The organism is Paenibacillus sp. R-74696 (assembly GCF_055814915.1).
Window position 1 is genome coordinate 288,357 of the sequence record NZ_JBPULM010000017.1, and the last position, 115,343, is coordinate 403,699.

At 47.4% G+C, this 115,343-nt stretch carries 97 protein-coding genes and 1 pseudogene (1 of these 98 only partly in view); 29 read left to right on the plus strand and 69 right to left on the minus strand.

Features of this window, described 5'->3' with window-relative positions:
- The first annotated feature begins 249 nt into the window (after positions 1–249).
- Positions 250–825, plus strand: a complete 576-nt coding sequence (locus tag ACSR9A_RS03790; protein WP_473755713.1) for a cyclophilin-like fold protein — start codon at positions 250–252, stop codon at positions 823–825.
- A gap of 16 nt (positions 826–841) precedes the next feature.
- The gene (locus tag ACSR9A_RS03795; RefSeq protein WP_473755715.1) at positions 842–1,312 is read left to right on the plus strand and encodes a cyclophilin-like fold protein; all 471 of its coding nucleotides are present in this window, start codon (positions 842–844) and stop codon (positions 1,310–1,312) included.
- Positions 1,313–2,045: 733 nt separating this feature from the next.
- Here ACSR9A_RS03795 and ACSR9A_RS03800 read toward each other — a convergent pair.
- Positions 2,046–2,591 (minus strand): TetR/AcrR family transcriptional regulator, encoded by a 546-nt coding sequence (locus ACSR9A_RS03800; RefSeq protein WP_473755717.1) that lies wholly within the window; start codon positions 2,589–2,591, stop codon positions 2,046–2,048.
- A gap of 513 nt (positions 2,592–3,104) precedes the next feature.
- Between ACSR9A_RS03800 and ACSR9A_RS03805 the strand changes: the two genes are divergently transcribed.
- The 11 genes and pseudogenes from ACSR9A_RS03805 to ACSR9A_RS03855 all read left to right on the plus strand — a co-directional run.
- Entirely contained in the window at positions 3,105–4,022 is a 918-nt protein-coding gene (locus ACSR9A_RS03805; RefSeq protein ID WP_473755719.1) for a helix-turn-helix domain-containing protein, read from the plus strand.
- Positions 4,023–4,117: 95 nt separating this feature from the next.
- Complete coding sequence (locus tag ACSR9A_RS03810) at positions 4,118–4,663, plus strand: NAD(P)H-dependent oxidoreductase (protein ID WP_473755721.1); 546 nt, start codon at positions 4,118–4,120, stop codon at positions 4,661–4,663.
- Between the two features lie 243 nt (positions 4,664–4,906).
- Positions 4,907–5,941 carry a zinc-binding dehydrogenase gene (locus ACSR9A_RS03815; protein WP_473755723.1) on the plus strand — a complete coding sequence of 345 codons (1,035 nt, stop codon included), beginning with the start codon at positions 4,907–4,909 and terminating at the stop codon, positions 5,939–5,941.
- Positions 5,942–6,211: 270 nt separating this feature from the next.
- Positions 6,212–6,421 (plus strand): helix-turn-helix domain-containing protein, encoded by a 210-nt coding sequence (locus ACSR9A_RS03820; RefSeq protein ID WP_473755725.1) that lies wholly within the window; start codon positions 6,212–6,214, stop codon positions 6,419–6,421.
- Between the two features lie 182 nt (positions 6,422–6,603).
- A complete protein-coding gene (locus ACSR9A_RS03825; protein WP_473755727.1) occupies positions 6,604–7,134 on the plus strand; it encodes an NAD(P)H-dependent oxidoreductase in 531 nt (176 codons plus the stop codon).
- 16 nt (positions 7,135–7,150) lie between these two features.
- A complete protein-coding gene (locus tag ACSR9A_RS03830) occupies positions 7,151–8,113 on the plus strand; it encodes an aldo/keto reductase (protein ID WP_473755729.1) in 963 nt (320 codons plus the stop codon).
- A 144-nt stretch (positions 8,114–8,257) separates the two neighbouring features.
- Entirely contained in the window at positions 8,258–8,440 is a 183-nt protein-coding gene (gene dmpI, locus ACSR9A_RS03835) for a 4-oxalocrotonate tautomerase DmpI (RefSeq protein WP_473755731.1), read from the plus strand.
- An 85-nt stretch (positions 8,441–8,525) separates the two neighbouring features.
- Positions 8,526–8,849 carry a cyclophilin-like fold protein gene (locus ACSR9A_RS03840; RefSeq protein ID WP_473755732.1) on the plus strand — a complete coding sequence of 108 codons (324 nt, stop codon included), beginning with the start codon at positions 8,526–8,528 and terminating at the stop codon, positions 8,847–8,849.
- 381 nt (positions 8,850–9,230) lie between these two features.
- The gene (locus ACSR9A_RS03845) at positions 9,231–10,082 is read left to right on the plus strand and encodes an aldo/keto reductase (protein WP_473755734.1); all 852 of its coding nucleotides are present in this window, start codon (positions 9,231–9,233) and stop codon (positions 10,080–10,082) included.
- Positions 10,083–10,177: 95 nt separating this feature from the next.
- Positions 10,178–10,573 carry an FAD-dependent oxidoreductase gene (locus tag ACSR9A_RS03850; RefSeq protein WP_473755736.1) on the plus strand — a complete coding sequence of 132 codons (396 nt, stop codon included), beginning with the start codon at positions 10,178–10,180 and terminating at the stop codon, positions 10,571–10,573.
- A gap of 774 nt (positions 10,574–11,347) precedes the next feature.
- Positions 11,348–11,455: pseudogene (locus tag ACSR9A_RS03855) on the plus strand (alkaline phosphatase); the annotation flags it as partial.
- 124 nt (positions 11,456–11,579) lie between these two features.
- On the opposite strand, the gene ACSR9A_RS03860 reads toward ACSR9A_RS03855, so the two are convergent.
- The 8 genes from ACSR9A_RS03860 to ACSR9A_RS03895 all read right to left on the minus strand — a co-directional run bounded on the left by ACSR9A_RS03860 (position 11,580) and on the right by ACSR9A_RS03895 (position 25,853).
- Positions 11,580–12,431, minus strand: a complete 852-nt coding sequence (locus ACSR9A_RS03860; RefSeq protein ID WP_473755738.1) for a CPBP family glutamic-type intramembrane protease — start codon at positions 12,429–12,431, stop codon at positions 11,580–11,582.
- 377 nt (positions 12,432–12,808) lie between these two features.
- Positions 12,809–13,525: a WGR domain-containing protein gene (locus ACSR9A_RS03865; protein ID WP_473755740.1), complete on the minus strand. Its 717-nt coding sequence runs from the start codon at positions 13,523–13,525 to the stop codon at positions 12,809–12,811.
- A 518-nt stretch (positions 13,526–14,043) separates the two neighbouring features.
- Positions 14,044–14,589 carry a hypothetical protein gene (locus ACSR9A_RS03870; protein ID WP_473755742.1) on the minus strand — a complete coding sequence of 182 codons (546 nt, stop codon included), beginning with the start codon at positions 14,587–14,589 and terminating at the stop codon, positions 14,044–14,046.
- Positions 14,590–15,206: 617 nt separating this feature from the next.
- Complete coding sequence (locus ACSR9A_RS03875) at positions 15,207–16,340, minus strand: serine hydrolase domain-containing protein (RefSeq protein ID WP_473755744.1); 1,134 nt, start codon at positions 16,338–16,340, stop codon at positions 15,207–15,209.
- A gap of 425 nt (positions 16,341–16,765) precedes the next feature.
- Positions 16,766–16,960, minus strand: a complete 195-nt coding sequence (locus ACSR9A_RS03880) for an MbtH family protein (protein ID WP_473755746.1) — start codon at positions 16,958–16,960, stop codon at positions 16,766–16,768.
- A 26-nt stretch (positions 16,961–16,986) separates the two neighbouring features.
- Complete coding sequence (locus tag ACSR9A_RS03885; protein WP_473755748.1) at positions 16,987–22,554, minus strand: amino acid adenylation domain-containing protein; 5,568 nt, start codon at positions 22,552–22,554, stop codon at positions 16,987–16,989.
- Positions 22,547–23,956 (minus strand): glycosyltransferase, encoded by a 1,410-nt coding sequence (locus ACSR9A_RS03890; protein ID WP_473755750.1) that lies wholly within the window; start codon positions 23,954–23,956, stop codon positions 22,547–22,549. The genes ACSR9A_RS03885 and ACSR9A_RS03890 overlap by 8 nt, the downstream gene beginning before the upstream one ends.
- 28 nt (positions 23,957–23,984) lie before the next feature.
- On the minus strand, positions 23,985–25,853 hold the full coding sequence (locus ACSR9A_RS03895; protein WP_473755752.1) for a non-ribosomal peptide synthetase: 1,869 nt from the start codon (positions 25,851–25,853) through the stop codon (positions 23,985–23,987).
- Between the two features lie 639 nt (positions 25,854–26,492).
- Between ACSR9A_RS03895 and ACSR9A_RS03900 the strand changes: the two genes are divergently transcribed.
- Positions 26,493–27,098 carry a TetR/AcrR family transcriptional regulator gene (locus tag ACSR9A_RS03900; protein WP_473755754.1) on the plus strand — a complete coding sequence of 202 codons (606 nt, stop codon included), beginning with the start codon at positions 26,493–26,495 and terminating at the stop codon, positions 27,096–27,098.
- Between the two features lie 120 nt (positions 27,099–27,218).
- Here the strand turns inward: ACSR9A_RS03900 and ACSR9A_RS03905 are convergent, their stop codons facing one another.
- The 5 genes from ACSR9A_RS03905 to ACSR9A_RS03925 all read right to left on the minus strand — a co-directional run bounded on the left by ACSR9A_RS03905 (position 27,219) and on the right by ACSR9A_RS03925 (position 32,642).
- Positions 27,219–28,535 carry a cytochrome P450 family protein gene (locus ACSR9A_RS03905; protein WP_473755756.1) on the minus strand — a complete coding sequence of 439 codons (1,317 nt, stop codon included), beginning with the start codon at positions 28,533–28,535 and terminating at the stop codon, positions 27,219–27,221.
- 104 nt (positions 28,536–28,639) lie between these two features.
- Positions 28,640–30,226, minus strand: a complete 1,587-nt coding sequence (locus ACSR9A_RS03910) for a methyl-accepting chemotaxis protein (protein ID WP_473755758.1) — start codon at positions 30,224–30,226, stop codon at positions 28,640–28,642.
- Positions 30,162–30,695: a hypothetical protein gene (locus tag ACSR9A_RS03915; RefSeq protein ID WP_473755760.1), complete on the minus strand. Its 534-nt coding sequence runs from the start codon at positions 30,693–30,695 to the stop codon at positions 30,162–30,164. Before ACSR9A_RS03915 ends, ACSR9A_RS03910 begins: the two co-directional genes overlap by 65 nt.
- A gap of 205 nt (positions 30,696–30,900) precedes the next feature.
- Complete coding sequence (locus ACSR9A_RS03920) at positions 30,901–31,974, minus strand: HAMP domain-containing sensor histidine kinase (RefSeq protein WP_473755761.1); 1,074 nt, start codon at positions 31,972–31,974, stop codon at positions 30,901–30,903.
- The gene (locus tag ACSR9A_RS03925; protein ID WP_473755763.1) at positions 31,971–32,642 is read right to left on the minus strand and encodes a response regulator transcription factor; all 672 of its coding nucleotides are present in this window, start codon (positions 32,640–32,642) and stop codon (positions 31,971–31,973) included. The genes ACSR9A_RS03920 and ACSR9A_RS03925 overlap by 4 nt, the downstream gene beginning before the upstream one ends.
- Positions 32,643–32,838: 196 nt before the next feature.
- Here ACSR9A_RS03925 and ACSR9A_RS03930 point away from each other — a divergent pair, with 196 nt between their 5' ends.
- Positions 32,839–33,858: a zinc-dependent alcohol dehydrogenase gene (locus ACSR9A_RS03930; RefSeq protein ID WP_473755765.1), complete on the plus strand. Its 1,020-nt coding sequence runs from the start codon at positions 32,839–32,841 to the stop codon at positions 33,856–33,858.
- Between the two features lie 160 nt (positions 33,859–34,018).
- Here ACSR9A_RS03930 and ACSR9A_RS03935 read toward each other — a convergent pair whose 3' ends face one another.
- From ACSR9A_RS03935 to ACSR9A_RS03970, 8 genes are all read right to left on the minus strand, one after another.
- Positions 34,019–34,693, minus strand: coding sequence for a response regulator transcription factor (locus ACSR9A_RS03935; protein WP_473755766.1), 675 nt, complete (start codon positions 34,691–34,693; stop codon positions 34,019–34,021).
- A gap of 104 nt (positions 34,694–34,797) precedes the next feature.
- Positions 34,798–35,766: an alpha/beta hydrolase gene (locus ACSR9A_RS03940; protein WP_473755767.1), complete on the minus strand. Its 969-nt coding sequence runs from the start codon at positions 35,764–35,766 to the stop codon at positions 34,798–34,800.
- Positions 35,767–35,940: 174 nt separating this feature from the next.
- Positions 35,941–36,927 (minus strand): patatin-like phospholipase family protein, encoded by a 987-nt coding sequence (locus ACSR9A_RS03945; protein ID WP_473755768.1) that lies wholly within the window; start codon positions 36,925–36,927, stop codon positions 35,941–35,943.
- A gap of 77 nt (positions 36,928–37,004) precedes the next feature.
- The gene (locus tag ACSR9A_RS03950; RefSeq protein WP_473755769.1) at positions 37,005–37,985 is read right to left on the minus strand and encodes an ABC transporter substrate-binding protein; all 981 of its coding nucleotides are present in this window, start codon (positions 37,983–37,985) and stop codon (positions 37,005–37,007) included.
- Positions 37,986–38,039: 54 nt separating this feature from the next.
- Positions 38,040–39,785: an ABC transporter ATP-binding protein gene (locus ACSR9A_RS03955; protein ID WP_473755771.1), complete on the minus strand. Its 1,746-nt coding sequence runs from the start codon at positions 39,783–39,785 to the stop codon at positions 38,040–38,042.
- On the minus strand, positions 39,782–41,593 hold the full coding sequence (locus ACSR9A_RS03960) for an ABC transporter ATP-binding protein (RefSeq protein WP_473755772.1): 1,812 nt from the start codon (positions 41,591–41,593) through the stop codon (positions 39,782–39,784). Before ACSR9A_RS03960 ends, ACSR9A_RS03955 begins: the two co-directional genes overlap by 4 nt.
- 132 nt (positions 41,594–41,725) lie before the next feature.
- Positions 41,726–42,745 (minus strand): helix-turn-helix domain-containing protein, encoded by a 1,020-nt coding sequence (locus ACSR9A_RS03965; protein ID WP_473755774.1) that lies wholly within the window; start codon positions 42,743–42,745, stop codon positions 41,726–41,728.
- Positions 42,746–42,789: 44 nt separating this feature from the next.
- A complete protein-coding gene (locus tag ACSR9A_RS03970) occupies positions 42,790–43,350 on the minus strand; it encodes an NADPH-dependent FMN reductase (protein WP_473755775.1) in 561 nt (186 codons plus the stop codon).
- Positions 43,351–43,547: 197 nt separating this feature from the next.
- Between ACSR9A_RS03970 and ACSR9A_RS03975 the strand changes: the two genes are divergently transcribed.
- The 3 genes from ACSR9A_RS03975 (at position 43,548) to ACSR9A_RS03985 (ending at position 47,385) form a co-directional block, all read left to right on the plus strand.
- Complete coding sequence (locus ACSR9A_RS03975; protein WP_473755776.1) at positions 43,548–44,987, plus strand: spore germination protein; 1,440 nt, start codon at positions 43,548–43,550, stop codon at positions 44,985–44,987.
- A 137-nt stretch (positions 44,988–45,124) separates the two neighbouring features.
- The gene (locus ACSR9A_RS03980) at positions 45,125–46,294 is read left to right on the plus strand and encodes a Ger(x)C family spore germination protein (RefSeq protein WP_473755777.1); all 1,170 of its coding nucleotides are present in this window, start codon (positions 45,125–45,127) and stop codon (positions 46,292–46,294) included.
- Positions 46,291–47,385: a GerAB/ArcD/ProY family transporter gene (locus tag ACSR9A_RS03985; protein WP_473755778.1), complete on the plus strand. Its 1,095-nt coding sequence runs from the start codon at positions 46,291–46,293 to the stop codon at positions 47,383–47,385. Before ACSR9A_RS03980 ends, ACSR9A_RS03985 begins: the two co-directional genes overlap by 4 nt.
- Positions 47,386–47,418: 33 nt before the next feature.
- Here the strand turns inward: ACSR9A_RS03985 and ACSR9A_RS03990 are convergent, their stop codons facing one another.
- From ACSR9A_RS03990 to ACSR9A_RS04085, 20 genes are all read right to left on the minus strand, one after another.
- Entirely contained in the window at positions 47,419–48,432 is a 1,014-nt protein-coding gene (locus ACSR9A_RS03990; protein WP_473755780.1) for a LacI family DNA-binding transcriptional regulator, read from the minus strand.
- Positions 48,433–48,586: 154 nt separating this feature from the next.
- On the minus strand, positions 48,587–49,417 hold the full coding sequence (gene iolB / locus ACSR9A_RS03995) for a 5-deoxy-glucuronate isomerase (protein ID WP_473755782.1): 831 nt from the start codon (positions 49,415–49,417) through the stop codon (positions 48,587–48,589).
- A gap of 32 nt (positions 49,418–49,449) precedes the next feature.
- The gene (gene iolG / locus ACSR9A_RS04000; RefSeq protein WP_341277718.1) at positions 49,450–50,475 is read right to left on the minus strand and encodes an inositol 2-dehydrogenase; all 1,026 of its coding nucleotides are present in this window, start codon (positions 50,473–50,475) and stop codon (positions 49,450–49,452) included.
- Between the two features lie 54 nt (positions 50,476–50,529).
- Positions 50,530–51,981: a CoA-acylating methylmalonate-semialdehyde dehydrogenase gene (locus tag ACSR9A_RS04005; RefSeq protein WP_473755783.1), complete on the minus strand. Its 1,452-nt coding sequence runs from the start codon at positions 51,979–51,981 to the stop codon at positions 50,530–50,532.
- A gap of 27 nt (positions 51,982–52,008) precedes the next feature.
- A complete protein-coding gene (gene iolC, locus ACSR9A_RS04010) occupies positions 52,009–53,016 on the minus strand; it encodes a 5-dehydro-2-deoxygluconokinase (protein ID WP_473755784.1) in 1,008 nt (335 codons plus the stop codon).
- Between the two features lie 42 nt (positions 53,017–53,058).
- On the minus strand, positions 53,059–53,961 hold the full coding sequence (gene iolE, locus ACSR9A_RS04015; protein ID WP_473755785.1) for a myo-inosose-2 dehydratase: 903 nt from the start codon (positions 53,959–53,961) through the stop codon (positions 53,059–53,061).
- Between the two features lie 41 nt (positions 53,962–54,002).
- Positions 54,003–55,868, minus strand: a complete 1,866-nt coding sequence (iolD, locus tag ACSR9A_RS04020; RefSeq protein WP_473755786.1) for a 3D-(3,5/4)-trihydroxycyclohexane-1,2-dione acylhydrolase (decyclizing) — start codon at positions 55,866–55,868, stop codon at positions 54,003–54,005.
- A 309-nt stretch (positions 55,869–56,177) separates the two neighbouring features.
- The gene (locus ACSR9A_RS04025; protein WP_473755787.1) at positions 56,178–58,496 is read right to left on the minus strand and encodes a glycoside hydrolase family 88/105 protein; all 2,319 of its coding nucleotides are present in this window, start codon (positions 58,494–58,496) and stop codon (positions 56,178–56,180) included.
- A 232-nt stretch (positions 58,497–58,728) separates the two neighbouring features.
- Complete coding sequence (locus tag ACSR9A_RS04030; protein WP_473755789.1) at positions 58,729–61,302, minus strand: beta-mannosidase; 2,574 nt, start codon at positions 61,300–61,302, stop codon at positions 58,729–58,731.
- Between the two features lie 128 nt (positions 61,303–61,430).
- Positions 61,431–62,747: an ABC transporter substrate-binding protein gene (locus ACSR9A_RS04035; protein ID WP_473755790.1), complete on the minus strand. Its 1,317-nt coding sequence runs from the start codon at positions 62,745–62,747 to the stop codon at positions 61,431–61,433.
- 133 nt (positions 62,748–62,880) lie between these two features.
- Entirely contained in the window at positions 62,881–64,086 is a 1,206-nt protein-coding gene (locus ACSR9A_RS04040) for a glycoside hydrolase family 130 protein (protein ID WP_473755791.1), read from the minus strand.
- 41 nt (positions 64,087–64,127) lie between these two features.
- On the minus strand, positions 64,128–65,372 hold the full coding sequence (locus ACSR9A_RS04045; protein ID WP_473755793.1) for an AGE family epimerase/isomerase: 1,245 nt from the start codon (positions 65,370–65,372) through the stop codon (positions 64,128–64,130).
- Positions 65,373–65,387: 15 nt separating this feature from the next.
- Positions 65,388–66,314, minus strand: coding sequence for a glycoside hydrolase family 113 (locus tag ACSR9A_RS04050; protein WP_473755872.1), 927 nt, complete (start codon positions 66,312–66,314; stop codon positions 65,388–65,390).
- Between the two features lie 78 nt (positions 66,315–66,392).
- Positions 66,393–67,229, minus strand: coding sequence for a carbohydrate ABC transporter permease (locus ACSR9A_RS04055; protein WP_341277728.1), 837 nt, complete (start codon positions 67,227–67,229; stop codon positions 66,393–66,395).
- A gap of 3 nt (positions 67,230–67,232) precedes the next feature.
- Positions 67,233–68,111: a carbohydrate ABC transporter permease gene (locus ACSR9A_RS04060; RefSeq protein ID WP_473755794.1), complete on the minus strand. Its 879-nt coding sequence runs from the start codon at positions 68,109–68,111 to the stop codon at positions 67,233–67,235.
- A gap of 134 nt (positions 68,112–68,245) precedes the next feature.
- Positions 68,246–69,754 (minus strand): response regulator transcription factor, encoded by a 1,509-nt coding sequence (locus tag ACSR9A_RS04065; RefSeq protein WP_473755795.1) that lies wholly within the window; start codon positions 69,752–69,754, stop codon positions 68,246–68,248.
- Positions 69,755–69,797: 43 nt separating this feature from the next.
- On the minus strand, positions 69,798–71,660 hold the full coding sequence (locus ACSR9A_RS04070) for a sensor histidine kinase (RefSeq protein ID WP_473755797.1): 1,863 nt from the start codon (positions 71,658–71,660) through the stop codon (positions 69,798–69,800).
- A 12-nt stretch (positions 71,661–71,672) separates the two neighbouring features.
- Positions 71,673–72,740, minus strand: a complete 1,068-nt coding sequence (locus ACSR9A_RS04075; protein WP_473755798.1) for a LacI family DNA-binding transcriptional regulator — start codon at positions 72,738–72,740, stop codon at positions 71,673–71,675.
- A gap of 284 nt (positions 72,741–73,024) precedes the next feature.
- Positions 73,025–73,735, minus strand: a complete 711-nt coding sequence (locus tag ACSR9A_RS04080) for a Crp/Fnr family transcriptional regulator (protein WP_473755799.1) — start codon at positions 73,733–73,735, stop codon at positions 73,025–73,027.
- A 218-nt stretch (positions 73,736–73,953) separates the two neighbouring features.
- Positions 73,954–74,946 (minus strand): Gfo/Idh/MocA family protein, encoded by a 993-nt coding sequence (locus tag ACSR9A_RS04085; protein ID WP_473755800.1) that lies wholly within the window; start codon positions 74,944–74,946, stop codon positions 73,954–73,956.
- Between the two features lie 182 nt (positions 74,947–75,128).
- Here ACSR9A_RS04085 and ACSR9A_RS04090 point away from each other — a divergent pair, with 182 nt between their 5' ends.
- The 4 genes from ACSR9A_RS04090 to ACSR9A_RS04105 all read left to right on the plus strand — a co-directional run bounded on the left by ACSR9A_RS04090 (position 75,129) and on the right by ACSR9A_RS04105 (position 77,705).
- Positions 75,129–75,515 carry a DoxX family protein gene (locus ACSR9A_RS04090; protein WP_473755801.1) on the plus strand — a complete coding sequence of 129 codons (387 nt, stop codon included), beginning with the start codon at positions 75,129–75,131 and terminating at the stop codon, positions 75,513–75,515.
- Positions 75,516–75,763: 248 nt separating this feature from the next.
- Positions 75,764–76,288 (plus strand): CDP-diacylglycerol--serine O-phosphatidyltransferase, encoded by a 525-nt coding sequence (pssA, locus tag ACSR9A_RS04095; RefSeq protein WP_473755803.1) that lies wholly within the window; start codon positions 75,764–75,766, stop codon positions 76,286–76,288.
- A gap of 7 nt (positions 76,289–76,295) precedes the next feature.
- Entirely contained in the window at positions 76,296–76,787 is a 492-nt protein-coding gene (locus ACSR9A_RS04100) for a DedA family protein (protein WP_473755804.1), read from the plus strand.
- A gap of 153 nt (positions 76,788–76,940) precedes the next feature.
- Positions 76,941–77,705, plus strand: a complete 765-nt coding sequence (locus ACSR9A_RS04105; RefSeq protein WP_473755805.1) for a MerR family transcriptional regulator — start codon at positions 76,941–76,943, stop codon at positions 77,703–77,705.
- An 86-nt stretch (positions 77,706–77,791) separates the two neighbouring features.
- On the opposite strand, the gene thrS is transcribed toward ACSR9A_RS04105, so the two are convergent.
- The 4 genes from thrS to ACSR9A_RS04125 form a co-directional block, all read right to left on the minus strand.
- Entirely contained in the window at positions 77,792–79,750 is a 1,959-nt protein-coding gene (gene thrS, locus ACSR9A_RS04110) for a threonine--tRNA ligase (RefSeq protein WP_473755806.1), read from the minus strand.
- A 202-nt stretch (positions 79,751–79,952) separates the two neighbouring features.
- A complete protein-coding gene (locus ACSR9A_RS04115) occupies positions 79,953–80,162 on the minus strand; it encodes a hypothetical protein (protein ID WP_341277740.1) in 210 nt (69 codons plus the stop codon).
- A 63-nt stretch (positions 80,163–80,225) separates the two neighbouring features.
- A complete protein-coding gene (locus ACSR9A_RS04120; RefSeq protein ID WP_473755807.1) occupies positions 80,226–81,434 on the minus strand; it encodes an MFS transporter in 1,209 nt (402 codons plus the stop codon).
- A gap of 150 nt (positions 81,435–81,584) precedes the next feature.
- Positions 81,585–81,932, minus strand: a complete 348-nt coding sequence (locus ACSR9A_RS04125) for a hypothetical protein (RefSeq protein ID WP_473755808.1) — start codon at positions 81,930–81,932, stop codon at positions 81,585–81,587.
- Between the two features lie 196 nt (positions 81,933–82,128).
- Between ACSR9A_RS04125 and ACSR9A_RS04130 the strand changes: the two genes are divergently transcribed.
- The gene (locus ACSR9A_RS04130; protein ID WP_473755809.1) at positions 82,129–84,357 is read left to right on the plus strand and encodes a heavy metal translocating P-type ATPase; all 2,229 of its coding nucleotides are present in this window, start codon (positions 82,129–82,131) and stop codon (positions 84,355–84,357) included.
- 78 nt (positions 84,358–84,435) lie between these two features.
- Here ACSR9A_RS04130 and ACSR9A_RS04135 read toward each other — a convergent pair whose 3' ends face one another.
- Positions 84,436–85,794: an aminotransferase-like domain-containing protein gene (locus ACSR9A_RS04135; protein WP_473755810.1), complete on the minus strand. Its 1,359-nt coding sequence runs from the start codon at positions 85,792–85,794 to the stop codon at positions 84,436–84,438.
- Between the two features lie 184 nt (positions 85,795–85,978).
- Here ACSR9A_RS04135 and ACSR9A_RS04140 point away from each other — a divergent pair, with 184 nt between their 5' ends.
- Positions 85,979–86,932 (plus strand): DMT family transporter, encoded by a 954-nt coding sequence (locus tag ACSR9A_RS04140; protein ID WP_473755811.1) that lies wholly within the window; start codon positions 85,979–85,981, stop codon positions 86,930–86,932.
- 610 nt (positions 86,933–87,542) lie between these two features.
- Here the strand turns inward: ACSR9A_RS04140 and ACSR9A_RS04145 are convergent.
- Positions 87,543–88,241 carry a hypothetical protein gene (locus ACSR9A_RS04145; protein WP_473755812.1) on the minus strand — a complete coding sequence of 233 codons (699 nt, stop codon included), beginning with the start codon at positions 88,239–88,241 and terminating at the stop codon, positions 87,543–87,545.
- A gap of 319 nt (positions 88,242–88,560) precedes the next feature.
- Here ACSR9A_RS04145 and ACSR9A_RS04150 point away from each other — a divergent pair, with 319 nt between their 5' ends.
- Positions 88,561–88,758, plus strand: coding sequence for a tyrosine-type recombinase/integrase (locus tag ACSR9A_RS04150; RefSeq protein ID WP_473755813.1), 198 nt, complete (start codon positions 88,561–88,563; stop codon positions 88,756–88,758).
- 42 nt (positions 88,759–88,800) lie between these two features.
- Here the strand turns inward: ACSR9A_RS04150 and ACSR9A_RS04155 are convergent, their stop codons facing one another.
- The 7 genes from ACSR9A_RS04155 to ACSR9A_RS04185 form a co-directional block, all read right to left on the minus strand.
- Entirely contained in the window at positions 88,801–89,934 is a 1,134-nt protein-coding gene (locus ACSR9A_RS04155; protein ID WP_473755873.1) for a rhamnogalacturonan acetylesterase, read from the minus strand.
- Positions 89,935–90,156: 222 nt separating this feature from the next.
- Complete coding sequence (locus ACSR9A_RS04160) at positions 90,157–90,423, minus strand: metal-sensitive transcriptional regulator (protein WP_473755814.1); 267 nt, start codon at positions 90,421–90,423, stop codon at positions 90,157–90,159.
- Positions 90,424–90,491: 68 nt separating this feature from the next.
- Positions 90,492–90,965, minus strand: coding sequence for a DsrE/DsrF/DrsH-like family protein (locus ACSR9A_RS04165; RefSeq protein WP_473755816.1), 474 nt, complete (start codon positions 90,963–90,965; stop codon positions 90,492–90,494).
- Positions 90,966–91,061: 96 nt separating this feature from the next.
- Positions 91,062–92,180 (minus strand): MBL fold metallo-hydrolase, encoded by a 1,119-nt coding sequence (locus ACSR9A_RS04170; protein WP_473755874.1) that lies wholly within the window; start codon positions 92,178–92,180, stop codon positions 91,062–91,064.
- Positions 92,181–92,236: 56 nt separating this feature from the next.
- A complete protein-coding gene (locus ACSR9A_RS04175) occupies positions 92,237–92,812 on the minus strand; it encodes a sulfurtransferase TusA family protein (RefSeq protein ID WP_473755817.1) in 576 nt (191 codons plus the stop codon).
- Positions 92,813–93,007: 195 nt separating this feature from the next.
- Positions 93,008–93,256: a hypothetical protein gene (locus ACSR9A_RS04180; protein WP_473755818.1), complete on the minus strand. Its 249-nt coding sequence runs from the start codon at positions 93,254–93,256 to the stop codon at positions 93,008–93,010.
- Positions 93,257–93,346: 90 nt separating this feature from the next.
- Positions 93,347–94,321: a ring-cleaving dioxygenase gene (locus ACSR9A_RS04185; protein WP_473755875.1), complete on the minus strand. Its 975-nt coding sequence runs from the start codon at positions 94,319–94,321 to the stop codon at positions 93,347–93,349.
- A gap of 559 nt (positions 94,322–94,880) precedes the next feature.
- Between ACSR9A_RS04185 and ACSR9A_RS04190 the strand changes: the two genes are divergently transcribed.
- Positions 94,881–96,860, plus strand: coding sequence for a methyl-accepting chemotaxis protein (locus ACSR9A_RS04190; RefSeq protein WP_473755819.1), 1,980 nt, complete (start codon positions 94,881–94,883; stop codon positions 96,858–96,860).
- A 113-nt stretch (positions 96,861–96,973) separates the two neighbouring features.
- Here ACSR9A_RS04190 and ACSR9A_RS04195 read toward each other — a convergent pair whose 3' ends face one another.
- The 12 genes from ACSR9A_RS04195 to lacZ all read right to left on the minus strand — a co-directional run bounded on the left by ACSR9A_RS04195 (position 96,974) and on the right by lacZ (position 111,970).
- Positions 96,974–98,656, minus strand: a complete 1,683-nt coding sequence (locus ACSR9A_RS04195) for a thiamine pyrophosphate-binding protein (RefSeq protein WP_473755820.1) — start codon at positions 98,654–98,656, stop codon at positions 96,974–96,976.
- Positions 98,656–100,422: a sensor histidine kinase gene (locus ACSR9A_RS04200; protein WP_473755822.1), complete on the minus strand. Its 1,767-nt coding sequence runs from the start codon at positions 100,420–100,422 to the stop codon at positions 98,656–98,658. Before ACSR9A_RS04200 ends, ACSR9A_RS04195 begins: the two co-directional genes overlap by 1 nt.
- Before the next feature lie 60 nt (positions 100,423–100,482).
- Complete coding sequence (locus tag ACSR9A_RS04205; protein WP_341277751.1) at positions 100,483–101,373, minus strand: GGDEF domain-containing response regulator; 891 nt, start codon at positions 101,371–101,373, stop codon at positions 100,483–100,485.
- A 29-nt stretch (positions 101,374–101,402) separates the two neighbouring features.
- The gene (locus ACSR9A_RS04210) at positions 101,403–102,029 is read right to left on the minus strand and encodes an HD-GYP domain-containing protein (RefSeq protein WP_473755824.1); all 627 of its coding nucleotides are present in this window, start codon (positions 102,027–102,029) and stop codon (positions 101,403–101,405) included.
- Between the two features lie 729 nt (positions 102,030–102,758).
- Complete coding sequence (locus ACSR9A_RS04215; RefSeq protein ID WP_341277753.1) at positions 102,759–103,052, minus strand: DUF3817 domain-containing protein; 294 nt, start codon at positions 103,050–103,052, stop codon at positions 102,759–102,761.
- 96 nt (positions 103,053–103,148) lie between these two features.
- Complete coding sequence (locus tag ACSR9A_RS04220; RefSeq protein ID WP_473755825.1) at positions 103,149–103,826, minus strand: DUF4166 domain-containing protein; 678 nt, start codon at positions 103,824–103,826, stop codon at positions 103,149–103,151.
- 22 nt (positions 103,827–103,848) lie between these two features.
- The gene (locus ACSR9A_RS04225; RefSeq protein ID WP_473755827.1) at positions 103,849–104,724 is read right to left on the minus strand and encodes a DoxX-like family protein; all 876 of its coding nucleotides are present in this window, start codon (positions 104,722–104,724) and stop codon (positions 103,849–103,851) included.
- 46 nt (positions 104,725–104,770) lie between these two features.
- The gene (locus ACSR9A_RS04230; protein WP_473755828.1) at positions 104,771–105,223 is read right to left on the minus strand and encodes a thiol-disulfide oxidoreductase DCC family protein; all 453 of its coding nucleotides are present in this window, start codon (positions 105,221–105,223) and stop codon (positions 104,771–104,773) included.
- A 123-nt stretch (positions 105,224–105,346) separates the two neighbouring features.
- Positions 105,347–105,991 (minus strand): response regulator, encoded by a 645-nt coding sequence (locus tag ACSR9A_RS04235; RefSeq protein WP_473755829.1) that lies wholly within the window; start codon positions 105,989–105,991, stop codon positions 105,347–105,349.
- A complete protein-coding gene (locus ACSR9A_RS04240) occupies positions 105,988–107,322 on the minus strand; it encodes a sensor histidine kinase (protein ID WP_473755830.1) in 1,335 nt (444 codons plus the stop codon). Before ACSR9A_RS04240 ends, ACSR9A_RS04235 begins: the two co-directional genes overlap by 4 nt.
- 70 nt (positions 107,323–107,392) lie before the next feature.
- On the minus strand, positions 107,393–108,601 hold the full coding sequence (locus tag ACSR9A_RS04245; RefSeq protein ID WP_473755832.1) for an MFS transporter: 1,209 nt from the start codon (positions 108,599–108,601) through the stop codon (positions 107,393–107,395).
- 240 nt (positions 108,602–108,841) lie between these two features.
- On the minus strand, positions 108,842–111,970 hold the full coding sequence (gene lacZ / locus ACSR9A_RS04250; protein WP_473755833.1) for a beta-galactosidase, LacZ type: 3,129 nt from the start codon (positions 111,968–111,970) through the stop codon (positions 108,842–108,844).
- Positions 111,971–112,108: 138 nt separating this feature from the next.
- Here lacZ and ACSR9A_RS04255 point away from each other — a divergent pair, with 138 nt between their 5' ends.
- Together ACSR9A_RS04255 and ACSR9A_RS04260 are read left to right on the plus strand one after the other, a co-directional pair.
- Positions 112,109–112,936, plus strand: coding sequence for an AraC family transcriptional regulator (locus tag ACSR9A_RS04255; protein WP_473755835.1), 828 nt, complete (start codon positions 112,109–112,111; stop codon positions 112,934–112,936).
- Between the two features lie 32 nt (positions 112,937–112,968).
- A complete protein-coding gene (locus ACSR9A_RS04260) occupies positions 112,969–113,388 on the plus strand; it encodes a ribosomal maturation YjgA family protein (RefSeq protein WP_473755836.1) in 420 nt (139 codons plus the stop codon).
- A 112-nt stretch (positions 113,389–113,500) separates the two neighbouring features.
- Here the strand turns inward: ACSR9A_RS04260 and ACSR9A_RS04265 are convergent, their stop codons facing one another.
- Positions 113,501–114,133: an ATP-dependent DNA ligase gene (locus ACSR9A_RS04265; protein ID WP_473755837.1), complete on the minus strand. Its 633-nt coding sequence runs from the start codon at positions 114,131–114,133 to the stop codon at positions 113,501–113,503.
- 207 nt (positions 114,134–114,340) lie between these two features.
- On the opposite strand from ACSR9A_RS04265, the gene ACSR9A_RS04270 reads away from it, so the two are divergent.
- Positions 114,341–114,547: an alpha/beta-type small acid-soluble spore protein gene (locus tag ACSR9A_RS04270; protein WP_473755838.1), complete on the plus strand. Its 207-nt coding sequence runs from the start codon at positions 114,341–114,343 to the stop codon at positions 114,545–114,547.
- Between the two features lie 86 nt (positions 114,548–114,633).
- Here the strand turns inward: ACSR9A_RS04270 and ACSR9A_RS04275 are convergent, their stop codons facing one another.
- A protein-coding gene (locus ACSR9A_RS04275) for a phosphotransferase family protein (RefSeq protein WP_473755839.1) crosses the window boundary here: on the minus strand, positions 114,634–115,343 show its 3' portion. Its footprint extends 247 nt past the window's final position; only the last 710 of its 957 coding nucleotides appear in the window; its start codon lies off the right edge, out of view; the stop codon is at positions 114,634–114,636.

Sequence of the window (115,343 nt, forward strand, 5' to 3'; positions counted from 1 at the left end):
ATGTTTCTATATAAAATAATAAACATTAGTTGGTTATACAATTAGTGTTTTGAATCGTGTTTTTTGAATTATCATTTCTGAGACTACTATGCTGTGATAAAAGAAGTAATGCATTTAAGGAGGAAATGTATCATGAAGACATGGACGAATCAAGAACTTGACAAGATTACTGAAACGAATGACTTTCACATCTCACCGTTCCGTTAAGACGGAATAACCCTCGGCACCCGGACTTGGATATGACTTGGTTTGCTCTCAACAATTTTAAACCGAGATAATTTCCTTCGCAGTGACATGGTAAACGTTTCTTATGATGCTCTAACTGCCAAAGTGAATGGTAGTGATGGCACTTTATTAGCCCAATTAGTAGTAGAAGGTGCGGTTGATTTTGAAGTTGCTAGAACATTTCAAAACTCACTTGGAACGAATAGCGGACAGACAAATAATGAGTTGACTGATGTGAGGATTAAATTAACATTCGACAATGAAGAATTCATTGTGAAAATGTATGACAATCCGACAAGTCGGGACTTTTTAACAAGACTTCCGTTAAAGCTCAATTTTAAGGAGTTTGGTGGATTCGAAAAACTTAGCATTTTGGAAGAAGCTTTATCCACTGAAAATGCACCGCCAGGAGAAGAACCGAAAGTTGGGGGTTTGGGGTACTATGCGCCTTGGAATGATGTGAATATGTATTATACAGACTGGAGTTACTCAAGTGATCTGGTGAAGTTAGGGAAGATCGAATCCGATCTCGAAGAGTTTGCCAATAAGCTTCAAACTATGCAGAATGATTTCACGGTTACCATTCAAAAGGTGAATTAGGAGGATTAACAACAAGATGAGAAAAATGTTATCACTACTTTTCGTATTATTGATGGCTTTCTCCCTTTCTGCTTGTGGCTATAAAGAGGAGTCAAGCTCTGAAAGAAATAATAATGAAGTGTCCGGAAATACGGCTACTAATCAAGATAGTACGCTTAATGAAACAACCAGTGAATCGAATACTAACCAAGATTTTTTATCAAGGCTCCCGCTGACGCTCAAATTTGAGGAGTATGGCGGTTTTGAGAAATTGAGCATTTTGGAACAAGGACTGAGTATAGAAGATGCGCCAGCAGGAAGTATTCCGGAGCCAGGTGATATCGGTTATTACGCTCCGTGGAAAGATGTGAACATGTATTATACAGATTGGAGTTATTCGAGTGGACTAGTTAAATTAGGAAAGATCGAATCTAACCTGGAAGAGTTTACTAATAAACTTCAAACTATGAAGGATGATTTTATGGTTACCATTAAAAAGATGAACTGAATTAATTATATTAGTTGCGAAGTATGTAGTAATATGGAGAGTACCCATTTGTCAGGTGCAAAGGGGTACTCTTTTCATTTTATATTGAGGCTCATTACACTAACGATACATATGAAATTATACTTAATATGCTTGTCAAAATTAATTGTGATTCCTAGAGGCACTGCAGATTTTTCTCCTGCGATGCATACGAAGGGAGAAGTGACAGCAGTTATATCAAATTGGAGCAAGCCTATAGAGGAGAAATGATTGAAAACATAAATGTTTTTGATTTTATCCTATCTGCAAACGATATGATAAAGATAGCTTTGCTGGATAAAGGCAAAACCCCGTTTTCATGTTACTGACCATTAGAATTAATATAGGGTGTTCAAGAGGTCCTTATTTTGAAAGAAGCAGAATATGATTTCCTTAGAGATATACTAAGATATGTTACCAGTAAAATTGACAATGAAGACATCATTAATAAGCTTCGATTCCTATAACCTCAGAACCAAATGCAGGTGGCACATATTACTCTGACTTCGTGCATACACTTGCAGTATTTTATGGAGATGGCATCGTATATGTGGGCAGAGCGGAATGGTTAGAACCTGGAGTTGATGAGAAATATAATGAAAATATTGAATAGGTATGGTTAAAATATTTCTATTAAACAGGGATCAGGCTGTCCAAAAAGCCTAGACAGCCTGAAGTTGTAATTCAGTAGCTTTTTTTTCATTTGATTTACCTTTTATACCACCCTCTCAAGTAATACTCCAACTTGGTTCGCCATGACTTGAGGTGGATACGGCATTCCGTTCGTTATCCACCATTCCACTATTCCTACGAAAGCTGTTCCCATAAAGGAGCCCATAATCACTTTATCCAATTCCTGGTTTCTTTCTTCGTTCATATTTACTTCACCTTTATATTCTTCAATAAGAAACTCAAGGAACCGGGCACGAAAAAGAGGAGTTCCTTTACTTGCTAACATTGTTGAAAAGAATAAATAATTACGCTCAAAGTATTCGAAATAGACCAGATTCGCTTCATTCCACTCCATTTCACATGCATATTGGTTGATGTCCTTCATGTTGGTAATATGTTCTTCAATCAGTTTATCCAGCAGATCATATTTATCAGTGTAATGTAGGTAGATGGTTGCCCGGTGAACATCTGCCCTGTTGGAAATATCCTGGATAGTAATAGAATCAAAATTCTTTTCTGACATCAATTCAATGAGGGCCTTTTTTATTGCGTGCTGTGATTTGAGTATTCTTCTATCTATTTTAGGCACGTTTATTTCACCAAGCTCTCTTAGTTAATAGTCAATTCAAAGGATTATGTAAAATAATCGACAGATAGAGATTATTTTACGATTGTAAACCACTCGATTCTATATATTATTATACACATGTCGTCTAAACGATCAATATCGCGCAGTAGCAGAGGAGAGATTCAAAAGAACAGGGAGTATGTATACATGAAACCAGCGAAGGGTTATGATCTCTCTGTGTATACCACTTTGATGGTTATGCCAATGCCTCAGAGGTCAGTCCTTATGCAAAGACTGCCATACACTGGATGGTGGGTACTCGGGAAGTGGTACAAATTGTTACCCTCAGGCTCTGTAACCCTTGCCCAGGCTGAAACCACGAAAAAACACCGGGCATTGATTACACAGGTGTCATTGATAGTAAATAAGTCAAAATTAATCAAAGTGCTTGCGGGTTGGATCAAAAGAAGCACTTGGGTAATCGGGAATATATTATAGCAATTGAATTAGTAGAGTAAAGAGGCGATATTGCTTATGTTGAAAAATATCGAAAAACCAATAAAAGCTCCTCAAGATCTGGTTAATTTACCAGAAAAATCTGGAAACTTACAACTGGATGGGTTATCCGCAATCATGTTCTGTCTGCATACCCAAGGGCGACAAGGAACGTATTTTCTGAAGGATCATCTTCTGCTGTTTGTGAAATCGGGTATGTATAAGGTCCGTTTCAGAGATCAGGAGTATACCGTGCGGAGCAACGAAATGGTGTTTCTTCACAAATCGATTGCAATTGAGTATGAGAAATCTGGGGATTCCGGTAGCGAATATACGCTTGATTACATGATGTTTTTTATCAAAGAAAAATTGTTAGAGGAATTTGTTCAATTCGCAGGGATGAAATCGATTTATCCCGTGAACGATGTTGTTCCGGTATCAATTCTTCCGGTCAACGAGCTTACCAGAACTTATTTTGAATCGTTGCAGCCTTATTTCGTCACAACCGGCGAGATCAGCGAGGGATTAGTTAAGGTGAAATTAATGGAATTGCTGTTTCACCTAACGAGTTCGAATGAGCGTTTTTTGTACCAGCTAATGCAAACTGGCGTCCGCGATAACCATGGCATTGAAAAAATTATGGAGGATAATTTCGCTAATCCCGTGTCGCTCCAGGATCTGGCTTATTTGTCCGGCCGAAGTTTGTCGACGTTCAAGAGAGAGTTTCAGGCTATATATCATACTTCCCCGTTGAAATGGATCCGCAACCGGAGGCTGGATCGAGCAGAGAATCTGCTCTTGGATACGCAGCTTACCGTCACAGATATTTGTTACTCCGTCGGATTTGAGAACATGGCTCACTTCTCTAAAGTATTTAAAGAACGTTATGGGCTTGCGCCATCGGTGTTCAGAAATCGAGTGAAACGGGGAAATGACCTAAATAAACAAATGAAATGAGCTTGTCAGCAAAGAAATGAATATTAAAACTTGATAATCTTATATCAAGCAATAAAACAATAACACATTTAAATAGAAACAAGGAGAGATCTCAAATGAAAACACTGGTACTTGTATTCCATCCTAATCTTTCTGAGTCCCGTCTTAACAGTCGCTGGGCGGATGAAATGGAGAAGCAGGCAGGCGTTAAGGTTCATCGTGTTTATGAAGCATATCCTACCGAGGAAATTGATGTTGCTGCCGAGCAAAAACTAATGGAGCAACATGATCGTATCATTCTGCAATTCCCATTTTATTGGTATAGCTCACCATCCTTACTGAAGAAATGGGAAGATACGGTTCTTACCTACGGTTGGGCATACGGAAGCACAGGCAACAAGTTACATGGCAAGGAATTTCTGCTGGCTGTTAGTGTAGGGGCTTCTGAGGAATCCTATGCACTTGATGGTGCCTTCGGTTACACCCTTACAGAATTACTGCGGCCATTCCAGGCAACGAGCAACATGATCGGCACCAACTATTTAGTGCCGTTTACAATTAGCGGGGTTATGCAATTATCCGATGAACAAATTGAGCAAGCGGCTAAAGACTACTTGGCTTACGCGCTCAACCCTGAAATAGCTACTCTGACTGCTCGTTAATCGGCCAGAGTAGAGGTTAGTTGGCTTTACATCAGAAAGCAGAATAAGGCGGCAGTCATTTCAATTGAAGCAACAAAATTAAGAATTTTCTATCCCTGAGCTTACCGCTTCGGCTTCTAATGTCCCAGAGTCCATATGTATCGTTTTGATCATGGAAAATGGGATCGGAAATATTGGATTTCAGAAAGAGTTTTTATGCAGATTGTTAAGCGAACAAAATTTAACATTAAGGTGGAGAATAAGATGAAAGCCAATATCATGTATGCTGCAGGTGACGTTCGCGTCGAGGAAGTTCCTATTCCGCAACTGCAAAAATCGACGGATGCCCTTTTGAAAGTGGTGGTAGCCTGTATCTGTGGAAGTGACCTGCATCCGTATCACAGTATGCATCCCCATGCGCACGGCGAGGGGGATGCGATGGGCCATGAAGTCATTGGCCGGATTGAGGCGATGGGATCGGAGATCTCTGGATTTAAGAAAGGTGACCTAGTCATTGTACCTTTTGCAGTTGGAGACAACACCTGCCCCTTCTGTAAAGAAGGATTAATGACTTCTTGTGTGCACGGAAGCTTTATGAACGGCTGTCAGGCGGAATATGTCCGTGTGCCTCAAGCCCAGGGAAGCATGTTCAAATTGCCAGACGAAGTTGATGAAAATTCTCCGCTGCTCCCGTCTTTGCTGACCTTGTCTGACGTTTACGGCACAGGCTACCATGCAGCGAAGATGGGTGGCGTAGATGAGAACACAACGGTAGCGGTTATTGGAGATGGAGCTGTTGGTCTGTTGGCCGTTCTGTCCGCAAAGAAGCTTGGAGCCAAGACCATCATTTTAATGGGCCGCCATCAAGAACGGACGAATCTGGGAATTGCTTTTGGAGCCACCCACGTAATTCCTGAGCGGGGAGAAGAAGGCGTTGAGAAGGTTCGAAAGTTGACGAATGGCGAAGGAGTCCATGTCGTGCTTGAATGTGTAGGCTTGATGCCGGCTTACGAGATGAGTATTGGAGCAGTGCGGTCGGGCGGTGTAATTAGCCGCGTTGGGGTTCCTCAATATGATGAAGCACCGGTAGGCTTCACAAGCTTATTCGGACGCAACATCACCCTTACGGGAGGACCTGCTCCGACACGTGCCTACATGGACATCTTGCTGCCGGACATCTTGAACGGAACTGATGAACCTGGCCGTGTTTTCGATGTAACCGTTGATCTGGACCGCGTACCGGAAGGTTACCGTGCAATGGACAAGCGTGAAGCACTTAAAGTTTTGGTCAGACCTTAATAATGTTTTTAATCCGGCATTTAGGGTAGAGCATATTCCTAAAGTGTCGGGGGACAAGAACATAGTCCCATTAGAGTCGCTATTTTAGCGGCTTTTTTATTTTATCGGTACAAGTTCTTGTCCCGAGTATGTCATTATAAATAATACCGAGCATTTGCTGTGACTATGGGTTATAAGATGCAACTTACTGAAGCTTTGGTAATCCAGGGTTACCTATTACTTTGCATTAAATTATGCTACCTTAATTTCTGAGAAATAGTGATACCCCTGGTGTTAAGCCCAGAGGGCAACCGGAGGTTTGATAAAGCCGAGAACCTTTTATTAGAAACGACGATTTCCGTCCCTGATATTTGTTACTTCGTGGGGTTCGAGAACATCGCTCATTTCTCCAAAGTGATCAAGCTTCGGTTTGGACAGTCTTCGTCGGAATATAGACAACAGTGTGAAGAACAGGGTAAGTACAAACTAAAAAAAACCTAAAAAACACGCTTCGGTCGTATAACGTTTCGCGGTTGTTTCCGTAAAACGTTATATATCAAAATATTTGGGCTAAATGAACAAATGAAATGGGCCTGTCAGCAAAGAAACAATGGGTCTTTCTTGATATTCTTAATTCATGCAGTACAGCTTGACCCACTAAAAGAAATAAGGAGAGATATTATATGAAAACTCTGGTGCTTGTATTCCACCCTAATCTGTCTGCTTCCCGTCTCAACCGCCACTGGGCTGAAGAAATGGAGAAACAGCCTGATGTAACGGTTCACCGCGTTTATGAAGCTTACCCTAATGAGGAAATCGATGTTGATGCCGAGCAGAAGCTGATGGAGCAGCATGATCGGGTCATTCTGCAATTCCCTATTTATTGGTACAGCTCACCATCATTGCTGAAAAAATGGCAGGATACTGTACTCACTTACGGATGGGCATATGGAAGCACAGGTAACAAACTGCATGGCAAAGAACTCCTGCTTGCCGTTAGCGTAGGTGCTTCAGAAGACTCCTATACGGCTGAAGGTGCGTTCAGCTTCACTCTTACAGAACTGCTTCGGCCGTTCCATGCAACAAGCAACATGATTGGTACACGTTATTTGACACCTTACGCAGCCTTTGGAGTCATGCAGTTAACCGATGAACAAATTGAACAAACTGTGAAAGACTATTTGGCTCATGCACTGAAACCAGCCGCAGAATAGAAAGGCGTGAACGATAATGAAATTGGTGAAAATGAAAAATGAGATGATTCCTTCAATCGCTCTTGGTACTTGGTCTTGGGGTACCGGTTCAGCCGGCGGAGATGCCATTTTCGGAAATCATCTTTCAGCAGCGGATCTGAAACCGGTATTTGAAGCCGCGATGGATGCCGGATTCAATCTATGGGATACAGCAGCTGTATATGGAATGGGCGCCTCAGAAACTATTTTGGGAAGCTTCACTAAAGGCCGCAATGATATACTGATCTCAGCGAAATTCACACCTCAAATGGCTGGTAATAATGACAACACGGTTGAGGAACTTTTGGACGGAAGCTTAAAACGGCTTGGTGTTGAGCATTCAGACATTTATTGGATCCACAATCCGGCAGATGTGAAAAGATGGACGTCAAAACTGATCCCTCTGATGAAAAGCGGAAAAGTAAAATATGCCGGTGTCTCTAATCATAATCTGGAAGAAATCAAATTGGCAGCCAGTATCCTAGCGGAAGAAGGACTGGAAATTTCAGCAGTACAAAACCATTACAGTCTGCTGTACCGTTCATCAGAAGAAGCAGGAATTATAGATTATTGCAAAGAGCAAAATATTGTGTTCTTTTCATATATGGTATTGGAACAAGGGGCATTGACTGACAAATACAGTGCGCAACATCCTTTACCAAGCGGTACCCGTAGAGGCGAAGCATTTGATTCTGACACGCTCACCAAGCTAGAAGGCTTAATTCTAGCTATGAGAAAAATCGGAAGTAAACACAATGCATCCACTGCACAAATTGCAACAGCTTGGGCCATGGCGAAAGGAACCGTGCCGATTATCGGCGTTACGAAAACTTCCCATATTGAGGATGCTACAAAAGCAGCAGAAATCAGTCTGACCGAGCAAGAAATCCGCGATCTTGAAGCGGCAGCAAAAAAGACCGGCGTTGAGGTCAAAGGCGCGTGGGAAAAACCGATGCATTAGCACAAAAAAATCGTGTTGCTGTTAACATTTACAAACTTTTACTTATGCATCGAACTTAAAGTTGCGACACTTGCCGTACGTTGACCACACTATTTTCTGTAGAGGCCATTTATAACTCGTTATTCACCTAAAGGAGGAATTTTCATGCCAGTCATTACAATTGAAGCAGGCAAATTAAATAAAGAGCAAAAAAAGTTACTGGTGACCGAGCTTACATCATCAGCTTCAACCATCATGAATGTACCTGAGTCAGCTTTTATCGTTTTGGTAAAGGAAAATGATCCAGAAAATATTGGTTTTGGTGGACAGCTTTTAGCTGACCGTTAATTTTCTGGGTAATTATTGAGGAATCGCACTTGCTTGGTTAAATAATTGTCAAGCGACCGTTACAGACGGTAAAGAAGCGATAATAATGCCAATTAATGGCTATCTTATCGCTTTTATGTTTGTATTTTTCCTGGTGGCGGGTACATACGGACAAATGGCAATTGGATCAGATAATACAAGTAGAGCGGATACCCTTAACGAGCTAGGGTTATTTCGTGGGACTAGCACTGGCTATGACTTGGGTAATTACGGTACTCCTTGGAAAGATGTGAATATGTATTATACAGACTTGAGTTACTCAAGTGGTCTGGTGAAATTAGGGAAGATCGAATCCGATATCGGAGAGTTTTCCAAAAAACTTCAAACTATGCAGGATGATTTTATGGTTACTATCCAAAAAATGAACTGAATTAATTTTCTATTAGGTTGGAAGTATGTCGGAATAAGAAGAGTACCATGTGTTCTTCGATAAGTGTATCCAATAAGTCGTATTTATCCTTGTAATGAAGATAAATTGTCTTTCGATTTGGGTCACGCTTTAATCACTAACTTTTGATATTTAATCCACAATATTATGATTTCTGTTACTTAATACACAAAAGGTGTGTATCTGGTTATTGCGAACATTTCCATTTAATATAATAATACACATGTAGATATTAATCTATGGATGTGGATAAAATGTAGGGTACACATCTGTTATTTTGACATACGCCAGCATACTACTATGAGAATACCTAAGCTTGTATCCACAGAAAATGTTATTTACTTAAAATAGGAGGAATCATATATGAAAAAAGTAGAGTTAAATAATGGTGTAGAAATGCCTATTCTCGGTTTTGGGGTTTATCAAATCGAAGATCCTAACCAATGTGAACAGGCTGTCTATGAAGCCCTTATGGCAGGCTACCGCTTGATAGATACGGCAGCAGCTTATATGAATGAAGAAGCAGTAGGGAAAGCAATCAAACGAAGTGGCGTTTCCAGAGAAGAAATTTTTATTACCACAAAACTCTGGATTCAGGATGCGGGTTATGAGAATGCTAAGAAAGCTTTTGCAAAAGCACTGGATAGACTTCAAGTGGACTATATTGATTTGTATTTAATCCATCAACCTTATGGGGATGTATACGGTTCTTGGCGTGCTATGGAAGAATTGTATCGTGAAGGGAAGATTAAGGCAATTGGGGTGAGCAATTTCTATCCGGACCGCCTGGTGGATCTAATAGATCATAACGAAATCGTTCCAGCAGTAAACCAAATAGAAACCCATCCTTTCTGTCAACAACTAGAGAGTCATGAGCTCATGAAAGAAAACAACGTTCAGATCATGTCTTGGGGTCCATTTGCTGAAGGAAAAAACAATATGTTCCAAAATGAAGTATTGGTATCCATAGCTGAGAAGTATAATAAATCCGTTGCCCAGGTGATTCTACGTTGGTTGACACAACGGGATGTCGTTGTGATTCCAAAGTCGATTAATAAAGAGAGAATCATTGAAAACTTTAATATTTTTGACTTCGAATTGATTCAAGAAGATATGGATAAAATTTCCACTTTAGATACGAAGGACAGTGTGTTCTTTTCTCACAGAGACCCTAGCTTTGTAAGATGGATTGGTAATGTTAAATTTGATATTTAGTATTCCAAGTAACAAAAAAACAAGTTCTGATTAGGAACTTTGGTTTTTTGTTATTTTACCCAGAATAGAGCAACATAGAAAATAAGGAGAACATTATGCCAGAAGACAATAACGGCTCTGCAATTATAATCGGTGCGTCACTTTCAGGACTAATGACAGGAATTGCTCTTTCAAGAGCAGGAATAAAAGTTACAATTTTAGAGAGGGCTAGTGCCAAGACACGAAGTGGGGCAGTTCTCCAAGTGGATAGTGGTGAAATTGATCGAACAAAAACGGCGAAATTCTTAAGGGAAATTGCTTCTGGTGGAATGAGGTCAATTGAGGCATGGTCATCAATTCAGCATAGATTACGTGCAGAAGCTAAAGCCGATCCTAAAATCACGTTACATTACGATACTCGAGTTCAAACGGTTAATCAAGATAATTACTCTGCATGGGCTGTTACGGATAAGAGGGAGACAATATATGGAGATATACTGGGTTGGTGCTGATGGCTATAGAAGTATCGTACGGCGCCATGTAGCCCCTCATAAACCTGATGCAAATTTTGCTGGATATTTGATATGGGTCGCTATTGTAAATGAGAAAGATATACCTGAGGAGTATCGTCCCAGCCACTATGCCCCAAAGTTTAACATGCCAAGAAGAACCAGGAGCGCCGCCATCGCCGGCGTGCCGATTGCACCGAAGCGGCTCCCGGAAGAGGATCCAGCCACACGAGCCGCAGCTTCGCCGCCACTAAAACTAAATTAAAATCTAGTGGTGACAAGGGATATAATCAATATATATATACATATGTATAAAATACGGGTTTTGTGTAATAGTATTAGAAAAACCGCATACTGACGTGGGTTTATCGATCCATGTTACCTTATCTCTATATAGGTGAATATCAAATCAGCAATGATACAATGTTCTTCTCCCTGGACGGAATTTTTCGCCCTCCTCAAAGCCGTTATTTCCACTAACTGTTACGAAATCAAAGTACTTAATGAGGTTATAAATGCATGTGCTCATTCATTTAGGAATATCTCTAATCGGACATGTAATGTGAATTTTCAATAAAACAACGGATTTTTCACATCAATTACGAACTATATAAGTGTAAAAAAACATTCGTATTTAAAAATAACTTATACTCCTTCTGATGTCTCATTGTGATTTGAAAATTGTATAGTACATCGCTTTTGTGTTGATTTTACCTTACGAATACAATTGGCTTGGTTTTTATTAACAAATGGATGATAACCTTCAACAAAGGTAATTTGGAGCAGGCCAAAGAAATCGGTAAATCGACCGGGCTGGTTGCCACCTCGGAAATTACTCATGCTACACCTGCTGCATCCGGAAAGTCATCGATTCTCCGGTTTAATCGATAACACGGATAATGCAAAGATCATTTTTGATATTTTAAAGAAACGTAAATAATTCAATTTCTAGAGTTCGACCCTTCTCTTCTATCACTAGTAGAGAAGGTTTTTCCGTTCACAGAGAGAATCATATGCGCTGCATATGGTCAGATTTTCTGAAAAAGATCCAGGCGGCAATCAGCATCACAAAAGCTACCAATATACCCGACTCACCCGTCCATAGGAAGGCATTTTCTCCTTTTGTTGACTCGTCAAATGCATCTTGAATGATGGCATTCCAGGAAGCGTGAAGCAGAATTGCGGGCCAAATGCTGCCTGTGCTCAATCGCAGGTGACTAATTATGAAGTTAAAAGAACTGATGGTAATCAGGAACAGTACAATGGACAAGGCGAGTGACGGTCCCGAATAATAGTTCCCTAGCAGAATAGCAGGAATATGCCAAGCTCCCCAGATCAAACCGCTTGTTAAAATGGGTTTAGGCACTCTCGCTTTGATGAGTCTGGTGAGCATGTATCCTCTCCATCCCAACTCTTCTCCCGCGCTGCTGATCATGCCGATGGCTGTGCCTACGAACATTTGGTAGATAATAGATAGTACAAGGCTGATAATGAAGACATCGCCTGACTTCACATAGTCCACCAACCCCGTAACCCAGGCGAATCCGTAAGCACACAAACCAATGACAACTGGTAATAGCAACACAAATGGGATGGCCTTTAAGGTTCGTTTTCCTCCGATCCGCAGTGAAATATCCGAAAAACCTTCATGCAGTACTATACGGGCAAATATGGAGGATAGGCCAGGTGCCCACATGAGGAGCAGACCAAACACTGGTGATACGTTTAACGCCAGAACATAGCTGATAACCGTTAATGGAATCAGCATAGCGAAAAAAACGAATAATCCTTTCCTTGATGATTGAATCGCGCTTCCGTCTTCGGAGTTCTTTTTTCTGTCTTTTATCATAAATGTACTCAATTCATTCCACTCCTTTAAGTATATATGTATACCGATTAGGAGTATAACAGTGTGGGAGAATTCGCGAAACAAACCTGAGCCTAGCAACTAATCGAGACTTTAGTCTAGTTAGAATAAGACTGGGGACGGATATATGGATCACTAGAGTATATGACGCCTGTTCAGTATCGCCAAGCATCCCTTAAAAAAGTTGTCTGATTTAATGTTGACAATCCACTTGAAATCGGTAATTTCGTTTATGTCCTTTTCCTTTTTCTGTTCGATCTGTTGAAATCATTCAGCCACATAAAAAAACAAGCTGACATTGATAATTTCCACGACAGCTTGTTTTCCTATTATAATCTTATTTAATTATACTTCTTCATCTTCATATGTTGTCAAAATGAACATAGATCTTCAATCATTTTACTGCTTATTTCTGAATCCGTTCCCCAGTTCGAAATTTTTGCCGTTTGTTGAATTCTTTTCAAGGAATCAATGGCGCAACGTTTTAGCCCAGGATCAATGACCCCAGTTATTTTTATCTGACCAAAAGCGACAGCATAAGTGACCATATCACTTTGGAGCATGTTCATCTCGTCAGTCTCTAATACTCTTTTCACTTCATCTTCCAACAAGCTGTTCACGGGAACATATTTCATTCCCCATACCTTTTCAATAATAAATTTAGGGAACTCAGCAAAATTCAGTTGACTTTTCTTTCGTAGACTTTCAGTTAATTCCGCCAATGTATCCGAGCCTTCATCACTGCCGAAAGGCGCCTCTTCCTCGCCGCAGTCATAATAAAAATCGTCTTTAAAATGTTTAACAAAATTAGGATGGGATGTCTTAATATGAAGACCTATTTCCTCATCATCAAAGTATAAATGGTTGATAAAATCAAAATTATTATCAGCCTTATAACCTTTCTTTAACTTTTGTTTTATAAGTTTTTCAGCTTGTTTGATACATTCTTCTTCAGAGTCAAATTCTTTGATTTCATATTTTCCAACTACGCCTGTCTTTCCATAATTCACAACAAAGTCACAGTCACTATAATCTATCCACCAAAATTTACTGGATTTTTCATCATGAAAGGTGAACGATTGTTTCACTCAAACTCCCCCTAAACAATATGTTTCAGATCTCAAAACAGCTTTGCCTAACCGTATCACGGTAAGAATATGTTATTTTTTGCAGAGCTTTGTTGAATGTAGAGTCATCCAGTGAATTGCTTCTTAAGTATGCTCTAGTAAGCATAGGAAACTTCACGTAACAGATCGCAAATGCCTATGCGATACTAAATATGGCAGCTGAAACACTAGCTTATCGGTATCCACATAACTCCTCCATTCCCGTGATCAAAGCCTCATCTAGTACTCTATTAGCGGACATTTAAACTCAACGATTTTGCTAAACGTATAAAACCGTTAAAATGTTGGGAAATTCCCATATTTCCATCTAATTTCACCATTCTTCAATTTTTTCAGCACATCTTCTTCATATTTTTCATAGTTGAAGGACTCATCCATACTTAATATTTTTTCATAATGCTAAACCTCCTTCCATTACGCTCAAAATATAAAAAGATTTATTCCTTAGACCTGGAAAAAACTCTCTTAGATTCTTGTTCTTAACTTTCATGGCTAATAGTCAGTATGTTATTGTTCGCATCCAAATAGACAGCAATCAACTGATCCGTATATTCTGGGTCAAAAGTAAAATCAATGATGAAAATTTGTTTTTTCTGCTCTTTTTCAAAGTTACTTCCCAACCAACCTTCGCCCAGGCTGCTTCCCAAGCTTTTTAGCATAAGTAGGTCAAGCATCTCCAGTTCACTTAATGTTTCAAGCTGCTCCATCCCAAACATTAGTTTTAAGCTTTCATCATCCATTTCTAAAAGATGAAAAGCAAAGAAATCATGAAGCAGCTTATAACTAGGGTCCTTTGTATTTTGAATAATATCTCTTAAATGCGCCCGAGCCTTGTTTACCAACTCATCCATGTGATCAAGTGCATAGGAAACTCTAGCGATAGCGCTCTCATCTTGTGTAATTTTATCCGACACATTAAAATAAACCGGGATCTTGTTATCAGGTATTAGGTTATCTATCCAAATAGCTTCGCCGGGTGTGTACTCTAGACTAGGAAATTTCGTGCTTGGTAATTGTTTTATCATTTAGTTGGCTCCTTTAATCTTTATGTTCTCACCAGCAAAACGTGGATTAATAACATCAATGGGGAATTTACCCAAAGAACAACTGTCATTTGTAATTCGGTATGCTCATAAATAGCGATTAGGTTGCAATCAAAAAAAGCCTTGTTTATCAAGACCTTTAATGCAACCTATTTTAGTTCACTGTACACGTTGCCATAAAATTTTTATGTTCCCTTTCCTTTATTATTCACACAATCAAAAACCCGTTGATCTTGAATTAAAGTTCCACGGGTTTGAAATTCGATTTTTTTACATATTGATCGATCGACTTTTGTAGCTGGATATTCTCTTCATCTCGGTTGCTCATAACGAACATCGCAATTTTCTGAGGTGTAAAAGAAATCATGGATTGAATTGCTTCTTTGTTAAGTTCGTCCTGGTACGGACAATTGCAGTGCATTCCCGAATTTTAACTATTTCATCCCAACAAGTGACACTATCTAGGAAATGCATTGTCTATGCTCCAATAGTATAGTCTTTAGCAGTCCTTCTTCTACTCTTTGGAAAGCAACGGAACCAAGCTCTTGTCCCGCGATACGAATCAAACGATATGCCGCGCTAAGACTTCAGCTTCCACATTACAAGCAGGAATACACGACATTTCGCAAGCGTCGCTGAACGTAAGGCTCCTGATTGTTCAGAAGGTGCTGCGCATACATAACGGTAAGCTTGGAATCCGGGTCAATGATAGCCATGCACCCGGCGGCGCCGCTCCATCCGAATTCGCCGAGCGGGCTCAGCGAGCCGCTTAATGACTTGGAGACATGAGTACGAACACCAAGGCCATACCCATAACCACTCATGTGATCCCATGAATAATCGCCGCGGGTCTGCTCGTTCAGATGGTCCGTTCGCATCAGTTCCACCGAGGCTTTTGACAGAATCCGTACGCCTTCCGGACTGGTGCCGTACCCAGTCAGTGCATTCAGGAACAGTGAATAATCACTAACTGTGGACAACAATCCGGCGCCGCCACTCTCCAATTCGCTCCCGACCCGGTACCCGTTTCCATCCAGACGTACGGCTTTTTCAAGCTCGTCATTGTACGTATACTGCGGAATCAGTCGGCTCTGCTGTTCATCGTTCAAATCGAACGCTGTATCGTTCATACCAAGTGGTCCGGTGATTTCTTCTCGCAAATACGTACCAAAGCGTCTTCCGCTGACAACCTCCACCAATGCCCCGAGTAAATCGTGACACATGCTGTAGTTCCAATGTGTACCTGGCTCAAACAGAAGGGGTTCCTTGGCAAGCGCTTTCGCGAAAGCACGTGTTGGTAATGTTCCGTTGGTACTATGCACAGCCTCCTTAAAAGATGGAGAGCCAATATCATAGGAGAACCCCGCAGTCATCGTAAACAAGTCGCGTACCGTAATGAGACTGGTTGCTTTTTCAAGCCTAATTTCCCCGTTCGGCAAAGTTTTCCTCACCGTCATCTCGGCATACTCCGGCAGATAGTCGGAAACCGGATCACTTAGCAGCATATCGCCTTTCTCCACCAGTTGAAGCGCTGCGACGCAGGTCATTATCTTCGTCAAGGAGTAGAGATTGAAGATCGCTTTATCACTGATAGGCGTCTGTTCCTCAAGGTTAGCATAGCCGCTACGGTAACGGAAAACGATATCGTTTTGACTCATCACCAGTACATCTGCCCACGGAACTCGCCAGGAAGTGATACGGTCAACAAATGAAACAAGCGGTTGAAAATCCATTTTTCCCCTTCTTTCTATGTAGAATCGTTTATCATTGCGTAATGTGGTTCATGGTGTCTCTCATCATCCACATACTATTAATATACGACCATTTGCATGTAATGACCACCATCAATCGTACATTCCATAGGCAACCCAAATCCATAGTCGACAATTGCATTAAAAAGGGTTAACCATTCGAAATGGTTAACCCTAATCCTTTGCCCATCCAGATCACATAGAACATCCGAGCATGCTCATTAACAGGCTGGCTGCACAATGCATAATGCTCCTTGTTTACGAACAATTCCTGGAAAACTAGTATAATTTGGTTTACTTCATTTTACTTTTTTTCTACTACTTTAATAGTAGGCGTGCGATACGCTCAAGCTCGTCTTGGACTGAACGTAGACCCATGCGCAATGCACGGATCCCTGGAACAGAGTTCATGCTTGACGAAGGCTTAGCGGCGTCAAGTCGCTCCACACTTCCTTCACATATGCCAGGCAATCTTCCTTCGTGCCATTCTTGCCGGCATCGCTCCAGCCGGCTGGATTGTGCAGGTGCAATGGCCATAGCGCATATTGCTCCTCGGCATTGACGACTACTTTGTAGCTAACCTCTAGCATTTCGTTCTCCATCAAGAATACCCTCTCCTATTCTTCAATTAGATTCCGACGCCCATCTGGCGGTCTGCAAGCTGCTGCAGCTGATCCTTATCTCGAATAATAACGGCATCCGGCACGGCATCTGGTAAGATTGTCTCCATGTGGCGCAGTTGCCGATAACGCATGCCGAGCAACCCCCAAACGAACAAGATGACGCCAATTGAAGTGACCAGCAACCCTATGCCCATCCCACCTCCTGTTCCGAACAGTCCTGCCTCCTCCGTACCAGCTGGCAGCGCCGATGCAAGCGGAGCGAAAACAGATGCAACAAGTGGTCCTGCAAGCAAAAAGCTAAGGGGACGCATGCTGAAAGCCATGACTTGGTTTGTTGCCAATACGCGGCCTTGCAGCTCAAGGCCTACCTTCGTCTGTATCAGGGACAGCCAGTGCGTATTGATGAGCGCCAGCGCCAAGCCAAAGCCGAATAAGCCGATGGCTGCCGTTACAAGTGAAGGATAGATGCCGACAACCGCTATTGATAAACCAGTCAGCATAACGAAACCGACCATTCCGTCCGCTCGGCGGTCGAAGCCGCCCCATATCGTCATAAGTATCGAGCCGATAAGCAGTCCTGCACCCTCAAACGCAATAACGATGCCTACCTTGTCAGCGGTCATGAACTGAAGCAGAAACGGCGTCGTCAGTACGTTATATAAGCTCATGAAGAAATTGACAACGACGAAAAACACGACCATTGCGACCATGCTCTTCCTTTGAATAATGTACTTCCAGCCTCCGACGATTTCCCTGCTCATCGGTTCCTCGCGTTTTTTAAACATCAGGTTCGGGAATCGAATCAGCGAAAGGATGACGATAGACAAGCTTAGCAGCACTAAATCGATGACGACAATGGTTTTCAGGCCAATCAATACGACCAAAGCCCCACCCAGCGCTGGCGCCATAATTCCATTCAAGGACATGACGAGCTGTCCTAATCCGTTTGCATGTCCTAAGTATCTTTTCGGCACGAGTTGAGCTGTTGCCGCCTGATAGGCCGGCATTGTGAAAGCGCCCGCAATCGATCCAATGCCGGCAGCCACGTAGATAGCCCATAGCGACAATGCATCCAAATAGAGCATAGTCGAGAGGAAGATTACGGAGCATAACGCTAACGTTTGTCCTGCCAGCATGACCTTTCGCCTATCATAGCGGTCCACAACTGCACCGGCCACGGGAAGCAGCAGAAGCGTAGGTAGAATAGCGTAAAGCGAAATCGTCGCATAATCTGAAATCGACCCGGTTTGCTGAAAAACCCAGATGCCCAGCGCAAATCCGGTCAGTGACGTTCCGATTGTGGCAATAATCAGGCACAGCGTTACCCAGAGAAAAGATTTAACGCTTGGCTGAACGTCCTTCCTCCCCTGCTCTTGTATAGGTACATACTGAGGAGCGGACGAGGTCTGAGAAACCACGTTCTCTGTTGTCCGGTTTGCCCCGAAGTCGCGTTCTTCCTCCCACTTGCGAATCTGCTGCGACATGATTTTCGCGGTATGGTCTGATTGATGCTTGTGAAAATAATGCCCGGCATGCGCAACAACGTGCAATCGCACATCCTCGCTGAAATCCTGCCACTCCATATAACGTTCCTCGTAAAACTCGGTCATTCGATCGGCGCCACCCACAATGCAAGCAACTGGCGCCCTCAGCTTCGGCTTATTCGGCAGTGCGAAGAGCGCCGTGTAATAATCCTCTGCCTCACGTGCATCATGCCGCAAGTTGCGTAGAACGAACGTCTGTTCCTCGGGAGAAATTTCGTCATCGAAGCCGCCAAAGGCGCGAAGCATGTCGCGTGCAAACTTATCGGACGTCCACTTCTCCCGCGGGAACAAGCGATGCCACCATTCCGTCAGCTTAAATGGCAGTCTGGCACCCGGAAAGGTTCCCGCCATAAAAATCCCGCTAACCTCTACATTGGCTTGCTGCAGTAAAAGTGCAGTTCGGAGCACCATTGCCCCACCTAAGCAATGGCCGTAGAGATAGACTTCACCCTTGACCTTGCTTTTGATTTCTTGGGCAATCTGAGCGGCAGTTTCCGCATGCGAGGCCAGCAACTGGCCAGGTCTACTGTAATCATGCCCGGGCAGTTCTACCGCGAACAAGGCATAGTTTGGTGGCAAAATCTTGGCTATCGGCTGGAACGTAATCGCGCTACCGCCGCCATACGGCACGCAAACTAGCGTAATCGCTTTGCCCCCGATGTTGGATGCCTTTTTGAATTCGATTAGAAGATCATCGCTCCGCGTAGCGCCGGAAGCGAGATGCTCGGCCAGTTCACGCACCGTCGGATGCTGGAAGAGATCCATTACGCTGAAGGAATTGCCCATTTTGCGTACAACCTTAATCGCCTTGAATGAGTCACCACCAAGGTCGAAGAATTCATCGTTGATGCCGATCTGATCGAGCCCCAATACTTCCTGCCAGACAGCGGCGATTTCATGCTCTTCTTTGGTCTCCGGTGCAGCAAAGTCGTTGTCGCCCGCACGATTTGCAACGCTAGGCGCAGGCAGCATTGCACGATCCAGCTTACCGTTCGCATTAAGCGGCAGCCGCTCGATCTCGACAAAGGCCGAAGGCAGCATATAGTCGGGCAAAATGCTTTTTATGTGTTTTCGAATCGTGCTTACATCGAGCTGAGACCCACGCATAGCCGGCTCCTGAGAGTCTGGTAACAAGTGCTGCTCCGGTACAAGATAAGCAACCAGCCGCTTGTCTCCTGGTTCATCTTCGCGAATGGTCACGACCGCGTCGCGCACACCTTCCATTTGCAGAAGAACATGCTCGATCTCGCCTGTCTCGATCCGGTAGCCACGGATCTTGAACTGTTGGTCCATTCGTCCAATAAACTGAATAGTGCCGTTAGGCAAATGGCGAACGAGGTCGCCCGTGCGATACATTCGTTCGCCCGGTCGGTCTGTGAACGGATTCGAAATGAATCGCTCGGCCGTCAGATCCGGCCTGCCGTAGTAGCCGCGCGTAACGGCGCTCCCCCCAATGTACAACTCGCCGATGACGCCAGCAGGAACCGGCTGCAAGTTAGCGTTAAGCACATAGACCGGTGCATTCGGTATCGGACGTCCAAGCGGAAGCACCGCAAGATGATCCTGCTCGCTTCCACCTACTGGCACCTCATAGGTGAGCACGGAAACGGTTGTCTCCGTAGGGCCATAATGATTTTGGATCCTACAGCCCGGACGAAGGCTCCGAATGTCTGCAATGGTCCCCCAATGCGAGGCTTCTCCAGCAAGAATCAAGCATTCGCGTGGTATGATGACACTGGGATTTGATACGCCGAGCAGTACCTCCATATGGCTTGGAACGATCTTCATGACGTCGATCGGATTCTCCACGCAATAAGCGGCGAAAGCATCGGGATCAGCGGCCCGCTCATACGGAATAACATGCAGGGTGCCTCCTGATCCGAACGCCCCCCAAATCATCGGTGTGCCGAGATCCGCAGCAAGCGTACTGACGATGGCGAAATGGAGGCCTTCCCGCAGCTCCAAACGCTGCATGATTCCTTCCAAATAGTTGGCATAACTTCGGTGCTCCACCGCCACGCCCTTCGGTTTCCCCGTCGATCCGGAGGTGAACAGCACATACATAAGATCGCCAAGCTTTGAGACTACTTCGGGATTGCCTGCCTCTTCCTGCGCTATTTTATCCCAATCCCGGTCGAGTGAAACCATGCGTATGGGCGCAGATGCTGCCTCCTCGTTTTGTGGCAGTAGATCAGCGAAGGCTTCCTCGGTCACGATGACGGATACCTCAGCCTCCTGCGCAATCATTCGCAAGCGCTCTACCGGCAGTTTAGGATCAAGCGGCACATAGGCGCCGCCTGCCTTCAAGATGCCGACCAAGCCGACGATGATATCGACGGTGCGCTCCATGTAAAGACCGACTGTTGTATTAGGTCCGACCTGCATACCGCGCAAATAGTGAGCCAATCGGTTAGCCCGTTCATTCAGCTCTCGATAGGTAAGCGTACGCCCCTCTGAGCATACAGCGGCAGCCATCGGTGTGAGGGCCGATTGGCGCTCCACGAGAAGATGCGGCAATTGGAGCTCTGCCCCGACCGACTCGGTGGCATTCCAGTCGACCAGCACCTTCCGCAGCTGTTCGCCCGAGAGAGCCGCAACCGCATATAGCGGCAGCGCGGAATTGTCTATTACGCGTTCCAAAATCATACAATAATGCTCCGCCATTTGCTGGATTGTCGACTCGCGGAATAGATCTGGGCGATAGGTCAAAGTCACTTCCATACCTAACTTTTGATTCTCGAATACCGTCATCGTCAGATCCAGCATCCCGCCTCGCGTACGATCACCCACAAACGGTACAATCTCAAGGTCAGGCAGTTCTCTCAGCACCTGCCCATGCCGTTCGAACAGGAACATGGTATCAAAGAATAACGCATGGCCGATAACTCGATCTGGATTCATCTCTTCGACGATTCTGTCAAACGGCAAATCCTGATGATCATTTGCCTCCAGCACCGTCTCGCGGACTGCCGAGATAAAGTCGCTGAAGCTGCTGATCATGTCAATCGGGGAGCGAAGCGCGACCGTATTCGCGAAGAAGCCAGCAAGCTTCTCGATTTCCTGTTTGCCTCGATTCGCCATTGGCGTCCCGACAACGATCTCTTGCTTGCCGTTGTAGCTTGCGAGTAGTACCTTGTATGCAGCTAGCAGCAGGACAAACGATGTGCAGCCGAGCTGCTTGCTCGCTTCGCGGATACGCTGCGAGAATGCTGAATCGAGCGTTAGGCTGAAGAAACCGACTTTGCGCTCAACTTGAATCGAGGGGCGCGGGTAATCCGTCGGCAGATCCAGCGTTGCCGGTGCTGGCATCAGTTTATTTTTCCAGTAGCGCAACTGGTCCTCGTATTCCGATCCCGTCATCCACTGCCTCTGCCAAACGGCAAAATCCGGATATTGTATCGGCAGCTCCGGAAGCGATAGAGGCTCATTCAGTGCAAAGGAACGATAGATCGAGGAGAGCTCTTCGTCGAATACGTCGGCCGACCAGCCATCATAGATTAAGTGATGCGTCATCCAGACGAGAACATGCTTTTCGGGATCCAACCGGAAGAGCATTGCCTTTACAAGCGGCCCGTTCAGGAAATCATAAGGTGCCGTAGCTTCCTTCTCCATAATCTCATAGACCTTGTTTTCATCGGCCAAGTCGATAATGGGGAGGTCGATCGTCAGCTCGGGGCGAATGATCTGAACGTAATCGTCGCTTTCATAAGCAACAACAGCGCGCATGATTTCATGACGCTTGATCATCTCGTTTAGTGTGCGATGCAAGGCAGAGACATTCAGCTTCCCGATGAACTTGTAGCCATTGGCAAAATTGTACCGCTCCGTCCCCGGCATATATTCTTCGTAAAACATAATACGCTGTTGCGGAAAGGAGAGCGGGAACTTATTATTTCCTGCTTGCCTAGGCTGCTTCGGGATTACGGACGAAGCTGCGGCAGCCTTTGCCTTATTCTGTTTGGCTTTCAGAGCGAGGAGCGCCCTTCGTTCGGGTGAAAGCTGCTCGATTCGATCAATCGTTTTACTCATAGCGCGCCTCCTTTAAAGGCAGGGGATGACTTCCGAGCTGGCGCTGCACCAGCCACTGCGAGAGCAGTGAACGCTTGCCTGCTGATAGTGACTGATTGATTGCGTCCAGGCGCTGATCAGGTGCTGTCACTACGCTTCGCAAGGACTGCTGGCGCTGCGCTGCAACGTAATCAGCAATAAGCTGCTCCGAGGCAATGGCGTAGTCGGGCTTGCCGATTACCGATTCCATGGCTGTGCAGGCCGCTGCCATCGTATCATGCTCCGCCATGACCTTCGCTAACTGGCGGCAGCGTTCTTTCACTACGCTTGTCTGAATGCCTTTCATGGCATTTGCAATCAGTGCGGGCTCCCACTGCAGCGGCGGTAAATAATCACCGATACCCAGATGCTTGATCCGCATTCCGTTATCTGGCCGATCCGTATCAGCCGCGAGTGCCAGCTGCGGCACAGCGGCGGTCATGGCTCCCGTAATCGTACCGATTCCGCCGTGATGGATGACGCTGCTGATTAGCGGATAGACACTGGCGAGCGGCAATATTCTGTACCAGCGGATATGATCCGGAAGCTCGCCTTGAATGAATTCTTCATGCCTCGTAACAACTATAGTTCGCTGCCCAAGCAGCTTGACGCCCTCGATTGCTGCTTGGTAGAAGTTTGGTTTAATCATTTTCCCTGTCCCGCCTGTTATCAAGAGAGGCGGTTCTCCAGCATGAATAAAATCTAGCAGGTCGTTTGGCAAAGGCTCATATTCAATTGCATCTGCCAGTGGAAATCCGACGGTATCCACCTTTAGTGCCCATTCTGGTGCTTCGACAGCAGCATCGAAGCTCTCATGCCAGAAACCGATGTTTTTTTTCACGGCGCCCATCCATGATGTCCAGCTTGAGACCGGCGTAAGACCAAGATTGCTGCGAAATGTGTTAATAAGAGATATCGCAAAGTCCAATCCAAGCTCTTCCCAAATATGCAGCTGCGTTACATAGCTGGGCGCCAGAACGCCCGTTACGATCGGCACCTGCATCATCTCAGATACGATCATCGCAACGAAGCCGTCACGCTCCTTACAAATCAGCACGGAGCCCTCCTCTTGGCACAGCTCTGTCAGGATGTCATACTCCTGTTGGAATTTCTCTTTCGAATAATACTTGCGTTGATAAGCTTCATAGAGGTCGGGCTTGTTCAGTGGATCCTCCATCATGTAGAGATCCTTCATAATTTCGGTATATTCCTCTGGTTTATCGATGCCGCGAAACGCGATGCCGGACTTCTCGGCCAGCGGCGCAAATACGCCGTGCGTCACAAGGGTTGCTTGGTGACCGCGCCGGCGAAGTGCAGACGCTAACCGTAGAAACGGCAGTACATCTCCGTTCGTCATATGCGTGCTAAGAACGAAATTTGCCACGAATCGTCTCCTCCTGACCATCTACTGACTATTGCTTCAACAGCGCCTCAATTTCCTCTTCCGATAGATGCTCCATTTCGCTCAGCAACGCTTCAATTTCGGCATCGTCAGTTTCCGCAAGCAGCTTGGCTTCGATAATCGATGCGAGGGTGCGAATCGTCGTTCCTTGCGTGAGCATATCCTTCAGTGAAACCTTCACTCCTAACACATGATCGCACCTTACAAGAATTTGAGTAGCGACGAGCGAGTGGCCGCCTAAGTCGATGAAATCATCGTCAAGCCCGATTTGATCGAAACTGAAAAAGCCTGACCAGATCAGGGCAAGCTCCTTCTGGATATAGGTTTCCGGCGGAACATATGTCTGCCCAATCATTTGGCGGGACAGCGTCGGACTCGGCAGGAGCTTACGGTCCGTCTTGCCGCTAGGGGTCAGTGGGAAGGCCTCCATCTCGACGAAATAAGAAGGGACCATATAGTCCGGCAAATGCTGCTGTAGATGGCTCCTCAGCTCGCTGATCGAGGGAGCGAGCTCAGCATTTGGAATGAAATAGGCGGTAATGCGCTGGTCTCCGGGCTGATCCTCGCAGACAACCGTCACAGCTTGATTGACACCCGGGTGCTGTTCGAGCACCGTGCTAATTTCGCCCAGCTCGATACGGAAGCCCCTTACCTTCACCTGATCGTCGTTGCGGCCCAGACATTCCAAATTCCCGTCCGTAAGCCAGCGTCCAAGATCTCCGGTATGGTACATGCGTGATCCCGGTTCGTTGCTGTACGGATCGGGCACGAATCGCTCGGCTGTCAGATCCGCTCTGCCGTAATAGCCGCGTGCGAGCCCGATGCCACTGATGAAGAGCTCCCCAATCTCACCAGGTGCGACTGGTTCATAACGATCGTTTAATACGTACATCGCATTCTCGGGGATAGCCTTGCCAATTGGAATGACTGATCGATCCAGGCTGCGATCGCTAGTCCAGTTGGTAATGAACACCGCTGCCTCGGTCGGGCCATATAAGTTGTGAAGCTGCGCGGACATCGTACGGCAGAACCGATCGTTGAGTGCGGCAGACAACGGCTCCCCGCATAAGAAAACATGTTTCAGGAAGGGAAGGTCCTGAGCCTGCTCCGTACTCAAGAACGTCTGGAGCATCGTTGGAACGAACTGCACGAACGTGATACATTCGCGCTTGATGACCTCCCACATATAAGCGTTATCAAGATGGCCTTTAGGTTTGGCCATGACGAGACATGCTCCACATATGTGTGGCCAGAAAAATTCCCATACCGATACGTCAAAGCTGTAAGGAGATTTCTGAAGAAGCTTATCATTTTCCTCCATTTTGAAAGTGTGCTGCAGCCAGAGAACCCGATTGCGAATGGCAGCGTGCGTATTCATCGCCCCCTTCGGTCTTCCCGTCGATCCAGAGGTGTAGAACATGTAAGCCAGATGGCTCTCATGCAAGGCAATATTCGGGTTGCCCTCCTCCTCTCCATATCCGTCCAATGGCTCTGACTCGTCTAAGATCAGTATTTCACCGTCGAACCCCGCGAAGTGTTCCGCGAATTGACGCTGTGTAATGATTCGTCTTACCTTGCTGTCCTCGATCATGTAGGCTAGCCGATCCTTCGGATAATCCGGATCCAGCGGCACGTATGCGCCCCCTGCCTTCAGAACACCGTACAGAGCAACGACTAGTTCAATCGAACGCTCCATGCAGATTCCTGCCAGTACGTCAGGACCGACATCGATCGCACGCAAACGATACGCTAACCGATTCGCGCGGCGGTTCAACTCGGCGTAAGTCAACGACTCCTCCTCGAATCTAACAGCTTCACGATTTGGCGTGCGTTCCGCCTGCTGCTCAAACAATTGGTGAATCAAGCCTCTTTGTTGCATTCAATCACTCCTCATATGTAGTGACCAACACGATAATGCTATTTCCTGTGCATAGATTATGCTACTTGAATATGGTAGAAAGCGCTAATGCTGGGATGACTTATTTCGCACTGCTTTAACGCTAGAATGACCCTTTCCAGCGATCTCCCAGACATTGGAAAATCGTAGCCAAACAACAAGAAGCCCTCACGGATGTGAAGGATTTTGGTCAGATAGTGAAGCCTATAGTCGAATGCTGAAATTTGCTAATGATGAGGGTTTAGACCTGCATGGATTTTTCTATGAAGATGTCTTGTTAGATGACCTGTCGGTTAGGGGGTGTGAGGAGTATGTCATTAAAATATCTGTTCTTATTTCAAAAAAATAAAGCAAAGCTGCTCCGTCATAAGCATGACTAAGGAGCAGCTTTGGTAGACTAATTAAATTAACCTTTTTGCATAGGCCTGCCCTTCTGCTGCAAGTGAATCTCTTTCGGCTGTTGACTCTCATAAAAAATACTGCTACTGTTTCACAAGCAACACATTCAACTTTTTCACCAATTTAAAGTGGAGTATTCTCGACCTATTCTTATTTTGATATTAAATGGAGTGCTCTCCTCTTGTCGATATAGGGCCAGATGAAGGATGGGAAGTGATAAACGTGAATGAAGCAAATACAACCAATACAACCAACCGTTCGGAGCGCCGGGACGCCGCCGAGAACCGCCAGCGTATTCTGGATGCGGCTTTCAAGTTGTTTGAGCAACATGGCGTTGAGCCGGTCAGCATGAATCAGATTGCCGCTGAAGCGCAGATCGGAGCGGGAACATTATACCGCCGTTACCGCAACAAAAGTGATTTGTGCATGAACTTAATCAAAGACAACGTGACGCTGCTGTTCGAAGATATTGAGGCATACTTGCAGGAGAATGCCGCAAGCCTGGCCACTGAACGACTGCGGGGGCTGCTTGCTTTGTTTATACAGTTCAGAGAGAAAAATGCGCAGCTGCTTGCAGGCGTCGAAAATTCAGCATATCATGTGCCGGGCTCCAAAACGAATAGTCCGCTCTATGACAAATTTCATAAGCTGATTTTCGGACTGTTTGAAGAAATCACAGCAGAAGTCAGCCAGTCACAGCCGGATAGCTTATTCAAAACGGACATGCTTATGACCGTCCTGAGCAGTGATGCGTATTTGTTTCAAAAAAATGTGCGCGGCAGCTCGCCCGACCGAATTTTGGAGCAGCTATGCCAGATATTTCTTTGATACAGTACGTAAACGCGAACAAGCCTAATTCATCGACGGCAATCTGTCGATGAAACTAGGCTTGTTTTGCTATCCGGAGTAAGGCCTCGTTGTTAGCCACTCTCAAAATTGTGCTTTTCCCTAAAAAGCGACTGGCAAGGCAGCTAAACTTTGTGAACTCAGTGCGAAATGCCAGGTGATATTTTCCCGAGGAACGCCAAGCCGCAGGTTGGGCATACGCCGCAGCAGAGTTTGAAATGCAATGTCTCCCTCCACGCGAGCCAGAGGAGCGCCCAAGCATGAATGGATGCCATGACCGAAAGCAAGATGACGATTAATGGTTCGCGTTACATCCAATTCCTCTGAATGTGCAAACTGGCTTTCATCCCGGTTAGCCGATTTTAATAGGGGAATAAGCATATCTCCTTTTTTAATCTGCTGACCAGCGAGTACCATATCTTGAGTTGCATAGCGAGGTCCAGACATTGTAGCTGGTCCATTGAAACGAAGCAGCTCTTCAAAGGTGGACGGAGCCAGACTAAGATCAGCTTTGAGCTTCTCCAATTGCTCCGGATGATCTAACAGCATCAATGTCCCAGTGGCAATCAGATTAGAGGTCGTCTCATGGCCGGCAAAGATCAATAGGGTAATCATTGAAATCAACTCGGGCTGGCTCAGCTTATCCCCCTCTTCTTCAATGGCGATTAGCTGGCTGATCAAGTCATCAGCTGGATGCTTGCGTTTGTCAGCTACAAGCCCCGCAGTATATTCACCGAAAGCTCGCAAGTGCTCCTCCACTCCCGGTGCGCGCACGCCAAGACCCAGACCATGGGAGATAGCTTTAGACCAGTCATGGATCTGCGAGCGATCTACCTCAGGTACCCCAAGCATATCGGAAATGACGTGAATGGGTAAAGGATAGGCGTAATCTTTGACCAGATCCATCTCACCTAGATCTTGCACCTTATCCAGTAATTCATCAGCAATCTTTTGCACACGCGGACGCAGGCTTTCCATATATTTAGGCGTGAAGGCTTTGGAGACAAGTCTGCGCAATCGGCGGTGGTCAGGGTCATCAACTGAGAGCATTGATTTTCCAGTAAAAAAAGTATCAGGGGCGGATGGATCTGCATTCTCCATAAAGGCTTTTTTGAAGTCGTTGCTGCTATTAATAGATGCTGGATCTACGGTGAAGTGGAGAGGATCTTTAAGTACCTGAGAAACTTCCTCCATTCGAGTGACTAGCCATTGTTGGCGATCTGTATCACCCATGGGCACTGTTATAGGAATAACAGCTCCCGTTTCACGCAACTGCGTGAAAATCGGAAATGGGTTTTCAGGGCTGTCACTGCTGAACAAACTAAGAGCAGCCTTTTCTGATAAATTATCATATGAATTATTCAGAATAACCTTCCTTTCGCTACTATCTTTTATAGGGATGCATTTCTCTCTTTCCATTGAGATTAAGTGGGTAACCTTCCATATAATCTCTTATTTATATTAAGCGGAGAACTCTCCTCTTGTCAAATAACAGACAGGGAAATGCATTTTAGCAGAAATGACTACCTATTTTTCTCAATCAGTTCTTGAAGCCGGATGCTAGAATTATTCATTTTTCCGACAAATTCATAAATCATATCCATATTGGATTCCTGTTCTTGTGTTGTCTTCAGCACTCCATCTGTTGCTGCTGCATGTTTTTGAGAGATATCGGAAATATGATCAACTTGGTTGCGAACTCGAGTAAAAATCAGGCTCATTTGATCAGTCATATCTAGTTCCTTCGCTATGTATTGATCAATATGTTGAAAAGTAGATCTAATGTTGTCAAAGCTTTCAAGCACTTGACTAGTAATGGCTTCCCCTTCTTTAACCGCTGCGCTGCCGTTGTTCGTTTTCTCCACCACAAGCTGTGTTTTCATTTTGATATTAACCATAATTTCATCAATTTGATTGACCGTATTCGTGCATTCCTGTGCCAATTTCTTAACCTCATCCGCCACGACGGCAAAGCCTGCTCCGGCTTCCCCTGCCCTTGCTGCTTCAATATTAGCATTTAAGGCAAGCAAATTAGTCTGATCGGAAATTTGCTTTATCGCCGACAGGAAGGTGTTGACATCATCCATGCTCTTGTTCAATTCTTGAACGGTAGCCAATGAATCCGTTACCGTTGAATGGATGACATTCATTTGTTTGCCCATTTGGACAATTCGATCCGAGCTTTGGCGAACGATTTTACCGTTTTCTTCCGAGATGCTGGCGAGGCTGTGTGACATTTGATTAATCTCGGACATTTGGCCATCGGCATTGTTGATCATTTCACTGATATGAGTGATGCTTCCGGATTGGTCATGAATCCCTTGCGTCACTTCCTGTATGTTCGCCGTTATTGTATTGCTCATATTCTTTAAAGCGCCGATATCGTTGTTGCAGCTGGCAATATCAGCATTTAATGTGGAGGTGTTCTCGCGAATAACGCCTACCATATTATCCAGCGCCCCTACTAGCTCATGAGCTTCCGCTTCTTTCTGAAGGGCAACATGGATTAAATCTTTTCCTCGTTTACAGACAAAATATAAAGCCACAATCGTCAGTTCTATGAAACCTATCGTCATAAAAAAGGTCGTATCGAATTGTTGATACTTAGAATAATAAATCACGATGTACGAAATATTGAACAAGCTTCCAAATCCGAATAACAGGACTCTATTCATATACAGCGAAATCACACAGAGAACGACCATAATGAGCATGCCTGCACCGGGTGATTCAACGTACGGGGTGGTACAGGTTAAAATGGCGATCATCAAAATGACCATCGTCATAATTGGAGATTTTTTTCTATAAATTAGCCATGTGGCAAGGACAAGCTCTAGTAGCAGTGAAAATACCACTTCCATTCTAATCAGGTCGCTGCCGATGAAGATACAGAATGATATCAAAGTAAGCCATAAAATAGTGATGATGATGTTGTTTACTTTTGCTGTATTCGTTTTGAAAAAGCTATTATTCATGGTTTGTTCCCCCTCAACGACATGTGAATTCATAAGTCCTTCTTCTTTTGGAACATCAGCCAGATCCCTTTTACTTTCCCAGCAGGCTATGGGCTTTTTCGCACACCTCGTGGATTTCGTCATACTTTTTGTCAATGAAGGGTGCTACTTTATCCGTTTTTTTACTGAGGATACCGCGGAAGCAATAGTAGGGGATGATCCAGCCTACAAAACCGGGAATAGCCAGAATAATCGTAAGCAACAGCATGTTTGCAGTATAAGCAAACACGGAGCCAGCCATGAACGCTGTTCCTGCAATTCCGATCACATAGGCAACGGCAGAAGCCATCCTGATCTTAGAACACTCCAACGTTTCAATTTCCATAACACAGGCTTCAAAATGCCGCTGCAGGCGGGTCAGTTCGGCTTTATTGCGTAGCTTGTGATTCCGCTTGAACTTCATGGTCACGGAGCCAACATGCTGCAAAGAGGTTGAAGTGCATTCCAGTGTCCAGCCAAAATGGGTATAGCCATCGGCATACATCGACTTTGAGTCATGTTTTACCGTAATGTCCTTATACTCATAACCCACGAAATTTTTCTCGTTTTTTATAACCACACTCATGACCTCTCCATCACTCCTTCCATTGCTTTTCTTTAACTTAGATGTTCCTAACGTATCGATAAATTGTTTATAAGTTACTTAAGAAATGTTTGAGAAATATTAATATCTATGTCAACATGACCTCCTGCCCTTAAATAAAATAAGCAGCCTGAATTCGATTGTTTCGAATTCAGGCTGCCCTGCTTGCTGTTTATCGTTTACTAGCTTATCGCTCACTATTACCTTTTAATTGGACTGTAAATGTCGTGCCCTCTTGTGGCTCGCTCCTAACCGAGATGACGCCGCCTATCAATTCAATTACGCGGAGCGAAAGCGCAAGACCCAGACCGTTCCCCTCTGCATGATGGGAAGGATCGCCTTGATAAAATTTATCAAAAATATGCTTCATCGTTTCCTCGTTCATTCCACAGCCCGTATCAGATACCATGACGGTAATTGTATCTTCATCCGAAATCTGCTTTAAGGTGATTGTTCCTCCAGGTACTGTGAATTTTAGAGCATTAGAGAAGAGATTATGCCAGACGATCTCCAGCATGCTCTCTTCAGCGTGAATGATGGCACGTTCTTCAATATCCACCCTAAGTTCAATATTTTTTTCTTCCCATGCGTTTTCAAAATATAGCACGCAATCGCATAGCTGCCTGCATAGATCATAGGGCTCGGCAGCAGGCAGAATCTCTTGATTTTCCAATTTGTTCAGCTTGAGGATGTTGACTACCAGCGTTGCCAGCTTATTAGTGGAAGAAATAATGGTATCCGTATAATCTTTCCGAAGTTCAGGCGGCAAATCATCCTGCTGCAATGCCATGGCGTAGCCGTGAATGACTGACAGCGGTGTCTTGATTTCATGGGACACATTGGAAATGAAGTCATTTTTGAGCGTTTCAATGCTGTTCAATTCCTCTACCATCTTGTTGAAATCCTCGAACATCACATCTACATAGTCCTTCTTGTCCGCTCTGTGGACGGGTTCGAGATAGACTGAAAAGTCGCCTTCTGCTACCTGTTTGGCCGCCTCGCTGAGTTTTCGCATGGGCCTATCGAAGGCTTTGTACTTTTGTCGTGCGGTAACTAGGCAAAAAATGAGGCTTACGATGATCCAATAGCCGGATATCCCAAAGATGTACGGCCACGGGACATAATCTACCCGCGTATAAGCATTATAGATTAATGCTTGTCCTGCAGTCAGCGTAGACAACAAAAAATAAGTGATCAGAAACTCTTTCCATGAAAAAAGCGGTGACTTCACTCTCACATCTTGTTTCCCATTGTTGTTCATTGCAGCACTGCCTTGTAGCCCAGGCCATGCACCGTCTTGATTTTGAAATCTTCACAGCAGGAAAACTTGTCTCGAAGCTTGACAATATAAACATCCACGGCACGAAGGCTGGTTTGACTTTCGAGGCCCCAAAACTCATCCATCAGTTGAGCACGTGAAAAGGTATGTTTGGGATAGGAAAGCAATTTGTAGAGTATGTTGAATTCCCTGACCGTTACGGGAACCTCCTTGCCGTCCACCGTTGTGGTCATATCGTCTGCATCCATCAACAGCTTCCCTACCCTCAGTTTTTTCTCATGGGCAATATTCGCCCTTCGAAGCAGAGCCCCCACTCGCAGAACGAGTTCGTCCATATCAACCGGCTTAACCATGTAATCGTCAATGCCAGCAAGAAACCCTCTTTGTTTGGATGAAATATCGTCACGGGCAGTAATAAACAGGATGGGAATTGTCTTATTTATATCCCTTACGGTCTCAGCAAATTCAAAACCGTCGATCTCCGGCATCATGACATCGGAGATGAGAAGGTCATAGATATGGTTATACATCAAATCATAGGCCTCGCGCGGGTTCAGGCATCCTTTGGCGTTGTATCCATTTTTGGACAGAAAGGTGCAAATAATTTGATTAAGCTTTGTATCGTCCTCTACAACAAGTATATGGATCATAAAAACATCCTTTCTGACGGAATAGTGTAATCATAATGGACAGATGTTAAAAAATTGTTTAAGCAAAGTCGAGTAATAAGGTTAGATGCTCCATGAATCGTCATTTTTTTGATTAATATCTCACAAACATTATTTTAACAACTTTGAAACATTATTATTGCATGATTAGGCCATTATTCATAAGGAGTGAAGTTAAATGATGAAAGCAGCGATCTATTCTGGCAAAAATGACATTCGGATTGAAGAAAAAAAGATACCTGCTGTTGGTCCTAAAGATGTGCTCGTAAGAAACTTGCGCGGCGGGATATGTGGTACAGATATCAATATTGTCAAAGTCGGGGCAGGCAATATGGGAATTAGTCTGGGTTCGGAATTTGGACATGAAATGGTTGGCGATGTTGTAGAAATAGGCTCAGAGGTTGCTTCCCCGATCGAAATCGGAATGCGTGTAGGCATTAATCCCATTACAGCGAAAAAAGTCGGGAGACGCAAATCCCTCGAATGCTCCGGATTTTCCCAGTACGTCCTAGTGGAAGAGGCTGAACTTAACTATAACTTATATGAAATCGATAAAAGTGTTCCCTTAGAGGTAGCTTCATTGATCGAACCAATGAGCGTAGGACGGCACGGGGCTTTCAGTGCAAATCCGCAGCCTGAGGATCGCATTGTCGTTATGGGCGGAGGCCCTATTGGTCTTCTCGCTGCTGCCAGCCTGATTGCCGAGGGCATGAAAAATGTCTGTGTAGTCGACATGGACGAATGGCGTTTATCAAAAGCCGCCGGATTAGGAGCTTTAACCGTGAATACAGCTGAAACGACTCTTGAGGAGGGATTGGCCGAACATTTTGGCACCGTGAATGTTTATGGGGTTGAAGTTCCAAACGTAGATGTATTTATAGATGCAGCTGGTGCTCCGGTGTTGTTTGAAACAATAATGAAAATCGTAAAACCTAAAGCCAGAATATCCATTATTGCGGTTTATAAAACCGAGGTCCCGATCAGCCTGCAGCAGATCATGTCAAAAGAAGTGCAGATTAAAGGCTCTAGCGGATACACCCACGAAGATTTTTCCAAGGTCGTAGAGCATCTTTCAAGCTTTAAAAATGAGCTCTCCACTCTTATAACGCAGGTATATAAGCTTAATGATATTCAGGAAGCCTTTACTAAAGCCATTGACGCGAAAGGCACTGTTAAAGTGGTTGTAGATTTAACATAAAATCTCTACTGCCTTTCGACTGCTTTCCAATGAGAACTCAGCAATAAATAAAAGCTCTTGTCCTTGATTGGGACAAGAGCTTTTATCGTAAAAGAAATGATCGTGCCCCCGATCACGGAGACCAAAAATAGGAGCACGACGCATGTATATAAGGAGCTGATCATTCGTAAACCTCAAGACGGTAGCCAAGTCCGCGCACCGTCTCAATGCGAAATTCCGGTGTAGTCCCGAACCGTTCGCGCAGGCGTTTAATATGTACGTCTATCGTTCGATCATCTCCGGCGTAATTGATTCCCCAAATTTGATCGATCAGCTGCTCGCGCGTATAAACTTGTCCGGGAGTTCCAGCGAGCTTATACAGCAATTCGAATTCTTTGAGTGGCAATGTGAGCGACTCTGTTCCTCTCATCACCTTATAGGATTGCCGATCAAGGATGACATCGCCGAACTGAATCGTCTGCGTGGAGCCAATACGGTATCGTTTCAGTAACGCCCTAACCCGAGCCGTCAACTCCAATGGGTCGAATGGTTTCGTCAAATAGTCGTCCGTCCCAAGCTCGAACCCCTTCACTTTCTCCCATGTTTCACCTCGCGCAGTAAGCATAAGTAACGGAAGATCAGGATTGGCTCTTCGGAGCTCCTTGCATAACGTCCACCCATCCATAATCGGCATCATAATATCGAGCACAACAAGATCGACATGCGTTGAGGAGTAGACGGCTAGTGCTTCCTTGCCGTCCGCGGCTTCGACGGTTGCGAAACCATCGTTGCGCAGAAATAAACAGACAAGTTCGCGAATGTTCGCATCATCGTCAGCAACCAGTATAGTAAGCATTCGGTCCCTCTTTTCCTCTTTTCCATCTCCTATTGAAGTAACCATTATACTATAATTAAAATGGAATTGCCCTTATTCTTCCTACATCATAATGCCACTCGAATCTACCGCTTAGCCAAAGCTAATATTTCATCCGCAACAAGCTCCGGCTGGTATTGATGAATATAATGCTCGGTGTCTTTCATTACGATTTGCTTCGGCTGCAATGACCAGGAGGTAAACTCCGCTTGGCTTTTGGTCCAGAGATCTTCGCTAACCCCTAGGTAATCGGCCGTCAATATTGTGAGCGGAAAAGGAAACGGCTGTTTCGCATCCAATACGATCTTCGCATTAGCCTGAGATTGCTTCAGCTCATCCTCTATATTCGCATTTTCGAGCTTGAGCAGCGTTGCGGTCCGGTCAATTTTCTTCAAGTCATCGGGCACAAACCTCAATCCGTTTCGGGCTGCAAGTGAGCTTTCGAAAACACTGTCGGATTGAAATAGCATTCGTATCACACCCGTTTTGATCAGCAGCTTATTAAGGAGACTGCTTGCTGGTTGTTCAGAATCGTTGTAATAATATTCTGGACTTCCACCATCAAGCATCACAATACCTTGCACTTCTTCCGGGTATTTCTGTGCATAGCGGATCGTTTCAAGCGCTCCTAACGAATGTGCCACAAGCAGGTAAGGCGGCTTTTGACCAGATGCCTCCAGCAATTGGTGAATTTCATTCGTTATCGTATCGATGTCACGCTTCTTATCTGTCGTATCACTATATCCATAGCCAAACCTGTCATAAACTGCGATTTTCACATGAGGCGCCAGCTTTTCATACAGCGGAGAAAAATCCACATAGGGATTGGCCGTGCCCCAACCAGAAGCAAATACAACGGTTACCTCCCCTTGGCCGCCCGTATATAAATGCATATTTTCCCCATCCACCTTGTATAGTGTCCCGCTAGGTGTGTAAGATTTCAGATCTCTGCTTTTGCTTGCCTGTTCATAAATCAATCCTGCACCAAGTAGAACAACGATAGCAAGCAAACCAAAAATAACGGTCTTCCCTAATCTTTTAAGCCATTTTCTCATCTGTCACACTCCCCTTATCTCCCCTCATTATAGTTTATCAATCTTATGTAAGAGAAAACATCAGCTTAATTCCAGCTTAATTAATGATTTGTATAATCTGCCGAAAAAATAAGCTGTTGCCGCCGCAAAATAATGCTCTGCAGCAGCAACAGCCTGATTGCCAACCTTTACTTTTTAGTGATACAAAGTTGTTTCATCATGTGGCTGGCTTTCACCTGGAAGAAGAGAAATAGCCGCTGTATTTTCTTTTTCTCTAAACTTATGTTTATATTGTTCAAAATCCCATTTCCCTAAAAATTTCTCCGCCGCCTCTTGACCTGACAATAATAACGATTGCTTGTCGCCTTCCGTTAAATCAAAGTTTGTCGTCGTTACCGTTCCGGTGGGTATGAAAATCGTTCGATCTTCCGAATGTTCATCCACATGGCGCTGATCATGAGCCTGCAGCATCGTTTTAAATATAGCTTTGAGCATAGATACCGGGCCATTAATATTCTGGGACTGCGCATAGGTATGCTTCTCCGACAATCGGAAACCAAAAGTTGGCCACCGGGGAATTCCCTGCACATCAAACAGCCAGATTGGATAATTACTAAGCATGCCGCCATCAAGCATATAATAGGGCTTCTTATTAATTGCTGTTTGCCACAAATAAGGCTGAAAAAAGAAAGGCAGCGTAGTACTCATTCTTACAGCCGCCGCTATCGGAAAAGTAGCCGCTGATAAACCATAGTGGGGCAAATCTTTGGGAAACACAACGATTTTTCCATTGCTTATGTTTGATGCAAGGATGGATAGCTTCCCTTCGGGAAGATCCCCGAACGTTTCAATCCCCTTTTTCTTCAACCACTCCGTCATAATCTGCTCCAAAATATGGTTATTATAAATACCGGACTTCACCATCAATGGAAGCGCCTTGTTCAAAATGGGCAAGTTGTTCATTCCTGTTCGCCCGAGTAATTTTAGGTAATCTAGAGACTGCATCAATTGTTTAATTTCGGAACTCTTGTAATCACAGGCTAATAAAGCCGCGACTATCGCTCCAGCTGAGGTTCCCGCCAGCTTGTTCCACGTATAGCCCTTAGCCTCCATGGCTTCAATTGCGCCTACAAAAGCGATGCCCTTCACGCCACCGCCTTCAAAAACAGCATCGGCTTTCATTTTCAGCATCCTCCTCCTTTGCACATATCTGCTTAAAGGAGTATTTTGCTTCTTCGCATTTTGTTTTATGCCTGATATTACGAATCCTTGTGATTGTCCAAAATAAGCTGTCCCACACGGTTCAGCAGTTGCAACCGGCCCATAGCCGTATAGGAATAGTTATAGTTATCGACATTCGTAATTTTATAAATGTTGCCTTTTTGAACAGCCGTTATAGTGTTCCAAACGTTGCTGTCTGCCATTTTATTTTCAGCATTTTCCATTATAAGCATATTCTCTGGATTGATCGTGGACAAGCCCTCCAGGCTGATTTCCTTGCCACCCCAAGCTTCGGGATCAGGTATGCCTTCCGTACGTTTAAAGCCTAGATCTTTATAAATGAGCTCCGCCGATCCCGTAGTAGAGTAAATAACGATGTTGTTCGGATACGTTTCAACCATTCCGAAGGATTCATCCTTGATGACCGGCGCTAACTTTTCTTTCCATTGCGTTGCTGCTGCATCATAATCGGCTATCCATTGCTTCATTTTTTCCTCTTCATTAAACAGCTCGGCCAGGAAACTGAAGCGCTCTCTCCATTCATAATAGGCATGGGGAATAATAATGGTAGGAGCAATCTGGCTAAGCTGCTCATACATTTCCGTATTAAACGTGGTGCCCAAAATAATTAAATCCGGATCTGCGGCTGTTACCAGCTCAATATTGATGGGCTCAGCATACCAGTCCAAATTAATGGTATCCTTGCTCATAAGATCTTTAATAGTCGGCGACAGCTCGCTTTGATTGCCGTAATCTGCATTTGCGGTAGCAATAGGTGCAATGCCAAGCAGCAGCAGTTCCTCAGTTGCTCCAGAAAGATCGGCAACGCGCTGAGGCTTGAGTGGAACAACTACCTCTTCCCCATTTGGGTTTTTCACCGTTTTCGTTGTACTTGCCGCTTCAGCGCTTGCCGTCGTTTCAGGCTTGCTATTCGCCTCTGTCCCATTCGTGCTCTGACTTCCGCAGCCCGCCAATATGATCATGCAACTTAATACCAACATCATAACTGTCTTTTTCATCGTAGTTTCCCCTCTCAAAATGTGTAAGCTAGATAATAAGCTAGCTGGCTCGGCTCAGGTTTTAACCTGCCAGCCTTCGGCCTGCTGCTGCAAATGCCACAAACGGGAGTAAATGCCATGCCCGTCCAGCAGCTTGTCATGTGTTCCTTCCTCGACCAAACGCCCTTGATCCAGCACAATAATGTTATCTGCGTTTTGAATCGTTTTAAGGCGATGGGCGATCAAAATAACCGTTTTATCCGCTACCAGCGCATTAATCGCTTGCTGGACAGCCGCTTCATTTTCAGGATCAAGAGAAGCCGTAGCCTCATCTAGTAAAATAATGGAAGCGTCCTTCAGCAGCGCGCGTGCAATCGATATTCGCTGTTTTTCACCTCCTGACAGCGTCGAGCCGCCTTCCCCAACTGGCGTATTGTAGCCCTGCGGAAGCGCCGATATAAAGTCATGACAGCATGCACGCTTCGCCGCTGCTTCAATCTCCGCTTGGGTAGCATCCATTTTGCCAATTCGAATGTTATTTCCGATCGTATCCTGAAACAAATAAACATCCTGAAAGACGATCGAAATGTGCTGCAGCAGCTTCTCGGGAGCAATCGTACGGATGGATTGCTCGCCAATGTAAATCGTCCCCGCCTGAATGTCCCAAAACCTCGCAATTAGACGGGTAACTGTGCTTTTACCGCTCCCCGATGCACCAACAAGCGCCGTAATCGTTTTGGGCTTAATCGTAAAGGATACGTCGCTGAGCACAGCCGTCTGCGCCTCATACCCGAAGGTCACCTGATCAAAAATAATGCTGGGATGAGCAGCCGCTATATCTGCGCTGCCTTCCATCGCCCTCTCCTGCTGAACATCCATAATTCGCTGGGCACTATACGCGGAATAACGCATTTCACCGTAATTCATCAGCACAATCGTCAAGGGCTCAAAGATTTTTGTACCAACGAGCAGAAACAGCAGAAAGACAGGCAAAGACAAGCTTCCGCCGACGAGCAAATAGCTGCCGGTCCAAATCATCAGCGTCATTCCTGAACGGGCAAGCAGCATCGCGCCCATAATCATTGGTCCCATAATTGCTTCCAGCCGGATCGACGCCTGTTTAAGACGGTCAAACGAAAGGCGCAGCCGCTCAAAGCGTTTGCCGCCCATATTATGAGCTTTAATTTCACGAATGCCCGTCAAATATTCCTGAAGACGGCTGGCAGCCTCATTTTTAGCTTGCACATGATTTTCGCTAAGCCGTGCTTGAAGCGTATCCGTCAGCCACAATAACAAAGCCCCAAGCGGAACGGCGATAAACATCGCCAGCGCCATTCGATAGTCCAGCCATATAAGCCCGGTAAGCGCCATAATGGGCAGCACGACAGCGCTGATGAGCTGCGGCACATTGTGAGAAATCGTATGCTCCACCTGTCCATAATCGCTTAAAATCAGATTCGTCAAATCACCGGGATCCCGCTTGCCAAAAAAACCAAGCGATAGGTGGCGAATATGCTCTGCCAGCTTTAATCGGCCCGTTGCAGACAGGCTGTAGGCCGCTCGGTACGTTTTATCATACAGGGAAGCATAAGCTGCATATTCTACGAGCAGCCAGGCGAATAGGATGCTGCAAACGATCCACATGCGATTCGTATTCAGTCCAAGCGCTGGATGGGCAAATGATACATAAATCGTATTAAAAAGATCAACAAGCAGCGCTGCAGGAATGATTTTGGCAATCCCGTCTAAAATAGCGGCAGCAGCAGAAGGCCATAAGCTTTTTGGCAAACCGCCGGAAATGTTATAAAAATAATTTTTCACAGGTGAGGCTCGCCTCCTCTAACGCCCAATTTCCACGAGGCCGCGCTTTGATGAGCCTGCCACATCTGCTCATACAGCCCCTGCTTCCTGCGCAGTTGCTCGTGTGTGCCTTGCTCGACAATGCCGCCCTGCTTGACGACGAGAATCTGCTCTGCTGAACGGATGGTGGAAAGACGATGGGCGATTATAATGACGGTTTTACCCTTCACCAATTGGGCGATGCCCTGCTGGATGTTGTATTCATTTTCAGCATCGGCATAGGCTGTTGCTTCATCGAGTACGAGTATCGGGGCGCGTTTAAGCAAGGCTCTGGCAATCGCAATGCGCTGAGCCTCACCGCCGGATAAATAGGTGCCGCCTTGGCCAATTTTGGTGTCGTAGCCTTGGCCTAGCTTCTCGATAAATTCATGACAGCATGCCGTTTTTGCAGCTGCCAGCACTTCATCCCTGGTGGCTGACGTGTTGCCCATCCGAATGTTTTCCTCAATTGTGTCGTAAAAGAGGTGAACATCTTGAAAAACAAAGGACACCAGCTCCATCAGCTTGTCAGTCCCAATGTCATGAATAGGAATACCGCCAATCGTAATGACGCCCTCCTGCACCTCCCAAAACCGCAGCAGTAAGCTCGCAATGGTTGACTTCCCTCCGCCTGATGGTCCTACTAAGGCAGTGAGCTCGCCAGCATGCGCTACAAAATTTACATTTTGCAGAACGGGCTTAAAATCTTTGCTTTCCTTCTGTTCATAAGCAAAGGTAACGTTTTGAAAAGCAATGTCATAATGATCAGGCAATTGGGGCGAAGCCGGCTCCACAACAATCTTTTCCGCAAACACGGACTCAATTCGCTTATGGCCCTCGACAATTTCCCGCAGCCCGCTTCCTAAATGCATGAGCTTCAGCAGTGGTGCCGATAGGCTCGGTGTAACGATGAGGAACAAAATAAACGTAATAGCGAAGGATTGGCTGCCAGCTTGACCGCTGAACAGCAGTAGGCCGATCGGAACGACGAACGTAAATAGCGAAATAATGATGACAAAAAAGAGACTGTATGACGTTTTGCAAATGTCCGTAATTCTCAAAGAAACATCACGGTATTTCATAACGGCTTGCTTGAACGTCAGAAACGAATCTGCGGTGATGCCGAACACTTTAACAGCCGGCATTCCCCGTACGTATTCGACTCCCGTTGCATTCATCTCTTCAATGGCATACTGAAATTCGCGGTACGCCTCCCTGCCAGCTTTACTGCCGAACAGACGGGTTTGCAGCCACAAACCTGCGCCAATAGGGAGCATTAATACGAGTGCCATTCGGTAATCCAGCCAAAACAAATAGCCGATTAACACAACGGGTATGACGAGAGCGCTGATAAGATCGGGCAGCTGATGGGCGATAAACTTTTCAATCTTTTCAACACTCACCTCAATAATTTTCTTGAGCTCGCCCGTTGCCGTTTTCGTATGGTACCCCATTGGCACTTTCGCCACATGCTCTGCAAGCCGCACCCGAAGCTCGTAGAGAATGTTGAAAGCCGCAATATGCGAGCACATTCCCCCGACATACATCGCGGCCAGCATGGCAAGCAAGGAGACAAAGGCGACGATTCCCCAAGCGATGAGCAGCTCTTTGTTCATATTGGCTGGCTGCTGCGCATGAATGAGCAGCTCCTGCACGATTTTATATACCGCAATAAACGGTACAATTTGCAGCAGGCTCGAAAGGGTCGAGAAAATACTGGCCGTTATTAACAGCCCTTTCCGCTCGCCAGCGATTTGCATCAAACCGGACACTTCTGATTTCGTATTCATTTCACTCCGTCCCAACATCGTTGATATTAAAAATCATTCTCAAACAAAGCGTGTGAGATATAAGCTAATATCGCATATGTCTGCTTTCACCGGATACCCAAATCGGGAGCAGGATGACCCAAAACCGGATTTTTAGCGGCGGATGCCCTTTAGCGAGGAGGATTTGAAATATTCAGAGGGGTTGATCCCGTATTTTCGCTTGAATTGTTCTGAAAAATGACTCGCTTTACTGAAGCCAACGGCTGCTGCCGCTGCGGTAATGTTAAGCTTCCCTTCTTCAAGCAAACGATAGGCGTCGTCTAGTCTTCGATCAATAATATAAGCATGAACGGGCAGGCCAAATAGCAGCTTGAACCCTTTCTTGAGTTTAAACTCATTCAAGCAAACGAGCTTGCTCAGCGCTTCTAGGCTAGGGGGTGTTACCAATTGCGCATCCACAATTTGCTTGGCGCGGTGCAGGCTGTCGATATCGGTGCGGGATAATCCGGGCAAGCGTGGCTCGGAGTGCTTTTGCAAAATCGCTTCATTGAAATATACGGCAAGCAGCTCGAGTACCTTTCCGCTTAAATAAAGATGCTTAACAGCACCCTGATAATGGCAGTGAAAAATATCTTGCGTAATCCGTTTCATCCCCAAAGTCATGGAGGAATGATGAAACGGCTCACGCTTTTCAGTCAAAATGGATGAAATTTTATGCAGCGGCAGCTGCTGCAGAGCGCCAATCTCCGTTAAGCGATCCAATTTGAGAGTTAGACCGCGTATATGCTGATTGACGTTAAACTGGCAGCTGCTGTTCGTAGGAAGAAGGCCAAACGCCGAAACTTCCCCATGCTCCAAATGATATTCTTTTCTAAGCCCTTCTGCATTCCATTGGAGGCTTTGCCCTAGACAAAAGCTTAGTTTTAAGCTGTTATCCCGCTCCAGGCTTTGCAATGTCGTCTCTCTATTAAAGGAGGCATCGCATAACACGAGCTCCATGGACGATTGAATCTGGCTAAGCTGCCAATAGCCGCGCCCTAGCTCTTCCGGCATATTTACCCTCTGTTCCAAGGAGCTGGAGCGATACAGCTGATTTAAATGATCTGCTAAAACGCAGCTTTGATTAACCGTATTGGCAATTTCATACCATCTTTCTCCTGATGTCGATTCCATTTAATGGACTCCTCCCCCACGTGTGCTGGCTAAAATCTTAGTTGTTAATCCAATGCAGGAACATGATCGATCCAATGGACAAACTTTTGCAAATAAGCGAGCAAATATTCCTTCGTCTTCTCATCCGTTAGGCGATGCTGCTCCGCATCCACTTTCGTGTGCACTTGTGAAATAAGCAGCTTTTGAAAAGGAAGCACCTGCGCCTGGACGGACTCCAGGATATGCCTAGTTTGAAGCTGGGCATGAACGGTTCCCATGCCGCCCGGCGTTGCGCCAATTAGGCCGAATGGCTTTCTGCGCAGTACGGAGCCGCGAGATGGTCTGGATGCCCAGTCAATCGCATTTTTAAGCACGCCGGGAATGCCTGAGTTGTACTCCGGCGATACAATAATGACGCCATCCACTGCTTGAATAGCCGCCTTAAATACCTGTACCGCCTCTGGTCCGTCTCCCGCTTCCAAATCTTCATTAAACAAAGGAAGCTCCTTAAGCTCAATCCACTTGAATGCAAGAGTAGCATCCAGTTCGCTTAGCGTCTGGGCCACCATTCGATTATATGAATTTTCCCGTAGGCTCCCTACGATTAGTCCAATTGTTTTTGCCATTTTAATTAGCCCCTTTCTCCGTAACGCTTGATTCGATCGTTACCTTACCTACCATCTTACTTGCTTTCCAAAAAATTGACTAGCTATTCAATTCAAAATACGCTGTGCATTCATCGAATAATAAAACCAATTTTAGCCACAATAAATATGTGGTACGTACGAACATGACTAGCTTTAGCAAAAGGAGCTGCAGCATCATGCCCGAGAGCAAGGTAAACACGACGCGCGACCTTTATAATGAGCTAGTGTCCGAGCTTGGCAACAGCTCAGATTTATCAACAAGAAACTGCTTGATTGGCGAGGAACGCATTCCAGTCTCTGTCGTCTGGATAGACGGACTCGTAAGCAAGCAAAATTTAAATACCGATGTCATTTCGCCGCTCATTTCAGGAACTCAGCAGATGAAGCTGCTGGATCAAAGCGAATCGCCTCATCAGCTGCTTTGCAGCTACATACTGACAGCCAATCATGTGAAAATGGTTTATACGTGCGAGGAATGCGTGCCTCTGCTCGTTTGCGGCTGGACGATTATTTTAGTAGATGACAGCGAAGGAGCCATTGCGGTCAATACGCAAGGCCTTGAAACCCGCAGCATTGATGAACCAGCTTCATCCAGTGTCATCCGCGGCCCGCGAGATGGCTTCGTCGAAGCTTTGGGCGTCAACATTTCGCTCATACGCAGGCGTATTCGCGACAAGGCTTTTCGTGTGGAAACGCTGACGGTTGGCAACTTGTCGCATACCAAAGTAGCGATGGTCTATATTCATGACCGGGCAGCGAAGGAAACGGTTGACGAAATACGCAAACGGCTTCAGAAAATCGATATCGATGCGGTATTGGAATCCCACTATATTGAGGAGATTATTAAAGACAGCCCTACCTCCTTTTTCCCTACGGTATACAGTACCGAGCGGCCTGATGATGTGGCTGGCATTATATTGGACGGTCGTGTGGCCATTGTGGTCGATGGCACTCCATTTGTGCTCGCCCTGCCTTGTACGCTGTTTCATTTGCTCAAGACGACCGAGGATTTATATTTGGCTTACCCTGTAGCTACTTTCATTCGGTGGATTCGTTATGCCGGTTTTTTCATTACGCTGCTTCTGCCCTCTACCTATGTCGGCATTTTGACTTACCACCCGGAGATGGTGCCTCCGCAGCTCCTGAGCAGCATATTGTCTGCACGCGATGGCGTTCCTTTTCCCGTCTTAATGGAGGCGCTGATTATGGAAATCATTTTTGAGGGGCTGCGCGAGGCGAGCATTCGGATGCCCCGTTCAATTGGATCTGCCATCAGTATCGTAGGAGCACTCGTTATTGGCGAATCCGCAGTACAAGCCGGTATTATCTCTTCCCCATCGGTCATGATTGTTGCTGGCACAGCGATTGCCTCGTTCACGATTCCTTCGATTTCTCTATCGGGGACGATACGGATGCTGCGGTTTTTCATGCTGATGCTCGCTTCGCTTCTAGGGCTTTACGGGATCATTATTGGGCTGTTTATGCTGGGAGTTCAGCTTGCCTCCATTCAATCGGTAGGTTTGCCCTATTTATCGCCATTCGCTCCGTTTAAGAAAAAAGAAGCCGAGAAAGCCATATTTCGTGTTCCTTGGTTTACACTTCGCAATAAACGTTAAAATTGAAGTCCAAGGTGAAGCGGCTGCCCTCCGTCCTTTGGTGGCGCTGCGCGTTTCAATCCGAGAAATAGAGAAATAGAGAGAAAGGATGGAACAATCCTGTCCTTTCCTATATTTAAAAAAAGGGGGACTACTATGTGTTTCTCCATCTTAGTAAATATGCCTGTTTCCTTAGTATGCTGCTGCTCCTTAGCGGCTGCTGGAGCCAAATCAATTTTGATCAATTGACTGTTGTTTCAGCTGTAGGTTTGGATGTAAATAAACAGGGGCAGCTTCAGGTTACCGTCCAGCTCGTGAATCCGACACTCCCCGTTGCCGCTGGCGGCGGCGGACAGCAGCGCAGAGCGATTGCTACGTATACGGCAAACGGCATAACCGTTGAAGATGCACTCGAGACGATTCGCAAGCAGGCGAAGAAAAGCCTCTTTTTCTCCCAAACGAAGGTTCTTCTCATTGGAGAACGTTTAGCCAAACAAGGCTTAGATGATAGCATGGATTTTTTCTGGCGGGAGCCTAACCAGAATTTCAACTGCTGGGTGATGGTTTCACGGCGTCCTGTCAAGGAAGTGCTGACTGACTCCAAAGAGCTGCAAGCTGTAGCCGCCGAGGAATGGAAAGCTTATTTTAAAAATAAAACCTACAAGCCGACAAGCGGCGGCATTCAGCTTTATCAATTTTTGCCTAGACTGGAGCAGTCAGGCTTTCAAGTAGCGGTGCCGGGATTGCTCCAGGTTGGCAAGTCAGGCTCTAAGGACCTGGTGATGGAAATTACGGATCTTGCTGTTTTTCGAAACAATAAAATGGTCGGCTGGCTGAACAGCGAGGAAACACAGGTTGTAAGCTGGTTGACCAAGCTGTCTTCACTTGGATTGTACCAGATGACTACCAAAGATAAGAAATCAATCATGTTTGAGTTGAAGAACATCCATATTGCTATGAAGCCAGCATTTGAAAATGGACAGCTGCAAATGAACGTTCGTATGAAAACCAAAGCTTCCATTAAGACGTCCACCGAGGAACTAGATTTGACGGAAAAGAAAACGACGGATCAAATCAAAACAGAGCTGAGCAGCGCAATTGCAGCATCCATAGAGGGAACCCTACATAAGCTCTTTCGCTCCTACAAAAGCGACGCTGTCGGTTTTGGAGAAACGATCCATCGCAAAGATCCAAAAAGCTGGAAAATGCTGAAAGAGGGCTGGAACGAGGAGCTTGCTAATATCAAGGTGCAGAGCAGCATTTCAATTGAGCTTGTAAAAACCGGCTTACTCATTGACAGCAAAATAAAAAAGGATGATGTAAAGTGAAAAAGAGTCTAATTTCATCGGGTGAATTCTTTTTCATCATTTTTGTATCGATTACCTCGCTCACGTTTTTCTCGGTTCCGAGCCAGCTGATCGCTAAGGTTAAGCAGGACCTGTGGCTGTCGATGACTTTGGGCGCTTTAATCGATATTTATGTCGCTATCCTTCTTTATCGGCTGGGCAGAATGTACGCTGGACAATCGTTAATTCAATATACACGCTCCATATTGGGAAAAACCGGCAAGGCTGTCGGCCTCATTTTCCTGCTGTTTTTTCTCGGAGTAATGGTTACGGCAATGTGGATTTATTGTGATTTCTTGTCTAGAACCCTTATGCCCGAAACCCCTCGGTTGGTCTTCTCCATCTCGATGACGATATGTGCCGGGCTTGCTGCCGTAAAGGGTGTTGAGGCCATTGCAAGACTGAGCCAAATTATTGGCGTCATTATTTTGCTAACCTCCATTGTTTTATTTACCAGCTCCATTCCCTATATCCAGTTGCACTACCTGCTCCCTCCCTTCGAGCACGGTATATTTCCCGCCCTGCAAGGCGCTATCTATCCCGGCAGCTGGTTTGGGATTTGCATCATGATGGGCATGCTGATGCCGCATATTAAGCAACAAAAGAGCATTTTAAAAATGAAGGTTTACGCCGTTGTACTGGGCACTTCGATCATGACGCTTTATTTATTGTACAGCATAGTGGTGATGGGTCCTGTGATGGCAGCGCATTTTGAAAATCCAATCTATATCCTGTCGAGAATTACGCAGTTTCTTATTTTCGAGAGAATCGAGGTGCTGCTGCTGCTTATCTTTATTTCGGGATCGTTCATTACAATCTCAACCTTGTATTACGCTATTACGGAAGGAACCGCGCAGTGGCTCGGGATGAAGTCTCATAAACCATGGGTATATGTGTTCGGCGCCATACTTATATTGAGCCCTATGTTCCCATACAGCACCGAAGGCCATATAGTTGATCGGTATTTAAGCTATTGGTTTCCGCTCGTATCGCTCATTATTGAAGGCGGCTTAATGACCTTCATATTTATCTGGGCCATAATCAAAAATAGGGCGAGCCGCTCCTCTTCTTGAGCGGTTCTCCCTTAAGTCAATCATGATTCAACGTTATACATGAATGGAGCTTGTAGAATGTCTAATGATCAGCTCGGGCTCCAGCACGATGCGTTCTGCTTTTGCCGCAGCGGATTTGTCCTGCAGCGCTTCTACCAGCAGATCAACAACCTTTTTCCCCATCGCTTCAATAGGTTGTGCAATGGTCGTCAGCGGCGGATCACTTACCGAGGCCAAAATTGTATTATCAAAGCCGATAACCGATACATCACGTGGAATACGAAGCTTAAGCTCCTTCGCTGCCTGCAGCGCACCGATGGCGAGCAGCTCATTACAACAGAACAAGGCGGTTGGCCGTTCCGTCAGCTTCAGCAGCTCCAGCGCTTTGCGCTTGCCATCCTCCAGCGTGTAGTCGCAAAACTTGACGGAGGCGTCGGACCAAGGCAGCCCAGCTGCATCGACGACACTTCTAAATCCCCTGACCCGCTCGCGGCTGCTGCTGACCTTCATATGTTCGGCAAGCACCGCGACCCGGTGATGCCCTTCCTCAAGCAAATGCCGAGCCCCAAGCGCTCCACCTTTAAAATCTTCCACAATGACTGTATGCACAGCCAGAGCAGGCATGTCCCGCGCAATTAGCGCTACGGCAATGGACTGCGTCAGCAGCGGTTTAATAATGTCCTCATTATCAATCCCGGTACCGATAATGATGCCGTCCACGCTTTTTTGCCGCAGCAGCGACAGATAGCGCTCCACTCGCTCATCTTTATTGTCGGTGCTGCATATGACGAGGCTGTAGCCTAAGCGGCGGCTCTGGTCCTCAACAGCACGGGCAATTTCGGCGAAAAAGGGGTTGGATATGTCTGGAACGAGCAGACCAAGCGTAAACGTCCGTTTCCCGGTCAGCGCGGAAGCGATTACACTCGGCTGGTAGTTAAGCCGCTCCATAATGCGCATGACTTCATTGCGCCGTTCTTCGCTAATTTTTCCTTTGCCATTAATAACTTGGGAAACAGTCGCAATCGAGACTCCCGCTTCCTTTGCGATATCATAGATGGTGGCTTTCATAGACAACCTCCGTTACTTTTGAACTGGTAGATTTATTATGTATCACATCATGTTATCTTGCAATGAAATCGGAGGAATTGGCTTGAAATGCTAGAAACCAGCCTCCGCTGAAGGAAAGCTGGTTTCTGCTATGTCTGTTGTGATGTGAAACGGCCTAGGCTTTTGTCGTTTCCTCAGCCGGTTTTGTCATAATCCAAGCATGGTCTGGATCATTATGAAATTTCCAAATGCGCGTAGGACCAGCCATAACGTTCAAATAATATACCTCATAGCCCGGAGGCGCACTTACCGGATGGTAGCCTCGCGGTACGAGAACCGCTTCCCCATTGCGAATGACGAGTGTCTCGTCTAGCGAACGGTCATCCGTATATACACGTTGAATGGCGAAGCCCTGCTCAGGCTCTACGCGAAAATAATACGTTTCCTCCAGCAGCGATTCATTCGGCAGCGCATCCTGGTCATGCTTATGCGGCGGGTAGCTGGACCAATGTCCGCTTGGCGTAAAAACTTCAACGACAAGCAGGCTGTCCGCCGGCGCTGTCTCTGGCAAAATGTTATGGATTTGGCGCTCCAGATTGCCATATCCACGCTGTTCTACACCTACAGCATCCGGGGCAATGAGCCTCGCTTGATGCTGGCCTTGGCCAGGCGCAGAGCAAATGGCGATATCCAGCGCGGTTACGGCTTCAATATGATAAAAATCGTCATTCGGCACATAAACCGAAAACGGCGGGATTTTCTCAAATACGCTCATCCGCTGGCCGATATTGCTCCATTTTTCATTTTGCGTCTGTACATCCGCGCGTCCGCTCAGCAGTACGAGGCACACTTCATTTTCATCCGTGTTCTGCTTAAGCTGCTCGCCCGGCTCCAGATGAACGATGCGAAAACCGACATACTCCCATCCTGCGCTTTGCGGTGTAATGTTCATGAGCTCGCCCTGCTCGCCCGGAGCAGCGCTTGGTTTTACGATTAACTCTGACACTTGCGCACACAACCTTTCCTGGGTCCGTCTACTTACGTCAGTTCATGAAGCTCATTAAGCTTCACAGGTCGCCCTAGCTTCACAGACAGCTTCGCCGCCTTTGCAATTCGCTCGGCTTGCAGCGCATCGTTACCGTCGACCTTTACCTTCTTATCTTGCAGCAGCGCTTCGATAAACAACTCGGTTTCCTCTACATAAGCAGCATTGTAGCGTTCTAGGAAGAAATGCAGCGGCTTATCCCGTACAATACCTTCCGCTGTGCTGATTTCCGCTGTATTCGGGTGATCATTCGTTGCGGCGGCGCTGCCCTTGGAGCCAAATACCTCAACTCGTTGATCGTAGCCATATACGGCCTGACGGCTGTTGTCGATGACGCCAAGCGCACCGTTTTGAAAGCGCAGTGTTACAATTGCAGTATCGAGATCATCGCATTCGGCGAATACGGGATCAATGAGAACATTGCCTTGCGCAAAAACCTCTTCAACCTCACTGCCAGCCAAAAATCTTGCCATATCAAAATCGTGAATCATCATGTCCATGAAAATGCCGCCGGATACCTTGATGTAATCCTTATGCGGCGGGTTCGGATCGCGCGACGTAATTTTCACAATATGCGTCTCGCCAATCGTTCCTTGCTCCACATGCTCACGAATCCGTTTAAAGTTGTGGTCGAAGCGGCGGTTAAATCCGATTTGCAGCTTTACGCCGGCTTTCTGCACCGCTTCTACTGCTTCCTCTGTTTGCGAAAGCGTCATGCTGACTGGTTTTTCGCAAAAAATATGCTTGCCAGCTTGGGCAGCCTGTTTAATGAGCGGTACATGTGTATCTGTTGAAGAACAAATAAAAATGGCGTTGATTTCAGGGTCTGCGATAAGCGCAGCGCTGTCTTTCGTAACGGTAGCGATACCGCGCTCAGCGGCCCATGCTTCCAGCTCTGCGCTTGCAAACAAATCGCTGATTGCGACAATTTCCACTTGTGGGAGCCTTAGCAAGTTGTCAGCATGGATTTTTCCGATGCGGCCTGCGCCGATAATGCCGATTTTAATTTTTTGTACCATTTTGATCGTTCTCCTTTATGCGATTATCCATTATCTGATTAGCAGACCGTTAAACTACCAACGAGCGGTTACCATTTTTTTGCGAGTATAAAATTCGACGCCATCTGTGCCGTTGGCATGTAGATCGCCGTAGAATGATTTTTTCCAGCCGGAGAAAGGGAAGAACGCCATTGGGGCTGGAACGCCAAGATTGACTCCGAGCATGCCCGCTTCAATCGTTTCGCGGAATGTGCGGACGTTGCTGCCATCCTTCGTGAACAGGCAGGCGCCATTTGCAAATTCTGATGCATTCGCAAGCTCAATCGCCTCCTCGAGCGTCTCAACCCGCGCAATCGCCAGTACCGGAGCGAAAATCTCATCTTTCCAGATCGTCATTTCCTTCTGAACGCCATCAAACAAGGTCGGGCCGACAAAATAGCCCTTCGCATCAGCAGCAGCCGCAGCATCCTTGCGTCCATCGCGCAGCAGCTGTGCGCCTTCCTGCTCGCCGATTTCAATATAGCGAAGCGTCCGCTCTTTGTGCGGTCCGCGAATGACCGGACCGAGGAAGACACCTGACTCCAAGCCGTTGCCTATCGTCAGAGAATCAGCCGTCTGCAGCAGTTTTTCTACGAGCTTGTCAGCCACATCACCGACAGCGACAACAACTGCGCAGGCCATGCAGCGTTCGCCTGCCGAGCCAAAAGCAGCGTTCGTAATTTCTTTAACCGTCAGGTCAAGGTCTGCATCTGGCATGACGATGGAATGATTTTTCGCGCCAGCGAGCGCTTGTACGCGTTTGCCTTCCGCAGTCCCTGTGCGATAGACATACTCTGCTACCGGCTGCGAGCCAACGAACGAAATACCTTTAACATCAGGATGCTTCAGCAGGCCGTTAACGACTTCATGCGCACCATGAACGATGTTGAGCACGCCATCCGGAAGACCCGCTTCCTGAAACAACTCGGCAAGGCGATTCGCCAGCAGCGGCGTACGCTCCGACGGCTTAAGCACAAACGTGTTGCCGCAGGCGATCGCAAGCGGGAACATCCAGCACGGCACCATCATCGGGAAGTTAAACGGCGTAATGCCGCCGATGACGCCAATTGGGTAGCGGTACATGCCGGACTCAAGCCCAGTAGCAATATCAGGAAGCTGCTTGCCCATCATCAAGTTAGGCGCGCCAGCCGCGAACTCAACGCATTCAATGCCGCGCAGCACTTCGCCGTAAGCTTCGGCATAGCTTTTGCCGTTTTCTTTTGTTACCAGCTGTGCTAGCTCTTCCCAATGATCAACGAGCAGCTGCTGGTATTTGAACAATACGCGGGCCCGTTTTGGTACAGGCGTACGGCTCCATGAAGCGAATGCTTTCTTCGAATCCGCTACAGCCTGCTCCACATCTTCATTCGAAGATAGCGGCACATAAGCCAGCACCTCTTCTGTCGCTGGATTGTAAACGGCTTCTGTCTGCTGTGATACCGAAGCTACCCATTTTCCGCCAATCCAATTGCTTAATGTTGCTGTCATATCCACTCAATCCTCTCTATTTTAAAATTAAACGATGATTTCACCGCGGTTGCAGCGGTCAATATAGTCTTGAACCTGGTCGGCGGACGGCATAGCGTCTGAGCAGCTGTGGCTGGAAATAACGATACATGCAGCGGCGCTGCCGAACTCCATGCTTTTCTCAATTGACCAGCCCTGCATGCTGCCGTACAAAAAGCCTGCCGCATACGAATCGCCTGCTCCAAACGTTTTAATGACTTTGGCCGGGAAGCTTTTGGCCCGGTGTGAAGCGCCATCCTTCGTATAAGCGATGGAGCCGTCCTTGCCATGCTTAATAATGACAATTTGCGCGGCATAATTAAACCATTTCGCTGCGGTCACATGGTCATCACGCTCCGGATTAGGCTCGAAGGTTTCCATATTGTCAAATTCTTCTCTAGTACCCATAATAATATCGCATTTTTCAGCCGCCAGGTTGTAATAGATGGCCGTTTCCTCCGGCGAATTCCACGTATATGGACGGTAGTCAAGATCAAAGGCAATAACGACGCCATGCTTGCGGGCATAATCGATTGCCAGGAACACGGCTTCGCGTGAAGGGTTTTGTGCCAGCGCTGTACCCGAGATAAGGAGCATTTTGGAATTAGCAATCAGCTCCTCGCTAACCTCCTGCGGCTTAAGCAACAGGTCAGCAACATTGTCGCGGTACATCAGAATGCTGCACTCCGACGGGCTTTTAATTTCGGTAAAAGCAAGCCCTGTCACTGCACCGCTGTCATCCGTCACGACGCCCGAAGTGGCAATTTGATTATTTTCCAAATAAGTCGTAATAAAACGGCCCATCTGATCATCGGCAACCTTGCCAATAAACGATGTTTTCATCCCGAGTCGGGACATGCCAATCGCAATATTCGCCGGAGAGCCTCCAACGTATTTCGTAAACGTCATAGTCTCTTCCATCGGGCGATTAATTTCATTTGCATTCAGATCGATGCACAAGCGGCCAATAGCCGTAAAATCCAGCGGCTTCGCTGCGTTATATGTGATATAAGACATCCCTAGGCCCACCTCCAGCAGTTATTTAATGTTATAAAATACTTAATTCTTTTTATTTAATGAAGTTAAATAGCGAATCGCTTCCTTCGCATATTCATACGGATTATAAGTCGCAGGGTCCTGCTCACCTTCAAGCATCGCCCAGCCGTTATAGCCGCGAGCTGTGAGCTCTTGAAGAACTGGCGCAAAATCAAGGCAGCCGTCACCCGGCACCGTAAATACGCCTTTGCGAATACAAGTGACGAAATCGGCCTGCTCTGAGCGGGCTTCATCGAGTACAGACTGGCGAATATCTTTCAAATGAATATATGCAATGCGGTCATAGTGCTTATTCAGTACATCCAGCGGGTTTGCTCCACCATAATAGGCATGACCCGTATCGAACAGCAGATGCACATAGGCAGGGTCCGTCAGTTCCATCAGCTTGTCGATTTCCTCCGGCTGCTCAACTACGGTTCCGCCATGATGATGGTAAGCCAGCTTTAAGCCGTATTCAGCCGCTATTTTCCCAGCAGCGTTAAGGCCTGTCGCAAGCGACTGCCAGCCGGCTTCATCCAGCCGCAGCACCTCCGTCTCATTGGGCGTACGGCGCGGATCAAAATGCAGCGAGCCGCCAACCTCAGCCGTGCTGATCACCTTGCTCCCCATGCTTTGCAGAAACTCGGCATGCTTTCGGTAGCCCTCAAGCTCGGCCTCGCGGTATGCGGGATCGGAGAACAGCACCGACTTCCACTGGGACACGAGCTGAATGCCTCGTTTACCCAGTTCCTCGCGCAATACAGCAGTATCTGCCGGGTATTTGCGACCCATTTCCGTTCCGGTCAGCCCCAGCCGCTGAATATCATCCAAAATCTGCTCATAGGTCGTATCCGCCCCATGCTCCCGCACATCCTCGCCCACCCAGTTAATCGGGTGAATGCCGAGTGAAAATGTAAATGGCTTCATCGCTTACCCCAGCTCCTTATTCAAAAAATAGGATCAACCTGCTACAGCTGCTTCGCCTTGCTGAGCTTTGCCCGCATGGCTTCATGTGCCCTCCGCACCTTGTCGCTTTCTGATACAGCAGGAACGCCGACATGCCACCAGGATTCATAGCCGCCGGAGTTCGTTCCCGGCAATACGCTAATTTCAATCAGCGTCGTGCGATCTTCCTGCTTCGCCTGAAGCAAAGCAACACGTAGCTCCTCCGCATTTGTTGCTTTGTATGCGCTGGCGCCAAGACTGCGGGCATGGGCAGCAAAATCAATGGGCAGCGGCTGGCCCGTGTATCTGCCTGTGCTCGCTTCACGATAGCGGAACTCATTGCCGAAGCCATCACTGCCATGCTCGCGCTGCAAGTTATGGATACACTGGAACCCATGATTGTCAAAAAGCAAAATCGTAAACTTGCGCTGCTCCTGCAAGCTCGTCACCAGCTCAGAATGCATCATCAAGTAGCTGCCATCGCCAACCATGGCGTACACCTCGCGCTGCGGCTCGGCGAGTGCCGCTCCGAAAGCACCGCTAACTTCGTAGCCCATGCAGGAAAAACCATATTCCATATGATACGTTTTCGGCTCGGTCGAGCGCCATAAGCGATGCAAATCGCCAGGCAGGCTTCCGGCAGCGCCCACGACGACGGAAGATGAATCAATCGTTTCATTAATGACACCGAGTGCCCGGGTTTGGGAAAAGCCGCCTTCATGCTCTTCGTTGTAGAGACGGTCAACCTCTGCATCCCATGCCGCTTTGCGCTGTGCCAATTCCACATCGTTGTAGCTGCTCTTGTAATTCGCTGCTTGCAGCGCATTTTGCAGCGCTTGCAAACCCGTGCGGGCATCGGCAATTACCGCTTCCCCGCCAAGCTTCGCTGCGTCAGCGCCATTTAAGTTAATGTTGATAAACTGCACATCCGGGTTCGCGTATGCGGACTTGGATGCAGTTGTGAAATCCGAGTAGCGCGTGCCGACCCCAATGACCAGATCAGCTTGTTTGGCCCATTCGTTCGCTGCCAGCGCACCGGTTACGCCAATAGCTCCCGCATACAGCGGATGGCGCCAATCAAATGCGCTTTTTCCTGCCTGCGTTTCCGTAACCGGAATGCCGAAGGCTTCGGCGAACGCTCGCAGCTCGGAGGTCGCGGACGCATACAAGACGCCGCCCCCTGCTACGATAAGCGGATGCTTGCTCGCTGCAATACGCTCCGCTGCACGGGCTACTGCATCCGCCGCCGGCTCGCGGCGGTCAACATAATGCACGCGTTTTGCGAAGAAGCTCTCTGGATAATCATAGGCTTCCGCCTGCACATCCTGCGGCAGCGCGAGCGTGACCGCCCCTGTCTCCGCCGGGTCTGTAAGCACGCGCATCGCCTGCAGCGCTGCGGTAATCAGCTGCTCGGGACGAACGATACGGTCCCAGTAACGGCTGACGGCCTTGAAGGCATCTGTTGCCGAAAGGGTGTAGTCGCTGCTGACCTCAAGCTGTTGCAGCACAGGGTCCGGCTGGCGCGAAGCGAAGTTGTCGCCGGGCAGCAGCAGCACCGGAATGCGATTAACGGTCGCAGTTGCCGCTGCCGTTACCATGTTCAGTGCACCTGGGCCAATCGATGTCGTACAAGCATAAATCTGCTTGCGATTACGCTGCTTGGCGAAGGCTGCTGCTGTGTGCACCATGCCCTGTTCATTTTTACCTTGAATAAAGGTTAAGCTGCCTGCGCTTCTTTCCAGCGCCTCTCCCATGCCGGTCACATTGCCGTGACCGAAGATGCCGAATACTCCTTCAACGAACTTCGTTTCCTCACCATCAATCGAAATGTATTGCTGATCCAGAAACCGCAGCAGCGCTTGCGCCATCGTCAATCGAATCGTCGTCATATCCATTTCCTCCTATCGTAGATCTATAATCTGAACACTTTCATCAAGTTTATAGCAAGCTTGCAGCAACTATGTTTATGCATTGGATTAAGCGCTTAACTTATCAAAGGAATGGCGCCTAATATTTTAGATTAAGCGCTTCACCCATAGGCTACTACAACATAGAGCCGCTGACAAGTATTTTCTTGAAATATAAGAACTTATAAGTTTCACCCTTATACTCCGCTTATATTTCTCGGACTGAAACGCGCCGCGCCGCCAAAGGACGGCGACAGCCGTTTCACCTTGTAGCCTTGCTTTTTCCACATCTTATTTTGCGTTATCGTCGTTTGTTTGCGTTTGCAAATGCCGCTTCAGCTTGGCGACTTCTGTGCCGGCAAGCATCATAATGCCAATGCCGTGATTGTCGTTAACGACCGTCCGCAAATCCTGATCATAATAATCCGCTGTGAAAGCGTAGCGCGAGCCGCTGCATACGCCGTGAACATTGCCTTGGCGGTCAATAGCGTAGCGCGTCAAACCGTCCCATGCGCGGAACGCCGCATTCATGATAGCGGCCGGCTGCTTCACCCAGCCGAAGCGAACGCCCCGAGCAAAGCCATAGGCAAACATCGCCGTGCAGGAAGCCTCCAAATAAGTATCCGGACGGTTGACTACCTGATGCCACAGCCCCCGCTCCGATTGACGAGCGGCATAACCTTCGCATAGCTCATTAAAGAAGTCCAGCAGCTCATCGCGCAGTTCATGCGCCTGCGGCAACGCTTCCAGCACTTCGGTCAGTGAAAAAATCGTCCAGCCATTGCCCCGTCCCCAAGGAATGCCTGTCGCCCTGTCATATTTAAAATCATACACATGGGACATCAGCTTCTCCTCTGGCATGAATAAATAGCTTTTGAAGCGCAAAAACTGCTTCGCCGCTTCATCCAGTGCCTCACGATTGCCCGTTAAGCGAGCATAGCGGCAGAGAAATGGCGTACTCATGTACAAATCATCGGCCCACATCGTATTGGCGGCATATTCGCCCTCACAGGTGCGATAAAACGCGCCATCGGGCTTGCGTTCCAGCTTATTCAGCATAAAATCGGCGATGCGCTCGGCAATTGGCTCTACGTCAGCAGCAGCCAGCCCTACCCTTGACTCCAGCATAGCCGAGCCGAACGAGCCGCAATTATCGAGCATTTTCATCATGACGAGCTGCTGATTAATGGCTGGGAACCCGTATTGCTCACGATCCCAGAAGGAATAGTCGTACATCTCCGTGCAAGCTTCCACATGCTGAGTCGCATAGCTGACGATATCCGGACGCTCCAGATAACGTCCCGTTTGCAGCAAGCCGTATATCGTAACGCCAAGCGGATAATCCCACCGCGCATAATTGGATACCGTACCCACTGTCCATTTATTGCTTAGCATAGCATTTTCGTAATAGGGTCGTACCCAGGTGTTCGGCAGATCGAGCTGCCAGTAGGTGTGCAATAACTTCCTCTGTGCAGCAGGCTCCGATGCCTTGTTAAGAGGATAAAGAAGATCGGTGCGAATAAGCTGCTCCCAAGTAGGGCTAGTCGCTTCCGCTTCAAATGGCCCAGCATACAACCATTGTCCTGCTCCAGAGCCATGCACTTGCTGCGGCAAGCTCAAAGTGACAGCGCTGCCATCATTGGCATTTGCAGCCGTCAGCTCGAAGCCCCAAGACTGCTCGCCGCACACACTGCGGGCTACGAAATGATGCTTGCCTGTATCCAGCAAAAGCTCAAATCGGAAAGATCCTGCCGCTGTGCTTTCACCTACCTGTTGTCCTTCCAGCCACAAGGTCAGCTCGCCAGAGGACTCGCCTTCCAGTACGACGGCCTGTTTCCCAGGCAGCGGCTGATTTATTGTCGTCCAGGCATAGGCGGCTTTGCCACGCTGCTCTCCGAAAATCCGTTCCAGCTGGCCAAGGCCGCGCTCTTCCTTCGTCCATTCGATCACCGGCAGCCAGTCCAGCCCCGATTCCTGCTGCTGTGATCCCAATAAGTCCGGCTGCGCCACTTCCACCCGTTTGCCTGACTCAAGCGCAGCATCAACCGGCTGCGAGAAAATCCATCCTGCTTGCCCGTAACGCTCCTCGAACGGTGCACGGACATTCATAATCCGCACCTTGGCCTCGTCAGAGCCGATTTGACAGCCGAAGCCCGCTGGCGTGCAAGTCATCGACAGCCATAAGCTGTTCCAGCCCTTTGCAAATACTAGACTCAGCTTAACCGTTGCATCCGGGCTGATTTCCTCTATTACATTCGAACGAAAGACTAGCTTGCCGTTGAAATATAGCCTTACAGGACCAAAGCAGCGCACATTAATATCCAAGCTGCGCTCCTCATCGCTCCATACGAGCCCTGCTCCATAGCTCAGCTGCCCAGCTTTGGCCTCTGGAAACCGTGCAGCCAAATCCAGTTCGTACAGCCCTTCTGCATTTTGCAAAACGCCATTTTTGTTAAAAGCGCGGAAAATAAATCCCGCCTGCGGATTCGCACCAACATAACGGTCGGCCAGCAGCTTCAAAATGGCGCTATCTTTGTCGCCAAAACGATGCTGTGCACTTTCCTCTGTTTGAAAATAAATCGACATCGAATGATCACAAATCCTTTCCATGGCGTAGCTTGCTATTGGTTAATCTATGCGACGAAAAAAATGATTAGGTATAGCGCTTAACTTAGTGAAAATGAACCGCGCTTGCGACTGCCAGTCAACTGGCGATCTACCTCACGCGGCATTGAAATTTTAACCTTATGCAGACATTATAGCTGAAAGCGCTTCATCTTGTCATCTCTTTTTTTAAGGAGAGCGTTCCTCTTTTAATTTCGATCGTTATTTATGGATTCGCCTAGACAATGAAATCGACCATCGAACGCGCCGTAACGCGGCTATCACTCGTTTCCTCGCCCGTGCTTGCGTCTGCATTGAAATCTCCTAGATGATGCGGAATAAACGTTACTGTCTTAACCGTTCCCGGCAGCAAATCAAAGAAATTATCACTAAAGCGGCCTTCACGCCCGCAAGTCAGCCATACGCCTTTGGCAAGCGTATTCGTCTCCAGCGTCCACTGAGTACAGCCATCGTGCTCGGACTCTGTTATTTTCAGTTCGGCATGGGCTAGCGTGATATCCTTCATTGGCTCAAAATAATGCAGCTCGCTTGAAAGAGTACGGCCATCCGTTTCATCCAGCAGCTCTGCCAGTAATACGCTTGCTGCGGTGTTGGCAGCTCCAAGCAGTTCGGAGCGCTGAAGCGTCAGCACATTAGCCGCACCGTTTGCGTCTACGCGGACAGGAGTACTTTGCTCTCCCAGCAGCTCGCCGCTAAAGCTGTACAATCGCAGACGCAGCTGGCCTTGTACGGGAACAAGCTGATCGGATACGATGTGGAAGCTGATTTCCCCCTCTTCCTTGCGATCGTTTACCGACAGCAGGCAGTCTGCGAAGCTTCTTGCAGCATAATATTGCAGCGCCTTCCAGCGCCCGTAATAGTCCATGCCCGCCCAGGAGGCTACAGGCCAGCAATCATTCATCTGCCAATACAAGGAGCCCATGCAATACGGCTTGCGGCGGCGATGCGCTTCAATAGCCGTTTTCATCGCTTCCGCCTGCAAAATTTGGCTCATATACAAAAACGCCGGAAAATCCTTCGGCTCGGACATATACATCTCCATATATTGCTTAATGAGACGGTTGCCGGCGCCATTTTTCTGATGGGCGAGCATGACGGTGGATTCCAGCTCCATATCCGCCTCTTCCGCATAGCTGCGAACCGATTTGTACTCGGGGAACGACTGGAAGCCATATTCGCTCATGAAGCGCCCGACGTAACGATTATAGTTTTCAAATGGCTCTACATTATGCCACACGCCCCAATAATGAATATCTCCGCTAGTCGAGGACGAATCCGAGTGCTGCGTAAGGTCGCCGGTCAGATCAACCATTGGCGAGGAAGGCCAATAATCAATTCCTACCGTTAAGGACGCTACAGCTTCAGGCAATATACGATGAAAAATCGCCTCATAGTCTGCCCATAGCTTCGTTTGCTGCTCCTGCGTGAACTCCTTTTTCCAGCCCCAGCCGCCATCTGGAATAAAATGCGACCATGCGGTATCGATCTCATTATTGCCGCACCATAGCGCAATCGATGGATGATTGCGCAGCCGTTTAATGTTATCCTCAGCTTCCAGCTGCACGCTGCGCAGGAACGCTTCGTCTCCCGGATACATGCTGCATGCAAACATGAAATCCTGCCACACGAGCAGGCCATACTCATCACAAAGCTCATAAAAGGCTTTTTCCTCGTAAAAGCCCCCGCCCCAGACGCGAAGCATGTTCATATTCGATTGTACGGCGCTTACGATTTCATGTTTATAACGGTCGTAGCCGACTCTCGTCGTGAAGCTGTCATTCGGAATATGATTCGCGCCCTTGGCGAAAACCTGAACACCATTCAGCTCCATATAAAATGAAGTGCCAACCTCGCCTTTCTGTCTAATGAGACGGATCGTGCGAAGTCCGGTCGTCACCTTCTGCGAATCATATCGCACCTCGTTATTGCTTTGCCAGCATTCGATCTGGAACGTATACAGCTCTGGATTGCCGAGACCTCTGCACCACCACAGCCGCGGATTTTCAACTTCAAATGGAATTTCAATCGTCTGTTTGCCTGCGGCTAAAGAAGCAGAATGCCCACTAAACATGCCTTTATCCGATGATGCCAGCTTCAGCACGACATCACATTCGCGTTCGGCTTCGAGCTCAACGACGGCTGTAAGTCTCGCCAGCTCCGCCCCTACCTCATCCTGACGAATATATACATCCGTAATCCGAACATAGGACCAGCCCTCCAAATATACAGGACGCCAAATACCGCTCGTTACGAAGCGCGGACCCCAGTCCCAGCCATAATGGTAGGGCGCTTTGCGGGCAAAAATGCTAATTTTCTGATCGTCAAGTCCGCCGACCTCGGATTGATCATTTGGTGCTGGCAGCGCATAACCAAGCTGAGCCAGCTTCGGCAAATCTTCTTTAATCGGCGAGCGGAACAGAACACGCAGCTCATTGTCGCCAGCTGTCACCCTGTCCGTGACATCCACTCTCCATGTGCGGAACATATTATCTGCAGCCAGTATATGCGCTCCATTCAAATACACATCCGCATACGTATCAAGCCCCTCGAATACGAGCTCCTGCTTAGCCCTAGCAAGCTGCTCCGTTGAAGGCTGAAAGCTCGATACATATTCCCAGTCTTGTTTGTCCACCCACTGCGCGTCCTTCTCATTTGTTCCATAGAATGGATTTGTCAGCTTGCCATTTTGAATTAAATCCGTATGTACACAGCCTGGCACGACAGCCGGCAGCCATTCTCCCTGAATTTTATCCTTAAAATTCCAATCCCCTATCATCCATTGCTCTTTCATCGTATCCTCCTGAAAATGAAAAAAGTCAGTTAAACACATGAAACCTTACTCCGGAGACTGAGCCGCCGAAGCAAGGTTGCCATGCATTTTACCGCTAATAAATGTATCGTTAATTCTACTTATTGCTATTAGTAGCCCAAAGCTGTTTTAGCTTCTTTCCATTTTGCATTCAGCTTGTCGAAAGCTGCTTGCAGATCATCAGCAACCAGATACTCTTGTACATAGTTGCCAGTACCGATGCCGATTTGCGCTTTATTGGCAATTTCATTGAATTTTGGATCTGTAGCTTCGCTTTCCAGCAGTGTTGGGTTAGTTGCTTGGAACTCAGCCAATTGAGCAATTGTCGACTGCGCCGACTTGTCGATTGGCATGAATCCGGATTGCTCTACGTAACCGGACTCTTTCACGAAGAAGTTTACCCAAGCTGTCGCAAGCTCTTTGTTTTTGCTGTCTTTGCTTACGCCAACCAAATAATCCGAACCAAGCGGTGCATTGTATTTGCCGCTATTGTCGTATGGAAGTGGGAAGAAGCCAATGTCGTCTGACGATGCGCCAGCGCCTACGATTTGTGGAATGACCCAGTTACCAAGGAAGTACATAGCCGCTTTACCCGATGCAACCTCGCCTTTCGACATTTCCCAGTTGTTTGTCGACAGATCTTTTTCAACCCAGCCTTTTTCAATGAAAGTACGGCCGATATTGGCAAGAATACCCCAAGCGTTGTCCACTTTGAATGGTGCTTCATCTGTTACAAGCTTGGATACAAACTGCGGATCGCCCGCAACGTACCATGCAGAGCCGTCACCCCAGTTGCCCATTGGCCATTGTGCGCCATAGTTCATATAAAGTGGAATGATGCCTGCTGCTTTCAGCTTTTCCGCATCCGCATACAGCTCATCAAGCGTAGTTGGAACTTTTTCGATACCTGCTGCTGCAAAAGCTTTTTTGTTATACACGATCCCTTGCGTATTTACGCCAGTCGACAATCCATAACGTTTGCCATCGAACAGCGACAGGTCAGCGAAAAAAGTATTGGTGAAAAAATCATCCGGCAGCGGTTCAAAATATTTCGGATATTCCGATACGGCAAGTCCAGCCGGAAGCATCAATACGTCGCCCGCTTCGCCCGTTGTTAGGCGAACTTGGATGTCTGTCGCATAGTTGGTCAAGCCTTCAAACTCAATTTCAGCTTTTGGATATTTTTCTTTAAAAGCTGCTGCGTATTTATCTAGCGTCCCATCGTTGAGAAAATCGGTACGATGCGTCAAAACTTTAATTTTGCCGCTCAGCTCGCTAGCTGCGCTGGCTTCTGGGCTTGCAGCGGAATCGCTAGGGCTTGCAGAAGCTGCTGGAGCGCTTTCTGCTGGTGCATTATTGCCGCCACAGGCAGCGAGAATGGTAGTCATTAATAAAATTGCGGAAGATAAAGCCAAGCCTTTTTTCATTTTGTTACCCCCTGAGTCATATTTGGTATCGCTTACATCGTAATCATATACGCTCTGAAAACAAAATAATATGACGCTGTTTTGTTTTTATTGTCATGAATTATGCTAACAGCGTCATCTTTTGTTAGTTTGCTTAGCTGCGGCGCAGAAAAGCATATTCCGCCTGCTCCATCAACTCAAGATTGCGGCTGATCAGCTCGGTACGCTGCTCCACGCTTGCGCGGGAACGCAGATGATCCGGCGGCGTTTGCTTCACATAATCCACCAGCTGGTCAATGCTTGTTACAGCTGCATGCACCCTTGTATCGGAGGAAGCGTAATAAATGTACACTTCGCCGCCCGGGAGCTGGACGGCGCCATTACAAAATACAACATTAGATACATCGCCTACACGCTCTATGCCTTCCGGTGCAAGCAAATGTCCGCCCGGCGCATACGTAACTTTGTTCGGTTCATTCAGATCCGTCATGAAAGCATACAATACATAACGCAAGCCTGCCGCTGTATTGCGCACACCGTGAGCAATATGCAGCCAGCCATCAGCCGTCTTGAGTGGTGCCGGCCCCTGTCCATTTTTCACTTCTTTAATCGTATGGTAAAGCTTGCTGTCGACGATTGTTTCTTCGGCGATGACAGCCGGATTCATGCTCTCCGACAATCCCCAGCCGATACCGCCGCCTGCTCCGGTATTAATGAAGCCGTCCTGAGGACGTGTATAAAAAGCATATTTACCATCGACAAATTCAGGATGCAGCACCACATTACGCTGCTGAGGCGACGGGGAAACAAGATCCGGCAGGCGCTCCCATGTGCGCAAATCCTTCGTGCGGGCAATGCCGCCCTGGGCAACCGCGCTTGACGTATCGCCAGCTGGTGCCTCCGGATCTTTACGCTCGGTGCAGAATAGGCCGTATATCCAGCCGTCCTCATGCTTCACAAGCCGCATATCATACACGTTAATGTCTGGATCTTCCGTTTCCGGCAGCAATACCGGATAATCCCAGAAGCGGAAGCCTTCTGCGGGAGAAGCACTTTCGGCAACCGCGAAAAAGGATTTACGATCTGCCCCTTCTACGCGAACCATTAAATAAAACTTGCCACCGAGCTCAATGGCTCCTGGATTGAAAGCGGCATTTACACCGATCCGCTCCATTAAATACGGATTGGTCTCCGGGTCCAAATCATAACGCCAGTATAAAGGCGTGTGCTCATTCGTAATAACGGGATGCTCAAATCTGGCAAATACACCATTTGATTGCTGAACTTGTTTATTAGGCGCATAAAGCAGCTGCTCATGCCGTTCCGATATTGCTTTAAGCTGTTCCAACCATTGATTCATAAGGGCCTCCTAATGATTGATTTCGAATTTATTTATGTTCATTAATTATTAATGCCATTAATCCTAATTCGTTCTAAGCGCTCGATAGCTTCGAAGCAGGCCCGGCTGTTGTGGTACGGGCATTTCCATGGATCGATTTTAGGATAGCTTTCGTCCGCAACACCTTCGCGGGATACTTGCCAGTGCCATTCTCCCGTTTCCTTATTGGATACGAAAGCCGTAATAAACTGCCAGCTGCTCCATGCCGCATCCAAATACCGCTGCTCCTGCGTTAGCTCATAAGCATTTAGAAACCCAACCATCGCTTCCGCCTGCGGCCACCAATCCTTCGCTGCATCCAGATGTCCGTCTCCATCGGCCTCATTATAAATGCCGCCATCCGCATCTACGCCCTCGGCAAGCGTGGCGTGCGCCATTTGAACAGCTGCTTTTCTTACGCGCTCCTCAAGTGCTTTATCGCCCAGCACTTCAGCCGCTTCCCACAGCAGCCAGCTTCCTTCGATGTCATGACCGTACGAGATATGACGGGATTTGGAGTTCCATGCATCATCAAAAAACAGCTTGAAATGATGGTTTTGGGGATCAATGATATAGTCCAGATGCAGCTCAATAAGCGTCTTCAGCTTGTCGCGAAGCCCCTCCGGCCTCCAAACTCGATACAAATTCGTATAAGCTTCCAGCACATGCAAATGCGTATTCATCGATTTGCGCTCATTGAGATCCTTGCCGCTGAGGCTCAAATCATCCGTTTCCTGCCAATTTTGCGCCAGCGCTTCAATATAGCCAAGATGAACCGGATCAAAGGCATGCTTTTCCAGCAATCTGTAGATTTCCTCTGCCCACGGCAGCACGTCCTGCTTGCCAGTAGCCCGTACATATTCTGCTAATGCATAAATAACAAATGCCTGCCCATACACTTGCTTTTTCGTCTGAACCGGATGTCCGTCCTTATCAACCATCCAGTACAAACCGCCATGCTCCTGATCGTGAAAATGTTCCCGCAGCGCATCTAGAGCCCGCTCTGCCATTTCCAAATATGGCGCTTCCTTATAAATGCGGTACGCCGACGAGAAAGACCATAAAATCCGCGCATTCAGCACGAGGCCCTTATCTGCATCTTCCGAAACAGCGCCGTCGCTTGCCATATAGCCAATAAATCCGCCATTCTTCTCATCTACCGCATGCTTCATCCAGAAGCCAAGAATTTGTTCGCGCACTTCCTCTGTCAGCGAATTTTGCCACTCGGCGATATCCAGCATATTTTGCGTTCCTGTCACGTTGCTCATTTTTCTTTCGCCTCCCTAGCCTACTGGCTGTCCTTGTCCCTTGGCATAGAAGGAGCGGATGACCGCTGCCGAACGTTTGCCATACATGCAATAATCATCGTTGCGGGAAGCGTCTTTCGTATTGTACAGCTGAGCTGGCCAATCCCACAGCATATAGCCGAGCATCCAATCGCGTTTAGCACAAGCAGCGAACATCGCTTCATAATAACGCTCCTGCTCGATTTCAGACGGTGCGCCTGGAAGCGACCAGTCATTTGGCTTTGCAGCCGAGCCTTCGCGGCTCGGACAGCCTGCCTCCATAAAGAAAAACGGCTTATTCCACTTTGCAATGCCCGCCTCTATGCGATCAAGCTGCTCATCGAATTGGTCAATCGGGTAATAGCCGCTGGACGAAATAATATCGACCGCATCCCACCAGCCCACTCGCTCTTCCTGATATTTATCGCAGTTGTAAGTAATAGGTCCGCTGTAAAGCGTCCGCACCAAGGCAATTAAATCGCGCCATTCCTGCTCGCGCTTGTCCGTCTGTACCATTTCACAGCCGATGCAGAACATTTCGCAGCCCTCTTCCTCGGCTATCGCTGCATAATAGGCAATGAATTTCCCGTAGGAAGCGAACCACTCGCCCCAGCTCGGCTCTCCTGGCGTATCCTGATCGAAAAAGCCGATATGCGCCCGCCATGTGCCATTCCCCACATTGACTACCGGCTTGAGGCATACTATAATGCCGTGGCTTTTCGCCTCACGTATCGCCCAGCGGATTTCCTCATCACTTACTGTCGGCTCGCTCCAATAGGGAATTTCCGTCGATTGCGGCGTTTCTTGAACCGCTGCGAACGCAATGGCCGTCCAGTTTACGTTCAGCTTGGCCATTTCGGCGATGGAGGCCGCCGCCGCAGGTCCTGCCCACGTACCGCGAACTCCCGTCCAGCCCCATGTCATTCCAAAAACCTGCTCATTCCACTGCTGCAAGTATGTTTCCCCCTTCAATTCACAATCCATATTTGGTTTGTAATCTGATTATTTGACTGCACCGCTCGTTACACCGGCAAAAATAAACTTTTGCATCGAGAGGAAAATCGCCACCGTCGGGATGAAAATAATTAAAATGCCTGCGGAAATGACGTTCAACTGGGCGGCATTCGGCCCGACGAAGGCATAAATAGCCGTCGATACAACCTTTAGCTTCTGACTTGGCATATACAGATAAGGCGTGTAAAAGTCATTGTAAATCGAGATCGTCTTCAAAATAACGAGCGTCGCTGTTGCTGGCCCGAGCAGCGGGAAAATAATCGATCGATAAATTTTAAACAGCGATGCGCCTTCCATCATTGCGCTTTCATCCAAATCACGCGGAATGCTGTTGACGAATTGCAGATAGATGACGATTTGCAGCACGTCGGCTCCCAAATAAAGAATGATTGGCGCACCCATCGTGTTGTAAAGCGAGAAATATTTAATGACGCTAAATGTAGCGACCTGCGTCGTTACCATAGGAATGACCTGGGCAACGAGGTACATGCCCATAATCCCTTTTTTCAGCTTAAAATCAAACCGGCCCAGCGCGTACGCCACCATCGTACCGAACATAATGTTGCCCGCTACAGCGATGACCAGAATGATCGCAATATTACGGAAGCCGAGTCCGAGCTTGCCGATGTCGAACACCTTTTGAAAATTATCAAAGTTCAAGAAGTTTGCCGGCAAAGCAAGACCGGATTGATAATACTCGATCTGTGTCTTAAACGCCCCAGTCACAATCGAGTAAAGCGGGAATAAGACGACGAACAGCGCGATAACCAGCGTCACATATTTGAAAATCGTAAATAATGGTGAACCTTCTCTACTCTGTCCCATCGTCTATTCCCCTCCTTTGAACAAAAACTTGCGCTGAATAACGATAAACAGCAGGACCATCATAAGCAGGACAACTGCCATCGCCGAGGCAAGGCCGAAGTTTTGATATTTGAATGCCGTATCCACCGTCTTGATGACGAAGGTTGACGTATCGTTCGCACCTAGCAGCATGACATAAGGAATATCGAAAGCCTCGAGCGCCCCTGTCAGCGTTAAAATAAGCATAAGCTCCAGCACTTTGCGAATGCTTGGCAGCGTTATAAATCTAAACTTCTGCCAGCCTGATGCGCCATCGATCGAGCCCGCTTCATACAAATCGTCAGGAATCGACTGCAAGGCGCCGATGAAAATAACCATATTAAGCCCCATATACTTCCACATAGAAATAAAGGCAAGCGAGAAGTTGACCAAATGCTTATCGCCCAGCCAGCTTTGCTGCCACGATTCAAGTCCAATCGCTCCGAGCAGCGTATTTAGTGAGCCGTATTCCACATGGTAAACGTTTTTGAACATAATGACCGTTGCTACGCTGTGCAGCACATATGGCAAAAACAGAATGACTCGAAACCCATTTCGTCCCCGCAGCTTGCTCGTCAATATGACGGCAAAATAAAGCGAGAAGACAACTTGAATTAAACCCCCGATGAAATAATAAGCATTGTTTTTAAGCGCCCCGAATACTTCGGGCTTTGTAAAAATCTCCTTGTAGTTGTCAAGGCCAATAAAATTCATGTCCCAGCCAAGACCGCTCCAATCCGTCAAGCTGTAATACAGCAAAGATACGGCCGGGTAATACGAGAAGGTCAGCGACAGAAGCACGGGAATTGTCAAAAACCCGAACAAAATTAAATATCGCTGCGTTTTGTAAGAGAACTGATGCATAAGGCCACCCTCGCTTTCTTTTAATGAACACCGTTGTTAGCGTTTTCATCATTATAGGAGAAGCTGGCCCCGATTATAATGGTCTTTGTTATGTTTTATTGTCTTCAATTTGGATAACGGGAACCTAACTTTCTTCACCTAACTTTATCGCGATATTCCTTTGGTGTTAGGCCAGCCATTTTTTTAAATACTTTAGTGAAATAAGCGGGATCAGCATACCCTACCCGTTCGCCGACCATATACGTTTTGAGCCCCTGCTCCTGGCGCAGCAGCTGTTTTGCCGCCTCAATCCGCACAGAAATCATATAGTCGGTAATCGTCTCGCCTGTCTCCGTCTTGAACAGCTTGCTTAAATAGCTTGGCGTCAAATATACTATATCCGCGAGTCGCTGCAGCTCAAGCTCCTCGGTAAAATGCTGCTGGATATACGATTTCACTTTATCTATGGCTCTATTATCTGAACGCGCGCTGCCCAGCAAAGCGCAAATTTCCTCCATTCCAGCCCGCAGCCCCTGGGCGAAGGCTTCCCAGTTTTCGCTTGCTTCAGGATCTATCGGCATATTCACCTGTCCATATTCAAGCTGGACGCTGCGTTTTTTCAGCTCCTCGGCAACGTGAGCGCTAATGCCAAAGCAGGCCTCCTGCAGCTCCTTCCAGCAAATGCGCTGGGCAGCAGCCTCTTGCAGCCACCCTTCAAATTTCGCCTGCGCCAAAGCAAAATCATTCATTTGCAGCGCCGGCAGCAGCTCCTTGCTCACGATATGCGTCAAACGCAGCAAATGATCGACAGGCGCGACACGACTAACAGCGCCGGAGGACCAGCGCGGCTCCGGATTATACCAAGCATGCTGATAGGCGGAAAAAGCTTCGCTATAGGCATGCGTTAGCCAACTGCTGCCGCGGAAAATGCTGCTAAAGCCTATTTTGGCACGCGTAAAGGCAGGAAGTCGCTGCAGCAGCGTAACGGACAGCTCCCTGACGGTTTCGGCATGGTCGGAATCGTGAATGGAGATAAGGATAACCCTTTTGCCGCCTTCACCAGTAATAATGATTCTTTCGCGAAGCCAGTCGGCCATGAATCGCTCCAGCTGAATTTCGTTTAGCTCTGGGGCAGTCGTTAATAACAGCACCGCATAGTGATGCAGAAACAGCGGCAGTTGATCAATCGTTCCACACACGTCCTCCACGACATAGGAAGGCAGCTGCTTCTCATCGGCATAAAGCAGCAGGCTAATTAAATCGCCCGACTCAAGGCGACTGCGGCCGCGCTCCTGCTTAACCTTGCTGTTCACCTTGGCAAGCAGGCGAATCAGCTCCTCAAGGTTGACTGGCTTTAGCAAATAATCCTCTGCACCCTGACGCAGCGATTCCCTGGCATATTCAAAATCATTAAAACCGCTCAGCACAGCAAATTTAATATTTTTACCGAGCCGCTTCACTTTGGCAATGAGCTGGAGCCCGGTCATCTGTGGCATTTTAATATCAGTCAGCACAAAATCGGGATGAATATGATCGAGTTGGTCCAGCAGCTCCTGCCCGCTGCCATAGGCGCCAATAATCCGGTATTCCTCGCCTGCCTGCTCAATCAGCTTGCATAACCCCAGTCTAATTCGTTCCTCGTCGTCTACGACTACTATATCCATCGTTGCCACTCCTTCCTTTTCCCCGCGTATTTCATTCCTGTATTCATTCCTGATCCAGCGGCATCCGAATCGTTACCCGCGTGCCCTTCCCCAGCTCGCTGTCAATCGTTAAGCCGTAGCTGGCGCCAAAACGCAGCTTCAAGCGCTCATGCACATTGCGCAGGCCAATGCCTCTTCCGCTTGGACCCGGCAGCTCGGCAGCAGACAAGGCATTGCGTACCTGAAGCAGCTGCGCTTCATCCATGCCGCAGCCGTCATCGGCAACGGTAAACCATTGCTCTTTGCCAACGATTCGCCAGCCTATGCTAATGAGCATCGTCTCGCTCTCGCGTGAATTCTCATACGCGTGGTTGACTGAATTTTCAACAATAGGCTGAAACTGTAGCTTCATAACCCGTATGCTGGAGGCCGTTTCTCCCTCAGGCAGCTCCAATTGGTACCGATCACCGAAGCGGTCGTTGATCAACCGCATATACATGCGCAAATGCTCAAATTCCTGACTCGCCGTCACCATTTCATCACCGGCATGAATGCTGTACCTGAGCTGCTGCCCTAAAAGCTGAACCATCTCGGCTGCCTCTGGATCATCGTTCAGCACAGCGGTCATCCGAATCGACTCCAGCGTGTTGTATATAAAATGAGGATTAATCTGGCGCTGCAAGCTCTCCAGCTCAATCTGGTTTTTACGCTGCTCAATGCGGTAAATATTTTCAATCAACAGCTGGATTCTCGCCATCATGCGGTTAAAGGCATTCCCTAGCATGCCGACCTCATCACGGCGACGTACCGGAAAGGCAACATCGAGATTACCAGCCTGCACCTGCTTCATCAGCTTCACCATTTCGCGCAGCGGCTTCGTCAGCGCAAAAATCAGCACAAACGATATAAGCAGAGCCAGCGTCATAATGGCAATCGCTGCCGCCCCCGTGTAATTACGGGTCTGAATCGCCTCGGCCTCCACCTGCTCCTTCGGAATGAGAATGAGCGTGAGCCAGCCAGATTCCTCGGATTTACGGTAAATCACCAGCTGCTCCTTGCCATTTTTATCGACGATGTAGCTGCCGTTTTGCCCTTCTGCCTGCTGAAGCAGTGCATCGCTGGATAAATTTTCAGCAAGAAAGGCCTGCTCGCTATCGTAAATAACGGTACCCGCCTCATCCAAAATGAGCGTTGTGCCTCTCGTCGTCTCATCCAAATCATTAACAACGTTCTCAATGACCTCAATGCTGGCATCAACCGCAATCATGCCTATCGAGTGGTAGGTGCTGTCAATAATATTGCGTACAATCGTGAACACATACCGTTTGCGATTGGCATCCCCGCTGACCTCCTGTGTGCTGATCAGTACGGGCTTGCCATTTGCAGCAGCAGCGGTTTCATGCCAGCGGTTATAGAACTCCGGTAGATTGGCGCGGACTCCTCCACTTTTCATCACATAATAGGGGTTGCCATACGCATCAAACAAATAGACGCTGCTGGCCCCTTCCTTAATATTGTTCATAAAATAAATACTGCTTTCGATTTTGCGCTGAATTTGCACCTTCATCTGCATGTTTTTAACGTAATACTGGTCCAGATCGCCGCCTGTCTCGGCCTCCACCTGCGAATAATATCGATTTGAGAGCTTAAGGCCCTCCTGAATTTCACCGAGATAGGAAGGTATGATTGATATTTTTTTCATATCCTTCGTGTAGTCGTCGAGCTTGCTGACCATTTTGTCAGAAATTTCCGCTGCATAGGTAACCGTGTTTTTCTCGATCGTATTCGTGTAACGCAGCGATGAAATATACGTCAGCCCACCAACCGGAATAACGATCAGCAGCACGAACACAATAAACAGCTTCGCTTCCATGCGGGTTGCGGGGAAAATCGTCCAGCGCCGCAGCCAAAATTTTGAGTCTCCCATAGCTTTCGCCCCTTAAGCTTGCGTCATGGAGCTGGAAGTCGATTCACGCATGACAAAATCGCCTGACAGCAAAATTTTCTCTTGTGGGCTACCGGGATGCTCCAGCCGGCGCAGCAGCATTTCGACGGCGCGGCGTCCAAAAGCCTCCTTCTGCACATCGACGGTGCTGAGAGTAGGCTTTGACCAAGCCGCATCCTCAATATTGTCAAAGCCGACAACGGAGCATTCTCCTGGAACGGCAACATTTAATTTAGCAAGCACCGTCATCATGCATATCGCAATGGAATCATTTGCACAAATGAAGGCAGTCGGCAGCGCTGCTTCCTCCACCATTTTTTTCACAATCAGCTCCAGCGCCTCTGTTATTTCCGAGCGGTTATTCCCTTCAAACGTCAATAGTGCCGATTCCTGCGCTTGTACAAGCCCATGCTCCTCCAGCATGGAGCTATACCCGAGAAAACGGTCTAGAAAGCTGCGCGAAAAGTGGGTGTTGCCAACAAATTGCAGCTTGCGATGACCACAGCCAATCAAATAATTAGTCACGCGGCGCATGCACTCCATATTGTTCATAAAAAGCGTATCCGATGGAATGAGCGGATCTTCATGATCCACCAGCACGAAAGGAATGCCTAAACTGCGGATTTCCAGCAGCATTTGCGAGGAAATTAGGCCGACGCCGATAATGCCGCGAATGCTGCTCGGGTTAATAAACTGCGCGAAATGATTTTTAAACTGCTCGGTAATCATCATCGTGCCAATTTCCCGCTCTTCCAGCTCCATCGTAATACCATCCATAATTTTGCCCCAGAAAAAAGAGTCTCTCGTCTGGTATCTCACATTCGGCACAAGCAAAATCACCGTATCGCGAGTTTGACGCTCGCTTGCTTTATCCCCGCTTAAGCTCGCGGAAGGAGCTTTGAGCTTCTGTCCGGCAAAATAGCCGAGCTGCGTGGCGACACTGACAATTTTCTCTCGCGTCTCCGCACTAACTCCCGGCTTACCTGAAAGCGCTTTAGAAACAGCGAATTTTGAAACATTTAAATAGTCAGCAATTTGCTGCATCGTCACTTTATTAGCCATAGCTGCACATCCTTTCATTAAAATAAGGTATCTAGTTAGTTTTGTTAGGTTTCTTAAAACTTTTATAAGCTAACATTAGCATATGAATAAACTTATGAAAAGCTTGTTTGGAAAATAAAAAAAGACCCGCTTCAGCAGCGAATCTTTCTACAGATTATAAATGGTAAATTCGGACTCTCAGCAGATATCTATTATATATAGAAGAAACACGTCGTGCGCTGGTCTAATTGCTAGCTTATTGGTATAAGCATTTTTAAGGATGAGATGGCGAAGCAATACTGCCATTAAAAAGTCGCTTGGTGGCTGCTGTTCAGCTTCTGCTCAATCCACTGCTGGCTTTGCTGGGTAAACAGCAGCCTCCCTTTTTTTACGACGAATAGTTTCTCGTCTTTAAGTATTTTCATAATCCGATTCACGCTCCGAACCGCCACGCCAAGCTGGCGCGCAATTTCCTCACGGGTGGCGATGAGCTCATACACCGGCTTTTCCTGAAAATCAGCATGACGCAATGCCTCATAAAAATAAGCAAGCAGCTTCTGCTGCATCGAATAAAAGCTGTTTTCTAGCGTTTTTCTCCCCTGCTGGAACAGCTTGTTCGCTAGCTGGTCATTCAACCGGCGCAAAAAAGCGGGACTGTTGATGACCCATTTTTTGAAGCGCTGCTTGTCGATGGCAAGCAGCGTAGACTCGCGTGTCGTCTCCACCTGATTAATAAACGGCATACTCAGGCTAATCTCGATATCGCCGATGACGTCTCCTGGCAGCAGCATAGCTAGCCGGAACATTTTTCCGTCGGACAGCTTTCGTTCTACGGCAAGTTCGCCAGCAATCAAAATATACACATAAACCATGTCTCCGCCTTGATCGCATACCGTCTCGCCCGGATGAAAGTAACGCACCTCCCAGCAATTCTGCACCTGCTCCGGAAGCTCGTCAAACATTTCCTTCAGCCAGCCATGTCCCTGAATAATCCGCTCAATGGATTCTGTACGCAATATGGCACCCTCTTTGCTATCGCTCGTCCTCAGTTACTCTAATGTAAACCTATTTTACTCTTTTAAAAAGGACATAAGTCCGTTTTGGCAAAGTTTTTGCGGCCGTCATACACTTTGATACCGATTGCCGCGATCCACATAGCAATAAGACAGCAAAAAAGCCGCGAATTATCGCAGCTTTGGCTTTCTAAAACATTTCAGACGTAGGTTGAAGCTGGCTAGTTCAGCGCGTCCAAAATGCGGTCGCATAAATCCATTGTGCCAATATTGTCGCGTCCGCTCGAATTCGGCGTCAACTTCTGCTTGCTGCAAGCGATGAAATGGGCCATTTCACCGATAAAGCCGCGTGCGTAAAGGTCGCCTAAGCATCCGGACATCGTGGAAGCTGGCGGTGTCAGCACCGTTGTTTCCTCGGATAGCGTCTGAAACGACGAGGAGCCGGGCAAAGGCGATTTGTGGATCGACAGCTTTTTGGAATCTTCGGCTGCGACATGGCCATTATCAAAAGTGACCAGCACGCTTTCACTTTCGCTCGACCAAGCAGTCATGCCAGCAAAATAGACGCTGCCGGAAATGCCGTTCTCAAATTTCAAGGAAAACGACTGGGAAATATTTTCGCCCAAATTGTTGTTAAAGCCTGCAACCTGCGCCACTTCGCCAAACAAGCCGCGCATAAGATCGACGAGATGGATTGCAGCCAGCTTCAGGAATTGCTCCTCCGTTTTGCTAAAGCCTGTACTATCGCAGGCAAAACGAATTTGGAACGAGCGTGCGGCTCCAAGCTCGCCCGACTCAATCAGCTCTTTGAGCTTCAAGTATACGGGGGCATAACGCTTCATAAAGCCAACCATCAGCACAACACCGGCCTCCTCAGCTGCTTCCGCAATGGCTGCCGCTTCCTCGGCAGTCCAGCCGAGCGGTTTGTCGACAAATACATGTTTACCAGCTTTAATGCAGTCCATGACGATTTGCGTTTGATCGCCTGGCTGGGCTACCACAACAACACCGTCGCACTTTTCCTTTTGCAGCATTTGCATATAGTCGTCATACGGCGTGCCGCTGCTGCCGAAGCGGGTCAATGCCGCTTGCGAACGATCAAGGCTGCGGGTGGAGACCGCTACAATCTCAGCTCCTGCTTCTACTGCGGACGGAAAAATATTTGTGGAGGCATGAAAGCCTGCACCGATAAAACAAAGTTTTGCTTGGCTCATCTCTTATCGCTCCTGTTCATCATATCGACAACGACATTAGCATATTTCCATGCTCTGATACAAGCCAATAGTGAAAATAAATTATTTTTTTGTACTATATTGACTTAAAAATCAGAGTTCAGTATGATTGCTTCTTAGAACGAGTGCAACGGAATGCGATAATGAGAAAGGATGAATAATAAATGTTAGATTTAGGGTTATTAATTATTCGATTAGTTATTGGACTCCTTATGATTGGCCATGGCTGCAAGAAGCTGTTCGGCTGGTTTGGCGGCGAAGGCATCCAGGGTGCGGCTGGCTTTTTTGAAGCGATTGGCCTTCGTCCCGGAGCAGCGATGGTCGTATGCGCTGGACTTGCCGAGCTGATCGGAGGTCTATTATTTGCTTCGGGTCTATCGGTAGTTGCGGGGGCTATATTGCTGATTTTGACGATGATAGTTGCCATCATTAAAGTTCACGGCAGCAAAGGGCTCTGGTCAGTTAACGGAGGTTTTGAGTACAATTTAGTGATGATTGCTTCGCTGCTTGGTGTTGCACTTGCTGGTGGAGGCGCTTTTTCATTAATGTAAAATAGTTCAAATTATAAATGATTATATTCATCGCCCACTTCCCTGTACATATAGAGAAGCGGGCGATTTTCTTTTGGATGGAAATCAAAAATAAAATTTAACTTTATCATTTAAAAAAGTGAATTAACGGGGATTTTGTCGTTAAAGATATACCTATAAGGACAAGTGGACACATGGAAGTCACAGCCGCCTGTTACATTGTTATCCTGTAAGTAAAAAAGATTTCATTCATCAAGGGGCTGATTGACATGAATAAAAACTGGCTGCCCTCCCTCTGTACGCTATTGAATTTGGGAGCGGGGACCTTGTCCTTACTTTTTACGATAAAAGGCGAGTATAAGCTTGCGCTCGCTATGGTGATGACGGCAGCTTTATGGGATGTACTCGATGGTCTGCTTGCCAGATGGCTTCATTGTACGAGTGACTTCGGCAAACAGCTGGACTCGCTGGCTGATCTGGTCTCCTTCGGAATTGCACCTGTATTTCTGGTTCTGCTGTACAAGCTGGAAGATTCTTTGTGGCTAGGACCGATTGCCGCTGTACTATTTTTAGCTTGCGGCGCGCTGCGTCTGGCAAGATTCAATATAAAGGGCCAAGTGAAAGGTTTTGTTGGTCTGCCGATTACTGCGGCTGGGGTCATTTTGGCACTTGCTCCTATTTTAAATAGTCAAATGAAGCCTGCTGCCGCTCTCGCCTTAATGGGTCTGCTCTCTATCTTAATGGTCAGCCGAATCCCATTTCCCGCTTTCAAAAAAGACTACGCAAGGAAGTGAGACGGTTATGACTTTTGCTATAGAAATGATTTCTCAGTATGGTTATTACGCCGTCTTTGGACTGCTCGCTCTCGGCATTATTGGGCTTCCGGTTCCAGACGAATTATTAATGTTATTCATCGGCTATTTATCCTCGATTATGGTGTTGAATTATTCGGTTTCTTTGCTAGTCAGCTTCATGGGGGCCATAACGGGCATGCTTTTAAGCTACACCCTAGGCAAAACATTCGGACAGCCTTTAATCGACAAGCATGGCAAGTGGGTCGGCCTCACAACAAAGCGTTTTGAAAAGGTAAAGGGCTGGTTTGCCCGTTTTGGCCTATGGACGTTGTTTTTCGGCTATTTCATTCCCGGTGTAAGGAGCATGACCAGCTACATTTCTGGCATTACATCCATGCCTTTCCGCAAATATTTGCTCATTATGAGCCTCGGCTCCCTTACATGGGTGCTTATCTTTGTTACAATCGGCTATTTTCTCGGCGCCAGCATTAAATTTTAAATCAAAATTAAATTTCAATTTAAAATAAATGAAACCAATAAGCCCCAGAAGAAGAGCGTTCTCTTCGGATGGGGCTTTTCGGCTGCTGAAAAAATAACGGTTGACCTTCACGCGCCGTTAAGGTGTACGATAAATTTGTCAGGAGGTGAGCATATGGAATACACCATTCAGAAGCTAGGTTATTTGGCTGGCGTAAGTACGAGAACACTGCGTTATTACGATGAAATCGGAATATTGAAGCCAGCTCGCATCAACTCTTCGGGGTACCGGATTTATGGGCAGCACGAGGTTGATCTCCTCCAGCAAATTTTATTTTACAAGGAGCTTGGCGTCAGCTTGGAGGAAATTAAAGCGATGATTACGTCGCCTGATTTTGACGTTCATGCGGCCTTGCGGGAGCATCGCAGCAAGCTGCTGGAGCGCAGGCAGCAGCTTGATCTGCTCATTGCCAATCTTGATCAAACATTATTGCAGAAGGAAGGAAAACAAACGATGAAGGATAAGGAAAAGTTTGCAGGCTTCAAGCAGCAAATGCTGGATGATAATGAAGCAAAATACGGCAAAGAAATCAGGGCAAAATATGGAGAGGAAGCTGTCAACCGTTCAAACCATGCCATTAAAAATATGACGGAAGCACAGTATGCTGAAGTAGAAAAGCTCGGCGAAGAGGTGTTGACGACGCTGGCGTTAGCCTTCTTGACTGGTGATCCTGCTGGCGAGCTGGCACAGAAAGCAGCTGATTTGCACAAGCAATGGCTGAGCTTTTACTGGGGCAGTTACTCGAAGGAAGCACATGCCGGCGTTGCCCAAATGTACGTTGCTGATGAGCGCTTCACTGCCTATTACGATAAGAAGCAGCCCGGTTCTGCTGCATTTTTACGCGATGCGGTGCTCGTTTACACAGGGACATCCTCTTAATCCACAAAAAAAGGACGGCATCCAGGCTATTAAGCCATTGTGCCGTCCTTTCGTCCGTTCGCTCTTTCCACTTTCCTTTTTGTCCGCTATACGCTCTCGTTAGCGTTCAGCTCTTTAGCTGCAACTTGCCGGGAAAGCAACTCCACTAGCTGTGCGATGGACATCCCCTGCTGCTCATTCACGCCGCGTCTGCGAACCGAAACCGTCCCTTCGCTCGCCTCCTGATCCCCGATTACGAGTGTATAAGGCACCTTCGCCAGCTGCGCCTCCCGAATTTTGTAGCCAAGCTTTTCGCTGCGAGCATCGACTTGCACACGAAGGCCTGCTTTCAGAAGCTGTTGCTTGACTTGCATGGCATAATCCAAATGCACGCTTGAAACAGGCAGCAGCTTCACTTGAACGGGCGCCAGCCACAGCGGAAATGCGCCGCTGAAATGCTCTGTCAAAATGCCCATGAAACGGTCAATGGAGCCATATACAGCGCGATGGATGACGACAGGACGATGCTTCCCGCCATCCTCGCCGATGTAAGTCAAATCAAACTTTTCAGGCATTTGAAAATCAAGCTGAATGGTTCCGCATTGCCAGCTGCGGCCAAGCGCATCGCGAATATGGAAGTCGATTTTCGGTCCATAAAACGCGCCGTCCCCCTCATTAAGCATAAATGGGACATTTTGCTGGACCAGCACATTTTTGAGTGCTTCCTCTGCTTGATCCCACAATTGTGCAGAGCCCATGGAATCGGCCGGTCTTGTGGACAGCTCCACCCGATATGTGAAGCCAAAGATCGAATAAATATGATCAATGAGCGCCATTACTTTGGCGATTTCCTCCTCGATTTGATCGGGTCTGACGAATAAATGCGCATCATCCTGACAAAACGTCCGCACCCGCATCATGCCATTTAGCGCTCCTGAAAACTCATGGCGATGCACCTGTCCATACTCGGCAAGGCGGATCGGCAAATCCCTGTAGGAGCGAAGCTCATTTTTGAATACGAGCATATGTCCCGGGCAATTCATCGGTTTGAGGGCAAATACCGCATCATCGACATTTGTAAAATACATATTGTCTTTGTAGTGCTCCCAATGACCGGACTGTTCCCATAGCCGATTGTTGAGCATTAGCGGTGTACGAACCTCATCATAGGCGCGCTCGCGATGCAGCCCGCGTTCCAGCTCTTCCAGCTCGTTGCGTATAATCATGCCATTTGGCAAATAAAACGGCATGCCGGGCGCTTCCTCCGAAAACATGAACAGGCCCAGCTCCTTGCCCAGCTTGCGGTGATCGCGCTTTTTCGCTTCTTCAAGCATGTGGAGATGCTCCTCCAGCTGCTTGTTTTTCGGAAAGGCTGTTCCGTAAATGCGCTGCAGCACTTGGTTATTCGAATCGCCACGCCAGTAGGCGCCCGCTGTGTGCAGCAGCTTGAACGCCTTAAGCCAGCCTGTTGCGGGCAAATGCGGCCCACGGCATAAATCAATAAATTCGCCTTGTTCATAAAGCGAAATAACGGCATTTGCCGGCAAAGCTTGAATCAGCTCAACTTTAAGCGGCTCCTCTAGCTGTGCAAATAGCTGCAGCGCTTCCTCCCGGCTGACGACACGGCGGATGATTGGCAGATTTTGCTCCGCGATCCGGGCCATCTCCTGCTCAATGACGGCGAGCTGTTCATTCGGCAGCGGGCTTGCAATGGCAATATCGTAGTAAAAACCGTCGCCTATGACAGGGCCAATTCCGAGCTGGACTTCTTGCTTGCCATACAGCCGCTTCAAGGCCTGCGCCAAAAGATGCGCTGTACTGTGGCGGTAAATTTCCAGCCCCTCCGGACTGTCCAAAATAATAATTTCCACGTCGCTATCTGCCTCAATGGAACGGCTTAAATCAACGGCCTCGCCATTGATTTTGCCAGCGATAGCCTTTTTTCGCAGCCCTGGGCTGATCGCTTCCGCCAATTGTTCAATTGTTATGCCGGCCGGGCACCTTCTGATTGCGCCATCCGGCAGCTTGATTTGAATGTGATTTAGATATTCGCTCTGTTTTTCCATCGTTTGTGCCTCCACCTCTGCTCATTTAAAATATAAGAATTTATAAGTTTTGCACTTATAAATAGGCTTATATTTCTCGGAATGAAACGCGCTGCGCCGCCAAAGGACGGCGGTAGCCGTTTCACCTTAGGAACGCAAAAAAAACGCCTCTATCCCGGAAAGGGACGAGTGCGTTCAGCTCGTGGTTCCACCCTTATTCGACCTAATCGCCAGTCTGCCGCAGCCCTTGCTGCAGCACCCTGAATAAAAGGCCCTTATTGGTATCCGTTATCGCGGATAAAGCGGTGAAGCTTACTTTCGCACAAGGGAGCGGGTTCAGCAGCACGGCTGCAAAGGGGTAAAACCATATCCGGTATCCGAAGAAGCTTGCAGCAATCGCTTCTCTCTCTGGGCGGTCCGGAATTGGAATCATGTCTTTGGTCAATGCCGATTATGAAGATGTAGGTATTATATTACGACTGCCGCATTTAAAAAGTCAAGCAGAAAAATGTTTTTCAGTAATGGGCTGTACGGCATTGACTTTATTTTTCCCGGAAAGCAATGTTAGGCCCATGATGAGCACAATCGCGGCAACAGCGACAAAAGGAAGGTGTTTATCCACCTGATATAAGGTCGTGCTCAGGATAGGAGCGATCACAGCGGACAAGCCCTGCACCGATGCAATCATACCCGCGACGCCTCCCTGCTGCTCTGGCGCAACAGCAAGGGAAGCTCCCGCCATAAAGCCCGGCATCATCAATCCCGCACCGATCCCGAAGATAAAGAAGGCCGTATAAAAACCGATGAAGCTCATAGCAAATAGAAAAATAGTCATACTGACAAGCACAAGCAAAGCGCCAGCAAGGATGAGCGGCTTTGGCTGCCATTTCGAATTTTTCATCTGCAGCCCTTGGGTAATAATCATCGCGACTCCACTAAATATAAGGCCAAGCGATACCATGCGGGCGGTTTCCTGCGTCGACAAAGCGAGCTGATCCTGAAAATAAAAGCCGCCAATGACTTGCAAAGTGACGATGCTCAGCATCGTGGCAAGTCCAGCAAACAAATAGAGACGAAGCCCTTTGTCGAACGGATTAACTTTGGGCGGCTTCGCTCGAATGACAGGTTTATGAGCCGGTATTAACAAGAGGACGACAACAAATGCAATGAGTGGCAGCGCGGCACCGATATATAGCGGCCACATCAGTCCGATCAGGACAAAAATCCCCGCAATCGCTGGTCCGAGCACCAGACCCAGCCCATTGGCAGCCCCAATTAAGGCCATTCCAGCAGAACGTCCCTTTTCATCGGTTACATCCGCCATATAGGCTTGGGCCGACGAAGGTACGGCTGGGATAAATAGACCGACCATCGCGCGCGCCACAATCAGCAGCACAACTAGCAGCGTTCCGTTTATCCATTTTGAAAGCCCGGCATACATAACGAGCGTGAACAGAATATAGCTGACAAACATGCCTAAAAATCCGATTAAAATGACAGGCTTACGCCCTAACAGATCGCTTCTTCTCCCCCATACCGGGGCCATCACAGCCATGGCAATAGAGCCTAAGGAAATAATTAGGCCTGAATGTGTCTCGCTTAGCCCCAATTCGCGGATAAGCGGCGGCATGACAGGAGCTATGATCATTAATCCGACCATGGCCACAAAAACACTAAAAAATATGCTAAATCTTATTCGTACCACTTTCACCACTTCTCCCTTTGCAGCTGTTTTTTTAGTGCTGCTCTGTTTAAAGCGTAATCCATTGTGAAAACGGCGGCTACCTTAAAACGGATTCTAAATACCGCTAAACGGATTTTTATTCGATCCATTAATCAAGATAAATTTTAAAAATTATAGTTTATCAACTTGCAATAAGGAGATTTTTTTCGTTGTAAAGGTGCCTTGCAAACTGGTTTCGCTTATGATGTTTAGCTGCAGCAAGCTCGATACCTTTGATGGATCCACTTTGGATACGAGGCGCCAGGCATCAGGCTCTGGAAGGGCTGCAAGCAGCTTCGTCTCATCATATTCCCGCCTCTCCTGTGCGACAATTTTTACTTTATAGCGCCCTACAGTCAACTCAGCTGCTTCCTGCTCCGCACAATAAGCTAATATTTCTGTTCGCAAGCCGGCGAGCTCCTGCTCCGTTTCCTTCTGCTTCTGCTTGAGCTGGTAATATTTCTTCACCTTCTCGAACATATCATCACGCTCCTTCTACTCCCTATTTATATGCATTAGACACGCTGCTCCATGTCTTGCATAATCTGCTTTTAAGCGCCTTGCCTCATGTTTCCGAAGCAAATTGGCAAAGATAGGTTTGACAGATGCTGTCATCGAGGCATATTATTTATATATGAGCACTTATTCATACATTGCTACGAAAGAGGGCTGAACCATGGTTGAATATCGTGTAAAAGGTCTTACCTGCGGCCATTGCGCCCATACGATGGAAACAGAAATTCAAAAATTGACGTTTGGCGAAGATGCCAAGCTCAGCTATAATTCGGGCAAGCTGCTCGTCAATGAACAAATTTCGATGCAGAAGGTTGAGCAAATTTTGAAGTCAGAAGGCGCTTATTTAGAAAAGCTTTCTGCTCCCGCTGTCGCTAAAGGCTCAGCCCCTAGCGCCGATCCTCATGGTCATTCGAATCATGACCACGCTTGCCAGGACGGTCATTGCCACGGGCATGATGCCCATTCGCATAGCGACCATGGGTATGAACATAGCCATGAAGGCGGAAACTCCCGTATGCTGAAGCTGCTGATTGCATCCGGTGTGATCTATGGGGGAGCGCTGCTGCTGGAGCAAACACTGAGCGCTCCACTGTTAATTGCCCTATATTTGGCAGCTATTGCGATCAGCGGTTTTACGACCTTCTGGCGCGGACTGCGCAATCTGTTCAAGCTAAAATTCAATATTGATACACTCATGACAATTGCGCTTGTTGGCGCCATTGCCATCGGTGAATGGAAGGAAGCAACGCTCGTCGCCGTGTTGTTCGGTGTCAATGAATGGCTGGAAGGCTATGGCATGGAGAAGGCACGACGGTCAATGGAGATGCTGCTGCAAGTAGCGCCGAAGGAAGCGACCAAGCTTATGGATGGCAAGGAGCTTGTTATTCCCATTACCTCGCTAAAGGCGCAAGACATCGTACGCGTCAAGCCGGGCGAGAAAATCCCTTCGGATGGTGCCGTCACGGAAGGGAAAAGCTCGGTTAATGAAGCTGCCCTTACTGGTGAATCGCTTCCCGTTGACAAAGCGGTCGGGGATGCCGTATTTGGCGGCAGCATCAACAATGAAGGTGTACTGGTCATCCGGATTGATAAAGCCTATGAAGATTCCTCGCTAGCGAAGATTTTGCATTTGGTAGAAGAAGCTCAGGAAACAAAGACGCCAACCGAGCTGTTTATTAATAAATTCGCCAAATATTATACACCGCTTATTATGGCGATTGCTTTGCTTGTTGCCCTGCTCCCTCCTCTACTGCTTCAAGGGGATTGGACGAAATGGCTTTATCAAGGCCTTTCTGTGCTTATTGTCGGCTGCCCATGCGCCCTCATTCTTTCTTCGCCAATCGCCATCGTTTCGGGCATTACGCGCAATGCGCGCAACGGCATTTTGATTAAAGGCGGCGTATATTTGGAGCAGCTTGGAAAAATCGATACGATTGCCTTTGATAAAACAGGCACTTTAACCAAAGGAGAGCCGCATGTCGTAAAGGCAGAGGTTTATGTGGAGACACTTTTCTATAAGGTAGCCGGCGCGATGGAACGCTCCTCCTCCCATCCGCTCGCCAAAGCGGTTATGAAGGCCGTGCAAGACACTGGGGTCAGCTTGCCTGAGCCAGAGGAAATGATAAATGTTGCCGGCCGTGGAATGGAAGCTGTCATAAATGGCGAACGCTACTGGCTCGGAAATGAAAAGAGCATCGCGCATTTAACCTTCCCGGGTCAGGTGAGCCAAAATATTGAACAAATGAAGGCAGCCGGCCTCACGCTCGTTATTGTTGCCGATGCTGAGCAAGTACTTGGCTTGTTCGGAATTGCGGATGAAATTCGTGAGGAAAGCCACGCAGTCATCGCTGCACTTCATCAGCAGGGCATTAAACGCACCGTCATGCTGACGGGCGATCACCAAAAAACAGCCGAAAAAGTGGCTTCGGCCGTTGGAGTCTCTTCTTTCTACGCAGGTCTGCTCCCGGAAGATAAAGTAGCACGTATTAAAGAGCTTGCGGAAAGCGGCCAAGTCGCCATGATCGGTGACGGTATCAATGATGCCCCAGCCCTCGCATCTGCCCAGCTTGGCATTGCCATGGGCAAGGGCACAGACAGCGCCATTGAAACGGCGGACATTGTGCTCATGCAGGATCATTTGGGCAAGCTGCCCGAGGCTATTTCTGTTGCCAAACAGGTAAACCGGGTCATTCGCTTTAACATTGCGGTTTCACTTGGGCTTAAGGTGCTGGCACTGCTGCTGACCATACCAGGCTGGCTCACGCTATGGATCGCCATTTTATCCGATATGGGCGCCACCATTTTTGTCACCTTGGTCAGCTTGACGATTCTTATTCCGCTGCGCAAAGCTTATGGACCGGTTTTAAATCGGAGCAAGCCGATAAAGTAGGGACGAGATTAAGTTGTTGATTGCTGGGCCATAAAAAAGCAGAGGAACGGGCTCGTGATGCCAGCTCCTCTGCTTTTGTTAATAAAAATGATTAGCCCGCTTTACTTCCTCCACAATACCCGCAATGCCCTCATCGATTTGCCCCTCGCTTGCCCGGGAGATGCTGATTCGCAAAAACTTTTCCCGCTCCAGATATTCTGGCAAATAGAAGCCTTTCCCGTCAACAGCCCGAATATGTCTGCCCGATAGCCGTTCCATCAGCTGCTCCATATTGACGGTAATAGGCAGTTTATATTGGGTATAGATGCCCGAGCTCACACCCGAAGCTTGAATAAGCCCTGCTCCGTTATGCCGCTCTAGCGCTTCGTTCAGCGCCAGCATTCGTGAGGTGTACAGGCTGCTTATGGCGTGCTTATGGCGTTCATACATCCCATTTTTAATATAAATGTCCAGAGCCGCTTGTGAGAGGAATGACGTATCACCGTATTTTTTATAGCGGTAGAATGTTTCAATGAGCTGCTCCGGCAATACAGCAGCCCCTAGACGCAAGCCGGGAAAAATAATTTTCGAGAAGCTTTTCAAATAAACGATATGCTCCGTCAAATCATAGCTATAAATCGGATCAAAGCCCCGTTCCACACCTAAATCTGCCATATAATCGTCCTCGACAATGTAGACATCATATTTTTTCGCCAATGCAGCTATTGCTTTCCGTTCCTCGGTGGTATAAGAGGTGCCAAGCGGATTATGATAACGCGACATTGTGTAGAAAAATTTAATATCCCCGCCCTTAAATATCCGCTCCAGCTCCTGTAAGCTGATTCCTGCTGCGGTGCGGGCTATAACAGCTGTCGGCAGCTGCTCAAATTCCAGAAACCGCAAATAAAGATTGTACGTGGGCTGTTCGACAAGAATGGTGTGCTTGCCATTTGGGAACGGCATTTTCGCCAATATTTCCAGCGCCTGCTGAGCACCTGATGTCACGAAAATCCGCTCGGTTTTCGCAAACACCTGGTCATTTGCCAAATGGCGGACGAGCGTTTCCCGAAGCTCTGCCATTCCTTGAGGATCGCCATATGTAAACAGATGATATTTGTACGTATCAATAGCTTTATTCAAGCAATGCTGAAAGTCCAAATACGGAAACACAAACAAATCAGGTGATGCCGATGAAAAATCAATGCCCTCCCCTTGAATGCTGTCTTCACTTTGCTCGCTTCCGCTGCCATCCTTGTCCACGACATAATAGCCGCTCTGCGGGATGGAATAGATGGCATGACGCTTTTCCAGCTCCGCATATGCACGGGTAATTGTATTTGTACTGCAGTCGTACAGCTCCGCAGCTTTGCGAACGGACACCAGCTTGCTGCCTGGACGATAATGCCCATCACGAATTTTCTGTTCCATGTCGGACAAAATCGCAAAATACTTTTTCATTATGCCCCTCCCTACTCCTGCTGCCTTCACTCTCCCATTATTATACTGCAAATCGCCAAACTGTGTTGATACAGTTCTCGAAATCAGCTATCGTGCGGGACTGCCAAATGCTTTATCTTTAATTTAACAAGATGAGACGTTCGCGAACACGACCTCGCCTAAGCCAAGGAAGGAAGTTATACCTATGAAAGAAAAAAGTATTAAGCTCGCCTATATATTCGCTGTATTAAATGCCGTCATTATCGGTTTCTCCTTTTTATTTGCCAAGCTTTCGCTCGGAAGCGCCCAGCCGCTGGATACGCTCACGTTCCGGTTTGCTTTTTCGTTCCTCATCATGACGATCCCTGTAGCACTGGGCATGATTAAGCTGAATTATCGCGGCAAGCCCCTAGTTAAAGCGTTTCTGCTGGCAGCGATGTATCCGCTCGGTTTTTTCACCCTTCAGGCTTTTGGCCTGCTGCATGCAAGCTCCGCTGAAGGCGGCATTTTATATGCCTTTACGCCTGTTGTTACAATGATAATCGCGGCCATTTTCCTGAAAGAAACGACAACCCTGCTGCAAAAGCTATCCATTTTCCTCTCGGTATTTGGTGTTGTGTTCATTTTCTTGATGAAGGGCAGCAGCATCGATTTATCTAATATGCTCGGTATTTTCCTGCTGTTTCTGACCTGCTTCGCTTTTGCCGGCTATAGCGTACTGGCACGCTCGCTTTCCAAGCATTTTAGCCCGGCAGAACTGACATATTTGATGCTCGGGATTGGTTTTGCTGTTTTTCTCACGATATCGCTGGTACAGCACATGGGTTCGGGGACGATGGGCAGCTTCCTTACGCCGCTGCGCAGCGGGTCCTTCCTGCTATCCATCTTCTATCTAGGAGTCATCTCCTCGCTCATCACTTCTCTGACGTCCAATTACATTTTAGGGCGAATAGAGGCATCGAAAATGAGTGTATTTACCAATTTATCGACGATTGTATCTATGGCAGGAGGTGCCCTTTTCCTCGGTGAAGAGCTGACGATGTATCATGTGATCGGTTCCCTATTCATTATTGCGGGGGTAGTCGGCACTAATCTGCTGGGCCGTAAGCGTAAACGGCTGTTGCCGTCCTATGGCAGCGAGGCTACCGTTTCGAAATAGTTTATGGCATTAACTAATTACTTTATAACGTTAAATAATAATGCTTATACTCTGTATCTTGCAAATAGCCATTTCGTTCATAAAGGCGCTGAGCCTGCACATTCGAAACCAAGGATTAACCGGGTTGCAATTTTCATCTGCGGTAAATTTTTTCATGATGAAACACCCCAATTATTAGATTTTTATGTCTAATAATTGGGGTGCAGTTCATTTACGGTCAGTTCATTTCATTTACTTTGATTCTATTGCAAGTTTACCATCGTACAGCAACTTAAAGTATTTATAGCCTGCTACGCCAACAATAACAAAAAATACAAATTGTTTTATAATTATAGGAATATTGATTGCTTCGGAGAAAATCCATACGATCAACACTACGGTAAAAATAATCTCGTAAAGGCCGATTTTGAATCTCATTTCTGGTCTGATCATCCTTATTTTAAGTACTAAAGATATACTGCCAATGAATGCGAGTATAAGCCAGAAATAATAGGCGTCTTTGTTGAGAGAATAGCCGAATAGTGGACCATATAATAATCCGAACGAAACGATTGAAAATTTTTGTAATTTCCGTTCAGTATCCTTCAACTTACTATAATCTCGCGTCATATTACCATGTTCCTTGTGATAGATTTGGAAAGATTCCATTCCAAGAGATTCCGAAATAAACTCCACTTTGACTATTATATTTTGATTGTATAATCAGGTAACAAAGATTAGCCATTCCACCATATCCAGCTATTGTTAAAACTGTAGTGAGAATAGGGCCAGCAGGACCTAATATTACAGAAATACCTTCCAATGCAATAATAAACGCTGGAACACCAATACTTGCTGCTACAAACAGATACTGTTGGATGTCGTTTTGATTAAAATAGATTTTCCAGTCACTTACGTGAAGATTTGGTGAAACAGTTGAATCAGAAGCCATTGCGAGGGCACTTCCACTTACAGGAGTTTTCGACAGTACATTTTTTTGATTTGCATCACTAACTAACCTTCTTAATAAAGAAACATATTCATCAGTTAACCCATATGCTGATTTCAAGTATTCGGTATTGTCATGTAGTATAATTATTTTACCATCTTTTTCGGAGAATTCTTTTGCTACTCCGCTTTTCGTGTACGTATCGAGGAAGTCTTTGGTTTTTTGATCAAAAGTAGCATAATAATTGCCGGTGTTTGTTTGCTGGGTGATTGGTGCGATGGTTTTCGCAACATTACTTTCTGAAGAAAATCCGGTTAAAGGAAAACTCGACATTAATAATGTAGCTGATGTAAGCATAACGATAGATTTTTTTAGCTTCATCTTTTAATTTTTTCCTCATTTTATATTTGGGATTATTATCACACCATCATACCAAATAAAAGAAAAAATAGCAAATTTTGAGATTTGGCGAGTTAACTTGTTGTTCGATCTCACCACCCACGAAGATTTGAATCCCAAAACACTAAAGGAGTACGCAAGCTACTTGAAACCTTTTATCGGTTGGTTTGAGACAGCCGACCATTAACCGACGGCTTATTACCCTGAAACGTTTTTTCGAGTGAGCCGTGTTGGAATCCAGGATTCGCAGCGGTCAGCTTACGGTTCGTTCTGGAAAACGGAATAAACATCTTTACGCCATGTGATTCAAAAATACATGAAATCGGCTCGCCTAGAAGGATTGAGCACCCACGATCTACGGCACCGGTTCGAGTATGCGATGGCAGAAAACACCACGTTGCACCGCTTGGCACAAATTATGGGACACGATAGTCTGGACACAACGATAATTTACGTCAAGGCGCCTCGTGCGGAACTGCAAGCGGAGTTAGAAAAATAGCGGGCATGCAGCGAAGTTCTCGCTAGCACGCCCGCTATTTCCTTAAAAGCCGCTCAAGCCTTGGCTGCTGAGATTATTTTTCACAAGTTGAGCCAGCTTCTGGGCACCCGCATAGTTGGGATGCAGCGAATCTCCTGTCATGTACAGGTTCAAAGTTGCTGCTGGGCCGATGGAGGTGAAATACGCCGAGCTAAGCACATTGAGATCAACGAGCTTCACATTTTCTTCGATAGCAAGCGCCATTGTTGCTGCTCTGTACCATCTGCCCGTTGAGTTGTGGACATTGCTCGCATTAAAATCAGTTGCCCGGCCTTGTGGCGTGGAAAGGACGACGGTCGCTCCCTTCGCCTTGACCTGGGTAACCATATCGCGCATAATCTCCTTGAACTGCGCTTCGGTCGTTGCATTTTTTGCGGTAGTATCGTTAATGCCGAACTGGAGAATGAAATAATCGCCCGGTTTAATATATTTCAAAATCGCTTCCAGCTGTCCATCATCCCGGAACCCTCTCGCGAATTGTCCACCTGTCGCCATATTCCGTACCTGAAACGTGCTGCTGTTAACATATTGCTTCAACATTTGTCCCCAGCCGCCCTGTATGCTGCTTGCCAAAGGATAGTAGTTCGCGACCGTAGAATCGCCGCCAATATAAATCGTCCGCTTCGTAACCGGATTATTTGAAATTTTCGTAATTTCCAGTGAGCTGAGCGTAAAGACTGTGCCGACCTTGCCTTCTGTTACCAGAATATTAAGCTGCCCATCGGTAATTGGAATTTGAAAAGAGTCCGTTGCATGGTTGCCTGTCATATTCATAATTTGATAAACGCCTTCTGCGGCCACGCTTGCTCTCGACGTATTACCAAGCATGACCTTCACTTCGTAGAGGCCGTTCGACAAATTTACATTAAACGTATTTGTGCTTTTCGTACCGAATGTAAGGAAGCGTACCGCATCACTGCCTACGCCCGTTCCGGAAGCGGTTACATTTTGCATATTGGCTGGTGTATTGAAGCCGTAGCCCGTCGAAGCCGAAAAGCCGAGCGTAGCAGAGACGCCAATGTAGCCGGAGGCCACACCACTATTGCCGAAATCAAATTTATAATTGTCCGCTGCACTAACCTTCTCCCCTTGCCCCAAGCTTATCCCGCCAAGCAGCAAAGTAAAAGCCAAGCACATTAAAAAAGCCTTTGACCATCGTTTCTTTGTCACTTCACTTCCTCCTCTTTAATAGGTTGTCCCATATAGATACGCTGTAATGAAAGCGTATTCAAAAATGGGTCACAAGGAGACTTTACCATAAATACCCTTCTTTTTCTACATGATTACAAAAAAAAATAATATTCCCTTCTCCTTGCGTGACAAAAAGCCCGCTAGTGCGAGCTTCCTGTCCATTTTCGCTTAACGGCTTTTGACAAGCAATTCTACTGCTTCCTGTACCAGCTTGCCCGGATCTCTTCCTGCTTCCTGTTCTTCCATGATGCATTTTTGCAAGTTTTCCGCGACGATTTGGGCAAGCGCCTTATCCGACGCATTGCGGACAGCGGAGATTTGGCTGACGACATCTTTGCATGGCTTTCCTTCCTCCATCAGGCGGAGCACTCCCCTAACCTGTCCCTCTATTCGGCGCAGCCGCTTTTTTATCTCATCTGTGTATTCATAATCCATAACATACCCTCCGTTCATTCCTATATCTGTACAGGTATTATAAAGCAATCGGGAGCTTAAATCATCCTCTATATAAACAAATTGACCTTGGCTTCTGCTGCGTCGCCCAAATAAGCGGCTACGCCTGCATATTCCAAGCCATCCATTAGCTCCTGCTCTTGCAGACCAAGAAGCTCCATCGTCATCGTGCAGGCGACGAGCTTGACGCCTTGCTCTTGGGCAAGCTCAATAAGCTGAGGCAGCGAGAGCGCATTATGCTTTTTCAACAAATGCTGAATGATCTTTGGCCCCAATCCGGCAAAATTCATTTTCGAAAGCCCTAATCGCTTGGAGCCGCGGGGCATCATCCATCCAAACGCTTTTTCCAAAAAGCCCTTATTGGTTTGAATGTACTCCTCTTTACGAAGCGTATTAAGCCCCCAGAAGGTGAAAAAAATCGTTACCTCATGCTCATAAGCCGCTGCCCCATTCGCAATAATAAACGCAGCTATCGCTTTATCCAACTCGCCGCTAAACAATACAATCGTCGTTTTCTCTGCCATCGGTTTTAACGTCCACTCCTTTTCAATTGCCGCTATATACTAATACCCCTATAGGTATATAAAAAACAAAAAAATATAGCCTTCTTAGTCCTTTATTTATGAATCGTGAATGGCGCACCGATTAGGGCCCAGCTCCATATCACGCTGCTCGTCTACATCCGGCTGCAACTTCCCCATATTCACTTGGCGTATTTCTTTGTACGCATGGGGCTGCGCAGGCAGAAAATCGGTAACCACATGTCTGAATTCAGCCACATCGCTTATTTGCAGTCCAGGGTTATGAAGACATAGCTCGCCTAACGATGCTGAAACCATTCCGCCCTCGCCAAGCTCAGAAATATGGCCAAAATGCGCGGGAAGTACGATTAGCGTTTCTGCCAGCTGCCTATAACCTTCATACAGGGTATGGCGCAGATCCATAGCCCAATCCTCAGCTTGACCAGCCAGATCGGGCCGCCCGATCGAGGAAATAAACAAAATATCCCCACTTAACAAATACGTATCATCCACAATGAGTGAGGTGCTGCCAATCGTATGACCTGGTGAATAGAGCGGTCTTATTAGTTCCATTATGCCGTGAGCCGCTGCAGAGGATTCGTCCAGCCTGTTATAGGCGAAGCTTATCTCTTCCGCATCCTTCGGCGGCAGCCAATATGTTGCTCCATTCGCTTCGGCTAGCCTTCTTCCTCCAGAAATATGATCGGCATGCAAATGCGTATCTATTGTATTCGTAATTTTAATGCCCAGTTGACCAGCCAGCCGTTCATAAACGTCTATCATTCGGGCAGCATCGATTACTGCCGCCTCACCCTGCGATACAATCATGTAGGACAGGCATCCCTTTCCCAATCGGGCCCATTGAAACAGCTGTCCCCCGCTTGGCAAATCTCCGATTTTTACCGGATGCAAATATTCGCTCCATTCCTTCATTCCACCCTGCAAATAATGGACATTTAGTCTGCCACATGCGGCGAGCTGCTCAGCGACAAAAATCGATGAGCCTTCTTTGGCACATACGACAAGTGTTTCCTCATCGGCAGGAATTTGCTCAAGCGCAGCCTCTACCCCTTCAAGCAGTTCAAAATACGGAATATTTACATATTGAAACGCCTCACCTTCCACCTTCCAATCGGCAGCGTCTTCGTGATTACGAACGTCCAAAATCCATAAAGACTGCCTCTTCAAGATGTATTTCGCCAACTGCTCGCTAGTCATTGCTGTAACCTTTTTTTGCTTTGTCAATCTCATTCACTCCTTCTCCAAATGCCAGCCTAAATGATCGAGCCTTGCCAACCGCTCATTCCCGGAACTACATTAACCACCTTCACCATACCTTTGCTGGTCAGAAGCTTGCAAGCGAGACCGCTGCGAACGCCGGAGCGGCAAATCATATAAATGGTTTGGGCTTGGTCAAGCTCTTCTAAGCGCTGCTCCAGTTCGCCAAGCGGCAGCGATACTGCGCCCTTTATGTGGCCAAAGGCATATTCAGCGGGTTCTCGTACGTCTAGGAGCACCAAGCCGCTGTCCTCTACAAGCAATCGCTCCAGCTCTTCGTTGCTAATGGTTATAGCAAAATCAGCTGTGTCTCCCGTTTCGCCTGAACTAAGCTTCCGCAAATAATGCTTCAGTACATCGCCCTGTTGAACAGTACCTAAATAATGATGACCTACCGTACGTGCCCAGCTTTGGAGATCCGCTAGAGAGCCTTTGTCAGTAGCCTGGACTTCTATGACTTGCCCCTCTGCTAGCTCATTCATTGCTTTTTTCGTGCGTACAATAGGCAGCGGGCAGGCAAGTCCTTTGCAATCGAGCTGATAATTCGCTTTAATTTCGTCTACTTGCGGCAATAGAAAAACCTCCATAAATTTGATGATACAAATATCGGGTACATATACCCCTATGGGTATAATAATAGATAGACCGCATTGAAATGTCAATCCCCGTTTTACACGCAAAATAAAATAGAGCATCCGGAAATGCTTCCGAATGCTCCATCCAACCTAATAAATTATTTTCGTGATTATTAGGTTTTGGGCAAGTAATTACCCATTTTCTCGCTCCAATTCCTTAATCGCCGTATATACAGCCTGCTTGATATCTTCAGGTTGATTGTACAATTCTTCTGGAAACTGCACAGAGGCAATGCTTCCCTGCTTAACGACAATATCCTGAAGCTGCAATTCAAATTTAAAGCCATCAATGAATTCTATACCGTCACGGTCGCGATAACAATACATACCGGAAACATCTTCCTCGTCAATGATTAGTACCGCATTTTCAGTCAGCTTCAAAGCCTTTCCCCCCATTCCGTTCGCTTTATACATTAGTATAAAAGAATTTGGAGAACAATGACAACTCGGCAAGCCTCATTTCGTTAGTACTTAAGCCTTAAGCGTCGTATCAATGGGTTTAAGCCGCGCTTCGATGGCTTCGCGGCGCGGTTCCAGAAACGGAGGAAGCGCAAGCGATTCGCCAAGGGTCTCGAAAGGCTCGTCCGTTACGAAGCCTGGACCGTCTGTAGCCAATTCAAACAAAATGCCATTCGGCTCGCGGAAATATAACGAACGGAAGTAGTAGCGTTCCACGAAGCCGGAGTTTTGCAAGCCTGCCTTATTCAGTACGTCGATCCACGCCATAAGCTCTTCCTTATCCTCTACACGGAAAGCTACATGGTGAACACCGCCTTTGCCAAGGCCAGCAACCGATAAATCGCTGCGCGGCTCTACCTGTACTTCAGAGCCCGAGCCGCCCTCATGAGCCTGCATAATGATAATATCATCCTGTCCTTCGTCGAGGGCAGGAACGCGCCCTGTTTCTTTGAAGCCGAGCAGCTTGAGAGCAGCAACGGTTGAATCAGGCTTGCGAACAGTCAGTTTTACAGGGCCGAGACCTGTAATCCCGTATTCTACCGGCACTGGGCTGCGATCCCAAGGTGTTCCGGCTGCAACACCGCTGTTCGTTTCATCAGATACAAGGGCAAGCTGCTGCCTTTCTGGATCTTCAAAAAAGATAACGTTGCGCCCGGCAAACGATGTTATTTCTGAATGCTTAACCTCATGCTGGTCAAAGCGCTGGAGCCAATATTCCAGCGCCTTGTCGCTCGCTACCCGCAGGGAAGTGCCGGATATGCTGCTTACGCCAGGGCGGTTGCTGCCAATGCCGGGAAAATCGAAAAACGTCAATTCTGTACCCGGATTGCCTCTTTCATCGCCATAAAAGAGATGGTAAGCAGATGTGTCGTCCTGATTTACTGTTTTTTTAATCAGTCGCATGCCAAGCACTTGCGTGTAGAAGTTGTAGTTTAAGGATACGCTGCCTGTCATGGCAGATAGATGATGGATTCCTTTTACGTTCATCATAAACACCCTTTCAAGTTATATTGTAACTTTATATTTGTAAGTATATAACCTTTCGGTTAGGAAAGCAAGTCTTCCCCGTTGTCCTTGCGAGCTAGCCGATAAACACGCCAAAAAGCCGGAGCTGCACATTCGCATGCTCCGGCTTTCCTTCCTCCATAAGCTTTGTGCTTTCAGGAGTCTCCCGATTTGTTCGCCAGCCCGATGATCATGATGACAAGCACGAGTAATTGAATGAGTAGCTCAGCGCTCATTTTCATACCTCCATTGCTGTTCAAAATGCTCCTTCGTTCCGGCTTCTCCTCTTCAAGTGGCTTGAAACTTCGCTCCCACTTTATAGGTATGCGGCAGTTTTGTCCAATATGCCCCCTTACCAACAGCAAGAATACGCTATAAGCGATCTAAAAATGGGACAATTATCCTTTTCTACAGTTCTATCGTAAAATTTTAGTAAAATTCAGTATCATCTTATCATTAGTCTTAAAATTATAAATTGATTTGACGATATAGTCCTTAAGTAACAGATTCACAAATTTGCTAATTCTATAGGGGTGATTGAATGAAACTCAAAATGAAATTAATGTTGATGTTTGTGCTAACGGTTATTTTTGCAGCCACCCCATTAGTCGTGGTTGGGCTTTATCACATTGAGAAACAGGCTTCTCGTGGGGTAAATGCCCAGCTCGTAGGCACGATGGCTTCCGCTGCTAACCAACTGGACAGCTGGCTAAGCAGCAATGCGAAAGTAGTTGAAACGCTCGGCTTTGTTATTCAGGAAGGCATACCAGAGGGCGAGCTTACTGAAAATTACTTTTCAATTATGAACCTTGGTACGAATAAGGAAAGCATGTCCGACTTTTACTTTGGCTACGAATCGGATGGCACATTTATGAATGGCTCTGACTGGACACCAGATGCGGATTACGATCCTCGCCAGCGTCCATGGTATATGGAGGCAAAGCAAGCCAGCAAGCTCATCTTTTCCGATCCGTACCAAGATATGATGTCTAAACAATATGCCGTATCGATTGCAATGCCGGTAAACGAAAAAAATGGCGGTATTAAAGGCATCGTTGCAGGTGACCTCCTGCTTTCGACCATTACGGAAACGGTAGGTAAAATCAATTTGGACGGGCTCGGCTATGCATTTTTGCTGGATAAGAAGGGCATGATTTTGGCTCATCCTGATGAACAGCAGGTAAATACGTCCGCCGCGGAAAATATCGAGCTGAAGCCGCTCCTTGTAGGCATGCAAGCCAATGTGATCGGCCAGCAGTCCTTCAGCTTTGAAGGTGAAAACTATTTGCTTTACTACAACCAAATACCAAGCACCGGCTGGATTGTAGGCTCAGTCATTTCGGAAAAGCTTGCTTTTGCTGATTATTTCAAGCTCCGCAATCAATATATGATCATTATTTTAGCTACCTTGCTTATCGTCATGGCTGCCTCTTACTTTATTGCCACGCAATTCGCCAAGCCGCTGCATAGGCTGCGGGCAACGTCCCAGCAAATGTCGGAAGGCGATTTTACGGGCAGGGTCTCCATTAAAGGCAAGGATGAATTTGCTGAGCTGGGCACAGCCTTTAATCTCATGTCAGATAAATTAAGCGCTCTGCTCAAGCAGGTTGCCGAATCTGCGGGCCAGGTTCACAGCGTCTCCGTTGAAATGGACGAACATACGAATAATACGCAGCGAATATCTCAGCAAATCGCCTTGGCTACAGAAGAGCTGGCCAAAGGCTCCAGCTCGCAAGCCGATTCTGTCTATGCAGGCTCAGAGCGGCTGTCTGAAATGAGTGAATCTGCCCGAGGCATCAGCCACAGTGTGGAACAATCCGTTGCGATGATGAATGAAGCAGGAATGGCGATGCAGGAAGGCCTGCAGGCCGTGGACCATCAGGTGAAGCTCGCCGCGGACAATCGCAAGTCGATTGATCGCGTTGGCGAGTCTATCGCCCTCCTTGCCGATAAATCGCAAAAAATTGAAGTCATCGTCGGTGTTATTCGCGGCATCGCCTCCCAAACCAATTTGCTCGCCTTGAATGCGGCTATTGAAGCAGCACGGGCTGGCGAGAATGGACGCGGGTTTGCGGTGGTGGCAGATGAGGTCAGGAAGCTTGCTGAGCAGTCTTCCGGCTCCGCTGGAGACATCATTGTGCTGCTGGACGAAATCCAGGCAGCAAGCCGTCAGAGCGTAAGCGAGGTGTCCCATGCGGAAGGTTTTGTGGATCAGCAGGTAACAGCGGTTAATGAGACGCGGGATTCATTCGAGCGGATTAGGCAATCCATCGATGGAATTGGCAGCCACATTCGAGCCGTCTCCGTCTCGACGGCGGAGCTTGATGATAATGCCGGCAAAATTTCTGAAGTCATTGCAAGTGTTGCCGCCATGTCGCAGCAAAGCGCGGCTTCGACGGAAGAAGTTGCTTCCTCAACGCAGGAGCAGTTTGAGTTTATTTCGAATATTTCCGAACGTTCGAATGAGCTGACACAGCATGCCAATGCATTGTTTGAAGAAGTGAAAAAGTTTAAAATTTAACGAACATCGATCACCATAGATTTGCATAAAAAGAAGCCTGAGGAGGCCGTCACCATCATGTGACAGCCTTCTCAGGCTTTATTATTATAATAGCGGGCTCCCTGGTTGAAGCTTTAATACGTCGCCCCTTGCAAAAACTTTACTCGTTCGCCCATTGGCGGAATTTCATTGCCATCCACGACAATTTCTACGACGATAGGTCCACTTACGCCTTCGGCAAACCACTGCTGAACATGCTCGGCTTGAAGCTGCTCCACAGACTCGACTTGCATATGGCGAATGCCAAGCGACTGGGCGACTGCTGCAATGCTGACGCGCTGCTGCGAGAAATCGCTGAGACAGCGATCGTATTGCAGCATATGACCATGATAGACCATGCCCAGACGGGCGTTGTTAATGACAGCGAAAACGATTGGCAGGCCGTATTCCTTTGCTGTCATGACTTCAAGGCCATGCATGAAAAAACAGCCGTCCCCCGTGATGCAAAGGACTGGACGCTCAGGCTCCGCGAGCTTTGCACCTAGCGAGCCCGCTATGCCTGAGCCCATACCGCCAAAATTAATATTAATATCGAATTGCTGCTGCTCACGAATGAGCAAATTTTGAATGGAATATGTCATGAACTCGCCAATATCGATGTAAAAGCGGGTTTGCTCTGGCGCGTTTGCCCCAAGCATACGAATCGCAGTACGTGTATTCCACGTCTCCATCTCCAAAGCATCGGCCGCCGCCTCTAAGCGGGCAAAATGCAGCTGCTCCAGCAGCATTTTCCGCCCTGCGCTCAAGCCGATTCCTGCCTGCGCAAGCCCCGCGCTCAGTTGGCGCATTACAGGAGCAATCTCACCGTGCAGGGCGAAGTCCGCTTCGTAGCAGCGACCAAGCTCCTGCTCATCAAAATCGATATGAACGAGCTGCTTGCCCGCCGTCAGTCTCGCTTCCCAATTGCAGGTGGCAAGTTCGCCAAGGCTTGAGCCCAGTACCATAATAAGCTTATGGCCATCGCTGTTTAGAAATTCAATTGCTTTATCATTGCCGGACAGGCCATAGACGCCAAGCGATTGCGGATGGTCTTCAGGGAAAGCTCCCTTTCCCCGCGGTGTCGTGGCGACCATCCAGCCTGTCTGTTCCGCAAATGCGAGCACTTCAGCCTGGGCGCTTTTCGCTCCATGACCGAGCAATAAGGCCCCGCGCTCGCCAGCTTGCAGCACCGCTTCCAATGTCGCATCCATGAGCGTTTTGTCTACCAGAGCCAGCTGCTCCAGTAGCGACGGCAGCTCAGGCAGCACCATATCCCCTATATCGGTCATCTGCAGGTCGATCGGTATGGACAGATGTACCGGTCCTGGAACCCCGCTAATCGCCGTCCAATACGCCTCAGCAATAGCTCCCGGCAGCTCTTCAGCATTCATTACCATTCGGCTGAGCTTCGTGACAGGAGCAAAAATCGGATCAGCTCCGAGCTCCTGTGCGCCTCCTTTGCCAAGCTTAGGCGACGGCACCGAGCCGGAGATAAAGATGACCGGCAGCTTCTCTTTCCATGCATTGGCTGCTGGTGTCACCAAATTAGTAGCGCCCGGACCGCTGGAGCCTACGCATACCGACGGCATGCCGGTGATGCGCGCATAAGCTGCCGCCATATAGCCGGAGCTCGTCTCATGCTTGGCTACTACTGCCTGCAGCTCTGGCAAATCATATAAACAATCATAAAGGGCATTTATCGAACCAGCAGGAATGCCAAATATATGTTTAACCCCTTGCTTGATTAAAAAGCGCAGACCCGCTTCGATAGCACGCATTATCTCTGCCCCCTTTTTGGCAGCATAAACGTGAATATAGAGCCTGCTCCTTCATTGCTATTAAACCAGATTTGACCGCCATGCAGCTCAATCAGCTGCTTGGAGATAGCAAGACCCAGCCCCGTACCATTAATTTGATTATTAACCTGATAAAATTTCGTGAAAATGTTTTTTTGCTTCTCAAGCGGTATGCCGATGCCATTGTCGCAGACTTCCAGCTTTAAATGATCATCGTCGGAGGAAGCGCGAATCGTAATTTGCCCTTGCTGTGGCGTGAATTTCACCGAATTGGACAGCAAATTCAGCAATATTTGCAAAATTCGTTCCCGATCCGCCTGAATAATCATATCGGCCGTCTCTTCAATTTCTATTTCCAGGTTGATTTTCTTCTTATTGACCAGCGACTGGACAATCCGTGCGGCCTCATGAATTAAATCATTGAAATCAACAACCTTATAGCAGAGCTCAAATTTCCCATTTTCCATCTTGGCAAAATCAAGCAGCTCATTTACCTGGTTCAATAAACGCTCAATGGACCTGCCCGCCGTATCGAGCAAATCATGCTGCGCATCGTTTAATTGGCCAAGCAGCCCTTTGCCCAATATATCGACGGTGCCCTTGATTGCAGTGATTGGCGTTCTCAGTTCATGGGACAGCGTTGCAATGAAATCATTTTTGAGCTCATTTAAGTATTCCAGCTCCTTGACAAGCCCCTCCAGCTTGAAGTTCGCCTGCTGCAGCTCCATCGAGCGTTCACTTACTGCCTGATCCAAATGCTCAGTATGCAGGGCATTAGACAAAGCCGTAGCAGTTACGTCGGCAATGGAATGGCAAAACTCTATTTTGCCTTCCTCGTACTCTGTAGGCTTATGAATGGATGGAATCGCAATAATACCAAATACGCTGCCCTTGGCCACTAGCGGAATAGCGAGCAAGCTTTTAATTCCGAACATCTCACATGCTGTATGATTAGGGCGCTCGTCCGCAAAAACGTCCGGAATGAAGATCGCCCGTTTGTGCATAATGACTTCGTAAAACAGCTTGTCATTGTCGATGCTCAGCTTGATCACATCGCGATGCTTCCCGCGCCAGTCCTCTTCCTTCACATTCAGAGAAGAGAGATGGAAGGGCTCGACTGTCCGATCCTTCTCATTGAACAGATGAAGGGCAACATCATCCGAGCCGCTGGCACGCTGCATATAATAAAAGCAGGTTTTTAAAACCTCACGCACGGACAGCGACTTGGACAGCGACTTCGTTGCATCAAGCAGCAATTGCTGCTTCTCCAGCAGCTCCTGCGACTGCTCGAACATTTGCAAATTGCGGATCGCCACACTGGCCATATTGACGAACGCTTCTGTTACGTCCATCTGCTCCTGTGTTAAATTCATTGGCTTGCCAAAGTCATGAACGAACACAAGCCCGAATATTTTATCATCGACAATAACCGGAATCCCCAGAATCGACTTGATGCTCAGCAGATTTTTTTTCGCATCGTCAATGCGATTGTCTTTGCTCGTATCAGGAATATAGCCAATTGTCCGATTTTGCATAATATCGTGTACGAAAGCATCCTTGGATGGATCAATGATTAACTCGGTTATATCAACAGGCATTTTATTGCCTTTGTAGCCCTTGTACGTTCCATCTGGCTGCTTGAGAAAAAAGCCAACTAGGTCGGCCTGGGTAATTTCACTTGCTATTGCATCAACGAACACTTGCAAAATTTCAGACTGCTCATATTGCGAATTGATAATTTTGGTCATATGAAATAGCTTCTTGAAGCTCTTTAATTCCATCACTTCACATCATCCATTCATCGTAGATTAATTCACTGTTATTTGGTGCCTGCCGCCTCGTTTCGAGCCTAATAATGCAGAGTCCGCTTGCGATATCATCTGATGAAGGGTGCTGGAGTCTAAGCTGTGAGACACTCCGATGCTAACGGAAACTTGAATCTGCTTTTGGGAAGGATGGCCGACCTGCATTTGATCCACAGCGGCAATAATGGCTTCCGCCGCCATGAGCGCTGCCCCTCTATCCTGCAAAATAACGAGAAACTCGTCTCCCCCATAACGGAAAGTCACATGCACATAAGGAGTCAGCACCTGGAAAAGGATGTTTCCAATGTCGCGAAGCGTCTGGTCGCCAATCATATGACCGAAAGTATCATTGATCGTTTTAAAATTATCCATGTCAATCATCAGGACGGACTCATAATGCTTTTCTCCGTCTTTAATTTGCTGGGCTACGACTTCCAAATATGTACGGTTGTAAAGTCCCGTTAGCGCGTCCACATAAGCTAGCTCTGCAAGCTGCTCATTATCCTTTTTCAAGCTCGTCAGCTTCATTTTTTGCTGTAAGGCAATCGACACCTTCATCTCGAGCAAATCAAGATCATAAGGCTTGGTTAAATAATCAAATGCGCCAAGCTGAAGGCCTTCCAGCATTGCCTTCTTCTGCACATTGGCAGACAGAAAAATGATCGGCACATCAAAATCATCTTTGTCCAGCCAGCGTTTATAAACCTCAAATCCCGACAAATCCGGCATCATAACATCCAGTAAAATCAAGTCCGGCGCAACAGCGTCAATCATTTCCACCGCCTGCCTGCCGTTCTCGGCTACATAAATATCATAATTCAGCGATGTCAAGAAAACACGGAGTATATGGATGTTGTGAGGCTCATCGTCGACAATAAAAACTCTCTTGCGCATATATGTCCCCAACCTTCTTCACTATAAAATCACTCATCCCAAACCAATCTGTCCATTATCATATGATCATCAAGCATTTGCAAAAATGCTTTTACAAGCCGCCCGTCAAACTGCTTCCCTCCGTTGATTTCCAGCTGCCTCCGAACCTCGAAGACAGGAAGGGAATGCCGGTATACTCTCGTAGAGGTCATAGCGTCGAAGGCGTCTGCCAGACTGACAATTCGCACGAGCAAAGGAATTTCATCCCCGCTGAGACCGTCCGGATAGCCACTGCCGTCAATACGCTCATGATGCCAGCGTACGACAGGCAATATTTTCTGAACATCAGGCAAATCCTTGAGCAGCTCGTATCCGATTGCAGGATGCTGTTTAATAACTGAAAATTCATCCTCCGTCAGTCGATCAGGCTTGAGCAGTATCGAGTCCGGTATGGCGATTTTTCCAATGTCATGCAGCAGTGCCGAGATTTTGAGCTGCTCCAGCTGCTCAGCATCTACCCCTACTTTGGCGCCCAGCAAAGAAGCGTAGAAGGCCACATTATAACAGTGATTAAGCGTAAAGCCATCCTTCATCCGCAAAGTGTTGACCAAATTCTCGTAGGATTGCTGCTTCAACACCTGCTTGCGAAAATATATTTTCTCGATTAACTGTTCCATTTGCATTGTAACCATCTGGCAGATATGAAGCTGCTCGTCTGTCAATTGGACCTCAGAACGGAAGCACAATAAAATCGCGCCATAGACAGAACGGTTTAGGTGAAAGGTATATAGCGATTGGAAAGTTGTCATGGACAGGAGTTTAATCGCAGGTTTGGCGCTGCTCATCTTTATACAGAGGCGCATGCCCGAGGACATGTCTGAAAATAAATCGGTGTCTATCGCCATTTGCTGCAGAAGCTTCAGATCCGTTTGATTGATTTTGAAAGAATATGGTATAAGCTCATTTCGCCCATTATCGTGCGGCAGCAACAAACAAATATGCTGGCAACCGATCAATGTCTCCAGGTATTGTCCTAACAACCCAATAGAATCCAAGATCGAATCAGAGTTAATCACACTTTTGAAAAATACTGAATTTTGCATTCATTTACCTCGGATTCTTATTCGTCATGTCTCAAATACTGGTTAAGTAAGTTTCCACACGATTTGGCGAAATCCTCTTCTTTTGGATGAATTTCCAAAAAATACTTCTTGATTATTTGTGGGGAGCCGGATGAATCATAGAAATACCATAGCATATCTAGGTTTAATCGTACTAGTGCTTAAGACACCGTTTTTCAAAAAAATTTTACTGAAAGTCCACGCAACATAAGAAAAAGTCTGGCGCCCCAATTACGGGGCTCCAGACTGCCTAAACCATTGAGACATCTGTCACATATACGTCTGTTAACGCAGCTTGCGATCCAATAAAAATGGGCCAAAGGGTACAAAAGCAGCAAGGACTGCCAAAAAAGAATGAAAGAAGGATAATTGCTTGACGAAAAACGCGTTGGCTATGCCGATAAGATAGATAACAAACAGCCAGCCATGCAGCATCCCTGTAATCGCAACCGCCTCGTCAATGCCTGCGCCGTACTTTAGCGGCATGGCAATAAAGAGCAGCACTAAAAACGAAATCCCTTCCGTTATGCCGAACAGGCGCAGCCGGCCGATCGCTGTTTTCATTGTATGGGTTGACATCTGTGTTACCTCCTGGCGAAATGATCTTCAAACACCTCCTAATCATACCAGCATGGCGGGCGAAATACGCATTCATACTTTGAACAAGTTGTGAATCTACTCCCTGCGTTCCTCGCGCAAGGGCTTCGCATCAAGCGGAATCGGCTGCTTGCCGGTATCGATGAAATAAGCCTGGAAGGAGCCCGAATAGCGAAAAATCGTACCAAGCAGCGGATTGTTCACCTGAACCGAGATCCGGTATTTATCCAGCGTATCATCATACCATTCCGTCACATCGGCTTCGCCCGTCAGCAGTCTAGGAAAGCGGAATTGCAAGAAGCGCTCATAGAAGCGCTGCTGGCCAGAACGGATGCGAATGCCTCCACCCGGTACGGCATAAATATCAAGGTCTACAGCCAGATGCTGCTTCGTCCCAAGGTAATCGACAATTTTTTCATGTTTTCGACTATAAATCATCGTATCGTCGAATCTTCGTATTTTTTGCGGAAATTTGAAGGTTCTGATCCATGTTACCGTTTCCCGGCCGAATTGGTCCGCATAAGCATAATTCCCAATCGTAAACGGAATTTGGCTGCCACCCTGCGGGAACATGATATGGCGCGAGCTGCCGATGTAAAGCGGGATGGCAACCCGCTTGCTGTACCAAATTTCTTCCATGACGCCTTCTCCAATTGAAGCCATGCCATCCGTACTGCTGAAGCCAAACCGTTCTTGAATACGCGGATGCAGCCTAGCAAAGTCTGCTCCTAACACCTGCTCATAAATCGAAGCCATCGTAACTGTCCCCTCTCTGTTATTAAGCTTTCACCTTAGGTTTACGTAAGCAGCGTGACGCATCAGGCAGTCCATTGCAGGTCCGCCATGCCGCAAAGCACAGGCCAATCATCGGGAGCGTTATCGTAGCCGGATTATAGGAAGCTTGCAACAGCTCCGGGCTGTTTGCCAAAGCAATCGTTGGCAGCAGCAGAAGCAGTGTCAACTGCAAGCAATAAATCATTGAAAAACGATGAAACACAACCCAAATAATCGCCAGCGCCGCTTCACCGAGCCCGAGAAATACGAGAGCCTGCTCCTCCCAGCCTGAAAATAGCCCCGAGGCTTGCAGCTGCGCAAGCTCTCCTGTCTCCGGGTAGAGCAGCTTGGGCACGATGCCCTGATAAAGCCATAGTACAGCAAGCAGCGCCAGGCTCACATAATGAATGAGTGCGCGCTGAATCGTTGCCGCAGGCGGAATATGCTGCTCCAGCCATATTTTGAGCACATCAAAGCTCCATGCGGTTCCCCACCCGAATAGCGGGCGAAATAGAAGGCGATCGAAAGCTTTTCCGGCAGCGCCAAAGCGTGTTTTATAATCATAGCGGGTGAGAAAAATAACGTCCTCTCCGCGCTCGGTATACTGCCAGTAGCCTCTCCCCTTGCTGATCAGCGACAGCTTTTGCTCCGAACTGAAGGAGAGGGTGGACAGGCGGGATTGCCTTTCTTCCTTTTCCAGCCATCCTGCACGAGTCGCCCCTGTGCCCGCTATTGCAAGTCCAAAACCGATGCGTGTTTGGTAATGAAACCTCTGAATTTCCTCTTCCGTGCGGCGGGGCAAATATTCAATGGCTGTAAAACGCATATCCCACTGTACATGCTTGCTTGGAATTTGTGTGTAATTCCAGAGCGTATCCAAATCCGTACGGATCGTTGTTTCGACATAAATCGACCTATCTCTCCGCTTATTTGATATAGGAAGCCGCCTCCTCTCTTTCTTCTATTAAAAGGCTTTGCTGATCAGCGTTTGGAAGCAAGCAATGCTCCACCTGTCCAAACCAGCCATAACGCTTAGCGGCAATCCAATCGTAAACAACGTTTCTCAGTAAAGCAGGAACAACCCTTAGAACATAGAATAGCGGCCAAAGCCCCTTTAATTGCCGCAGGACGCGCAGTGCTGCTTCCGTTTTTGTGTAGCAGCGGCCATCCTCGATCATAATAAAGGTGTCCAAGTCGCCCGAAGGCAGCAAATAAGCTTCCAGCACATATTGCCCTGCAGGCGATTGCAGAGCAGCAAAGCGAAAATAGGCTGCCTGATCACGCGCAATAACGAATTGCGAGATTTTACTGCACAGCTGGCATTGTCCATCAACGAGCAGCAGCGCTCGTCCCGGTCGTTTTTTTCTAGGTGCCTGCATGATGCCCCTCCGTTCTTTCCTTCATTGTAGTAAGAAAAGCAGCGTTTGATCAGTGCTAACTTTTGTAGCGGGCATACGAAAAAGGGTACTACAAATCGTAGTACCCTCCCCTTACTTATATGGTTATTCTTTATTTTCCTCCATACCAACGGTCAGCCCTTTGCGCCGCACCTTCTCCACCGCTTCCTTGCGGCTGCGGACGCCAAGCTTCTTGAGCAGTTTGTTCACTTGATTTTTCAGCGTGCTCTCCGCCTTATACAGCTTCTGCTCGATTTGCGTCTGCGTGTAGCCCTGTTCAATCAGCTCGAATACTTCCCGTTCTGCGGAGGTTAAATCCTTTAGTTGTTCCTCGCGCTTTAACCTGGCAAATTCCTTAAGCAGCGCTTCCATCGGTGCAGGATGATGATAAGCACTGCGGATCGCTTCCGGCAGCTGGCGAAAGTTGGTCTTTTCAATATAGTTGATCGCTCCTGCCGTGAACGCCTGGGTCATGATGTCCTCTTCGCTCATGGAGGTCAGCATAATGATTTTCGCGGAATGAATGCGATGCATCTCGACCGCCGTATAAATGCCGTTCTGCTGGTGATCAGCGAGCTGAATGTCGAGAAGTGCGACATCAAACGACAAGGTTCGAGCGAGACTCAACGCTTCCTCCGCAGTTGATGCCGCCCCCACGACGAGCAAATCTGCTTCTTTATTTAAAAATAACGTCATCGCCTTCACCCAATCGGGATCATCCTCTACGAGCAGCACCCGAATATGGCTCATCCCATTCCCTCCTTGATTTCCATCACTTTGCGGGCAGGAACATGCAGCAGCACTTCTGTCCCTTCATTAATAACGCTGGAAAGCTCGATCGTCCAGCCGCTCTGATGTACGACATTATACACATAAGCGAGTCCCAGTCCAAAGTTGCGGCTGCGATTTTTCGTACTATAAAAAGGCTCCAGCGCTTGCTTCAGCTGCTCCTCAGTCATCCCTTTGCCTGTGTCGCTCACAAGGAGACGCACCGCTTTTTTGTGCCAGCTCAGCGTCACCTTTACTTCTCCAGCTGTTCCTTCTGGAATTGCTTCAATCGCATTTTGCACTAGATTATTCAATGCTTCCAGCAAATGAAGCGGATCACCCAGCACGGTCGGCCTGCATAACGAATGCAGCTTGAGCTGAATCGGCCTGCCTTCAAGCGGCTGCTGCTGCAAACAGCGCTCCACAAGCTCATCCAAACGGACTGGCTGCTCGCGAAGCACAATGCTTCTGGTTTGGCTGTGGATGCTCGTTACCATCGCAAGCATATGGCTGGAAGCCGTTTCAATGATTCGCAGCTGCTCCGCTGCCTCAGGCGACCCGGCAGACAGCTCACTTTTTAAATTTTCCGTACTGATCGCAATTTTTCCAATTTCGTTCTTAATCGTATGATTAAGTATCGTCGTCCCGGAGCTGACCGCCTTGCGAGTGCTTTCCCATTGATCACGCTCGAAACGCAGCTTGACACCGAGCACGCCATAAGCAAATGTGCACAATACGGCTACCGTAAGCGAATAAAAGATGAAGAGCGAAATATAACGGAAATAATCGAAGGCAGGCGAAATGACATTCGCTACATTGATAAGGATAAGCACGGCCAGCAGTGTCGGTACCATAATAAGGGCAATTATAAAACGATTTCGCTTCCGGCGGCTATTTTCCTCACTCCATAGCGAGACCAGTAGCAAATAGCAGGAGGCTAAATAATAAGGAGCTGTCCAGGCTAGCAATATCGGGTAATCCAGCTCCAGCCTCGGCGCAATCGGCGTTATGGACAGCATGCCGACTACCGGAAGCAGCAGCAGCCCTTTAAGCAGCAGGCGCACCCTTGCATTTGCCACTTTATCGGAATAAACGATGCTGAACACCAGCACGCCATAAGGTGTAAACGTGTGATTCATCAATTGAACGAGATGAGCTAATACATTCATTTCTCCTGCGGCCAGTGTATCAGCCAGCCCGCCTATAGACGCAAATCCAAGAAAGAAAGCGGCCCAGCGATTCGACTCGCTCCGCGGATTTGTCAGCAGCAGCAGCGAAGCAGCGGCAAGCAGCGCTGCAAAATAATAAAGCATACGGTATCCTTCCCCAAAAAAGCGTGTGATCGCTTTATTTTACCATAATTCAGCGATTCAAGATGTATTTTCACACCTGCGGCGCTGCTTTAGCGCTGCTTGTCCTTGCCCCGCTCCCGAGTTTAACTGTAAACACCGCAATGGCGAATATGACTGCGCTTAAGCTGAAAACAATGGGCAGCGTCCATGCAGCCATTAATACGCCGGATAGCGACATTCCGACGACCATCATGCCAGTAAACATGGGCGTAATCGTTCCTCCGACCCTACCGATGAAGGCAGCATCGGTGTTTTGAAGAATAATGGTGTTAATGCCCACCTGAATAATCGGAACACAGAAGCCGCCTAGCATGATCAGCGCAAAAGTTAGCGGGATGCTCTCCGACCAGCCGGTGCCCAGCGTAGCCAGTGCATTTGCCGACAAGCCGAATAGGAGCAGCCTGCGCGGACTTGCCTTTTTTCCGATTGACATAACCACCCCACCGCCAACTAGCATAGCTGCACCGCTAACCACTAACAAATACTGTAAAAACGACTTATCCTGTCCTAAATTATCAATGGCAATAAACAAAGATAGCGGCTGGGTAAGCCCAGAAGCGAGGCCAATTGCCGCGAACGTAATACCCAAGGAACGCAGCGCATGCTGGCCCCAAACATAATGAAGTCCCGCTGTAAGCTCACGTCTGAAGCTTGCTGCCTGCCGTGTGCGCTCAGGCTCGGCATCTCGCGGCAGCAGCATCAATATAGCTGCTGATCCGCAAAATAGTATAGCTGCAGCAACAATCGCCACCTCGATGCCATAATGCTGATACACAAATGTCCCGAGCAGCGGCCCAATGACCATAAAGACAGCCATAACTGTCTGATACATCCCCATCATGGCTTGCAATTGATCCTCTGGCACATGCTGCTTGAACAGCTTCATGCCAGAGGGCTGGGAAAACTGCGAAAGCACGGCCGAAACCAGCGTCGTCAGCAGCAGTCCTTTCCATGAGCCGCTAAACAATGCGACCCATACGCCAAGGACGGAAAAAGCGGACAAGAAATCACAGCTTATCATCGTCCGTTTAGGCTTCCAGCGGTCAGCAAACGTGCCGCCAATGATGGCAAATACAAAAATCGGCGCAAACTCTGCCACTGAAATAAGCGATACTGCTGAGGGATCATTGTTCGTGACCTCCGTCACATACAGCAAGATCGCAAAGTTCCTAATCCAAATACCCAATTGGAGCAAAATTCTGGACAGGATGATCGTACGAAAAAAACGATTACTAAACATTCTTGCAACTCCCCTAGTTTTTTATTAGACAAAATTAAAATACGTTTGCCTATTATTTAGACATAATATTATTTCGTTTGGTTTTAGTCAACACTTTTGTTATACCTGGTTATCCTCTTCCCTTCAAATACGCCCGCTAAATGCAAAAAAACTGCCGCTGCGACCTGATCGGTCATAGCGGCAGTTTGCCGTATCGTAGCTATAGGTTTAACACAAAGCAATCCTAGCGTTTGTCCTTAATTATTGTCCGCGCAGCGAGACGCGGAAACGATAGTCGCGATTCGCTGGAAGCGTATATTCCGGATGAACCCGCGCTCCCCAGCTGTCGTCTCCGCCAACGCCCATTTGACGATAATTGACGCGAACGACTGTTTTATCGCTCACAGGCAGCTTGTAAGGATGATCATGCCCTTCCAGCTCATCAGCTGTATAAGGCAGCACATTTAATTCGAAGCGCGGCTCGCCCTGAAGCGAAATGCCGCTTCCGTTTGCATCGGTTACTGCTGCGAAGCGCACTTCGGTTTTGTTGCCGCATTCCTGTGGACGAATGTAAGGCATAAGTTGATCCTTCACCTTGCCGCCGAAACGTCCAAGCCGCGCACTTGTTTGACGGTCCCAATATGATTCATGTGGGCCATTGCCATACCAAGCAATAGAATCAAACGTTTCATTCATTGTGAAAAGCAGGCCGATTTCTGGTATTTCCGGCAAGCCTTCACCAGGCTGCAGCAGCAGCTCAGCTTCAATCAGCCCATCACCGTAAATCGTATAAGCTAGCTCGCAGCGTGTCTCAGCAGCGGCACTTAAGCGGTATTGCGATTTTACTCTCACGCGATCTCCAAGCGCTTCCCAGCTGAAGCGGATCAATTGGCGCTCCTTCGAGGCAGCCTGCCAAGGCGCACAGCGCTCGACATGTCCATTTCCACGGTCATTATCCGTGTATGCACGCCAGAAATTCGGGACAATCGGCGAAGACAGCAGCTCAGAACCGCCAATTTGGTAGGACTCCAGCTCGCCGCTCGCCTGATTGAAGCGTATGTCAAAGCCTTCTCCCGATAACACAAGGGCTCCATTAGATACAGCTTCAACCGCTATTGCACCATACTGCGGCGATGCAATCTCTACAGCAACAGGCGAGACAGGCAGTGCAGGCGCGATAAATTGACCGAAGGCCACCTCATGTCCTTGCTCCGCCCATGGCGTAGCTTTCTTAAGCACAGCTCTTACCGTAAGCGTAATTTCTTCATTCAGACCTGCTTCTGTCGGCATTTGGAACGGAATGGCTAGCTCGGCAGAGGCGCCCGCTGCAATGTCTACGGTCAGCACGCCTTTTTGCATAATAATGCCGTTGCTGTTCAGCTTCCAGTGCAGCTCGTACGCATCCAGCGATACGAACAGATTTTTATTGTCGACGCGCACCGTTCCAGCTTCCCAGTTCGGGCTATGAATTTTGATGTTTTGGTAGCAGGCCTTCACTTCATGCAGCTTAGGGGATACGGTCCGATCAGCAAAAATCAAACCATTGCCGCAGAAGTTGCCATCGTTCGGGCTATCGCCATAATCGCCGCCGTAGGCCATGTACGTAATGCCATCCGGTGTTTGCGTGCGAATAGCCTGATCGATCCAATCCCAGATGAAAGCGCCTTGAAGGATCGGATATTTGTCAAACAGCTCCCAGTATTTATACAAGCCGCCGCAGGAATTGCCCATTGCATGGCTGTATTCGCAAATAATAAACGGCTTTTGCGGATTATTTTTGGCATAGGCTTCTACGCCTGCTGGACTTGTGTACATATGGCTCTCAATATCCGAAGCCGCTTCGCTTTCGCGACAATGGAAAACTCCCTCGTAATGCACAATGCGGGACGGATCCGTCTTACGGAAATAATCGGCCATTTTCAGGAAATTATCCCCGCCAAACGATTCATTGCCAAGCGACCAAATAACGATCGATGGATGATTTTTATCGCGTTCGAGCATGGAGCGACTGCGGTCGAGCACATTTGCCGTCCATTCTGGGAAGTTGCCAGGCACGGCGTCTCCGACCTCTTTTTGCCCATATGTCCATGAGCCATGCGTTTCGAGATTGACTTCGTCAATAACATAAAGTCCATATTCATCGCACAGATCATACCATAGCGGATGGTTCGGATAATGCGAAGTACGTACAGCGTTGACATTATGCGATTTCATCAGCTTAATATCGGTCACCATATCCTCGTAGCTGAGCGCACGCCCGGTGTCGCAGGAAAACTCATGGCGATTGACGCCTTTGAAAAGAATGCGCTGACCGTTGATCTGCATCAAGCCGTCTTTAATTTCAAACGTGCGGAAACCGACTTTGCAGCTAACGGCTTCTGTCAGCTTGCCCTCTGCATCTTTAAGCGACAGCACAAGCGTATATAAATGCGGCTCCTCAGCGCTCCATTTGAGCGGCTGTGCAAGCTTTGTATTCAATGTTAAGGATGCAACCGTTTCGCCCTTCTCCTGACGAATCGCTTCTCCACTCAGCGGCTGCTGCCAAACCGGCTCGCCGGAGGCATCATACAGCATCGCTTCTACAGCCGTTTGCTGCTCGGACGCTTCCTCCTCGAAACGAACCTTCACCTCTACCGTCAGCTCGCCATCTTCATAATTCGCATCCAGCGCCGCCTTAGCGAAGAAGTCATAAATATGGACCTGAGGCGCCGTATACAAGTACACCTCACGGAAAATACCGCTCATCCGCCAAAAGTCTTGATCCTCCAGCCAGCTTGCATCGCACCAACGGTATACTTCTACCGCCAGCTTGTTTTCACCCTCCTGCAAATAAGGCGTCAAATCAAAATCCGCCGGCGTAAAGGTATCCTCGCTATAACCTACAAGATCACCGTTTACCCAAACGTAGAAGGCAGACTCCACACCTTGGAAGCTGATAAACACAGGCTGTTCATCCCAGCCCTCAGGAACGGTAAAGGTTGTCGCATAGGAACCGACCGGATTATATTTAACAGGCGCGAATGGCGGCTTAATATCCTCCTTGCCCACCCATGGGTAAGTCACATTCGTATATTGCGGGTAATCATACCCCTGAAGCTGCCAGTGGCTAGGCACTGGAATCGAAGCCCAACTGCTGCAGTCATAATCCAATTTATAAAAATCAGCGATGCGTGCTTCCGCATTTTCCGCAAAGGAAAACTTCCAATCCCCATTGAGCGAAACATAACGCTCGGAGCCTGTACGCTCGCCTTGAAGCGCTTCCTGAGTGCTTGTATAGGAAATACGGGTTGCATGTGCATCCAACCGATTAAGCTCAAAAATAGTAGGGTTGTTATTCCACTCTGGATATCCGTTAGCTGGAGCCTGATACGTAAATTTGCTCTTTGACAATGAAGGCACCTCTTTCAACTCAGAATAAGATTAGTTATAATATTCATATTATAAAAGCTAGAAAAGTAAAGATCATTAAACTATTTTCGTATTTTACTTAAAGATTTGAACATTAGCAACTAAGAGGGGCTGCTTCCCATGAATGAAATTATTTATACGACGCTGACGACGACGGATTATCAGCTGCCTGTCTATGTAACCGGTGTGGGACATTGGGACCATCAGGAGGGCATTCGTCGCCCGGAAGGCTATCCCGACTACCAGTGGACGCAGGTTGTCTCGGGCGAAGGCGAGCTTATTATCGAGCAGGAACGTTTTCTGGTGAAGCAGGGCGATGGTTTCCTCCTCCCTCCCAGACTAACCCATAGCTACCATGCGGTCAAAGAGCCTTGGGAAGCTTATTGGTTTACGTATGATGGGCCACTCGCCGAATCGCTAAACCAGCTGGCAGGCTTGACTCGCCCTGGCATCTATACGATTAACGACTCGCGCCCTGTCTTAGAGATGATGAGCGATATGCTCCGCCTTATGCGAGAGAAGCAGCCGGGCCTTGGCATGCTCGGCTCTAAACAAATTTATAGCGTGCTGCTTGGACTGCGTCAGCAGCTGGCCGAAGGCAGTCTGGCCACGCAGCAGATGAATGAGCGGCTTCATCCTGTGCTGCGCTATATCGAGGCGAACCTGCATCGCCCGATAACATTGCCCGAGCTGGCGGAGCTGCTGCATGTCACGCCGCAGCATCTATGCCTGCTTTTCAAAAAAACGTTTAAGCTGCGCCCCATGGAATATGTCAATAAAGAGCGGATTAATAAAGGCAAGGAGCTGCTCATCCGCGGCGGCGGCATGAAGCTGTATGAAATCGCCCGCCAGGTCGGCTTTGAAAATCCGACGTATTTTAATACATTGTTCAAAGCTTATGTAGGCTGTACACCTGGAGAGTTTAAGCAGATGCATGGATTCAAATAAAGTTACAGGAAGAAATGGAGCACAAACAACCGATGCTTAAAAAAATAGTTTATTATGCCGCAGCCGTCCTCATTACGATGACGCTTGGTTATAGCTCGCGGCATTTTTCCGGCCAGCTGCCGTCATTCGTTGTCACTCATTTTGGCGATATATTATGGGCAAGCATGGTTTACTTCGGCTTTCGCATGCTGCAGGTTAAACGTCCCCTGCTCCTTTCACTCGCTTGCAGCGCGGCCTTCAGCTTCGGCATTGAATTCAGCCAGCTGTATCAGGCAGACTGGATTAGAAATCTTCGGCATACGACGCTTGGTGGTCTTGTGCTAGGACAAGGCTTCAGCGGTATTGATTTAGTCAGATATAGCATCGGCCTCCTGTTTTCCTATGCTCTGGACCGCTTGCTAGGCAAATGGAACAAATCCAGATATAAACGCAGCACTGCTTCACAAGTGTAAACGGCTGTCGCCATCCTCTCACGGCAAAGCTGCCGTTTCACGGTGAAATATAGGCTGATTATAAGGGTGAAACTTATAAATTCTTATATTAAAAAAAAGGCATTGCCCCTAATCAGAGCAATGCAGCCGTATCCGAGTCCATATGTATGCGGGAATACGCCGCATTCGTCATTTTCAGCCAATGTGCACTGCGCCCGGCGAGGTATCGGCTATCGCTTCTTTTTCCAGCCATGCCCTCCAGCTCATAAGCGGCAATTCGTCTCCACAGCTGTGTGCCGTTTCCAGCTACAAATGGAAGCTTCATAAAAAATCCATTATCTTCAAGCAGCGCTTGCAGCAGCCTCTTCCGCTCAAGCAGCGGCTTGCTGCGCAAATCCACTCCGTTATAATAAAGCAAATCAAACACATAATAACGAACAGGCCATTTTAGCGCGCCTTCGCGAATGCGCGTTTCCTTCGTCATTTTGTAGCGGTCAATGAGCGGAGCAAATTCAAGCCGTCCTGTGTCCGGGTTCATATAGGAAAGCTCTCCATCCAGCACGACGTCCACAGGCCGGGTCAGCGGCAGCTTGAGAAGCTCCGGATACTGGCGAGTGACCTCATAACCATGCTTCGTGAACAATCGCGCCTTCCTATTCATAAAAGAAAGCAGCAAGCGCTGCCCATCAATGAGCGGCTCAAATAGAAATTGCTCGTTATCAAAAGGCTGATCACATGCCGTCATCAGCATTGGTCGCTTAAACATGCCGTTTCCCCCTTGCTGTTCTATCATTTTAGCATGGAAAGGTCCAGCTGATCGGCGGTAAATTCAGGAGAAATTAGTGAATAATCGGATACATTCCTCCACATAATAGCAATAAGCCAGCGCTTGGAAGCCATTTTTCTTTAAAATTTAGGAAAGCTTGGTTTCTTATAAAAATGCTGCCGCTCATTACTTGAGGAGGTCACCCTTATGGCTAGAGGTTCGAATCAGCTGGTTGTACCGCAGGCGCGTGCAGCGCTTGAGCAAATGAAGTTTGAGGTTGCACAGGAGCTTGGCATTCAATTGCCACAAGATGGTTATTATGGACACATGACCACGCGTGACATGGGCTCCATCGGAGGCTACATTACGCGCCGTCTTATTCAAATTGCGGAGCAGCAGCTCTCTGGACGCTGATTGCACAAAAGAGCCGGGCCAAGCAAGCGATAAGCAAGCTTTTTACAAGCTTCCGTGCCCTTGCCCGGCTATTCTTATTCTTATTCTTATTTCAGCTTCAAAAACCGCTCCCAGCCTTCAGCAGCATTGCTGCTTGCCCACTCCACATGCGTTTGGTCGCTATACTTTCGGAAAGCGCATTCAATTAAAAAAATCAAATCCAAATATAAATCATATAGCCCGCGTCGTATTTGCTCCTCAGCCGTCAGTCCTTCACGACCGTAGCCTCGCAAAAACGTATCCGACAAGTTAAAATGGCTAAAATAATGCTCCATCAACGGATCGCCCCACATCGCCCGTTCAAAGTCGATAATGCCGCAAATTTGCTTATCCTTAATAAAAATATTGCCATCCCACAAATCCCAGTGCAGCAGCTTTGGTTTAGTCACCGCATTCAGATAAGGCAATCTCTCCTTTACCTCCTGTTCAATGACTGAGCGCTCTGCTGGAAGCGCAGCACCCGCATCCATTGCGTCATCAAGCACGCCTTGCAGCATCGCCCAAAATGCATCCGTCCAGCTTGCAAACGCCTCATGAAGCGGATAATAGCCAAACTTTTCCCCGCTGAATTCGTTAATATAGGCATTATATTCGCCCAACTGATGCTCAATTTGCTCGCGCTCTTCTTGGGTAAAGTTTTCCTTTACTTTGTTATAGGGCTCTCCTTCCAGCCACTGCATAATAAAATAATCAGTCGGTACCAGCGACCGCGATTGGTCAAAGGCGTACACTTCCGGAACTGGCATGCGGCGATCCT

Bases quoted from the DNA above. Each gene is read 5' to 3' on its own strand.
- ACSR9A_RS03795 (WP_473755715.1), top strand. From the start codon at position 842: ATGAGAAAAATGTTATCACTACTTTTCGTATTATTGATGGCTTTCTCC.
- ACSR9A_RS04265 (WP_473755837.1), bottom strand. From the start codon at position 114,133: ATGTTTAAGCGACCAATGCTGATGACGGCATGTGATCAGCCTTTTGAT.
- ACSR9A_RS03935 (WP_473755766.1), bottom strand. From the start codon at position 34,693: ATGCTTACTATACTGGTTGCTGACGATGATGCGAACATTCGCGAACTT.
- ACSR9A_RS04260 (WP_473755836.1), top strand. From the start codon at position 112,969: ATGCTTAAAAAAATAGTTTATTATGCCGCAGCCGTCCTCATTACGATG.
- ACSR9A_RS04235 (WP_473755829.1), bottom strand. From the start codon at position 105,991: ATGAGCCATATTCGGGTGCTGCTCGTAGAGGATGATCCCGATTGGGTG.
- ACSR9A_RS04195 (WP_473755820.1), bottom strand. From the start codon at position 98,656: ATGCGTGCTATCGAAGCGGGTCTGCGCTTTTTAATCAAGCAAGGGGTT.
- ACSR9A_RS04040 (WP_473755791.1), bottom strand. From the start codon at position 64,086: ATGAATCAATGGTTGGAACAGCTTAAAGCAATATCGGAACGGCATGAG.
- ACSR9A_RS04105 (WP_473755805.1), top strand. From the start codon at position 76,941: ATGGAATACACCATTCAGAAGCTAGGTTATTTGGCTGGCGTAAGTACG.
- pssA (WP_473755803.1), top strand. From the start codon at position 75,764: ATGAATAAAAACTGGCTGCCCTCCCTCTGTACGCTATTGAATTTGGGA.
- ACSR9A_RS04270 (WP_473755838.1), top strand. From the start codon at position 114,341: ATGGCTAGAGGTTCGAATCAGCTGGTTGTACCGCAGGCGCGTGCAGCG.
- ACSR9A_RS04220 (WP_473755825.1), bottom strand. From the start codon at position 103,826: ATGGCTTCGATTTATGAGCAGGTGTTAGGAGCAGACTTTGCTAGGCTG.
- iolC (WP_473755784.1), bottom strand. From the start codon at position 53,016: ATGTCTTATATCACATATAACGCAGCGAAGCCGCTGGATTTTACGGCT.
- ACSR9A_RS03850 (WP_473755736.1), top strand. From the start codon at position 10,178: ATGCCAGAAGACAATAACGGCTCTGCAATTATAATCGGTGCGTCACTT.
- iolE (WP_473755785.1), bottom strand. From the start codon at position 53,961: ATGAAGCCATTTACATTTTCACTCGGCATTCACCCGATTAACTGGGTG.
- ACSR9A_RS03905 (WP_473755756.1), bottom strand. From the start codon at position 28,535: ATGGAAAGAGAGAAATGCATCCCTATAAAAGATAGTAGCGAAAGGAAG.
- ACSR9A_RS04155 (WP_473755873.1), bottom strand. From the start codon at position 89,934: ATGTGCTTGGCTTTTACTTTGCTGCTTGGCGGGATAAGCTTGGGGCAA.
- ACSR9A_RS04140 (WP_473755811.1), top strand. From the start codon at position 85,979: ATGAAAGAAAAAAGTATTAAGCTCGCCTATATATTCGCTGTATTAAAT.
- ACSR9A_RS04070 (WP_473755797.1), bottom strand. From the start codon at position 71,660: ATGGGAGACTCAAAATTTTGGCTGCGGCGCTGGACGATTTTCCCCGCA.
- ACSR9A_RS03825 (WP_473755727.1), top strand. From the start codon at position 6,604: ATGAAAACTCTGGTGCTTGTATTCCACCCTAATCTGTCTGCTTCCCGT.
- ACSR9A_RS04165 (WP_473755816.1), bottom strand. From the start codon at position 90,965: ATGGCAGAGAAAACGACGATTGTATTGTTTAGCGGCGAGTTGGATAAA.
- ACSR9A_RS04045 (WP_473755793.1), bottom strand. From the start codon at position 65,372: ATGAGCAACGTGACAGGAACGCAAAATATGCTGGATATCGCCGAGTGG.
- thrS (WP_473755806.1), bottom strand. From the start codon at position 79,750: ATGGAAAAACAGAGCGAATATCTAAATCACATTCAAATCAAGCTGCCG.
- ACSR9A_RS03845 (WP_473755734.1), top strand. From the start codon at position 9,231: ATGAAAAAAGTAGAGTTAAATAATGGTGTAGAAATGCCTATTCTCGGT.
- ACSR9A_RS03975 (WP_473755776.1), top strand. From the start codon at position 43,548: ATGCCCGAGAGCAAGGTAAACACGACGCGCGACCTTTATAATGAGCTA.
- ACSR9A_RS04245 (WP_473755832.1), bottom strand. From the start codon at position 108,601: ATGTTTAGTAATCGTTTTTTTCGTACGATCATCCTGTCCAGAATTTTG.
- ACSR9A_RS04035 (WP_473755790.1), bottom strand. From the start codon at position 62,747: ATGAAAAAAGGCTTGGCTTTATCTTCCGCAATTTTATTAATGACTACC.
- ACSR9A_RS04230 (WP_473755828.1), bottom strand. From the start codon at position 105,223: ATGCAGGCACCTAGAAAAAAACGACCGGGACGAGCGCTGCTGCTCGTT.
- ACSR9A_RS03840 (WP_473755732.1), top strand. From the start codon at position 8,526: ATGCCAATTAATGGCTATCTTATCGCTTTTATGTTTGTATTTTTCCTG.
- ACSR9A_RS04060 (WP_473755794.1), bottom strand. From the start codon at position 68,111: ATGCATCAGTTCTCTTACAAAACGCAGCGATATTTAATTTTGTTCGGG.
- ACSR9A_RS04170 (WP_473755874.1), bottom strand. From the start codon at position 92,180: ATGACTAGCGAGCAGTTGGCGAAATACATCTTGAAGAGGCAGTCTTTA.
- ACSR9A_RS04090 (WP_473755801.1), top strand. From the start codon at position 75,129: ATGTTAGATTTAGGGTTATTAATTATTCGATTAGTTATTGGACTCCTT.
- ACSR9A_RS04160 (WP_473755814.1), bottom strand. From the start codon at position 90,423: ATGGATTATGAATACACAGATGAGATAAAAAAGCGGCTGCGCCGAATA.
- ACSR9A_RS03880 (WP_473755746.1), bottom strand. From the start codon at position 16,960: ATGGAGAACGAAATGCTAGAGGTTAGCTACAAAGTAGTCGTCAATGCC.
- ACSR9A_RS03875 (WP_473755744.1), bottom strand. From the start codon at position 16,340: ATGGATTTTCAACCGCTTGTTTCATTTGTTGACCGTATCACTTCCTGG.
- ACSR9A_RS03930 (WP_473755765.1), top strand. From the start codon at position 32,839: ATGATGAAAGCAGCGATCTATTCTGGCAAAAATGACATTCGGATTGAA.
- ACSR9A_RS04125 (WP_473755808.1), bottom strand. From the start codon at position 81,932: ATGTTCGAGAAGGTGAAGAAATATTACCAGCTCAAGCAGAAGCAGAAG.
- ACSR9A_RS03870 (WP_473755742.1), bottom strand. From the start codon at position 14,589: ATGATAAAACAATTACCAAGCACGAAATTTCCTAGTCTAGAGTACACA.
- ACSR9A_RS03920 (WP_473755761.1), bottom strand. From the start codon at position 31,974: ATGAACAACAATGGGAAACAAGATGTGAGAGTGAAGTCACCGCTTTTT.
- ACSR9A_RS04055 (WP_341277728.1), bottom strand. From the start codon at position 67,229: ATGGGACAGAGTAGAGAAGGTTCACCATTATTTACGATTTTCAAATAT.
- ACSR9A_RS04115 (WP_341277740.1), bottom strand. From the start codon at position 80,162: ATGATTCCAATTCCGGACCGCCCAGAGAGAGAAGCGATTGCTGCAAGC.
- ACSR9A_RS04085 (WP_473755800.1), bottom strand. From the start codon at position 74,946: ATGAGCCAAGCAAAACTTTGTTTTATCGGTGCAGGCTTTCATGCCTCC.
- ACSR9A_RS03945 (WP_473755768.1), bottom strand. From the start codon at position 36,927: ATGAAAGCCGATGCTGTTTTTGAAGGCGGTGGCGTGAAGGGCATCGCT.
- ACSR9A_RS04005 (WP_473755783.1), bottom strand. From the start codon at position 51,981: ATGACAGCAACATTAAGCAATTGGATTGGCGGAAAATGGGTAGCTTCG.
- ACSR9A_RS04205 (WP_341277751.1), bottom strand. From the start codon at position 101,373: ATGCGCAAGAGAGTTTTTATTGTCGACGATGAGCCTCACAACATCCAT.
- ACSR9A_RS04185 (WP_473755875.1), bottom strand. From the start codon at position 94,321: ATGAACGTAAAAGGAATCCATCATCTATCTGCCATGACAGGCAGCGTA.
- ACSR9A_RS03990 (WP_473755780.1), bottom strand. From the start codon at position 48,432: ATGAAAGCCACCATCTATGATATCGCAAAGGAAGCGGGAGTCTCGATT.
- ACSR9A_RS03895 (WP_473755752.1), bottom strand. From the start codon at position 25,853: ATGCAACAAAGAGGCTTGATTCACCAATTGTTTGAGCAGCAGGCGGAA.
- ACSR9A_RS03915 (WP_473755760.1), bottom strand. From the start codon at position 30,695: ATGAGTGTGGTTATAAAAAACGAGAAAAATTTCGTGGGTTATGAGTAT.
- ACSR9A_RS04255 (WP_473755835.1), top strand. From the start codon at position 112,109: ATGAATGAAATTATTTATACGACGCTGACGACGACGGATTATCAGCTG.
- ACSR9A_RS03965 (WP_473755774.1), bottom strand. From the start codon at position 42,745: ATGGAATCGACATCAGGAGAAAGATGGTATGAAATTGCCAATACGGTT.
- ACSR9A_RS04240 (WP_473755830.1), bottom strand. From the start codon at position 107,322: ATGCTTTATTATTTTGCAGCGCTGCTTGCCGCTGCTTCGCTGCTGCTG.
- ACSR9A_RS04145 (WP_473755812.1), bottom strand. From the start codon at position 88,241: ATGAAGCTAAAAAAATCTATCGTTATGCTTACATCAGCTACATTATTA.
- ACSR9A_RS03805 (WP_473755719.1), top strand. From the start codon at position 3,105: ATGTTGAAAAATATCGAAAAACCAATAAAAGCTCCTCAAGATCTGGTT.
- dmpI (WP_473755731.1), top strand. From the start codon at position 8,258: ATGCCAGTCATTACAATTGAAGCAGGCAAATTAAATAAAGAGCAAAAA.
- ACSR9A_RS03940 (WP_473755767.1), bottom strand. From the start codon at position 35,766: ATGAGAAAATGGCTTAAAAGATTAGGGAAGACCGTTATTTTTGGTTTG.
- ACSR9A_RS04075 (WP_473755798.1), bottom strand. From the start codon at position 72,740: ATGGCTAATAAAGTGACGATGCAGCAAATTGCTGACTATTTAAATGTT.
- ACSR9A_RS04215 (WP_341277753.1), bottom strand. From the start codon at position 103,052: ATGTCAACCCATACAATGAAAACAGCGATCGGCCGGCTGCGCCTGTTC.
- ACSR9A_RS03925 (WP_473755763.1), bottom strand. From the start codon at position 32,642: ATGATCCATATACTTGTTGTAGAGGACGATACAAAGCTTAATCAAATT.
- ACSR9A_RS04030 (WP_473755789.1), bottom strand. From the start codon at position 61,302: ATGAAAGAGCAATGGATGATAGGGGATTGGAATTTTAAGGATAAAATT.
- ACSR9A_RS04210 (WP_473755824.1), bottom strand. From the start codon at position 102,029: ATGGAACAGTTAATCGAGAAAATATATTTTCGCAAGCAGGTGTTGAAG.
- ACSR9A_RS04065 (WP_473755795.1), bottom strand. From the start codon at position 69,754: ATGGATATAGTAGTCGTAGACGACGAGGAACGAATTAGACTGGGGTTA.
- ACSR9A_RS04025 (WP_473755787.1), bottom strand. From the start codon at position 58,496: ATGGAAAGGATTTGTGATCATTCGATGTCGATTTATTTTCAAACAGAG.
- ACSR9A_RS03885 (WP_473755748.1), bottom strand. From the start codon at position 22,554: ATGAGTAAAACGATTGATCGAATCGAGCAGCTTTCACCCGAACGAAGG.
- ACSR9A_RS04130 (WP_473755809.1), top strand. From the start codon at position 82,129: ATGGTTGAATATCGTGTAAAAGGTCTTACCTGCGGCCATTGCGCCCAT.
- ACSR9A_RS04200 (WP_473755822.1), bottom strand. From the start codon at position 100,422: ATGACCAAAATTATCAATTCGCAATATGAGCAGTCTGAAATTTTGCAA.
- ACSR9A_RS04100 (WP_473755804.1), top strand. From the start codon at position 76,296: ATGACTTTTGCTATAGAAATGATTTCTCAGTATGGTTATTACGCCGTC.
- ACSR9A_RS03810 (WP_473755721.1), top strand. From the start codon at position 4,118: ATGAAAACACTGGTACTTGTATTCCATCCTAATCTTTCTGAGTCCCGT.
- ACSR9A_RS04135 (WP_473755810.1), bottom strand. From the start codon at position 85,794: ATGAAAAAGTATTTTGCGATTTTGTCCGACATGGAACAGAAAATTCGT.
- ACSR9A_RS03970 (WP_473755775.1), bottom strand. From the start codon at position 43,350: ATGGCAAAAACAATTGGACTAATCGTAGGGAGCCTACGGGAAAATTCA.
- ACSR9A_RS03960 (WP_473755772.1), bottom strand. From the start codon at position 41,593: ATGAATACGAAATCAGAAGTGTCCGGTTTGATGCAAATCGCTGGCGAG.
- ACSR9A_RS03830 (WP_473755729.1), top strand. From the start codon at position 7,151: ATGAAATTGGTGAAAATGAAAAATGAGATGATTCCTTCAATCGCTCTT.
- ACSR9A_RS03815 (WP_473755723.1), top strand. From the start codon at position 4,907: ATGAAAGCCAATATCATGTATGCTGCAGGTGACGTTCGCGTCGAGGAA.
- ACSR9A_RS03950 (WP_473755769.1), bottom strand. From the start codon at position 37,985: ATGAAAAAGACAGTTATGATGTTGGTATTAAGTTGCATGATCATATTG.
- ACSR9A_RS04190 (WP_473755819.1), top strand. From the start codon at position 94,881: ATGAAACTCAAAATGAAATTAATGTTGATGTTTGTGCTAACGGTTATT.
- ACSR9A_RS04050 (WP_473755872.1), bottom strand. From the start codon at position 66,314: ATGACATGGGGCTGGACGGGAGTTCGCGGTACGTGGGCAGGACCTGCG.
- iolG (WP_341277718.1), bottom strand. From the start codon at position 50,475: ATGGTACAAAAAATTAAAATCGGCATTATCGGCGCAGGCCGCATCGGA.
- iolD (WP_473755786.1), bottom strand. From the start codon at position 55,868: ATGACGACGATTCGATTGACGATGGCGCAAGCGCTGCTGCGGTTTCTG.